This window comes from Gordonia liuliyuniae (genome assembly GCF_021738805.1).
GTDB lineage: Bacteria > Actinomycetota > Actinomycetes > Mycobacteriales > Mycobacteriaceae > Gordonia > Gordonia liuliyuniae.
On record NZ_JAKKOR010000003.1, the window covers coordinates 56,187 to 171,529 of the forward strand.

General features: G+C 66.6%; 99 protein-coding genes and 1 riboswitch (1 of these 100 only partly in view). Of the genes, 54 read left to right on the forward strand and 45 right to left on the reverse strand.

The genetic code is table 11. The features are described 5' to 3' along the window. The first annotated feature begins 30 nt into the window (after window positions 1-30). Entirely contained in the window at window positions 31-1,617 is a 1,587-nt protein-coding gene (locus L5G33_RS04285) for an alkaline phosphatase D family protein (RefSeq protein WP_236996922.1), read from the forward strand. A gap of 51 nt (window positions 1,618-1,668) precedes the next feature. On the opposite strand, the gene L5G33_RS04290 is transcribed toward L5G33_RS04285, so the two are convergent. Further along, the gene (locus L5G33_RS04290; RefSeq protein ID WP_236996923.1) at window positions 1,669-2,400 is read right to left on the reverse strand and encodes an LppX_LprAFG lipoprotein; all 732 of its coding nucleotides are present in this window, start codon (window positions 2,398-2,400) and stop codon (window positions 1,669-1,671) included. Window positions 2,401-2,619: 219 nt separating this feature from the next. Here L5G33_RS04290 and L5G33_RS04295 point away from each other — a divergent pair, with 219 nt between their 5' ends. The 8 genes from L5G33_RS04295 to L5G33_RS04330 all read left to right on the forward strand — a co-directional run bounded on the left by L5G33_RS04295 (window position 2,620) and on the right by L5G33_RS04330 (window position 14,447). Continuing rightward, window positions 2,620-4,113, forward strand: coding sequence for a fatty acid desaturase (locus L5G33_RS04295; RefSeq protein ID WP_236996924.1), 1,494 nt, complete (start codon window positions 2,620-2,622; stop codon window positions 4,111-4,113). A 175-nt stretch (window positions 4,114-4,288) separates the two neighbouring features. Beyond that, window positions 4,289-5,413 carry a type III polyketide synthase gene (locus tag L5G33_RS04300; protein ID WP_236997167.1) on the forward strand — a complete coding sequence of 375 codons (1,125 nt, stop codon included), beginning with the start codon at window positions 4,289-4,291 and terminating at the stop codon, window positions 5,411-5,413. A 16-nt stretch (window positions 5,414-5,429) separates the two neighbouring features. Then, window positions 5,430-7,349, forward strand: a complete 1,920-nt coding sequence (locus tag L5G33_RS04305) for an ATP-binding cassette domain-containing protein (protein WP_236996925.1) — start codon at window positions 5,430-5,432, stop codon at window positions 7,347-7,349. An 11-nt stretch (window positions 7,350-7,360) separates the two neighbouring features. Further along, window positions 7,361-9,994: an FHA domain-containing protein gene (locus L5G33_RS04310; protein ID WP_236996926.1), complete on the forward strand. Its 2,634-nt coding sequence runs from the start codon at window positions 7,361-7,363 to the stop codon at window positions 9,992-9,994. A gap of 95 nt (window positions 9,995-10,089) precedes the next feature. Next, entirely contained in the window at window positions 10,090-12,237 is a 2,148-nt protein-coding gene (gene helR / locus L5G33_RS04315; RefSeq protein WP_236996927.1) for an RNA polymerase recycling motor ATPase HelR, read from the forward strand. Between the two features lie 9 nt (window positions 12,238-12,246). After that, entirely contained in the window at window positions 12,247-12,753 is a 507-nt protein-coding gene (locus L5G33_RS04320) for a M15 family metallopeptidase (RefSeq protein ID WP_236996928.1), read from the forward strand. Between the two features lie 91 nt (window positions 12,754-12,844). Beyond that, the gene (locus L5G33_RS04325) at window positions 12,845-13,414 is read left to right on the forward strand and encodes a hypothetical protein (RefSeq protein WP_236997168.1); all 570 of its coding nucleotides are present in this window, start codon (window positions 12,845-12,847) and stop codon (window positions 13,412-13,414) included. 40 nt (window positions 13,415-13,454) lie between these two features. Next, window positions 13,455-14,447 (forward strand): glutathione S-transferase family protein, encoded by a 993-nt coding sequence (locus L5G33_RS04330; protein ID WP_236996929.1) that lies wholly within the window; start codon window positions 13,455-13,457, stop codon window positions 14,445-14,447. 28 nt (window positions 14,448-14,475) lie between these two features. Here the strand turns inward: L5G33_RS04330 and L5G33_RS04335 are convergent, their stop codons facing one another. Further along, on the reverse strand, window positions 14,476-15,930 hold the full coding sequence (locus tag L5G33_RS04335; protein WP_236996930.1) for an MFS transporter: 1,455 nt from the start codon (window positions 15,928-15,930) through the stop codon (window positions 14,476-14,478). Between the two features lie 182 nt (window positions 15,931-16,112). Here L5G33_RS04335 and L5G33_RS04340 point away from each other — a divergent pair, with 182 nt between their 5' ends. From L5G33_RS04340 to L5G33_RS04355, 4 genes are all read left to right on the forward strand, one after another. Beyond that, window positions 16,113-16,571 (forward strand): MarR family winged helix-turn-helix transcriptional regulator, encoded by a 459-nt coding sequence (locus L5G33_RS04340; RefSeq protein ID WP_236996931.1) that lies wholly within the window; start codon window positions 16,113-16,115, stop codon window positions 16,569-16,571. A 229-nt stretch (window positions 16,572-16,800) separates the two neighbouring features. Beyond that, complete coding sequence (locus L5G33_RS04345) at window positions 16,801-17,472, forward strand: FadR/GntR family transcriptional regulator (RefSeq protein WP_236996932.1); 672 nt, start codon at window positions 16,801-16,803, stop codon at window positions 17,470-17,472. Next, complete coding sequence (locus L5G33_RS04350) at window positions 17,469-18,275, forward strand: ABC transporter ATP-binding protein (RefSeq protein ID WP_236996933.1); 807 nt, start codon at window positions 17,469-17,471, stop codon at window positions 18,273-18,275. The genes L5G33_RS04345 and L5G33_RS04350 overlap by 4 nt, the downstream gene beginning before the upstream one ends. 195 nt (window positions 18,276-18,470) lie before the next feature. Continuing rightward, the gene (locus L5G33_RS04355) at window positions 18,471-19,772 is read left to right on the forward strand and encodes an MFS transporter (RefSeq protein ID WP_372476854.1); all 1,302 of its coding nucleotides are present in this window, start codon (window positions 18,471-18,473) and stop codon (window positions 19,770-19,772) included. Here L5G33_RS04355 and L5G33_RS04360 read toward each other — a convergent pair. Next, a complete protein-coding gene (locus L5G33_RS04360) occupies window positions 19,718-20,905 on the reverse strand; it encodes a CaiB/BaiF CoA transferase family protein (protein ID WP_236996935.1) in 1,188 nt (395 codons plus the stop codon). The two genes, L5G33_RS04355 and L5G33_RS04360, sit on opposite strands and share 55 nt — an antisense overlap. A 114-nt stretch (window positions 20,906-21,019) precedes the next feature. On the opposite strand from L5G33_RS04360, the gene L5G33_RS04365 reads away from it, so the two are divergent. The 4 genes from L5G33_RS04365 to L5G33_RS04380 all read left to right on the forward strand — a co-directional run bounded on the left by L5G33_RS04365 (window position 21,020) and on the right by L5G33_RS04380 (window position 26,036). After that, the gene (locus L5G33_RS04365) at window positions 21,020-23,422 is read left to right on the forward strand and encodes a Tex family protein (protein WP_236996936.1); all 2,403 of its coding nucleotides are present in this window, start codon (window positions 21,020-21,022) and stop codon (window positions 23,420-23,422) included. An 89-nt stretch (window positions 23,423-23,511) separates the two neighbouring features. Continuing rightward, window positions 23,512-23,865, forward strand: a complete 354-nt coding sequence (locus L5G33_RS04370) for a VOC family protein (RefSeq protein ID WP_265742505.1) — start codon at window positions 23,512-23,514, stop codon at window positions 23,863-23,865. Between the two features lie 13 nt (window positions 23,866-23,878). Next, entirely contained in the window at window positions 23,879-24,496 is a 618-nt protein-coding gene (locus L5G33_RS04375; protein ID WP_236996938.1) for a hypothetical protein, read from the forward strand. Between the two features lie 112 nt (window positions 24,497-24,608). Beyond that, window positions 24,609-26,036 carry an MFS transporter gene (locus L5G33_RS04380; RefSeq protein ID WP_236996939.1) on the forward strand — a complete coding sequence of 476 codons (1,428 nt, stop codon included), beginning with the start codon at window positions 24,609-24,611 and terminating at the stop codon, window positions 26,034-26,036. Here L5G33_RS04380 and L5G33_RS04385 read toward each other — a convergent pair. Genes L5G33_RS04385 through L5G33_RS04400 form a run of 4 tightly spaced genes read right to left on the reverse strand, consistent with a single transcriptional unit; the run spans window position 25,987 to window position 29,275 of the window. After that, window positions 25,987-26,283: a DUF503 domain-containing protein gene (locus L5G33_RS04385; RefSeq protein ID WP_236996940.1), complete on the reverse strand. Its 297-nt coding sequence runs from the start codon at window positions 26,281-26,283 to the stop codon at window positions 25,987-25,989. The two genes, L5G33_RS04380 and L5G33_RS04385, sit on opposite strands and share 50 nt — an antisense overlap. 12 nt (window positions 26,284-26,295) lie before the next feature. After that, on the reverse strand, window positions 26,296-27,537 hold the full coding sequence (locus tag L5G33_RS04390) for a polysaccharide pyruvyl transferase family protein (protein WP_236996941.1): 1,242 nt from the start codon (window positions 27,535-27,537) through the stop codon (window positions 26,296-26,298). A gap of 27 nt (window positions 27,538-27,564) precedes the next feature. After that, window positions 27,565-28,395: a polyphosphate kinase 2 gene (gene ppk2 / locus L5G33_RS04395; protein WP_236996942.1), complete on the reverse strand. Its 831-nt coding sequence runs from the start codon at window positions 28,393-28,395 to the stop codon at window positions 27,565-27,567. Window positions 28,396-28,423: 28 nt separating this feature from the next. Beyond that, complete coding sequence (locus tag L5G33_RS04400) at window positions 28,424-29,275, reverse strand: META domain-containing protein (protein ID WP_236996943.1); 852 nt, start codon at window positions 29,273-29,275, stop codon at window positions 28,424-28,426. Between the two features lie 100 nt (window positions 29,276-29,375). Here L5G33_RS04400 and secA2 point away from each other — a divergent pair, with 100 nt between their 5' ends. The 8 genes from secA2 (at window position 29,376) to gcvP (ending at window position 39,042) form a co-directional block, all read left to right on the forward strand. Further along, the gene (gene secA2 / locus L5G33_RS04405) at window positions 29,376-31,670 is read left to right on the forward strand and encodes an accessory Sec system translocase SecA2 (protein WP_236996944.1); all 2,295 of its coding nucleotides are present in this window, start codon (window positions 29,376-29,378) and stop codon (window positions 31,668-31,670) included. Then, window positions 31,667-32,332 carry a CDP-alcohol phosphatidyltransferase family protein gene (locus tag L5G33_RS04410; RefSeq protein WP_372476855.1) on the forward strand — a complete coding sequence of 222 codons (666 nt, stop codon included), beginning with the start codon at window positions 31,667-31,669 and terminating at the stop codon, window positions 32,330-32,332. The genes secA2 and L5G33_RS04410 overlap by 4 nt, the downstream gene beginning before the upstream one ends. A gap of 104 nt (window positions 32,333-32,436) precedes the next feature. Beyond that, window positions 32,437-32,841 carry a glycine cleavage system protein GcvH gene (gcvH, locus tag L5G33_RS04415; RefSeq protein WP_236996945.1) on the forward strand — a complete coding sequence of 135 codons (405 nt, stop codon included), beginning with the start codon at window positions 32,437-32,439 and terminating at the stop codon, window positions 32,839-32,841. Between the two features lie 262 nt (window positions 32,842-33,103). Continuing rightward, window positions 33,104-33,562 (forward strand): glycogen accumulation regulator GarA, encoded by a 459-nt coding sequence (gene garA / locus L5G33_RS04420; RefSeq protein WP_236996946.1) that lies wholly within the window; start codon window positions 33,104-33,106, stop codon window positions 33,560-33,562. Continuing rightward, window positions 33,559-34,287 (forward strand): transcriptional regulator FtsR, encoded by a 729-nt coding sequence (ftsR, locus tag L5G33_RS04425; protein WP_443669073.1) that lies wholly within the window; start codon window positions 33,559-33,561, stop codon window positions 34,285-34,287. Before garA ends, ftsR begins: the two co-directional genes overlap by 4 nt. Window positions 34,288-34,321: 34 nt before the next feature. Next, a complete protein-coding gene (locus L5G33_RS04430; protein WP_236996947.1) occupies window positions 34,322-34,843 on the forward strand; it encodes a bifunctional nuclease family protein in 522 nt (173 codons plus the stop codon). Window positions 34,844-35,167: 324 nt separating this feature from the next. Further along, window positions 35,168-35,773, forward strand: a complete 606-nt coding sequence (locus tag L5G33_RS04435; protein WP_308191535.1) for a MerR family transcriptional regulator — start codon at window positions 35,168-35,170, stop codon at window positions 35,771-35,773. A gap of 119 nt (window positions 35,774-35,892) precedes the next feature. Beyond that, window positions 35,893-35,992, forward strand: a riboswitch (glycine riboswitch). A 152-nt stretch (window positions 35,993-36,144) separates the two neighbouring features. Then, window positions 36,145-39,042, forward strand: coding sequence for an aminomethyl-transferring glycine dehydrogenase (gene gcvP / locus L5G33_RS04440; RefSeq protein ID WP_236997172.1), 2,898 nt, complete (start codon window positions 36,145-36,147; stop codon window positions 39,040-39,042). Between the two features lie 40 nt (window positions 39,043-39,082). On the opposite strand, the gene L5G33_RS04445 is transcribed toward gcvP, so the two are convergent. The 5 genes from L5G33_RS04445 to L5G33_RS04465 form a co-directional block, all read right to left on the reverse strand. Continuing rightward, the gene (locus L5G33_RS04445) at window positions 39,083-39,955 is read right to left on the reverse strand and encodes an alpha/beta fold hydrolase (protein WP_236996948.1); all 873 of its coding nucleotides are present in this window, start codon (window positions 39,953-39,955) and stop codon (window positions 39,083-39,085) included. Further along, a complete protein-coding gene (locus L5G33_RS04450) occupies window positions 39,952-40,551 on the reverse strand; it encodes a flavin reductase family protein (protein WP_372476856.1) in 600 nt (199 codons plus the stop codon). Before L5G33_RS04450 ends, L5G33_RS04445 begins: the two co-directional genes overlap by 4 nt. Before the next feature lie 96 nt (window positions 40,552-40,647). Beyond that, window positions 40,648-42,150 (reverse strand): MFS transporter, encoded by a 1,503-nt coding sequence (locus tag L5G33_RS04455; protein ID WP_236996949.1) that lies wholly within the window; start codon window positions 42,148-42,150, stop codon window positions 40,648-40,650. Window positions 42,151-42,260: 110 nt separating this feature from the next. Beyond that, window positions 42,261-43,967 carry a 3-ketosteroid-delta-1-dehydrogenase gene (locus tag L5G33_RS04460; protein ID WP_236996950.1) on the reverse strand — a complete coding sequence of 569 codons (1,707 nt, stop codon included), beginning with the start codon at window positions 43,965-43,967 and terminating at the stop codon, window positions 42,261-42,263. Window positions 43,968-44,225: 258 nt separating this feature from the next. Next, window positions 44,226-45,368 (reverse strand): 3-ketosteroid-9-alpha-monooxygenase, oxygenase component, encoded by a 1,143-nt coding sequence (locus tag L5G33_RS04465; RefSeq protein ID WP_236996951.1) that lies wholly within the window; start codon window positions 45,366-45,368, stop codon window positions 44,226-44,228. 177 nt (window positions 45,369-45,545) lie between these two features. Between L5G33_RS04465 and L5G33_RS04470 the strand changes: the two genes are divergently transcribed. Continuing rightward, a complete protein-coding gene (locus L5G33_RS04470; RefSeq protein WP_236996952.1) occupies window positions 45,546-46,412 on the forward strand; it encodes a TIGR03619 family F420-dependent LLM class oxidoreductase in 867 nt (288 codons plus the stop codon). Window positions 46,413-46,438: 26 nt separating this feature from the next. Here the strand turns inward: L5G33_RS04470 and L5G33_RS04475 are convergent, their stop codons facing one another. The 6 genes from L5G33_RS04475 to L5G33_RS04500 all read right to left on the reverse strand — a co-directional run bounded on the left by L5G33_RS04475 (window position 46,439) and on the right by L5G33_RS04500 (window position 52,560). After that, complete coding sequence (locus L5G33_RS04475; protein WP_236996953.1) at window positions 46,439-47,212, reverse strand: SDR family NAD(P)-dependent oxidoreductase; 774 nt, start codon at window positions 47,210-47,212, stop codon at window positions 46,439-46,441. Continuing rightward, the gene (locus L5G33_RS04480) at window positions 47,202-48,482 is read right to left on the reverse strand and encodes an NADH:flavin oxidoreductase (RefSeq protein ID WP_236996954.1); all 1,281 of its coding nucleotides are present in this window, start codon (window positions 48,480-48,482) and stop codon (window positions 47,202-47,204) included. The genes L5G33_RS04475 and L5G33_RS04480 overlap by 11 nt, the downstream gene beginning before the upstream one ends. A 192-nt stretch (window positions 48,483-48,674) precedes the next feature. Next, on the reverse strand, window positions 48,675-49,469 hold the full coding sequence (locus L5G33_RS04485; RefSeq protein WP_236996955.1) for an IclR family transcriptional regulator: 795 nt from the start codon (window positions 49,467-49,469) through the stop codon (window positions 48,675-48,677). An 87-nt stretch (window positions 49,470-49,556) separates the two neighbouring features. Beyond that, on the reverse strand, window positions 49,557-50,351 hold the full coding sequence (locus tag L5G33_RS04490; RefSeq protein WP_236996956.1) for an SDR family NAD(P)-dependent oxidoreductase: 795 nt from the start codon (window positions 50,349-50,351) through the stop codon (window positions 49,557-49,559). 55 nt (window positions 50,352-50,406) lie between these two features. Continuing rightward, window positions 50,407-51,330, reverse strand: a complete 924-nt coding sequence (gene bphC / locus L5G33_RS04495; protein WP_236996957.1) for a biphenyl-2,3-diol 1,2-dioxygenase — start codon at window positions 51,328-51,330, stop codon at window positions 50,407-50,409. 45 nt (window positions 51,331-51,375) lie between these two features. Continuing rightward, window positions 51,376-52,560, reverse strand: a complete 1,185-nt coding sequence (locus tag L5G33_RS04500) for an acyl-CoA dehydrogenase family protein (protein WP_236996958.1) — start codon at window positions 52,558-52,560, stop codon at window positions 51,376-51,378. A gap of 171 nt (window positions 52,561-52,731) precedes the next feature. On the opposite strand from L5G33_RS04500, the gene L5G33_RS04505 reads away from it, so the two are divergent. Then, window positions 52,732-53,238, forward strand: coding sequence for a nuclear transport factor 2 family protein (locus L5G33_RS04505; protein ID WP_372476862.1), 507 nt, complete (start codon window positions 52,732-52,734; stop codon window positions 53,236-53,238). A gap of 57 nt (window positions 53,239-53,295) precedes the next feature. On the opposite strand, the gene L5G33_RS04510 is transcribed toward L5G33_RS04505, so the two are convergent. The 6 genes from L5G33_RS04510 to sfnG all read right to left on the reverse strand — a co-directional run bounded on the left by L5G33_RS04510 (window position 53,296) and on the right by sfnG (window position 59,158). Next, window positions 53,296-53,736 carry a hypothetical protein gene (locus L5G33_RS04510; RefSeq protein WP_236996960.1) on the reverse strand — a complete coding sequence of 147 codons (441 nt, stop codon included), beginning with the start codon at window positions 53,734-53,736 and terminating at the stop codon, window positions 53,296-53,298. Then, window positions 53,733-54,245 carry a flavin reductase family protein gene (locus tag L5G33_RS04515; RefSeq protein ID WP_236996961.1) on the reverse strand — a complete coding sequence of 171 codons (513 nt, stop codon included), beginning with the start codon at window positions 54,243-54,245 and terminating at the stop codon, window positions 53,733-53,735. Before L5G33_RS04515 ends, L5G33_RS04510 begins: the two co-directional genes overlap by 4 nt. A 40-nt stretch (window positions 54,246-54,285) precedes the next feature. Continuing rightward, window positions 54,286-55,458, reverse strand: coding sequence for an LLM class flavin-dependent oxidoreductase (locus L5G33_RS04520; protein ID WP_236996962.1), 1,173 nt, complete (start codon window positions 55,456-55,458; stop codon window positions 54,286-54,288). 57 nt (window positions 55,459-55,515) lie between these two features. After that, window positions 55,516-56,691, reverse strand: a complete 1,176-nt coding sequence (locus L5G33_RS04525; RefSeq protein ID WP_236996963.1) for an SfnB family sulfur acquisition oxidoreductase — start codon at window positions 56,689-56,691, stop codon at window positions 55,516-55,518. Between the two features lie 3 nt (window positions 56,692-56,694). Continuing rightward, a complete protein-coding gene (locus tag L5G33_RS04530; protein ID WP_236996964.1) occupies window positions 56,695-57,894 on the reverse strand; it encodes an acyl-CoA dehydrogenase family protein in 1,200 nt (399 codons plus the stop codon). 97 nt (window positions 57,895-57,991) lie between these two features. Continuing rightward, window positions 57,992-59,158, reverse strand: a complete 1,167-nt coding sequence (sfnG, locus tag L5G33_RS04535; RefSeq protein WP_236996965.1) for a dimethylsulfone monooxygenase SfnG — start codon at window positions 59,156-59,158, stop codon at window positions 57,992-57,994. Window positions 59,159-59,803: 645 nt separating this feature from the next. On the opposite strand from sfnG, the gene L5G33_RS19515 reads away from it, so the two are divergent. After that, a complete protein-coding gene (locus L5G33_RS19515; protein ID WP_443669082.1) occupies window positions 59,804-59,905 on the forward strand; it encodes a DUF7373 family lipoprotein in 102 nt (33 codons plus the stop codon). 19 nt (window positions 59,906-59,924) lie between these two features. On the opposite strand, the gene L5G33_RS04540 is transcribed toward L5G33_RS19515, so the two are convergent. The 8 genes from L5G33_RS04540 to L5G33_RS04575 form a co-directional block, all read right to left on the reverse strand. After that, window positions 59,925-61,100, reverse strand: coding sequence for a hypothetical protein (locus L5G33_RS04540; protein WP_236996966.1), 1,176 nt, complete (start codon window positions 61,098-61,100; stop codon window positions 59,925-59,927). 112 nt (window positions 61,101-61,212) lie between these two features. Next, complete coding sequence (locus tag L5G33_RS04545; protein ID WP_236996967.1) at window positions 61,213-63,375, reverse strand: malate synthase G; 2,163 nt, start codon at window positions 63,373-63,375, stop codon at window positions 61,213-61,215. A gap of 107 nt (window positions 63,376-63,482) precedes the next feature. Beyond that, window positions 63,483-64,382: a 3-methyladenine DNA glycosylase gene (locus tag L5G33_RS04550; RefSeq protein ID WP_236996968.1), complete on the reverse strand. Its 900-nt coding sequence runs from the start codon at window positions 64,380-64,382 to the stop codon at window positions 63,483-63,485. Continuing rightward, window positions 64,382-65,458: a hemolysin family protein gene (locus tag L5G33_RS04555; protein ID WP_236996969.1), complete on the reverse strand. Its 1,077-nt coding sequence runs from the start codon at window positions 65,456-65,458 to the stop codon at window positions 64,382-64,384. Before L5G33_RS04555 ends, L5G33_RS04550 begins: the two co-directional genes overlap by 1 nt. Then, window positions 65,451-66,833, reverse strand: a complete 1,383-nt coding sequence (locus tag L5G33_RS04560) for a hemolysin family protein (protein WP_236996970.1) — start codon at window positions 66,831-66,833, stop codon at window positions 65,451-65,453. The genes L5G33_RS04555 and L5G33_RS04560 overlap by 8 nt, the downstream gene beginning before the upstream one ends. Window positions 66,834-66,843: 10 nt before the next feature. Continuing rightward, the gene (gene guaB1 / locus L5G33_RS04565; protein WP_236996971.1) at window positions 66,844-68,283 is read right to left on the reverse strand and encodes a GMP reductase; all 1,440 of its coding nucleotides are present in this window, start codon (window positions 68,281-68,283) and stop codon (window positions 66,844-66,846) included. Window positions 68,284-68,331: 48 nt separating this feature from the next. Continuing rightward, window positions 68,332-69,273 carry a M56 family metallopeptidase gene (locus L5G33_RS04570; RefSeq protein ID WP_236996972.1) on the reverse strand — a complete coding sequence of 314 codons (942 nt, stop codon included), beginning with the start codon at window positions 69,271-69,273 and terminating at the stop codon, window positions 68,332-68,334. 54 nt (window positions 69,274-69,327) lie between these two features. Beyond that, a complete protein-coding gene (locus tag L5G33_RS04575) occupies window positions 69,328-69,720 on the reverse strand; it encodes a BlaI/MecI/CopY family transcriptional regulator (protein ID WP_236996973.1) in 393 nt (130 codons plus the stop codon). Window positions 69,721-70,062: 342 nt separating this feature from the next. On the opposite strand from L5G33_RS04575, the gene L5G33_RS04580 reads away from it, so the two are divergent. Both L5G33_RS04580 and L5G33_RS04585 read left to right on the forward strand, forming a co-directional pair. Continuing rightward, entirely contained in the window at window positions 70,063-70,482 is a 420-nt protein-coding gene (locus L5G33_RS04580) for a PaaI family thioesterase (protein WP_236996974.1), read from the forward strand. A gap of 194 nt (window positions 70,483-70,676) precedes the next feature. Continuing rightward, on the forward strand, window positions 70,677-72,452 hold the full coding sequence (locus L5G33_RS04585; RefSeq protein WP_372476857.1) for a BCCT family transporter: 1,776 nt from the start codon (window positions 70,677-70,679) through the stop codon (window positions 72,450-72,452). A gap of 69 nt (window positions 72,453-72,521) precedes the next feature. Here the strand turns inward: L5G33_RS04585 and L5G33_RS04590 are convergent, their stop codons facing one another. The 3 genes from L5G33_RS04590 to L5G33_RS04600 all read right to left on the reverse strand — a co-directional run bounded on the left by L5G33_RS04590 (window position 72,522) and on the right by L5G33_RS04600 (window position 75,720). Further along, on the reverse strand, window positions 72,522-73,442 hold the full coding sequence (locus L5G33_RS04590; RefSeq protein WP_236996976.1) for a hypothetical protein: 921 nt from the start codon (window positions 73,440-73,442) through the stop codon (window positions 72,522-72,524). A gap of 161 nt (window positions 73,443-73,603) precedes the next feature. Then, a complete protein-coding gene (locus L5G33_RS04595; protein WP_236996977.1) occupies window positions 73,604-75,034 on the reverse strand; it encodes an NAD(P)/FAD-dependent oxidoreductase in 1,431 nt (476 codons plus the stop codon). A 68-nt stretch (window positions 75,035-75,102) separates the two neighbouring features. Further along, window positions 75,103-75,720, reverse strand: a complete 618-nt coding sequence (locus L5G33_RS04600; RefSeq protein ID WP_236996978.1) for a GNAT family N-acetyltransferase — start codon at window positions 75,718-75,720, stop codon at window positions 75,103-75,105. Between the two features lie 60 nt (window positions 75,721-75,780). On the opposite strand from L5G33_RS04600, the gene L5G33_RS04605 reads away from it, so the two are divergent. From L5G33_RS04605 to recD, 4 genes are all read left to right on the forward strand, one after another. After that, window positions 75,781-76,236: an acyl-CoA thioesterase gene (locus L5G33_RS04605; RefSeq protein WP_236996979.1), complete on the forward strand. Its 456-nt coding sequence runs from the start codon at window positions 75,781-75,783 to the stop codon at window positions 76,234-76,236. Window positions 76,237-76,312: 76 nt separating this feature from the next. Next, window positions 76,313-79,693 (forward strand): exodeoxyribonuclease V subunit gamma, encoded by a 3,381-nt coding sequence (recC, locus tag L5G33_RS04610; protein WP_236996980.1) that lies wholly within the window; start codon window positions 76,313-76,315, stop codon window positions 79,691-79,693. Further along, window positions 79,690-83,073, forward strand: a complete 3,384-nt coding sequence (locus L5G33_RS04615; protein ID WP_236996981.1) for a UvrD-helicase domain-containing protein — start codon at window positions 79,690-79,692, stop codon at window positions 83,071-83,073. Before recC ends, L5G33_RS04615 begins: the two co-directional genes overlap by 4 nt. Further along, window positions 83,070-84,935 (forward strand): exodeoxyribonuclease V subunit alpha, encoded by a 1,866-nt coding sequence (gene recD, locus L5G33_RS04620; protein ID WP_236996982.1) that lies wholly within the window; start codon window positions 83,070-83,072, stop codon window positions 84,933-84,935. The genes L5G33_RS04615 and recD overlap by 4 nt, the downstream gene beginning before the upstream one ends. Before the next feature lie 16 nt (window positions 84,936-84,951). On the opposite strand, the gene L5G33_RS04625 is transcribed toward recD, so the two are convergent. Continuing rightward, a complete protein-coding gene (locus L5G33_RS04625) occupies window positions 84,952-85,725 on the reverse strand; it encodes a PIG-L family deacetylase (RefSeq protein WP_236996983.1) in 774 nt (257 codons plus the stop codon). Between the two features lie 81 nt (window positions 85,726-85,806). Here L5G33_RS04625 and htpG point away from each other — a divergent pair, with 81 nt between their 5' ends. Then, entirely contained in the window at window positions 85,807-87,729 is a 1,923-nt protein-coding gene (htpG, locus tag L5G33_RS04630) for a molecular chaperone HtpG (protein WP_265742511.1), read from the forward strand. Window positions 87,730-87,733: 4 nt separating this feature from the next. Next, window positions 87,734-88,189, forward strand: a complete 456-nt coding sequence (locus L5G33_RS04635) for a nitroreductase family deazaflavin-dependent oxidoreductase (RefSeq protein WP_236996984.1) — start codon at window positions 87,734-87,736, stop codon at window positions 88,187-88,189. Window positions 88,190-88,326: 137 nt separating this feature from the next. Here the strand turns inward: L5G33_RS04635 and L5G33_RS04640 are convergent, their stop codons facing one another. After that, a complete protein-coding gene (locus L5G33_RS04640) occupies window positions 88,327-89,184 on the reverse strand; it encodes a crotonase/enoyl-CoA hydratase family protein (RefSeq protein ID WP_236996985.1) in 858 nt (285 codons plus the stop codon). A gap of 55 nt (window positions 89,185-89,239) precedes the next feature. Then, window positions 89,240-91,024 (reverse strand): alpha/beta hydrolase, encoded by a 1,785-nt coding sequence (locus L5G33_RS04645; RefSeq protein ID WP_236996986.1) that lies wholly within the window; start codon window positions 91,022-91,024, stop codon window positions 89,240-89,242. 81 nt (window positions 91,025-91,105) lie between these two features. Here L5G33_RS04645 and L5G33_RS04650 point away from each other — a divergent pair, with 81 nt between their 5' ends. From L5G33_RS04650 to L5G33_RS04665, 4 genes are read left to right on the forward strand one after another with little or no spacing between them, the layout of a single operon-like run. Then, window positions 91,106-91,783 (forward strand): VOC family protein, encoded by a 678-nt coding sequence (locus L5G33_RS04650; protein ID WP_236996987.1) that lies wholly within the window; start codon window positions 91,106-91,108, stop codon window positions 91,781-91,783. After that, window positions 91,780-92,409: an LON peptidase substrate-binding domain-containing protein gene (locus L5G33_RS04655; RefSeq protein WP_236996988.1), complete on the forward strand. Its 630-nt coding sequence runs from the start codon at window positions 91,780-91,782 to the stop codon at window positions 92,407-92,409. Before L5G33_RS04650 ends, L5G33_RS04655 begins: the two co-directional genes overlap by 4 nt. 28 nt (window positions 92,410-92,437) lie before the next feature. Next, on the forward strand, window positions 92,438-93,427 hold the full coding sequence (locus L5G33_RS04660; protein WP_236996989.1) for a pirin family protein: 990 nt from the start codon (window positions 92,438-92,440) through the stop codon (window positions 93,425-93,427). Continuing rightward, entirely contained in the window at window positions 93,420-93,755 is a 336-nt protein-coding gene (locus tag L5G33_RS04665; protein ID WP_236996990.1) for a GNAT family N-acetyltransferase, read from the forward strand. The genes L5G33_RS04660 and L5G33_RS04665 overlap by 8 nt, the downstream gene beginning before the upstream one ends. 15 nt (window positions 93,756-93,770) lie before the next feature. Here the strand turns inward: L5G33_RS04665 and L5G33_RS04670 are convergent, their stop codons facing one another. The 3 genes from L5G33_RS04670 to L5G33_RS04680 are packed head-to-tail and all read right to left on the reverse strand — an operon-like array spanning window position 93,771 to window position 96,180. After that, window positions 93,771-94,232: a carboxymuconolactone decarboxylase family protein gene (locus tag L5G33_RS04670; protein ID WP_236996991.1), complete on the reverse strand. Its 462-nt coding sequence runs from the start codon at window positions 94,230-94,232 to the stop codon at window positions 93,771-93,773. Next, a complete protein-coding gene (locus L5G33_RS04675) occupies window positions 94,214-95,647 on the reverse strand; it encodes a flotillin family protein (protein ID WP_236996992.1) in 1,434 nt (477 codons plus the stop codon). The genes L5G33_RS04670 and L5G33_RS04675 overlap by 19 nt, the downstream gene beginning before the upstream one ends. Further along, window positions 95,644-96,180 (reverse strand): hypothetical protein, encoded by a 537-nt coding sequence (locus L5G33_RS04680; RefSeq protein WP_236996993.1) that lies wholly within the window; start codon window positions 96,178-96,180, stop codon window positions 95,644-95,646. Before L5G33_RS04680 ends, L5G33_RS04675 begins: the two co-directional genes overlap by 4 nt. 146 nt (window positions 96,181-96,326) lie before the next feature. Between L5G33_RS04680 and L5G33_RS04685 the strand changes: the two genes are divergently transcribed. From L5G33_RS04685 to L5G33_RS04710, 6 genes are all read left to right on the forward strand, one after another. Next, entirely contained in the window at window positions 96,327-97,331 is a 1,005-nt protein-coding gene (locus L5G33_RS04685) for an alpha/beta hydrolase (RefSeq protein ID WP_236996994.1), read from the forward strand. Next, window positions 97,328-98,233 (forward strand): SDR family NAD(P)-dependent oxidoreductase, encoded by a 906-nt coding sequence (locus L5G33_RS04690; protein ID WP_236996995.1) that lies wholly within the window; start codon window positions 97,328-97,330, stop codon window positions 98,231-98,233. Before L5G33_RS04685 ends, L5G33_RS04690 begins: the two co-directional genes overlap by 4 nt. A gap of 30 nt (window positions 98,234-98,263) precedes the next feature. Further along, entirely contained in the window at window positions 98,264-99,187 is a 924-nt protein-coding gene (locus L5G33_RS04695) for a ferritin-like domain-containing protein (protein ID WP_236996996.1), read from the forward strand. 12 nt (window positions 99,188-99,199) lie between these two features. Next, on the forward strand, window positions 99,200-100,699 hold the full coding sequence (locus L5G33_RS04700) for a flavin-containing monooxygenase (RefSeq protein WP_236996997.1): 1,500 nt from the start codon (window positions 99,200-99,202) through the stop codon (window positions 100,697-100,699). A 9-nt stretch (window positions 100,700-100,708) separates the two neighbouring features. Beyond that, window positions 100,709-101,449, forward strand: a complete 741-nt coding sequence (locus tag L5G33_RS04705; RefSeq protein ID WP_236996998.1) for a MerR family transcriptional regulator — start codon at window positions 100,709-100,711, stop codon at window positions 101,447-101,449. Window positions 101,450-101,805: 356 nt separating this feature from the next. Beyond that, complete coding sequence (locus L5G33_RS04710; RefSeq protein ID WP_236996999.1) at window positions 101,806-104,040, forward strand: NADP-dependent isocitrate dehydrogenase; 2,235 nt, start codon at window positions 101,806-101,808, stop codon at window positions 104,038-104,040. A 75-nt stretch (window positions 104,041-104,115) separates the two neighbouring features. Here L5G33_RS04710 and L5G33_RS04715 read toward each other — a convergent pair whose 3' ends face one another. Continuing rightward, on the reverse strand, window positions 104,116-105,558 hold the full coding sequence (locus L5G33_RS04715) for an MFS transporter (RefSeq protein ID WP_372476858.1): 1,443 nt from the start codon (window positions 105,556-105,558) through the stop codon (window positions 104,116-104,118). Window positions 105,559-105,696: 138 nt separating this feature from the next. Then, the gene (locus tag L5G33_RS04720) at window positions 105,697-106,557 is read right to left on the reverse strand and encodes an alpha/beta fold hydrolase (RefSeq protein WP_236997001.1); all 861 of its coding nucleotides are present in this window, start codon (window positions 106,555-106,557) and stop codon (window positions 105,697-105,699) included. Window positions 106,558-106,782: 225 nt separating this feature from the next. Here L5G33_RS04720 and L5G33_RS04725 point away from each other — a divergent pair, with 225 nt between their 5' ends. Continuing rightward, a complete protein-coding gene (locus tag L5G33_RS04725; protein ID WP_236997002.1) occupies window positions 106,783-107,406 on the forward strand; it encodes an LGFP repeat-containing protein in 624 nt (207 codons plus the stop codon). Window positions 107,407-107,556: 150 nt separating this feature from the next. Then, window positions 107,557-108,168, forward strand: a complete 612-nt coding sequence (locus tag L5G33_RS04730; RefSeq protein WP_236997003.1) for a class I SAM-dependent methyltransferase — start codon at window positions 107,557-107,559, stop codon at window positions 108,166-108,168. Between the two features lie 18 nt (window positions 108,169-108,186). Here the strand turns inward: L5G33_RS04730 and L5G33_RS04735 are convergent, their stop codons facing one another. Continuing rightward, window positions 108,187-109,365, reverse strand: a complete 1,179-nt coding sequence (locus L5G33_RS04735; RefSeq protein WP_236997004.1) for an oxygenase MpaB family protein — start codon at window positions 109,363-109,365, stop codon at window positions 108,187-108,189. 44 nt (window positions 109,366-109,409) lie between these two features. On the opposite strand from L5G33_RS04735, the gene L5G33_RS04740 reads away from it, so the two are divergent. The 3 genes from L5G33_RS04740 to L5G33_RS04750 all read left to right on the forward strand — a co-directional run bounded on the left by L5G33_RS04740 (window position 109,410) and on the right by L5G33_RS04750 (window position 111,912). After that, a complete protein-coding gene (locus L5G33_RS04740; RefSeq protein ID WP_236997005.1) occupies window positions 109,410-110,018 on the forward strand; it encodes a TetR/AcrR family transcriptional regulator in 609 nt (202 codons plus the stop codon). Window positions 110,019-110,149: 131 nt separating this feature from the next. Continuing rightward, window positions 110,150-111,091 carry an ABC transporter ATP-binding protein gene (locus L5G33_RS04745; protein ID WP_236997006.1) on the forward strand — a complete coding sequence of 314 codons (942 nt, stop codon included), beginning with the start codon at window positions 110,150-110,152 and terminating at the stop codon, window positions 111,089-111,091. Further along, window positions 111,091-111,912 (forward strand): ABC transporter permease, encoded by an 822-nt coding sequence (locus L5G33_RS04750; protein WP_236997007.1) that lies wholly within the window; start codon window positions 111,091-111,093, stop codon window positions 111,910-111,912. The genes L5G33_RS04745 and L5G33_RS04750 overlap by 1 nt, the downstream gene beginning before the upstream one ends. A 55-nt stretch (window positions 111,913-111,967) precedes the next feature. Here L5G33_RS04750 and L5G33_RS19375 read toward each other — a convergent pair whose 3' ends face one another. Then, window positions 111,968-112,513 carry a sugar O-acetyltransferase gene (locus tag L5G33_RS19375; RefSeq protein WP_308191536.1) on the reverse strand — a complete coding sequence of 182 codons (546 nt, stop codon included), beginning with the start codon at window positions 112,511-112,513 and terminating at the stop codon, window positions 111,968-111,970. Window positions 112,514-112,640: 127 nt separating this feature from the next. Here L5G33_RS19375 and L5G33_RS04760 point away from each other — a divergent pair, with 127 nt between their 5' ends. The 3 genes from L5G33_RS04760 to L5G33_RS04770 form a co-directional block, all read left to right on the forward strand. Further along, window positions 112,641-114,170, forward strand: a complete 1,530-nt coding sequence (locus L5G33_RS04760; protein WP_236997008.1) for an acyl-CoA carboxylase subunit beta — start codon at window positions 112,641-112,643, stop codon at window positions 114,168-114,170. Between the two features lie 81 nt (window positions 114,171-114,251). Next, a complete protein-coding gene (locus L5G33_RS04765; protein ID WP_236997009.1) occupies window positions 114,252-114,785 on the forward strand; it encodes a GNAT family N-acetyltransferase in 534 nt (177 codons plus the stop codon). A gap of 209 nt (window positions 114,786-114,994) precedes the next feature. Further along, on the forward strand, window positions 114,995-115,343 hold the start of the coding sequence (locus tag L5G33_RS04770; RefSeq protein WP_236997175.1) for an MFS transporter. Its footprint extends 1,079 nt past the window's final position; the window shows 349 of its 1,428 coding nt (coding positions 1-349); its start codon is at window positions 114,995-114,997; its stop codon lies off the right edge, out of view.

The following is a 115,343-nucleotide window of genomic DNA, read 5'->3' on the forward strand; positions in this document are numbered from 1 at the left end:
CGGCAGGGTGTGCCGGGGAACCTTGCTCCCATGCCCGATCACAGCCGCACCACCGTGTCCCGCCGCACCGTTCTCCGTGCGGGAGCCGCAGGCGCCCTGATGATTCCGGCCGGGGCGACGCTCGTCGCGTGCAGCTCCGGCCAGTCGTCTCCGGGCATCCGACGTGATCGTCCCGCCCTTACGCACGGCGTAGCCGCAGGGGACATCGCGACGACCGGAGCGCTGATCTGGGCGCGCTCGGACAAGCCTGCCCAGATGCTCGTTGAGACGTCGGCAACCGAGTCGTTCGCCAAGGCGAAGACGTTCCGCGGGCCCCATCTGACCCCGGCGTCCGACGGCACCGGACGTCTGCGGGTGGCCGGTCTCGAATCCGGGCAGCAGGTTCACTATCGGGTCACGCTCGTCGGCGATGACGGTGCCCGATCGGAGCCGATGACCGGTGTTCTCGTCACCGCGCCGATATCGGCGTCTGACATCACCTTCGCATGGTCGGGCGATGTCGTCGGTCAGGGATGGGGGATCAACCCGGATCTGGACGGCATGACGATCTTCGGGGCGATCGCCGATGCTCGACCCGACTTCTTCCTGCACTCGGGCGACGCGATCTACGCCGACGGACCCGTCGAGCAGACCAAGAAGCAGAACGATGGTGCGACCTACCGGAACATCACGACCGACGCCAAGAGCAGGCCTGCCCAAACTCTCGACGAATTCCGCGGCAACTACGCGTACAACCTCAGCGACAAGCATTACCGACGGTTCGCGTCGGCGGTAGCGCAGATCATCGCGTGGGACGACCACGAGGTGATCAACAACTGGTATCCCGGCGAGAACCTCACCGGTCAGAAGCGTGAGGGCTACACCGAGATGAGCGTCGACGTCCTCGCCGACCGGGCCCGACGGGCGTGGACCGAATGGCAGCCCGCCACGCTCGGTGACGGCGGCACGCTGTATCGGAAAGTCCCGTACGGCCCGCTCCTGGACGTATTCGTCCTGGACATGCGGACCTACAAGGACGCCAATCCGGATGCCTGGAAGACCCGCGACGACGGCGGGGTCCTCGGCGCCGCGCAGACCCAGTGGCTCATCGACGGGCTGAAGCGCTCGACGGCCACCTGGAAGGTCGTCGCCAACGATCTGCCCCTCAGCATCGTCGTGCCCGACACGAACAGCGACCGGCCGGGCGCGCGCCCCTCGATGGAGGCCGTCGCGCAGGGCGATCCGGCGGCTCCCCGCGGTCGTGAGATCGCGTTCTCCCACATCCTGTCCGAGACCAAAGACGTGCCGGGCATCGTCTACCTGACCGCGGACGTCCACTACACGGCGGCCATCTCGTACGACCCGAACCGAGCCGGGTTCTCCGACTTCTCGCCGTTCTGGGAGTTCGTGTCCGGCCCGCTGCACGCCGGCGCGTTCCCGGAGAGCCCACTCGATGGCACGTTCGGCGCGAAGTACGAATTCGTCCACGCACCGGACGAGTCGGACGTCTCACCGGCCGAAGGGTTCCAGCACTTCGGCAAGGTCACGATCTCGTCCGCCACCGGAACGTTGACCGTCGATCTGTGTGACGCGGACGGAAAGTCGTTGTACCGCAAGGAGTTATCGCCTGACACGTGAACGCCGGCCCCGCTCTGCGGGAACCGGCGCACACGGTGATCGTGACGGCGCTCAGGCGCCGTCGGGTTTGGTGATCGCTACCGTCTCGTCCCACTTCGACGTGGTCAGCGTGATATCGCCGTCTTTGGTGTTGATCGACAGTTCGACGAGGTTGTAGGGCGCGGCGGCCGCGATGTAGGCGGTCGCCGGATGCTCGCCTTGGAGCGCTCCCGGGCCCTGCGTCGGGAAGATCGCTTCGAAGTCGGCGGAGTTGAGCGTTCCGGTGATCTTGACCGACTCCACGCCGTTGCGTTCTTCGGTTCCCGACACCTTCGGGTTCTTGAACTTCGCGAGCACGTTCGCCAAGCCCTTGTCTTCGGACAGTACGACCGACGGGTCGTACGAGCGCTCGCCTGCCGGGGACGTCTCCCACTCGGATTCGCCTGCCTCTTTGATGTAGAGGGTGCCGCCGACGATGACGAATTCGGCTTCCTTGTACTCGTCGGTCAAGCGGAACTTGCCGTCGCCCTTGGCCGCGGGTTCGGGTGTGACGACGACATCGGCGTTCAAGTCTTCCACCGGGAGGCCCTTGAACTCCGGGTCGACCGTCAGCGCCATGTGGACCGCCGAGGTCAGCCGGGTGGTCTTGGACGCCTGGTCGAGGAGTGCCGCGGCATCGGTCAGTTCGACCTTCGGCGCGTCGCCCGAACGCGGGCCCTCGGATGTCGGAGGGGCGGAGTTCGTCGGTTCGTCGCTCTTGGTCTCGGACGAACAGCCTGTCAGTACCACGGCGCAGATGGCCATGGTCGCGACTGCCGGAGCAGCCCAACGCTTCACTCTGGACGAGGCCGGGGATGTGTCTGATTTCACAAATCGGTACAATACCCCACACTCGACGAGGTCGGAATGAGTTCGACGCGTATCTCTATCGTTTGAATGAATACCGGTGACGGGGTCGCTTCCGCGTGCGAGAGTCGATCGCATCAGGCAGCTCACCGAGCGTGCCACAAAGAGGAGAGAGCAATGTCATCGGAAGGTGTTCAAACAGGTGAGGCGAGCGATCTCCCCGATGATTCCCCCGGCCCGGATCTCGGGCGGAAATCTGCGCCCGACGGCGGTCCGCAACTCTCTGACGTGTGGGTATACAACGGCAAGGCCTATGACCTGTCCGAGTGGATCTCCAAGCATCCGGGAGGCGAGTTCTTCATCGGCCGCACCAAGAACCGCGATATCACGTCGATCATCGGCTCTTATCACAAGGACCCCGAGAAGATCGGTCGTCTAATCGAACGATTCTCCCTCGACCGTGAGGCGGTAATCGAAGACGTTCACCCTAAAGCGAATGCACCGGCCTTTCTCTTCACCGAGGGATTCGACAGTTGGCGCGACACGCCGCACTACGATTTCAGCAAGCGCACCGATCTGCTGCACGCGGTGAAGAAGCGTCTCGCCGAACCCGAGCTCGCCGCCCGCATCAAACGCATGGACCGGATCTTCGACGCCGTCGCGGTCACCCTGTTCATCGCGTACTTCGCAGTGATGGGGCTGCGACTCTACGACACGTCCTGGATGCCGCTCGCCGCATTCGTCGTCGCGATGGTCGTGTTGCGCAGTGCGATGGCCGGCATCGGCCACTACGCGATTCATCGCGCGCAGAAGGGTGCGAACAAACTCGCGGTGAACGCGTTCGACATGAACTATGTCGCGCTGTCGTTCGTTACGGCCGACGGTCACGCGCTGCTGCACCATCCGCACACCCAGAGTCAGGTCGACATCAAGAAGAACGTCTTCACGTTCATGATGGATCTTCCGCGGCTGTACCGGATTCCGATCCACACCCTGCACAAGTTCGGGCACACGGTCACCGGTATGACGGTCCGCCTGCTGGAGATCTGCAAACTGACTCGGCAGGTCGGCATCGCCGACATGTACGGCTCGTGGCGCGGCGGCCTGCCGCATTTCGTCGGAGCGTTCGGCATGCGGATCCTGCTGCTCGGCGAACTCGTGGTCTTCATCATCGCCGGCGACGTGTTGGCGTGGGTACTGCAATTCGTGGCGACCCTGTGGATCTCGACGTTCCTCGTCGTCGCCAGCCACGATTTCGACGAGGACATTGACGAGATCGACGTTGACGCCGGCGATTGGGCGGTCAACCAGGTGGAACAGGCCTACGACTTGAAGGTGATCGGCAACAGGTACGTCGACTGCTTCCTGTCGGCGGGTTTGAGTTCGCACCGCGTGCACCATGTCCTCCCGTTCCAACGCAGCGGCTTCTCGAACATCGTCACCGAGGACGTCCTGCGGGAAGAGGCCGCGCGGTTCGGAGTCGAGTGGCTTCCGGCGAAGAGCTTCTTCACCGATCGGTTCCCGAAACAGGTCAAGACCTATCTCGGCGCCCGTTCGCGGACCGCGGAGGAGAACGACTGGGGGTTCGTCCGAGAGCACTTCTCGTTGACCGCACTCAAGACCTGCGCTGACTACTCGGTGAAGGGATTCACGGGGATCGGGACGGTGTGAGGCGATCATTCGCCTGATCGATGAAGTGTTCTCTCCGAGACCGCAAAACGGACATGATTATGAAGCAGACGTTCGTCAGCCAGAAAGGACCGTCATGACACTCTCCGTCGACTCGCAGAACCGGTCGAGTGCCGTACCCGCCGGGGGCTTCGGTGCGGCACCTGTCGGGGGCTTCATGGCCGACGAACGGCCGTCGCCCCCGACCACGGTCGCCGTGATCACCTCGCTTGCGACCGGAGCGCCGCACACCGTCTTCGATCAGCGAGACGCTGCCCGCCGCGCGGTGGAGATCGTCGACGATCCCGAACAGCGCGAACGGATCCACCGGGTGTACGAGAAGACTCGGATCACGAGCCGCCACTTGGCCGTCGATCCGACGACTCCCGAGTTCGGTGACTTCAGTAAGCGGTCGGGCACCGTACGTGAGCGTATGAACATGTACTTCGAGCACGCAGTCCCGCTGGCCGTCGACGTCGCCTCTCGCGCGGTCGCTGACCTTGATGACCCGGCGGCCGACGTCGGGCTCGTCGTTTTCGTCAGCAGCACGGGGTTCATCGCTCCGGGCGTCGACGTCGCCGTCATCAAACGGTTGGGCCTCGCGCCGACGGTGAGCCGCGTCGTCATCAACTTCATGGGGTGCGCCGCAGCCGTCAACGGTGTGCGCACCGCGACGGACTACGTCCGGGCGCACCCCGACCGCGACGCGCTCGTGATCTGTCTGGAACTCAGCTCGGTCAACGCGGCCTTCGGCGACGACGTCGTCGACGTCATCACGCACAGTCTCTTCGGCGACGGTTGCGGCGCGATGGTCGTCGGCGCGAGCGAGGTCGGGCACGAACTTCCGGCCGGACACGTCGTGGTTCGGGATACGTTCAGCCACCTGTTCGCCGACACCGAGGACGGGATCGTGCTCGGCATCAACGACGACGGCATCACCTGCGAACTGGCGCAGACCCTGCCGGATTACATCTACCGCGGGGTCGGCCCGGCCATCGACGAGGCGATCGGACGTGCGGGCCTTGTGCGCGACGACATCGCGCTGTGGGCGATCCACCCCGGCGGGCCGGCGATCCTCGAGCAGTCGGCGCGGTCGCTCGGCATCGCCGAAAGCCGATCCCGCGCGAGCTGGGACGTGCTCGCCGAGTACGGCAACATGCTCAGCGTCGCGCTGGTCTTCGTACTCGAGAAGCTCATCGCCGAGGCGTCCGGCGACGACCGATCGACGCCGTCGACCGGTGTGGCGTTCTCCTTTGCGCCCGGGGTGACGCTCGAAGGCATACTGTTCGACCTGGTCCGATAGCGAAGGTCCGTACGCCATGAAGCTTCTGCGATTCCTGATCTCGGTCTCCTGGACCGGTATCGCCGCCGCCGTGGTCATGGGCTTGATCGGGGGCGGCGCGAACGCCTATCTTGTCACCCAGATAAACGCTGCGGTCGCGCCGCCCGGCGCCGACACCGACCCGTCGTGGCAGCGGTTCGCGTTCACCGTCGCCGTCGTGATCGTGACCGGGCTCGCGTCCCAGATCCTGTTGATCCGGCTCGCGCAGGACGCGATCTACCGGCTACGCGCCAAACTGAGCGCGGGCGTCGTCTCCGCCCCGCTGGAACATCTCGAACGTCTCGGCACACACCGACTGCTCGCCACCCTCACCGAGGACGTCCGATCACTGTCGATGGCCGTCTCGGCGATCCCCAGCATGTGCGTGGACGTGGCGACCATCGTCGGCTGTCTGACCTACCTCGCAGTGTTGTCGACACCGCTGTTCGCGATCCAGGTCGGTGCGACACTCATCGCGATCGGCGTTGTCGAATCGTTCCTCAAGCACGTGCGCGGCATCTTCCGGTCGGCGCGCGAGAACGAGGACGACCTGCTCAACTCGTTCCACGCGGTGAGCGTCGGCATCAAGGAACTCAAAGGGCACCGTGCCCGACGACGCGACTTCATGGACCGTCGGCTCCTCGGGACCGCGAGTGAACTCCGCAGCAAGAACATCGAAGCAGGCGTCAAGTTCTCGTTCGGCCAGAACATTGGCCAGGTGCTGCAACTGGCCACCATGGCCGTGATTCTCTTCGGCGTCGCATTCTGGCTCGACCTCCCGCAAGAGACGATGGTCGGCTACGTGATCGTCACGACGTTCCTGGCGATGCCGATGCAGAACTTCATGAGCCGAATCCCGGATCTGCTGCGCGGCGACGTCGCACTCTCCAAGATCACCTCGCTCGAGTTCTCGATGGAGGCCCTGCACGACGAGGAGTCGCTCCCATATGTCGAGCGCCCGCTCGCCTCTCCCGCCGAACTCACGCTGTCCGGCGTCGCCTATACCTACCTCACCGAACAGGGCCAGACCGGCCCCCCGCCGCCCGGACATCGCGAGCCCGGACATCGCGAGCCCGGACATCCGGAGCCGCCCGGACATCCGGAGCGGGGCGGCGACAGCGCGCGCCCGGACGTCAACTGGGCGGCGGGAGGGCGGTCCGAAGGGGTGCCCGACGGACGCCTGCCGCAACGCCCCGGACGTCGTGGACCCGCGGGACCGCCGCCGGGAAGGAAGGGACCGCCGCCGCCCGACGGACGCGGCCCGGGTGCGCCCGGGCCCGCTGGGCCGCCGCCGACCGGCTTCCATCTGGGGCCGATCGACGCGGTCTTCCGGCCGGGGGAGATCACGTTCATCGTCGGCGGCAACGGCAGCGGGAAGTCGACTCTCGCCAAGCTGATCGCCGGACTCTATATTCCCCAGCAGGGCACGATCACGTTGGACGGCGAACGCATCGACCACGAGAACGTCGAATGGTTCCGGCAGAACACATCGGCGATCTTCACCGACTTCCACTTGTTCGACGAGTATTTGGGATTCGACCGGCCGGGACTCGATGACGAGGTCCAGCGGTATCTGGAGATGCTCGGAATCGCCGACAAGGTAACGGTCCGCGACGGACGACTGTCGACGGTCGCGTTGTCCCAGGGGCAGCGCAAACGGCTGGCCTTGGTCACCGCGATGCTCGAAGACCGTCCCATCTACCTGTTCGACGAGTGGGCCGCCGACCAGGAACCCCAGTTCCGGGACCGGTTCTATCGGGTGATCCTCGCCGATCTGGCCGCGCGCGGGAAAACGGTCATCGTCATCACGCACGATGACCGATACTTCGACGCCGCCGACACCCTGATCAAACTCGAGGTCGGTGTGCAGGAGCGCACAGCCGCCGCCGGATCCGCACGACGAGAAGGTTCCGAATGAGTCCACCGCCGATGAGTTCACCGCCGCCGAGTCCACCGCTGATCACGCCGCTGACGGTGCAGGTGGCGCAGACGCGCCCACAGATTCTGCGCAGCGCGCCGGCGTCGCTCGGCCGCACCCCGGAGAACGACGTGGTGGTCAACCACCCACTGGTCTCGCGCACCCATCTGGCGTTCGAGTTCGTCGACGGCGCGTGGTGGATCGTCGACCGGGGCAGCACCAACGGCTTCTACGTCGACGGCGTCCGGTCACAATCGGTACGCGTCGACCGACCGTTGCGAATCCGGTTGGGCGACGGTGGGACGGGGCCACTCGTCGATGTGGTCAATCAGGCGAATGACGGTGGCCAGTTAAGTGGGGGCAATCGTCCGAATCGGGTAGACCAGCAACCTGCACGGCCGCCGCACACGCCTGCGCCGCCTGCCTCGGGGACGCCGCCGGTTCAGGTGCAGCAGTCGGTTCAGGGACAGCTGCCGGTGCAGAACCACCGACCTGGGCAGGCGCCGAGAACGGCTCCGACTCCCGCGCAGGCGCCACCCGGCGGCTACCGGCAGGCCCCGCCTCGGTTCGGTGCTCTGCCCGACGCGCCGCACCTGGCGGCGTTGCACCAGAACGCGTCGGCCGTGTACGAGGTGCCCGGCGATCTCCGCGGCCGCGAACAGATCCCGGTCAGCGGTGTGAAGACGATCGGTCGCACCCCGGACAACGACATCGTCGTCAGCGATGTTCTCGCGTCCCGCCACCACGCACGTCTGACGTCGACGGCGCAGGGCTTGCTGCTCGACGACCTGCGCAGCGTCAACGGCACGTTCGTCAACGGCCATCGCGTCGCGTCGCAGCGACTGTCGGAGAATGACGTCGTCACGATCGGCAACTCGGACTTTGTGGTGGCGCACGGGACCCTGACCCGTGGTCGCCCGCAGGCTCAGGTCTCGGGCGGTCTCGACGTCAGCGGCATCGGCTTCACGGTCGACGACAAGACGCTGTTGAACGACATCTCATTCAACGCAGCGCCCGGCACCCTCACCGCCATCATCGGTCCGTCCGGAGCGGGCAAGTCGACCGTCTCGAAGATCGCCGCGGGCCTGACCAGTCCGACGGTCGGCGTCGTCGACTTCGAGGGGCGCAACGTCCATAGCGAGTACGAGGCGCTGCGCTCCCGAATCGGCATGGTTCCCCAGGACGATGTGCTGCACCACAAACTGACGCTGCGTCAGGCTCTGCGGTACGCGGCGGAACTGCGGCTGCCGAAGGACCTGTCGACGGCCGACCGCGACGAGGTGATCGACGGCGTCCTCTCCGAACTTCAACTGGCCGAGCACGTCGACACGCGCGTGGACAAACTGTCCGGTGGTCAGCGCAAACGTGCATCCGTGGCGATGGAGCTGCTGACCGGCCCGTCGCTGCTGATCCTCGACGAGCCGACGTCGGGCCTGGATCCGGCACTCGACCAGCAGGTGATGCGGACGTTGCGCAGGCTGGCCGACGCCGGTCGTGTGGTCCTGGTGGTCACTCACTCGCTGACCTACCTCAGTCTCTGCGACCAGGTGCTGCTGTTGGCGCCGGGCGGGAAGACCGCGTTCTGCGGAGCGCCGGGAGACGTCGCCGCCGAAATGGGCACCACCGACTGGGCCGAGATCTTCGCTCAGGTCGCCGAACAACCGGACCGGGCGTGGGCCAGGTATCGGACGCGACATCCGCACAGCGCTCCGCCGCCGGCTCGAGCCCCGTCGGGGCAGCCGCCGAAAGCCGTGCACGCCAGCATTGTTCGTCAACTGAGCACCATCGGACGACGACAGGTGCGGCTGATCCTCGCCGACCGCGGGTACCTGGCGGTGCTCGTCCTGATGCCGGTGGTGCTCGGACTGCTCGTCCTGGTGGTCCCAGGTGACAAAGGGTTCACCCGCCCCGACATGAAAGGGCCCGCGCCGAGCGATGTGGGCGAAGCACTCCAGATCCTCACCGTGCTGGTGATCGGTGCCGCGTTCATGGGCACCGCGCTCGCCGTGCGCGACCTGGTCGCTGAACGCAGCATCTTCGAACGCGAGCGTGCCGTCGGCTTGCGGCCCGCGGCATATCTCGCGGCCAAGGTCGCCGTGTTCTGCGTGGTGGCGACCCTGCAGACGGCAGTCATGGTCGGCCTCACCTACGGGTTGCGCGCGATGCCCACCGCCGATGCGTCGACCGAGCCGGGCACCGTCTATCCGATGCTCCCGCCCGCGGTGACGTTGTTCCTCGCCGTCGCCACCGTCGCGTGGGTCGGCGTGCTCGTCGGTCTCGCGATCTCGGCAGCGGTCCGCTCCAGCGAACAGACGATGCCACCGCTGGTCATCGTGATCATGGTGCAGTTGGTCCTGTCCGGCGGCGTCATCGCGATCAGCTCGGCCGTCGTCCAGCCGTTCACGTGGCTGCTGCCGACCTACTGGGCTTTCGCGAACGCCGCGCAGGCGGTCAACGTCCCGTACATCGCACCCGACGTGTCCCAGGTGAACCCGGTGGATCGCACGGTACGTGACGATCCGATTATGTATCCGTTGTGGGAGCCGTCGACGATCCACGCGGCGATCTCGTATGGTGCGCTCGCGGCGATCGGAGTGGTGCTGGCGGCATTCGTCTACTGGCGACTACGTCTCCGCAAGCACTGATCGTCTTCCCCTTTCACTATAACGGCGGGACGGGGCCTTGCGGCAAGGGCCCGCGGCGGGTGCACAATGGTGCCTCCGCACCGCGAAAGGGACCTGTGACCAGCACTGTCTTCAACCTCTCCGCCGCTTCCCCGTCGAAGTCCGACCCCGCAGTGATCGGCTGCGACGAGTCGGCGTTCGCCGCCGTACGACGCCGAGTCGACGAGCAGACCGCCGAGACGAGGGCCGAACTCGACGCCGTCCGCAGGACGACGGACCTGCGTGGGGCGGGCGGCGTGGAACGCGATCTGGAAGTGCGTCGCCTCGAGAGACGCCTGCGCCGGCTGTCCCGCCTCGGCACCGACCTGATCCTCGGGCGGATCACCACGACCGACGGGGAGTCGACGTACATCGGTCGGATCGGCGTGACCGACGCCGACGGCACGACGCTCCTCGTCGACTGGCGGACCCCAGACGCCGCCCCCTTCTTCGCCGCGACCCTCGCCGACCCGCAGGGGCTGGTGAGCCGTCGTCACTACCGGTGGTTGCCCAACCACGAGGGACAGTACAGCGTGGTCGTCGACTACTGGGACGAGTGGTTCGGCGTCGGCGACGACGCACCGGTGGGCGCCCTCGACGCGCAGTCGTCGTTCCTCGCCGGGCTGGCGGCGAGCCGCTCGTCGACGATGACATCTGTGCTCGGAACCATCGCGGGCGATCAGGACGCAGCGATCCGTGCGCCGTCACGCGGCCCCCTGGTGGTCGACGGGGGACCGGGCACCGGTAAGACCGTCGTCGCACTGCACCGCGCCGCGTACCTCGTGTACGCCGACCCGCGTTTGCAGGGCGGTCGGGGACGCATCCTGTTCGTCGGACCGCACCGGCCCTACCTCGCGTACATCGCCGACGTGCTCCCGAGCCTCGGCGAGGAAGGAGTCGCCACCTGTACGCTCGCCGACCTGGTGGCCGAAGGACAGCATGCGGCCTGCGAACCCGATCCGCAGCTGGCCGCGCTCAAGGCGACCGTGGACATGGTCGCGGCGATCGAGCCCGCCGTGCGCTTCTACGAGGAACCGCCGAGCGAGGGCACGCACATCGAGACCGAGTACGGCGACGTGTGGGTGAGCGTCACCGACTGGGCCGACGCCCTCGGTGCGGCCGAGCCGGGGGTGCCGCACAACGAAGCGCGCACGGACGTGTGGGAAGCCCTCCTCGACATCGTCGCGGACGGGGAGGGCGACGACTCCGGACAGATGCGCGCCGCGCTGGCGGCCGACCGGGAACTCGCCGCCGCATTCGGCAAAGTGTGGCCGATGATCGAAGCCGACGACCTCGTGTCGGACCTGTGGACCGTCCCCGCGTATCTCCGACACTGTGCCCCGCATCTGACAGACGCCCAGGTCACGGCGTTGCAGCGCTCGGACGCGACAGCGTGGACCGACGCCGACCTGCCGCTCCTGGACGCGGCGCGCAGACGCCTCGGCGATTCCGGTTTCGCCCGCCGCGAGGCCCGCAACCGAGCCGCCGCAGCTGAGCGCAAGCGCACGATGGACACCGTCGTCGACGACCTCATCGCGTCATCGGATGATGGTGAGGCCCTCGTGTCGATGTTGCGGGCCGAAGACATCCGCGGTGTCATCGTCGACGATGCGGGAGCCGAGCACCCGGAGCCGGACGCGTTCGCCGGACCCTTCGCCCACATCGTCGTGGACGAGGCACAGGAGTTGACGGACGCGCAATGGCGGATGCTCGTCGATCGTTGCCCGTCGCGCAGCTTCACGGTGGTCGGCGATCGCGCGCAGGCTCGGGTCGGTTTCACCGAGAGTTGGACGCAGCGACTGCAGCGCGTCGGCGCGGGGGAACCCCGGCTGAGCACGCTCACCGTCAACTACCGCACCCCGGAAGAGATCATGAGAGTGGCGTCGCCGGTCATCCGGCAGGCGCTGCCCGACGCGAACGTCCCGACATCGGTCCGGTCGAGCGGGATCCCAGTGACCTACGGCGACCTCGTCGATCTCCGATCGACGGTCGACGACTGGCTGCGCGAGCACGCCGACGGCACGGTCTGCGTCGTCGGCGCGCCCGGATTCGAAGCGGGGCCGCGCGTGGCGTCCCTGACTCCGGCTCTCGCGAAGGGCCTGGAGTTCGACCTCGTCGTGCTCGCGGACCCACATCAGTTCGGCTCTGACGTCGCCGGAGCTGTCGACCGATACGTGGCGATGACCCGATCGACACGAGCGCTCGTCGTCCTGACGAGCGAGTAGTCTCAGTCCATGCGGATTCGGGTAGTCGTCGTGGCGGTCATGGCAGTCGTGGTCTCGCTGGCCGCGGGAAGTGTCGCGGCAGGGCAGGCGGTCGCCGCGCCGCCCGCGCGCATCCTCGGCGCGCCGATGGCAGCGGGCACTGGCGGACTGGCTCCGGAACTCGCCGTCGCCTACACGCTCGCACGTCGTGACGCGCAGCGGGCGGGCGTCCCCATGCACATCACATCGGGCAAACGGTCCCGCGCCGAGCAGAACCAGTTGTGGCAGCAGGGAATCCGGGACTACGGCAGCGCCGCGCAGGCCCGCCGGTGGGTGTTGCCGCCGCACGAGTCCACCCACGTCACGGGTCACGCGATCGACGTCGGGCCGCGCGCAGGCGCCGCATGGCTGCAGCGCAACGGCAACCGGTACGGCCTGTGCCGCTCGTTCGACAACGAATGGTGGCACTTCGAGTTCCTAACCTTCCCGGGCACCCCGTGCCCGCCGAGAATCCCCGACGCGAGCCATCGGCGCTAGTGCCGAGCTCGGTGTGTCACTAGCCGATTCGACTCCAGTGGGTCACGATGGATGCGTGGCAGACAACGAGGTGGCCGCGACCGTCGGGTCGATGACCGACGACGGGCGCCGATATCTGACGTATGAGGAGTTCGGCCGACGGTTCTTCGAAGTCGCCGTCACCGAGGCGCGGATCGGGACGGCGTTCGCGGCGGTTGCGGGCGAACAGTTCCAGGTCGGCCCGATGGTCGTGGGCCCGGCCGGAGTGGCGAAAGTCCGCGCGGACGTCGAGATCGCCGAACCCGAGATTCTGCGGACGGTCGGCGACATGATCACGTTCACCGTCAAACTGCCGTTACGAATCGCGCTCCTCGTCGACTTGAAGGTCGACCGGATCCGGTACGACGTCGAAGGCCTCGTGACGTTGCCACTCACGGTTCGCTGCGCCGAACCGCTGCAACTGCGGATCGAAGTGCAACCGCCCAAGCCTCGCGACGTGATCGTCGACGTCTCCTCCTACAACATGCGCGGATCGATCATTCGCAACCTGGCGCAGGTCGACGACGAGATCCGACGGGTCATCGCCCGCTTCGTCGCAGACGAAGTCGACAAACCGGAGATCAAACAGGCGCGACTCATCGAGGTCGACGTCGAACTCGGCAAAGCATTCGAAGCCATCTGACGCGAGCAGCAACACACACCACGACACGCAGGAGGTAGCAGTGAGCGCACACGGCAGCAGCGAGAACGACAGTTATGTGAAACCGAACCAACCGTACGAACGCGATACCCGCTACATCGAGACACGGATCACCCGTGACGGCGCCGACGGCTACCCGGTCGAGGCAGGCCGGTATAGGCTCGTCGTCTCCTACGCGTGTCCGTGGGCCAACCGGACCATCATCGTCCGCCGGCTGCTGGGGCTGGAGGACGCGATCAGCATGGGAGTGTGCGGACCGACCCACGACAAGCGGTCGTGGACGTTCGACCTCGACCCCGGCGCGGTGGACCCGGTGCTGGGCATCTCGCATTTGCAGGAGGCGTATTTCGCTCGGATTCCCGGATACGAGAAGGGCATCACCGTTCCGGCGATCGTCGACGTCCCGTCCGGCGCGGTCGTGACGAACAACTTCCCGCAGATCACCCTCGACTTCGAACAGGAGTGGGTCGACTTTCATCGGGCCGGAGCCCCCGACCTGTATCCCGCCGACTTGCGCGCCGAGATCGACGAAGTGAACGCCCACGTCTATCGCGACGTGAACAACGGGGTCTACCGCTGCGGCTTCGCCGGATCCCAGGAGTCGTACGACGCCGCCTACGACCAGTTGTTCGCCCGCTTGGACTGGCTCAGCGAACGACTCAAAGACCAGCGCTACCTCGTCGGCGACACCATCACCGAAGCCGACGTCCGCCTGTACACGACACTCGCGCGCTTCGATCCGGTCTACCACGGGCACTTCAAGTGTAATCGGGAGAAGCTGTCGGAGATGCCGGTGCTGTGGGCGTACGCCCGCGACCTGTATCAGACGCCAGGGTTCGGCGATTCGACGAATTTCGCGCACATCAAGAGCCACTACTACGAGGTCCACCGGGACATCAACCCGTCCGGCATCGTCCCGAAGGGGCCCGATCTCGCGAACTGGACCACCCCGCACGGCCGAGAGCAACTGGGCGGTTCCCCATTCGGTACGGGAACCGCCCCGGCTGCACTGTAAAGATTCTCGGGTTGTAGGGAGCGTGCCCTCAGCGCGTCGACGCCGATTGTGCGGGGACGGCCGGCTCGACGGCGCCGCGCTCCGACTTCTTCTTGACCGCCGGGATCAGCAGAGTGATGGCGACACCGACGAACGCGGCGATCGCGCCGACGAGGAAGCATGTCTCAAACGCCGAATGCGACGGGACCGCGATGCCGCCGTGGCTGACGGTCGCGCTCGTCATGATCACGGCCATGATGGCCGACGAGGTCGTCGTGCCGACCGAACGCATGAGGCCGTTGAGACCGACCGCCGCACCCGCCTCAGTGATCGGGACGGAGCCCATGATGAGGGTCGGCATCGCGGCGTAGCCGATTCCGACACCGGCGGAGGCGACGAGCGAGGCGAGTGCGAGCTGCCACGGTGCGTTCATCAGGACGAACCCGCACAGGTAGCCGAGGCCGAGGACCGTGGCGCCGATCGCGAGCGTGAACTTGGCCCCGATCGAGTTCATCAGGTAGCCCGACACCGGCGCGAACACCATCATCATCAAGCCGCCGGGCGCCATCCACAGGCCCGCGTGCAGGATCGACTGACCCATGCCCCCGACCTCCTCAGGGAGTTCCATGAGCATCGGGATGACGACGGCCTGCGCCATCATGCCGAAGCCGATCGCGACCGCGGCGATGTTCGTCAGCAGGACCGACGGGCGAGCCGAGGTCCGCAGGTCAACGAGCGGGCTCGCGGTGCGGAGTTCGAAGAGGCCCCAGAGGATCAGGACAGCGAAACCGCCGAGGAGGAAGCCGAGCGTCGTGCCCGAAGTCCAGCCCCAGTCGTTGCCCTTCGTGACGGCGACCAGCGCGCTCGACAGACCGATGGCCAGACCGATCGCTCCGGTGAAGTCGAATCGTCCGCCGACGGCGTCCTGCACGGCGGGGACGGCGAAGAACACCAGCGCGACGACGACCAGAGCCAACACCACCGAGACCCAGAACAGCATGTGCCAGTCGAACGACTCCGCGATGAACGCCGACAGTGGCATGCCGATGGCTCCGCCGACACCCAGCGTCGCGCTCATCGCCGACACTGCGAAGGCCGTCATCTTGGGCGGGGTCACCTCGCGCATCAAGCTGATGCCGACCGGAATGAAGCCCATCGCCAGGCCCTGCAGGGCGCGGCCGGCGATCACCGGAATCAGCGACGACGACACGGCCGGAATCAGTGAGCCGATCGCGAGGAGCAACGCGCTGTACAGGAGGATGCGGCGCTTGCCGAACATGTCGCCGAGGCGGCCCGCGACCGGCATGGCGACCGCGCCACCGAGCAGGGTGGCCGTGATGATCCATGATGCGTTGCTCACGGAAGTGCCCAGCAACTCCGGCAGCTGTGGCTGGATCGGGACGATCAGCGTCTGCATGAGTGACGCGACCAGGCCGCCGAGACAGAGCACGATGACGGTGACCATCGGCGAGCCGGTGGTTCGGTCCGGCGTCGGAAGCGTCATAGGCTCGTCAGCGTGGTTTTCCGATGACATTCGGTGTGATTCCTTCAGTAGTCAGACGGTGCACGATGTGTGCGTATGGACGCTACATATGTATGATGCATAATCAAAATCGGGCGCTGTGGCATACTCGCTCGGCGAGTCGCATCACAGGGCGTCGAACCCGCTCGAAAGGAGCCGATCGCGTGCACTCGGAATCGGACGATCCCGTTCTGTCGTCGCCGTTGTATCGGGGCCTCGTCGACGAGCTGCTTCGGCTTCGTCGACGCCGTAACACCGTCGACGAGGGCGCGGTCCTCGATGTGTCCGCGTTCTCTATCCTCTGGCTGTTCGACGACGGTCGGGCGCGGACTCTACGTGACCTGGCCGCCGAACTGTGCTTGGAGCAGTCGACGGTGAACCGGCAGGTCAACACTGCCGTGAAGCACGGCTATATCGAGCGATTCGAGGTTCCGGGGCAGGTCAGCCGCCTGTATCGCCCGACGGATGCGGGCCGCGCGGCCTACCTGCATGACGGACTCAGGCGTGCTCGTCGGCTCGAAGTGATCTTCGCCGACCTCGCACCCGGGACCCCGGAAGGGCTGTTGAAGGAACTGAAGGCCTACAACGATGCCTCCGACAGGCATGCCGACGACGAACTCTGACGATCGGGTGTGTCGTCGAAGTGGCGCGCCCAACCCTGTTCACCGGGTGAGGACTTGTGCCGTTGAGATCAGTCGTCCCATCGCTCCGTGGGGGCACATTGCCGGAACAGGTCGGTGAGCGTACTGATCTCAGCACCGCCCCCGGGCGAGCGGCGGTCTCCGTCGACGCCTGAGCGTCGGATGCCCTAGGCTGTAGCAGAAGTGCTCAGACAAGTAGAGAGGTTGGGCGATGGTTGAGCGTGTGCAGAGGATGCCGCTGGCCGATCAGGCCGCCGCGCTGCTGCTCGATCGGATTCGCGACGGCGAGTGGAAGCTCGGCGCCAAGCTGCCCGGGGAGACGACACTTGCGCCGCAGTTGGGCGTCGGCAGATCCACTGTGCGTGAGGCCATTCGGCAGCTCGCCGGTCGGGGAGTGCTGACCACCCGGCAGGGCGCCGGCGTGTTCGTCGCGGCTCTCGACGCGCCACAGGATCGGGCTGACATGATGCGTCGTGCATCGATCATCACGGTCATCGAAGCGCGTATCGCGGTCGAGACCGAAGCCGCGTCTCTCGCAGCGCGGCGGCGGACACCCGCCCAACTCCGTGCGATCCGCAAAGCGCTCGTCGCGCGCGCGGGCGCCGTCGAATCGGTGCCCGCATACGTCGATGCCGATCTCGACTTCCACCGCGCGATCGTTGTTGCCGCCGCGAATGAGATTCTCACTGACCTGTTCGACCTGTCCACACCGCGTATGCGAGAGGCGATGATCGACATGCTCGCGATCCGTGGCGAGTACGGCGGCGAAGCCGACCGGGATGCGCACGCAGAACTGGTCGAGGCCGTGGCAGACCGCAGACCGGACGCCGCCTCCCAGGCCAGCCGTACGCACCTCACCGATCTGAAGGAGACACTCGCATGACCGACGACGTCTTGCGGCTCGACGCCGTCACCTTCCGCCGCAACGGGCGGGAGATTCTGCACGGGATCGATCTGACCGTTCGCTCGGGCGAGCATTGGACATTGCTTGGACCAAACGGTGCAGGTAAGACGACGATCGTGGGATTCTGTGCGGCACAGACGCATCCGACCACCGGCACGGTCGACGTGCTCGGTAAACGACTCGGCCGCGTCGACATGCAGGCACTGCGTCGGCACATCGGACACGTCAATCCTCGGCATCCGTTGCGGTCGCCGCTGTCGGTGCTCGACGTCGTCCTCACCGGGTTCACCGGCACCATCGACACCGCGATGCGGTGGGAGCCGAGCGCGGCCGAGCTCGAACGCGCCCGGGCGGTGATCGCAGAAGTCGGCCTGACCGACGGCATCGACTACCGGTGGCCCGACATGTCGCAGGGTGAGCGCGGCCGCGCACTCGTCGCGCGCGCGCTGGCCCCCGAACCGGAGCTGTTGCTGCTCGACGAGCCGACGACGGGGCTCGACGTCGCCGCCCGCGAACAGCTACTCGAAACCATCGACTCTCTCGCGCACACATCGCCCGAGGTCGCGTCGATCCTGGTGACCCACCACCTCGAAGAACTACCGGAGACGACCAGTCACGCGATGGTGATCGCCCACGGCGCCGTCGTTGCTTCCGGACTCGTCCACGACGTCGTGACCACCGACGTCATCAGTGACGCATTCGAGCACCCGATCGCCGTCGGACACCAGGACGGGCGCTGGAGTGCCCGGGCGATCAAGCGAACGGCTCCAGCAACACCTTGATCGACTCCCGCGCGTCCGTCGCCCGGTCGCGGAGTGTGCGGCGAGACTGCTCGCCATCTCTTGAATCGCCGCGGCCGCACGCGGCGGGAATATGTCGCGAGTCGGCGAGGTTGCACAGTCTGGACTGATGATCGACCGGGTTCGGCGGCGAGGGAGAGCACACGGGTGACGAGGCGGCGAAGTAGCGGACCGACGATGTTCGCGTCTCTCGCTGAACCGAACTTCCGGACCTATGTGACCGGTGCGTTCGTCTCCAACATCGGCACCTGGGTGCAGCGCGTCGCCCAGGACTGGCTGGTACTGCAACTGTCCGGAAACTCGCCGGTCGCCGTCGGTATCACCACAGCCCTCCAGTTCTTGCCCGCGCTGCTGCTCTCGCCCGTCGGTGGCCTGCTCGCCGACCGCTTCGACAAGCGCAGACTCTTGATGTTCACCCAGTCGTGGATGGCGGTCTCGTCGCTGATCCTCGGTCTCCTCGCCGTGACCGGGTCGGCCGCCACCGTACACGTGTACGTGCTCGCGTTCGTGTTCGGCATGGGTTCGGCGCTTGACGTCCCGGCCCGTCAGGCATTCGTCTCGGAGATGGTCGGCGCCGAACGCCTCACCAATGCGATCGGCCTCAACAGTTCGGCGTTCAACGCCGCCCGTCTCATCGGTCCCGGCGTGGCAGGCCTGATCATCGCGGCATTCGGCAGCGGCTGGGCGATCCTCACCAACGGCGTCAGCTATCTCGCGTTCCTCCTCGCGCTGGCACTCCTCGACGAGGCGAGACTCGTTCGCAGCGAGCCGCTGCCGCGCGCGAAAGGCCAGCTGCGCGAAGGTTTCCGATATGTCACGCAACGATCCGACCTGGTCGTCGCGCTCGGTGTCGGATTCGCGGTCGGCACGTGGGGCATGAACTTCCAGATGACCAACGTTCTGATGGCGCGCAACGAGTTCGGTCTCGGGGCCACCGCGTACGGCGTGCTCGGTTCGGTGATGGGCATCGGATCGCTGGTGGGTGCTCTGCTCGCTGCCCGCCGCAAGGCGGCGCCCAGCCTGCGGTTCGTGGTGGCGTCCGCGTCGGTGTTCGCAGTCTTCCTCGGCATCTCCGGGCTCGCGCCGACCGCGCACGTCTACGCCGTCTGCCTGCCGCTGCTCGGGCTCTCCGCGCTCATCACGCTCACCGCCACCAACATGTACGTGCAGACCAACGTCGACGCGCAGGTCCGCGGCCGGGTCATGGCGCTCTACATGACGCTGCTCATGGGTGGCACACCGATCGGATCGCCGCTGCTCGGGCTGCTCGCTGATCACTTCGGGCCGCGCGCCCCGATGGTCGGCGGAGCGCTATTGCAGGCGGCGACCATCATCCTCGTCGTGCTGGTCGTCCGGACGGTCATCGCTCGACGAGGCGATGACGGACCTCAGGCCCCGATAACCCCTCAGACCCCGATAACCCCTCAGACCCCGATAACGCCGTCGGCGACCAGTCGCTCGGACGCCGCCGCGTCGTAACCGAGTTCGGCGAGTAGCGACCGACTGTGTGCGCCGAGTGCAGGCACGTCTCCCATCGGAAGTTCGACGTCGGCGAACCCCATCGGCGGCAGAAGTCCCTGTACCGGGCCGATCGGTGTCTGCACGGTGCGCCAACGGTCCCGTGCGGACAACTGAGGATGGTTCACCAGCCCGGCGATGTCGTTGACGACCGCGGACGGCACTCCTGCCGCATCGAGACGGGCGGCGAGGTCGGTCCCGGCGAACCGGGCGGTCTCCGCCGCGACCGCGTCGTCGCATTCCGTGCGGTGCGCGACCCGGTCGGTGTTCGACGCGAACCGCGGATCGTCAGCGACGTCGGGTCGGCCGAGGACCTCGGCCATCAGCGACCGCCAGCCGCGATCGTTCTGCACGCCGATCAGCAGGCGGCCGTCGGCCGTCGGGTACGCGTCGTACGGCACGATGCTGGCGTGCCCGAGACCGTGCCGCGCAACCTGGCGGCCGGTGTGCATCTGGATGTACATGGGATGCCCGATCCACTCGGCGGTCGCGTCGAACATCGATACGTTGAGCACCGCGCCGCGCCCGCTCCGCGCCTGCCGGAACAAGGCGGCGAGGATCGATTGCGCGAGATAGAGGCCCGCGGCGATGTCCGACGACGGCACCCCGGTCTTACTTGCGGTGTCCGGCGTCCCGGTCAGTGAGACCAGTCCCGTCTCGGCCTGGATCAGGAGGTCGTACGCCTTCCGGTCCCGGTAGGGGCCGTCGTCGCCGTACCCGGTGATGCTCGCCGCGATCAATGTCGGGTCGGCAGCCGCCAGCGCGTCGGGATCCAGGCCCAGTCGGGCGGCTGCTCCGGGCGCCGAGTTCTGTACGAAGACGTCTGCGGACTCGACGAGCCTGCGCGCGACCGCGACGCCGTCGGGGGACTTGAGGTCGAGCGCGATCGACTCCTTGCCGCGATTGAGCCACACGAAATGGCTGGCCATGCCGTCAACGGCGCGATCGTAGTTGCGCGCGAAGTCGCCTTCGCCGATCCGCTCCAGCTTGATGACGCGAGCGCCCAAGTCGGCCAGGTGCCGGGTCGCCAGGGGCGCGGCGACGGCCTGCTCCAGTGCGACGACCGTCACGCCGTCGAGAGGAAGGTCGGTCACTGCGCTGCTCCCATCCGCTGATCCTGGGACCCGCTGCCCCGATGACCTGTTGACGATAGCTGGCCGGGTTCCCCGTCGCTCCGGTCGACGGGTGACTTCGGTAGCCTGCATCCGGTGACCACAACTGTGCCCGTCGAGTCCGTCAACGCCCGCATCGCCCACGAGCTCGGAGTGAGCGAGAGCCGCGTCGCCGCCGCGGTGGCCCTGCTCGACGACGGTTCGACCGTTCCGTTCATCGCGCGATACCGCAAGGAGGTCACCGGCAGCCTCGACGACGCTCAACTGCGCCTGCTCGACGAACGCCTCCGGTATCTGCGGGAACTCGACGAGCGGCGTGCCGCGGTCGTTGCATCCATCGACGAACAGGGAAAGCTCACTGACACGCTGCGTGCGTCCCTGCTGGCCGCGGACACCAAGGCCCGCGTCGAAGACATTTACCTGCCGTACAAGCAGAAACGTCGCACCAAGGCGCAGATCGCTCGCGAGGCCGGTCTCGAGCCCCTCGCCGACGCGCTGCTCGCCGACCCGTCCCTCACCCCGGAAGACGCGGCCGTCGCCTACGTGAACGGCGACGTCGTCGATGCGGCGAGCGCACTCGACGGTGCGCGGCACATCCTGATCGAGCGCGCATCCGTTGACGCCGAACTCGTCGGCGCCGTCCGCACCCGATTCTGGGCGGAAGGTCGTGTCTGCACCGCGGTACGCACCGGGGCCGAGCAGAACCAGGCCGCGCAGAAATTCCGGGACTACTTCGAGTTCTCCGAATCCCTCGATGCCATGCCGTCGCACCGTGTGCTCGCGGTGTTGCGCGGCGAGAAAGAGGAGGCCCTCACCCTGACGTTCGACGGCGGTGACGACGAGCCGTACCAGACGCTGGTCGCGCAGACCCTCGGCGTCGACCGTTCGGGACCGGGCGCAGCGACCGCGTGGCTCGGCGCGACCGTACGCTGGGCGTGGCGCACCAAACTGATGATCACCGCGACGATCGAGGCACGGATGCGGCTGCGGCAGCGTGCCGAGGAGCAGGCGGTCGCCGTCTTCGCGACCAACCTGAAGGACCTGCTGTTAGCGGCGCCCGCCGGGACACGGTCCACGCTCGGTCTCGACCCTGGCTTCCGCACCGGGGTGAAGGTCGCCGTGGTCGACGCGACCGGCAAGGTCGTCGACACCGGCACCATCTACCCGCATCAGCCCGCGAAGAAGTGGGATCGGGCGAAAGCCGAGTTGGCCGCGATGGTCGCTCGCCACGATGTGGAGCTGATCGCCATCGGTAACGGCACCGCGTCCCGCGAGACCGATGCGCTCGCTGCTGAACTCGTCGCCGATATCGCGAAGGCAGGGGCGAAGCCTCCGGCGAAGGCAGTGGTCAGCGAGGCGGGGGCGTCGGTGTACTCGGCGTCCGAGTACGCCTCGCAGGAGTTGCCCGACCTGGACGTGTCGATCCGCGGGGCGGTGTCCATCGCGCGCCGTCTGCAGGATCCGCTCGCCGAACTGGTCAAGATCGATCCCAAGTCGATCGGTGTCGGGCAGTACCAGCACGATGTGGCCCCCGCGACACTCGCGCGAAGCCTGGACGCGGTCGTCGAAGACGCGGTCAATGCGGTCGGTGTCGACCTCAACACGGCGTCGGCTCCGCTGCTGGCGCGGGTGTCCGGTGTGACGCCTGGCCTCGCGACCGCGATCGTCGCGCACCGCGACCAGGTCGGCGCGTTCGACAGTCGGCGCGGGCTGCTCGACGTTCCCCGGCTCGGGCCGAAAGCGTTCGAACAGTGTGCGGGCTTCCTGCGCATCCGCGGCGGCGCCGATCCGCTCGACGCGTCCGGTGTCCACCCGGAGGCGTACCCGGTGGTCCGCCGGATCCTCGACGGCGCGGGACGCGGACTCGACGACCTGATCGGCGATACGGCGACCCTGCGCGGTCTGACGCCGGAAGCGTTCGCCGACGACCGGTTCGGCGTGCCGACGGTCACCGACATCATCGGCGAACTGGAGAAGCCGGGCCGCGACCCACGCCCCGCATTCGAGACGGCGACCTTCGCGTCCGGTGTCGAGAAGGTATCCGACCTGAAGCCCGGGATGGTGCTCGAAGGCGTCGTCACGAACGTCGCGGCGTTCGGTGCGTTCGTCGACGTCGGCGTGCACCAGGACGGGCTCGTCCACGTCTCGGCGATGTCCGACTCGTTCGTATCCGACCCGCACGACGTCGTCCGGTCAGGGCAGGTGGTCCGGGTGAAGGTGATGGAGGTCGACGGGGACCGACAGCGCATCGGGCTATCCCTGCGGCTGAACGACGAACCGGGTGACAGGCATCAGCCCAGGGGGCAGAAGCGCAGCGGTCAGAAGCACAGCGGTGAGCGGCCCAATGGTGAGAAGCCGGGCGGCGACAAGCGTTCGGCGAATAGGCGATCGGGCAGTCGGGGCTCGGCAGATCGGAACGATCGGGGGCGCCGACGCGAGGAAACGCCGGCCGGCGGGTCGATGGCGCAAGCATTGCGGGACGCAGGCTTCGGGCGCTGACATTTCCGGCAGGCGCCAGCTTTGACCTACCGGTGAAGTGCCCGATTCAGGTCAAACCGTGGCAGTTCTTCTAGCCTCGCACTAGGGTCATGGCGGTGAAGAAGTCGCTGCTCAATGTCACTGTCAATTCACCTGATGCGTTGAGACTGGCCCGCTGGTGGGCAGATGCGCTCGACGGCGAGATCCTGGCCGAGAACGAGGGCTGGTTCGTAATCGTCTCCCTCGGCGAGGGAAGGCCCGGACTCGCGTTTCAGAAGGTAGAGTCGGTCTCCTCGGGCAGCCGCCTCCACCTGGACTTCGGCGTCGATGACATGAATGCGGCGGTCGAGGGACTCGTGGCGGCGGGCGCGACGCTCATCGCCGAGCGTTCGATGCCGGGCGTCACCTGGACCACCCTCGCGGACCCCGACGGAAACGAGTTCTGCGTGGCCGAACACGGCTGACAGTAGGAGAGAGATGAGATTCACCCGGTTCGCGTCGCTCGTCGCAGCGGCGACGACAGGGATGGTCTTGGTCGCGGGGTGCGGCGGCGGCGACAGTTCCACGGCGTCGTCGTCGACGACGTCCTCGTCGTCGTGCGCTGGAGATGTGGGCGAGTACTTCTCGGCGACCACCAGTGCAGGGGAGCCAGAGATCCGTATCCCCAAGCTATCCGGGTGGACTCGGATCTCTGACTTCGAGAGCGAGGTCGCCCGGCTCACCGTGGCCGATCCGTCGCTGACGACCGAGGGATACACGGCGAACGTGGTGGTGTCGATCGAGAAGTCGTCGATGTCTGGCGACGCCGAGTTCGATCGCCAGATGCAGGGACTCGACAAGTCGGCGGTCGCGGGAAGTGTGACGCGGCACGACGCCGCGAGCAGGTGTGGCTATCCGAGCATGCTGGTCGACTACCAACTCCAGACGCCGACTCCGGAACAGATCGTCAGCACCGCGACATCGCTCGTCGTGAGTGTGCCGGGCGAACCCACGTCGACCACCGTGCTCGTGACGGTCCAGACCGCGAATCCGGACGATGCGACGTATCTCGACGCGAAGCAGAAGATTCTCAACGGAGTCCGGGTAGCCGCGTAGTCCGGTCGGCCCGGCGGCGGAGGGCCAGCGGGATATTCATTCGACCCGGGAAATTCATTCGACCCGGGAAATTCATTCGACGAGGCCGGCGAAGCGACCTAACGTTCTGGATATGAGTACTCCGACCGTGCGATCTGCGCGTGTGCGCGGCCGCACGTTCGCACACATCCTAGTCAACACGGCGCTCGCCAATCTCACCACCAGCTACCTGTGGTTCGCGCTCACGTTCTGGTTGTATCTGGAGACCCGCAACGTGATAGCGACGGGCGTGATCGGCGGCGGATACATGCTGTTCATCGCGGCGTCGAGCATCGGTTTCGGCACGCTTGTCGACCGATTCCGGAAGCTTTCGGTGATGCGCGGGTCGGCGGCGTTCACCCTCGGCATGTTCTCGCTCGCGGCCGTCGTCTTCGCTGTGATGCCGAACGACGCGTCGGCGACGCTGTCGTCGCCGTGGATGTGGCTCTTCGCGGTGATCGTCTTGGCGGGCGCGGTCGTCGAGAACATGCGGTCAGTCGCGTTGTCGACGACGGTCACGATCCTGGTCGACGCGGACCGCAGAGCGAACGCCAACGGATGGGTGGGTGCCGTCCAGGGGCTGTCGTTCATGGTGACCAGCGTGTTCTCCGGCTTGTCGATCGGCTTCTTCGGCATGGGCTGGACCATTGTCATCGCGCTCGTGCTCGTGATGGTCGGTCTCGTCGACCTGCTGGCGATCTCCCTGCCCGAGGAGCGGGAGCCTGCCGCTTCCGACGCGCAGGGGACCTTCGACCTTCGCGGTGCGCTGCGGGCGGTACATCTGGTGCCCGGGCTCTTCGCGTTGATCGTGTTCTCGACGTTCAACAATTTCGTCGGCGGCGTTCACATGGCCCTCCTCGACCCGTACGGGCTGGAGTTGTTCTCCGTCCAGATGTGGGGCGTCGTATTCGCGTTCGGGGCGACGGGATTCATGGTCGGCGGCGCACTGATCGGCCGATTCGGGCTTGGGGCGAACCCGATGCGCACCATGTTGATCGCGGTCATGGTGACCGGGGTTCTCGGAGCCGTGATCGGGCTTCGGGCGTGGCCTTGGTTGCTGGTCGCAGGAGTATGGCTGTTCATGGTGGTCATGCCCGCCGTCGAAGCAGCCGAGCAGACCGTCATCCAACGCGTCGTCCCGCTGCCACAGCAGGGCCGCGTGTTCGGATTCGCCGGAGCCTTCGAAGCCGCAGCGGCACCGGTCACCGCGTTCCTCGTCGCGCCGGTCGCTGAGCATATCGTGATCCCATGGGCCGACGGCGAAGGGGCGGGAGCGGTCGAGCCGGTGTTCGGGTCCGGCCCCGGGCGCGGACTCGCGCTGATCTTCGCGATCGCGGGCGTCGTCACGATCGTCGCGGCACTGGCAGCGTTCACGACCCCGGTCTATCGCGCGGTGTCCGCGGAGTACTCGGCCGTGGCGGCCGAGGAGTATGCGCCCGAGGACGGCTCGGTAGAACAGCCCCGGGACGCTTCTACATGTCCTCCGACGACACCAGACGACGCCGTGCCGACAGGAGGGTGACCTCCGGGCGCGACCCCGCGTGGCGCTCAAGCCCGTCCAGGACCTCGGTGACGTGGGACGCGTCGGCGCTGACCACGGCAACCCCGACCCCTGCCCGACGGTGAAGCTCGCGGTGACCGGTCTCGGCGACGGAGACATCGTACTTGCGACGGATCTCGGCGACGATCGGTCGGATCACCGACCGTTTCTCCTTGAGGGAGTGAACGTCGCCGAGGAGGAAATCGAATTCTAGGATGCCGATCCACATGGATCGTTCACGTTACATCAGTCGAAGCCCGGCGGGGTAGAGGCGCTGTGCGAGAGCACGTTTGCGGTCGACGTTCGCGCGGACCTCGTCGACGCTGAAGCCGCCTGCCGTTGGGCGGTCGGGCACCGCGGTGATCGCGCCGGCGAGCGTCGTCCATCGGGATCCGACATCCACGAGCGCCTGGTGCTTGGTCGCGTAGTAGTCGGGACTCGCCGAGATCGCGACGCCCGATGCGCCGCCCGCGGCGGCGAGCATATGCGGGTGGTAGCGCGTGGAGAGCCACGTGCCGCCTGGAGGGAGCCCGTCGTGCCATGCGGAGCGGAACGGAATGATCCGGGCTCCGTCGAGGCGGTCGGAGAGCATCGTCGGGATCGTGTAGTCGTGTCCGGGAATGCATTCGACGACGCTCACCTGGGAGCCGGGCACGTCCCATTCGTCGAGAACGGTCCGGACGAACGACGCCAGCGCGTCGACCCCGGTCCGGCCGTCCCACCCGAAGCGGTCGGTCAGATCGCTCTGGGCGCACAGCACGACGCCGCCGTCGGTCGCCGACTGCGATGTCGGAATCCGAGGTGAGAGCCACGCGTCGTCGCCTGTGCGCGCGAGGCCCGGCGCGTCGGCGAGCAGCGCCGCGGTCGGTTCGTCGCGCACGTCGAAGACGTCGAACCGGGCGGCCGCGTCGAGCATCGCGACGTGTGCGGGACCGTCCACCGTCGGCGTGAGGCCTGCGCCGGTCGCGACGGCCCGCGCCCCCGTCTTCTCCGCCACGGCGGCGATGGCCGGGATCAGCCACATATGGTGCGGCCACATCGCATTGATGTATCCGCCGCCGACGAGGTGGATCGTGCCTGCCTGCAGCAGCATGTCGACGCCCGCGTCGTCACGCGGAGACACGCCGAGATGACTGGCCGCCTTCGCCACCCACTCCCACGGCGCATCCGGGTCGACCTCGGCCGGGTCGTCGCTGTTCGCGTAGTGCACGAACTGCCACAGGGTGTCGACGAACACGGCGCGTTTGTTCGCGTGTCGCAACAGGAGAGCTGCGTGGCCGGGCCTCGGCGAGTCGACGACCACGCGGGCCATCGGGCGGCGGATCGCGAGATACCGCAACCAGGCCTCGGTGATGAGTTCGTCACCGTAGTTCGGGAACCCCGATGTGGTGACGAGATACACGACGTCGGACGAGTCGACGCGACGTCGGACTCGTTCGCTCATCCGGCGCACGTCGGCGAGCATGGACGGTACAACAGACATGGCGTGTTCGCTTCCCTGACGGTCCGGTCAGTGCTCGGTGTCGCCGAGGAGCGACGCCACATGGTCGGGAACGAACTTCGACAGCGACCGCGGCGGCCGATGGTAGTTGCCCGACTCGACGGGGCGCTTGGGCAGCTTCACACGTTCGCGTTCGACGTGCTCGTACTCGATCGTCGACAGCAGGTGCGCGATCATGTTGAGGCGCGCGTTGCGCTTGTGGTCGGACTCGACGACATACCAGGGGCTCGACGAGGTGTCCGTGTGGACCATCATCTCGTCCTTCGCGCGGGAATAGTCTTCCCAGCGGTAGACCGATTCGAGGTCCATCGGGCTCAGCTTCCACTGGCGGACGGGGTCGTCGCGGCGCGCCCGGAACCGTCGCAGCTGCTCTTCATCGGACACCGAGAACCAGTACTTGCGCAGGAGGATGCCGTCGTCGATGAGCATCTGCTCGAAGATCGGTGTCTGCCGAAGGAACCGCGTGTGCTCCTCCGGTGTGCAGAATCCCATGACCTTCTCGACACCCGCCCGGTTGTACCAGGACCGGTCGAACAGGACGATCTCGCCGCGCGTCGGCAGATGCTCCACGTACCGCTGGTAATACCACTGGCCGCGTTGCCGATCGGTCGGTGCGGGCAGCGCCGACACATGGCACACGCGCGGGCTCAGGAACTCGGTGATCCGCTTGATCGCTCCGCCCTTGCCTGCTGCGTCGCGGCCCTCGAAGATGACGACGACGCGTGCACCCGTCTCGCGCACCCACTCCTGTAAGGCGACCAGTTCGGTCTGCAGACGGAACAGTTCGGCCTCGTAGACGTCCTTGGCGAGCTTCGGTTCGCCGCCCGACTTCTTACCCATGGCGCACAAGCCTAATGTGTCTGATCAGTCACTTGCTTCCGGTGTCGCGTCGGACGGTCAGTTCCAGTCCGATCGACGGGTCGGCGACGTTCATCAGCCGCATGCGGTCGCCGTCGACAGACGCGGTCGCCTCTCCGGTCAGCACTGCGAGGACCGCCCGCTCGATGTCGCCGGATTCGCCCGCGCAGGCCTTCCGGGTGGTCGCGACCTCACTGAACTCGACGGTCTGCCTCGCACCCGATCCGCTGCCGCCCGATCTGCTGACAGTCGCCTCCCCGCTGATCTGGTTGCATCCGGTAAAGCCGCGCAGCGTGCCGTCGGCTCCGATCGTGATGGTCGGTGCGAGGGACTCCAGCGCGCGGGAGGTCGTGATGCCCTTATCGGAGATCAACGATTTGACGCGCCAGTTCGTGCCCGCGACCGCGCGGTCGACCCGTTGGTCGAGTGTGACTTCGAGCTTGCCCCGTGACAACGTCAGCGTCCGGCCTTTCAGCGACCAGGTGAGCGGCCCGCCGAACAGATCGGCCACCCACTTGTCGACGGTGTCGCGCGGTGGCGGGCAGGCCATCATGGTGCCCATCAGTGGGCCCGCGGTGAGTTTGTCGCCATCGAATTCGACAGCGCCGCCGTGACCGTTGCAACCGGCGTTCGCGCTGATCCGGTTCTGTGCTCCGAAGCTGAGGACCAATGGGCCGCCGCCGGGGATCGTGGCATCCGTCGTATCGGTCGACACGTAGGTCTTGCCGGTGAGCAGCGTGGGGTCGGGGTTCGATTCGTCGCCCGAATCGCAGGCGGCGAGTGCGGCGGCGAGGACCATTCCGGTCGCGACGACGCGCACGCGTGCGGTTCGGCGGGGGCTGGCGCGGCGTCTGCGGGGCATACCGGCCACGGTAGTGCAGTCGGTCCGGCAGGCCGGATGGCTCGCCGCGTACGGTAGATCACGATCGGCCAACGAAATTCACGTGAGGAACAGGTAGCTAGTGGGAAAGCTCACGAACGCCATGTGGCGCATGCTCGGCGCACAGGCGTCGCGCAATCAGTCGCAGTCCATCTCCCTGATCGAGCAGTCGCACGAACACGCAGAGTGGGCTGAAGGCCTCACTGACGCCGAATTCGCCGACGCCGCAGCCGATCTGGAGGTTGAGACGACTGAGGGTAGAGCGCGTTTCCTCGCGCTGATCCGGGAGGTCGGCGGACGCACGGTGTCGATGACTCCGTTCGATGTCCAATTGCAGGGTGCGCTCCGGATGCTCGACGGCGACGTCGTTGAGATGGCGACCGGCGAAGGCAAGACCCTCGCGGGTGCGATCGCGGCCATCGGTTACGCGCTCGAAGGCAAGCACGTGCACGTCGTCTCGGTGAACGATTATCTTGCAGGTCGCGACGCGGACTGGATGAAGCCGCTCTACGAGCTGTTCGGCGTCACCGTCGGCGCGCTCTCCGAGCACTCGACTCGCGAGGAACGGCAGGCGGCGTACGCGTGCGACGTCACCTACGCGTCGGTCAACGAGATCGGCTTCGACGTGCTCCGCGATCAGCTCGCGCTCCAGGAGAATGAGCTGGTCTCGCCCGAGCCTGAGGTGGTCATCGTCGACGAGGCCGACTCGGTGCTTGTCGACGAAGCGCTCGTCCCGCTCATCCTGGCGGGTTCGACCGAGGCCGACACGCCCAACAGCGCGATCCACGAAGTCGTCTCGCACCTCAAGAGCAAGCACTACGACGTCGACACCGACGAACGAAACGTGTCGCTCACCGAGGAGGGCGCCCGGTTCGTCGAGGAGACGCTCGGCGGCATCGACCTCTACGACGCCGAGCACGTCGGGACGACCCTCGTCCATGTCAACGTCGCGCTGTACGCGTACTACCTGCTCGAACGCGACGTCCACTACATCGTGCGCGACGGCGGCGTTCACTTGATCAACGCCGCCCGAGGCCGGGTCGCACGCCTTCAGCGCTGGCCCGACGGCGTCCAAGCGGCCGTGGAGTACAAGGAAGGCCTCAAGCCGACCGCGTCCGGGGAGGTGATCGACACGATCACGGTGCAGGCGCTGATGGGCCGTTATCCGCGAGTGGCGGGCATGACCGGCACCGCGATCGCGGCGGGCGAACAGTTGCGCCAGTTCTATGGCCTCGGCGTCTCGCAGATCCCGTCGAACATGCCGAACGTGCGCGAGGACGAACCGGACCGGGTCTTCGACAACAAGGCCAACAAGATGGAAGCCGTCGTCGACTACGTCCGCGAGGCGCACGAGACCGGACAGCCGGTCCTCATCGGAACGCACGACGTCGCGCAGTCCGAGGAGCTCGCCTACTTCCTCGACCGCGCAGGGGTCCCGTCGGTGGTCCTTAACGCGAAGAACGATCCGGAGGAGGCGGCGATCATCGCCGAGGCCGGACGCAAGGGCGCGGTCACCGTGTCCACGCAGATGGCCGGCCGCGGCACCGACATCCGTCTCGGTGGCTCGAAGGGCGACGACGACGAACGCGACGAGGTCGTCGAGCTCGGCGGTCTGTGCGTCGTGGGCACCGGACGCTACGAGACCGAACGGCTGGACAATCAGCTCCGTGGCCGGGCAGGCCGGCAGGGCGACCCCGGCCGTTCGGTGTTCTTCTCCAGCCTGGAGGACCCGCTCGTCACCAAGAACCAGACGCACCTGCGTGACATCCGCCCGATCGACAGCGACGGTTCGACGGGGCCACGCGGCGTGGAGATCGTGCAGCAGTCGCAGCGCATCGCCGAAGGCGCCATGCTGCAACTGCACGCCAACACGTGGGACTACAACAAGCAGGTCAACGAACAGCGCAACTCGATCGTCCGACGCCGCATGACGATCCTGACCACCGAGCAGGCGCTCAGTGATCTGAAGGACCTCGAAGCCGAGCGGTACGAGGAACTGGCCGAGACAGTCGACGACACGGTCCTGCAAGACGTCGCTCGACAGATCGTCCTCTACCACCTCGACCGCGCGTGGGCCGATCATCTCGCGTACGTGGCCGACGTGCAGGCCAGCATCCATCTGCGCGCTCTCGGTCAGCAGAGCCCCCTCGAAGAGTTCCACAAGCTCATCTTCGCGGAATTCACCAAGCTCGTCGACGAGGCGATGACCGCGTCGCGCGAGACGTTCACGACAGCCACGATCACCGCGGACGGGATCGACTTCGCGGACGCCGACATGCACAGGTCGACGATGACCTGGACCTACCTGGTGCACGAGAACCACTTCGCGTCGGCGGGTGCACAGGCGATCCAGGGCATCGTGGGCATCTTCCGGTGACGTCCGCCTCGGGCTCGGCCGACGGGCCCGACCCCGACGAGACAGGTTCAGGGCATCCCGGCGTACCGGAGCCGGGGCGCAGCGATGCGATCTGGACGGTGCCGAATGCACTGTCTGTCGCACGCCTGCTGTTGGTCCCGGTCTTCATCTGGCTGCTGCTCGTGGAGGAGTCGGCCGGATGGGCGTTCGTCGTCCTGTTCGTCTCCGGTGTGACCGACTGGCTCGACGGGAAGCTGGCTCGCTGGCTCGGCCAGTCGTCGAAGCTCGGGGCTCTCCTCGACCCCGCGGCCGATCGGCTGTACGTGATCGTCGTCCCGATCTGCTTCGGCATCCGAGACTTCGTGCCGTGGTGGCTGATAGGGGTGATCATCGCGCGCGACGTCCTGTTGTTCCTGACTGCGCCTTTGCTGTCGGCCCGCGGTGTCACCGCACTCCCGACTCTCTACGTAGGCAAGGCTGCGACCTTCGCCCTGATGAGCTCGTTCCCGTGGCTCCTCGCCGGGCACATCGACGGGCTGATCGGCACGATCACCTACCCGATCGGGTGGGCGTTCCTGATCTGGGGCGTGGCCATGTACGTGTGGTCGCTCGTCCTCTACTGGGTCCAGACGATCGACGTGGTCCGCACGATGCCCCGTGTGGACAGGCGTTCGGCAGCCTGATGCGGCCGAACCTCCGACCGGGCGATATGATCGAAGCTCGATCCGGTTGGGGGGGCTCCTTCGGCTGGCGTTGACGTTCCTCTCGAACCAGAAAGGCAGATTCCGTGAGCGACACCAAGATCCCGGAGAACCTGCGGTACACCGCCGAGCATGAGTGGGTGACCAAGGTCGGCGATAAGACGGTCCGCATCGGCATCACCGACTTCGCGCAGGACGCACTCGGTGACGTCGTGTTCGTACAGCTTCCGGACACCGACTCGGTCGTCGAGACCGGGGAGTCGTTCGCAGAGGTCGAATCGACCAAATCGGTCTCAGACATCTTCGGTCCGCTCGACGGCACGATCGCGGCGGCGAACGACGCGCTCGAGGGGGCGCCCGAACTCGTCAACTCGTCGCCGTACGACGACGGATGGCTCGTCGAGATCACCGTCGCCGACGGTGTCGACCTGGACGCGCTGCTCGCCGACCTGCTCGATGCCGCAGGCTATGCGGCCGTGGTCGGAAGCTGAACGATTCGCTAACGATCCGTCACGTCAGCGTCGACGAGCCCGCCGTATGTCGGCGGGGGCGGATATGATTTTGTAGTTCGTTCAATCGTGCTCAACCCGGGCGGCGATCGAGCAGAAGACGGTAGGTTCGAGAGCGAACGTTCGTCCTGCCGTACGACGTGCGTTTCAGCGGCGAAGCGCATCTGGAACGCATATGAGAAATGGCGAAGTGGTCGCCGACCCCGGAATCCCGGGCGCCGACCGCAGTGGTTAAGGAGATGTGGTGACCGGTAACGACAACGGCTATGAGGCGCCTGTGGAGACGACTTCGGTCTTCCGGGAAGAGTTCATCAAGGAGATCGACGCGCCGGCGACGTCGGCTGAGCCAGGCGATACCGGTGTCGAGCGCTTGTCGCCCGGGACCGCGCTGCTCATCGTCAAGCGAGGACCGAACGCCGGTTCGCGCTTCCTGCTCGACCAGGCGGCGACCTCGTCCGGCCGCCACCCCGACAGCGACATCTTCCTCGACGATGTGACGGTCAGCCGTCGCCACGCCGAGTTCCGCCGTGAAGGGGACGATTTCCAGGTCGTCGACGTCGGCAGCCTGAACGGTACGTACGTCAACCGCGAGCCGGTCGACACCGCGACGCTCGCCAACGGCGATGAGGTCCAGATCGGCAAGTTTCGACTGGTGTTCCTGGCCGGCCCGCGTGCCGGGGAAGCCGGCACCGCCGCATCGTGACCTCCTCGGCTGCACGGTCGGACGCGCGCGGCGACAGGACTATGTCCATCGGAGCCGTTCTCGCGGTCTTGTCGGAAGACTTTCCGGACGTGACGATCTCCAAGATTCGCTTTCTCGAAGCGGAGGGGCTCGTCACGCCGGACCGCGCGCCGTCGGGTTACCGGCGGTTTAGCGACGCGGACTGCGAGCGGCTGCGTTTCGTCCTCACCGCGCAGCGGGACCGCTACCTTCCGCTCAAGGTGATTCGCGAGCAACTGGATGCGATCGACGCGCAGGCGATGGACACGACGGGCGGAGCTCGGCTGCTCTCGTCGGCACGGACGGCGGTCGCTCCGGCGACGGACTTCTCCTCGCGTGGCGGCCGTGTCTCCCGGGAGTCACTCATCGAGCGGACGGGCGTCGACTCGGCGTTCATCGCCGAGCTCATGCGGAACGGCCTGCTGTCCGCGGGGCCGGGCGGGTTCTTCGACGAGGATGCGGTGCGTCTGGTCGAGGCTGCTGCGGCGCTCGCGAATTTCGGTGTCGAGACGCGACATCTGCGGGCGTTCAAAGTGAGCGCCGACCGTGAAGCCGGGCTCGTCGCGCAGATCGCGGGACCGATCGCCAAGGGCAAGGGGACCGGTGCGCGCGATCGAGCCGAAGAACTCGTCCGTGAAATGGCCGCACTGTCGGTGACGCTGCACACGCAGCTCGTGAAGGCTGCCGTGCGTTCCGCGCTCGACTGACCGTTCACGGAACGACTTTCAAGGAGACACGATCATGGGCGAGATGCGAATCGTCGGCATCCGGGTGGAGCCGCCGCAGAACCAGCCTGTCCTGCTGCTGCGCGAAGTGACGGGCTCCCGGTATCTGCCGATCTGGATCGGTCAGAGCGAAGCGGCGTCGATCGCCCTTGAGCAGCGGGGCGTCGAGCCGCCTCGCCCGCTCACCCACGACCTGATCGAGCGGATCGTCGAAGCGTTCGACCAGACTCTCGTCGAGGTGCGGATCGTCGATATGCGCGAAGGCACGTTCTATGCGGAGATGGTCTTCGACGGGGACGTCGTCGTCGAAGCTCGGCCGTCCGACGCGATCGCTGTCGCCATGCGGATGGGTGCGCCCATCGTCGCCGCCGACGACGTGCTCGACGACGCGGGCCTGTTGATCCCCGACGAGGACGACGCGTCCGTCGAGGGCGGGTCGGAAGAGTCGAGCGAAGAAGAAGTCGAAGCGTTCCGCGAGTTCCTCGACCAGATCTCTCCGGAAGACTTCCTCGGCCCGGACGGTCCCGCTGCGGGCTGACGGGCGGGGCTCGGTGTGCCCGACCCGGCCGCGGAGCGCGACCAGCGAGAAGGCGGCTAATGCCGCCATCTGCCGCCACTCCAGTCACACGAGTAACATCAGCCCCTTTGGTAACGGAATAGTCACCGCAGGATCACCGTTGGCGTACGGCTGAACCTAAAGTTGAGGTTTACGGTGTGTTGCGTTGATCGGGCGTCGTATTCCTCATAGTTTCTTACTCGACCCCGGAGCGGTTTCGCTCCGGTACAACACACATCGACCGTGTGCGGGAGTACCCTTGCAGAAGGACTCACGGCCAGGGTCCAGTTGCGCGAGGGAGTAACCGTGGGCGACAAGCCGACCGATCTTCGGACCGAAGGTGTCACCGAGCCCGTTCAGGGCGGTCTGGATGACATCGCCCCGGGTCTGTTCCCCAACGACACCGTCCCCGACGAACTCGTCGGCTACCGTGTCCCCACCGCATGCCAGATCGCAGGCATCACGTACCGCCAGCTCGACTACTGGGCTCGCACGCAACTCGTCGTGCCGTCGATCCGTGGTGCGGGTGGATCTGGCACGCAGCGGCTGTACTCGTTCAAGGACATCCTCGTCCTCAAGATCGTGAAGCGCCTGCTCGACACCGGCATCTCGCTGCAGAACATCAGGGTCGCCGTCGATCACCTCCGCCGTCGCGGAGTCGAGGACCTCGCGCGCATCACCCTCTTCTCCGACGGCACCACCGTCTACGAGTGCACGTCGGCCGAAGAGGTCGTCGACCTCCTGCAGGGAGGCCAGGGCGTGTTCGGCATCGCCGTCTCCGGAGCCATGCGTGAACTCACCGGCACGATCGCCGACTTCCCGGCCGAGCGCGCCGACGGTGGCGTCAACGAGTCCTCGCCCGAAGACGAACTGGCTGCTCGCCGCAAGAATCGCACCCGCAAGACCGGTTAACCGTCTCCGCGCCGGCCGGTGCGGAGATGGCCGCTCGCCGAGCGGGCCATGCCCGACGTTCGGGTGGGCTCGCGGTGGGCGGAGGCCCGCCGCCGAGTGTTGGTACCCTGGCCGTGCGTCGCTAGGCCACGGGAGAGCGTCGTCCGATCACCTCGGGCGGCCGCCGAAGGAGCAACACCTCTCCGTCAAACTCTCAGGCACCCGGACCGTGGCATGGACGGCGTCTCTGGAAAGCGACGGGTCCGCCCGTCCGCCCACGGTGAAAGGCCGCGGCCACCCGCAGCCGAATCTCTCAGGCGTCGCCCGGCGACATGGACAGAGGGGGAGGGCCCAGTCCGGGCGCAGCGCTCGGACCTGAAAACAGTTAGGTCCTGCCCGTGACGGATACGTCCCTGCCGAATCTTGCCCCCGACTCGCCGTTCTCGCAACGGCACCTCGGCCCCGACGCGGCCGAACTGGCCCGCATTCTCGATGTCCTGGGCGTCTCGTCGTTGGACGAGCTCGCTGCCGACGTGGTCCCCGCGACGATCGCCGACGGGCTGGACGCCAACGGACTCGCCGTCGGACTGGACGCGCTGCCCGCTCCGCTGAGCGAAGCCGCGGCGACCGCCGCGATGCGTGCCCTCGCCGACCGGAACGTGGTGGCGCGGTCGATGATCGGCCTCGGCTACTACGACACGAACACACCTGCTGTCATCAAGCGCACGATCCACGAGAATCCGGCCTGGTATACGGCGTACACGCCGTACCAGCCGGAGATTAGCCAGGGGCGCCTCGAAGTGCTCCTCAATTTCCAGACGATGGTCGCCGACCTGACCGGCATGGAGGTGGCCAACGCGTCGATGCTCGACGAGGGCACGGCCGCCGCTGAAGCGATGACGTTGCTCCGTCGTGCAGGCAAATCGAAGTCGCCGCGTGTCGTGGTCGACGTCGATCTTTTCCCGCAGACCCGCGCCGTCATCGACACCAGGGCCGAGCCGCTCGGCATCGAGGTCGTCGAAGCGCGCTTGGACCCGAGCGCCGACGACGCGGGCCTTCCCGACGGTGATTTCTTCGGTGTCATCTTCCAGACGCCGGGCGCGTCGGGCGCACTCGTCGACGCGGGTCCGATCATCGCCGCCGCCCACGAGCGCGGCGCGCTCGTCGCCGCGGGCGTGGACCTGTTGGCGGCGACTCTCGTCACTGCCCCCGGCGAACTCGGGGCCGACGCGTGCTTCGGCACCACCCAGCGGTTCGGTGTCCCGATGGGCTTCGGCGGCCCGCACGCAGGCTACCTCGCCGTGCACACCAAGGTGACGCGTCAACTTCCGGGCCGACTCGTCGGCGTCTCGAAGGACGCCGACGGCAACCTCGCCTACCGGCTGGCATTGCAGACCAGGGAACAGCACATCCGCCGGGAGAAGGCGACCAGCAACATCTGCACCGCACAGGTGCTGCTGGCGATCATCGCGGCGACTTACGCCTCGTACCACGGTCCAGACGGACTCAAGGCGATCGCGCAGCGGGTCCACGGCACCGCGGCCGATCTCGCGGACCGACTCACCGGCGCCGGAGTGACGGTCGAGAACGCGTCGTTCTTCGACACGATCACTGTGCGTGTGGACGGACGCGCCGCCGACGTCGTCGCGGCAGCCAAGGCCGACGGCGTCAACCTCCGACTGGTCGACGCCGACCGGGTGAGCGTCGCGTGCGACGAGACGACCACCGCCGACGACGTCGCGGTCGTCGTGCGGGCATTCGGGGCACAGGACGCGGCTCCGACGTCGTTCGCAGAATCGATCGAGAACCGGACCAGCGAGTACCTGACGCACCCGGCGTTCACCTCGTACCGGACGGAGACCGCGATGCTGCGGTACCTGCGCGCGTTGTCGGACAAGGACATCGCGCTCGATCGCAGCATGATCCCGCTCGGCTCCTGCACGATGAAGCTGAACGCGGCCACCGAGATGGAGCCGATCACCTGGCCGGAGATCGGCGGGCTGCACCCGTTCGCGCCGCTCGGCGACTCCGAAGGCATCCGTGAGCTCATCACCACCTTGGAGGACTGGCTCGTCGCGGTCACCGGCTACGACCGGGTGAGTCTGCAGCCGAACGCGGGTTCGCAGGGCGAGTACGCGGGCCTGCTCGCGATCCGGAACTACCATCGGTCGCGCGGCGACGATGCCCGCGACGTCTGCTTGATCCCGTCGAGCGCGCACGGCACCAACGCGGCATCGGCCGTTATGGCTGGCCTGCGTGTGGTCGTCGTCGCCAGCCGGGACTCGGGTGACGTCGACACCGACGACCTGCGCGCCAAGATCGACAAGCACCGTGACGAACTCGCCGCGATCATGATCACCTATCCGTCGACGCACGGCGTGTTCGAGCACGAGGTCACCGACATCTGCGACGCCGTCCACGAGGCGGGCGGTCAGGTGTACGTCGACGGCGCGAATCTGAACGCGCTCGTCGGTCTGGCGCGTCCCGGGCGGTTCGGCGGTGACGTGTCGCATCTGAATCTGCACAAGACGTTCTGCATCCCGCACGGTGGCGGCGGACCCGGTGTAGGGCCTGTCGCGGTCCGCGAGCATCTCACACCGTTCCTGCCGAGCCATCCGCTCGCGTCGGAACTCGACCAGACCGGCATCACGATCTCGGCGGCGCCGTACGGGTCGGCGTCCATCCTGCCGATCACCTACGCGTACATCGCGATGATGGGCGCCCAGGGTCTACGCGCCGCGTCGTTGACGGCGATCGCGTCTGCCAACTACATCGCACGGCGCCTCGGTGCGCACTACCCCGTGCTGTACTCGGGCGAGAACGGTTGGGTCGGACACGAGTGCATCCTCGACCTGCGTGATCTGTCGAAGCAGACGGGCGTGTCAGTCGACGACGTCGCCAAGCGTCTGGCCGACTACGGGTTCCATGCGCCGACGATGAGCTTCCCGGTGGCGGGCACCCTGATGGTTGAGCCGACCGAGAGCGAGAACCTAGCCGAGATCGACGCGTTCATCGATGCGATGATCGCGATCCGAGGTGAGATCGACAAGGTCGCCAATGGCACCTGGAGCGTCGACGACAACCCGCTCGCCGGTGCGCCGCACACAGCGGAATGCCTGGTCGGGGAGTGGACTCACGGCTACGACCGGCTCACCGCGGTGTACCCGACGGGGCTGCCGTCCGCGGGCGGGCGCGTGAAGGTGTGGCCTGCGGTACGGCGGATCGACGGTGCGTTCGGGGACCGCAATCTGGTGTGCAGCTGCCCGCCGCTGGACGCGTTCGCCGAGTAGGGATCGACTGAACTGCCGGCGAGGGCTACGGGTGGTCCGGTCAATTCTTCTGGAGGAGAAATGACCGGACCGTGCGTTCGAAGTCTGCCTTGGCTTCGATCATCGCCCAGTGCCCGCAGTTCGGGAACACGTGGAGCTCGACGTTCGGGATGAGGCGCATGGGAATGAGCGCCATGTCGAGCGGGCTGACTCGGTCGTCTCGTCCCCAAGTGATGAGCGTCTTGGCCCGCACCTTGTGAAGCATGGACCACTGTGGGGGAGCGTCCGACTCGTGCATCGCTCGCATCATCTCGGTGAACGCGACCCGGCCGTACATTCGACGCGCGCTCTCCAGAGCGATCGGATCGACGGCGAGTCGCCAGCGCTCCTCGATCAGCTGCTCGGTCACGACCGCCGGGTCGTAGACCATCGAGTTCAGCCACTGGGTCAGCGCCTCTCGTGTCGGGTTCTCGGTGAACTCCTGCAGCAGCTTGATTCCTTCGCCCGGGCCGGGGCTGAAGATGTTGCGACCGACGCCGCCGATCGTGACCAGTTTCCCGATCCGGCCGGGATGCGCGAGGTCATAGCCGATGCCGACGCCCCCACCCATTGAGTTGCCGACCACGTCGAACGTCTCCAACTCGAGTTCGTCGACGAATAGCTCCAGCGCACTCAATGCAGTGGACATCGGGTGTCCGCCCCAATCGTCACTGACTCCGAAGCCGGGGAACTCCAGAACGAGGCATCGAAAATGCTCACCGAACACACTGATGTTGCCGCGAAAGTTGCGCCAGCCCGACACACCCGGGCCCGAGCCGTGGAGCAGCACCAGAGGTGGGCCGTCCCCGTACTCGTGATAGCGGAGAACGCCATTGTGAGTGGGTAGTTCACGCAGAGTCGCGTCGTAATCGGGAAAGACCGGAGCCGCGGTCACGAGTCCTCCTCCGGGACGTCTTGTGCTCGGTATGCGGTGGTGTCGCGAGCCGATCGCCGACTCGGGTCGTGCAGATTCTCGAAGGCGCCGCGGTAGAAGAGGAGTGGGCCGCCTGTTGCATTCGCAGACAGGCCGGTCACCCGGCACACGACGATGGTGTGGTCGCCTGCGTCGTGCTCGGATTGGACCGTAGCCTCCACATGTGCGAGCGCGGAGTCGATGAGCGGTGCGCCATTGCGTGCCGGCCGGTGGTCGACACCGGCGAATTTGTCGACCCCCGATCGTGCGAACTGGCGGCAAAGGTCTCCCTGCTTGTCGGCGAGCACGTTGATGCAGACATTTCCGCCGCGTCGAAGCCGTGGCCAACTCGTCGATGTCTTGGCCGGACAGAATGCCACGAGCGGCGGCTCGAGCGAGACCGATACGACTGTTTGGCAAGTGAGCCCGACGGGATCCCGTCCTTCGTAGGCGGTGATGACTGCGATACCCGTCGCGAAATGGCCCATGACCTCTCGCAGCAGATCCGATGAGATCTGGGTTGCAGTAGCGACAGTCGTCGATTCAGGCGTCGGAATTGTGGTGAGGGTGCTGTGCATGTGTTCTCCCGTGGTCGGTCTCCAGGCATCGCTGGTGATGGTCAAAGGTCATTCGATGATCGCCTCGCTACTCGGCCGGGTGCGAGAGATTCCCGCTCAGTGGGTTCCGGCCACGGCACTCCCGACCGGGCTCTGCTCTGCCTGGAACTGGTGTGTGATCTTCGGCAGAGCCACCGCGGCGACAAGACCCACCACCGCAGTCGCGGCGACGAGGAAGAACGCCGCCACATATCCGCCATCGGTGTAGACCACGGCACCGCCCGTCTGCTCTGCGGGCAGATCAGCCATGAACGAGTTGTTCATTATCGCGAACGCGACGACCGGCAGTACTGCCGACGACAGGCTTTGCACCACACCGGCGACACTTGCCGTGGAGGCTTGCAGTTCCGGCGGCGCCGCCTTGATGAGCATGTTCGGGATCGCCGCGTAGCCCATACCCATACCGGCACCGACTACGCCGGCGAGGACGAACAGCAACGCCTTGTTGTCGTGGAACAGCGCGGTCGCAATGCCGCCCACGCCGGACAGAGTCATTGCGATCATCAACAGTATGCGGGGATGCATTCCGCGGCCGCACGTCGTGCCGACCACGATGCCGCCGAGCATCGTCATACCGCCCAGCGGCACTTGGAAGATCGCGTAACCTTCCGCGGTCAGACCCCAGCCGTAGCCGAGCCCGAGCGTCTGCGGCGTCATCGCCATGATTGGCAGAATGACTGAGAACACTGCACCGAGGCCGTAGATGCTGCCTGCCGCGGTGACCGTCCACGCGATGCTCGGCCGCCGCAGCACGTCGAGTCGGATCAACGGGTCGGTGACTCGAGACGCGCTCTGGTACCACGCGGCCGTCAGGATCACACCGACGACGAGGAACGACAGGGTCGACGGTGCCGCCCAACCCCACTCCGGGCCGAAGCTCACCGCTACCAGGACGCCGGCGAGTCCAGCACCGATCAGAACGGAGCCGAGCACGTCGAGTGACGCGTGGAGCCGAATCGGAGTCTCCGGCGTGGTGCACATGATCATCGCAAGGCACACCGCGAGCACCGCAGTGAAGAACCAGAAGAGGCTGCGCCACCCGAAACTATCGATCAGCCAACCTGTGAGAAACGGCGCGGCGACGGTGATCAGCCCGCATCCTGCCGTGCAGATACTGACGGCGAGGGGAACGGTCTTCGCTGGGAAGACGTCACGGATCAGCGAGTAGCTCAGGAATAGCGTGGGGACGAGGACTCCGGACAATGCGCGTCCGAAGATCATCACCGCGTAACTGATCGCAACGGCGGAGATGACCGACCCGATCGCTGACACGACGATGCAGACGAGGATCACTTTCCGTTTGCCGATGATGTCGGCGAGCTTTCCCAGGAGCGGGGACAGCACTGCGCCCACCAGTAAGAACGCGGTGATCATCCACGCGCCCTGGGCCGTCTGATACTCGGCGGAAATAGGGAGCACAGCCATTGAGACCATCATGTAGCTGACACTCAGGAGTTCGAGTACGAGCACCAGCGACAGCAGGGACAGCGCCAGGCGCGGGGTCCAACCGGGTTCGGCGTCTATTCGAGGCGGCACGACGGTGCCGGAGGAGTCGGTCATGTGTGGACTTCCTTTCTAACCCAGGCGGCTAGCGAGTGGCGCGTGCCTGGCGAACGCGCATCCCCACCGGCGGAGAGACCGAGTCCGTCGCGTGCTCGGCTGAGTCGAACTCAGGGGTGGACGTCGGCAGTGGGTTCGGACATGTTCAGACGGTCGGCGGCGTGGTGAGCGGCGATGTAGCCGTAGACCAAGCCTTGGCCGATGGTCGCTCCCGCTCCCGGGTAGCGGTTCCCGAAGGCATTCGCGGCGGTGTTACCGATCGCGTAGAGCCCGTCGATGACGTCGCCGCGATCAGAGACCACTCGCGCCGTTCCGTCCGCGCGCAACCCACCGCAGGTCCCCAAATCGGAAAGGACGACCTTGACGGCGAAGAAGGGGCCGTGTGTCAACGCCCGCAAGCACGGGTTGGGTTGGTTACTGGGGTCGCCGTAGTAGCGATCGTAGGCACTGTCCCCGCGACGGAAGTCGTCGTCGATCCCTGCTTCCGCGAACTCGTTGAATCGATCGACTGTGCTGGTCAGGTGTGACAGCCCGGTTGCATCGGCGAGTTCGGCGATAGTCGTGGCCTCGTATGCAATTCCGGCGTCGAACCATGCTTGGGGAATTCTGGCGTGGGGGAGGAGTTCGCCGGCGAAGACGTAGCTGTTGCGATACTTCTGATCGAAGATGATCCACATCTGCCCGGTTGGCCGGTTCTCGTGTTGCCGGGCGAGGACCTCTTGGCCGAAACTCATATAGTCGGTCGCCTCGTCGATGAACCGGTCGCCTACGTGATCGACCATCAGCGACCCGGGAAGAGAACGTTCGGCGAGCATCACTTTGGGTGCGCCACCGGGCACCGGGGCGACTGCCGGGAACCACCAGGCCTGCTCGAGTAGGGCCAGGCCTGCGCCCACGTCGGTGGCCGCGGCGAGAGCGTCACCGGTGTTGCCAGGTGAGCCGAGCGACAGTTCGGGCAGATCGCCGAGCTGATACCGCCGGCGAAGGTCAGCCGCGTGATCGAAGCCACCCGCAGCCAGGATGACGCCGTTCCTCGTAGTCACGGTCACCTCCGTACCGTTGCGATCGACGACGGCGCCGGTCACTCGGCCGCCCTCGGTGACCAGCCGCACCAGACCGGTATTGCGCCACACGGGAATTCCGGCGCGAAGCACGGCGTCGTACAGTCCGGCCGCCAATGCCTGACCGCCGGCCACGTACTCGCGGCCGAAGGCCTTCCCGCCGAGCCCCTGTGTCAATCGACGCATGGCCCGGCCGAGTCCCCGTCGGGGAAGCGTGGCCATGAGGTTGATGAGCCGGTAGTCGACGCCGGTGATCGGCATGGGGATCGGAGCGGCCATGCTGCCCGATCGCAGTTCGTCGCGGTGGGGCCCGAGCAGTGCGACATCGAATGGCTTCGATTCGCAGGTGCGTCCGACCGCCGATCCGCCAGGGCGCTCGGCGTGGTAGTCCGAGTAGCCTTTGGACCACATGAAGTTCAGACGTGTCAGCCGCTGCAGCAAACGGACTGTGGCGGGACCGAAACGAAGGTAGTTCTCCCATCGATCGGCTGTCCCCATGTCGCCGACGAGGTCGGCGAGATATTCGCGTGCACGGTCCACGGAGTCACGGCCGCCCTCGGTAGCGATCACTGGGTTTCCCGGGATCCAGAACGCACCACCGGACAGCGCGGTGGATCCTCCGACCTTGTCGGTCTTCTCTACGATCAGAACTTCCAGACCCAGATCGTGGCCGGCGAGCGCCGCTGCCATACCAGTTCCGGAGCCGACGACGAGCAGGTCGACCTCGGCTGTTGCGCCGACCGTCCCGCCGGTCATGCGAGCACCCCCGGAGTCGGTTCGCTGCGGGTGGTCATCGGCAGGACACCGTCTCGAGCGGCGGCGTCGATCGTGGCGTGTAAGGCGGGACATAACTGCTTGCGTCTCGCAGAGCACCTGGCCGCGGTCTCGGCCGCCGCGCGCGGGCACTGTTCACCCGCATCGCCGAGCCACTGCACGCTCGTGTGTCGAGCACTGTATTTTTCGGCCAGTACGACTGTGTGGCACTGAGCACAGGCGATTCGGTACATGTCGACCTCAGTCCCTCGCGCTAGCCGCGAGCTCGAGATTCTTTGCGACTTCGATGTCCCAGTACTCGTTCGCCTTCGTGACGTCGACGTCGAACTCGAATCGACGAACCATGTCGTCGCGGACATCGGCGCGGTCGACGTAGAACTGCTCGTACCAGCGCCGCAGCTGGTAGACGGGGCCGTCGTCCTCGCACAGCAGGGGGTTGTCGATGCGCGCCTTACTCTTCCAGATCACGACGTCTTGCTCGAAAGTATCCATCGTTCCCTGCCCGAACTGGGCGGCGAGCGCATCGGCTTGCTCGGTCGTCATCCCGGGTGTGCGCTTGACCATGACGCCGTACAGCAGCACGAACGCGTCCGAACGGACCGGGTAGTGGCAGTTGATGAGGACGACCTCCAGGCCGTCCTGCGCCACGAGTCGGTTGATCATGTATGACGGTCCGTAGTACGAGGCGTACGACTGGGTGACACTTTCTTCGCCGAAGTTGACGTAGTCCTGTCCGGCCATGTCGGCGCGTGGTTTGAACGACATCTCTTGTGTCGCGACATGGCCTTCGAAGATGTTTCGGAAGTGCAGCGGCTGATTCAAGTGCACATAAAAGAAGTGCGCCATGTCGACGACGTTGTCGACGACCTCGCGGCAATGCGATCCGGTGATGGTGACCGAGTTCCAGTTCCACTTCGTCCACTCGTGACTGCCGTAGCCCTCGATGGCGGGAATGTAGTCCTCGGGTGGATTTCCCTCGGGATCATTCCAGACGAAGAGCTGGCCGTTGCGCTCCAACGTCTTCCATGCCCTGGTCTTGGCAAGCGGCGGCACGCGCTTGGCGTAGGGGACCGACTTGCATCGACCGTTCCCGCCCCAGCGCCAGTCGTGGAACGGGCAGGCGACTTCATCTCCCTGAATCGATCCCTGTGACAAGTCTCCGCCCATGTGGCGGCAGTACGAGTCCAGCGCGTGTAGTTCGCCGGTGGAATCGGACCAGACCACCAATTTTCCGCCGAATGCGTCGATGCCGTGCGGCTGGCCGTCCCGGAACGAGTCGGCCAAGCCGAGGCAATGCCAGCCGCGGGCGAATCTGTTCGGGTTCTCACCGTTCTCGATCTCCCGAACATCTTCAGGGGCGTTCACTGGTTCTACGTTCGTCATCTTCACGTCTCCTCACTCGGTGGTACTTGTGCCCTTGATCACATTGGAGAGCATCTGTAACGGATCCCGAAACGTTCCCGTTGAACGGGAACGGAGATCTGTCTGCGGGCCGCGCGGCGGAAGGTGGACGCGTTATGGAACTCGGGAGACCGCCCGGGACACAGTAGTGAGGACGCAATGAGAATCGGATTGTTCACCCCCGTCGTCGCCCAGCCTCCAGGCGCTAGCACCTGGGAGCGTGACGCAGGGGTGGCGGACCTGGCGGTGATTGCGGCGGCCGCCGACCGGCTTGGCTATCACCATCTCACCTGTTCAGAGCATGTTGCGGTACCGACTTCTGTCGCTCTGTCAAGGGGCGGCACCTACTGGGACCCGCTCGCGACGTTCGGGTTCCTAGCGGCGCGGACGGACCGGATCGCTTTCGTCACGCAGGTGCTGGTGCTCGGCTATCACCACCCGCTGGCGATCGCCAAACGTTACGGGACGCTCGACGTGGTCACCGGCGGGCGCCTGGTGCTCGGCGTCGGGGTCGGTAGTCTCGTCGAGGAGTTCGATCTGTTGGGGGCCGACTTCGCCAGTCGGGGCGAGATCGCCGACGATGCCATGTGCGCGTTGCGCGCGTCGCTCGGGCAGTCGAACCCGGTCTACTCCGGACCGCACTTCCAATTCGGGGACGTCCTCGTGGAACCGCACGCGCGTCGAACCGACGTGCCGATGTGGGTCGGCGGTCGATCGAAGAGATCACTGCGCCGAGCCCTTTCGCTCGGCGACGGGTGGGTTCCGTTCGGACTTTCGCACGAACGACTGGCCGCGATGTTGGCAGAGCACTCTGTACCGTCGGACTTCGAACTCGTCCTGCAGGCCGGCACGCCGATGGATCCGCTCGGGGACCCGTCTGCCTGCATGGCAGCGTTGGAGTCGACGCGCGATGCAGGCGCCACGATCGCAACCGTCACCGTCCGGGCCAATGGTGCCGCCCACTATTGCGAGCAGCTGGCGCGGCTCACCGAAATCGGCCGCGATGTCGGCGTCGTATTCGACTAGTCTCGCCGCCTGCCAAGTCGAGACGGTCAGCGCATCAGCACCTGGCCGCCGTCGACTGGCATCGAGTGGCCGGTGATGTATCTGGACTGATCACTGCACAGGAATGCCACGGCCGCCCCGATGTCGTCCTCTGGATCGCCGAACCGATGCAGTGGAACGGTTCGCAAGTACTCGTCAGCTTCTTCCGGCTGCGATCGGGACCACTGGGACAACGCAGGCGACATCGCCAGCGGGAGGATCGCGTTCACCCGGATTCCATCGTCTGCCCACTCGCACGCGGCCGCGCGTGTCAGTGAACGGACGGCTTCTTTGGCTGCGGCGTACAGGCCGTATCCCGAGGGGTCCCAGCGTACGCCGGCTGCTGAACCGAGGTTGACGATCGCTCCGTTTCCCTTGAGATGTGGGTGACACAACCGCATCATGCGCCAGGTGGCGAGCGGTCCGGAGTCCATGATCTGTCGGTACTCGTCTTCGGTGTGCTCGAGTAGAAGTCGGTTGTAGGTCGTCTGCGCGTTGTTGATCAGGATCGACAGGCCGCCGAACGCTTCAGACACCTCTTCGACCATGCTGGCTGCATCGTCGTAGTCGGTGACGTCGCATTCGAACGCCTCGGCCCGGCCACCGCGGGACCGGAGTTCCACAGCCGTCTCCTCGACCTTGGACAGTGTGCGCCCGACCACTGCGACTCTCGCTCCACGAGATGCGAGAGCACCCGCTATTCCTCGGCCCACCCCCTGCCCGGCCCCGGTTACCAGGGCGGTCGCGCCGGTCAACACACCGTCCCGCGGCTCAGACACCATGTTTCGTCCTCGCGGAGTCGGGGAGTTGCCGCGCGGCTCGTCGAGCAGCCTTCGGCATGCCGAGGAACTCGGCGGGGCCCGGTGCGCCGTACGCAGAATCAGGGTCCAGAACACAGTGGGTCTTGCCGTAGACCGTGTACATGCAGCGGTTGCAGTGTGTGCAGAGAGAGTCCTTCGCCCGATCTGCGCGGATCGTGTTCACCAGGTCGGGCTCGCGCAACAGTGCGCGGCCCAGGGCGACGAAGTCGAAACCCTCGTTCAGTCCAGTGACCATGTGGTCGAAGTTGGTGATGCCGCCCAGCAGGATCACCTGCGTGTTCGTCATCACCGGCACGAACTGTCGCGCCGATTCCAGCATGTATAGATCGTAGTAGGGGTATTCGCCGAGCATCTTCCGACCGAACGCGTACACGCCGGTCTTGAAGGGCTGCGGCATCACCGACGCGAAGTCGCGGACCGGTACCTCGCCCCGGAATAGGTACATCTGCCGCATCACTGACGACCCCTGAGTCAACTCGAGGGCGTCGATATTCCCGTCGGCGTCGAGCAACTGCGCGGTTCGTATCGATTCCGCGAGGTCGATGCCTCCGGGGATACCGTCGTCCATGCTGATCTTCGCGGTGACCGCAACCGAGTCACCGACGGCGGTGCGGACTTCGGCTGCGATCTCCCGCACCAATCGACTCCTCGCGTCGATCCCGCCGCCGTAGGAGTCGGTGCGTCGGTTGAACAGCGGGCTCAGAAACGAGCTTGGCAGGTAATTGTGCCCGAAATGCAGTTCGACGGCGTCGAACCCGCAATCGGCGGCCAGCGCGGCAGCGTCGCGGAAGTGTTCGATGACGTCCGCGATCTCGGTGCTGGTGATCTGTCTGCAGTATTCGAGGGAGGTCGGGTTCACCATCCGGCTGGGCGCCACGGCCGTTACACCGGTGATCTTCTTCGATGCGACCGGGCCAGCGTGGCCTAGTTGTGCCGATACCGTACCGCTTTCCGCGTGCACAGCCGCGGTGAGCTTCGCCAGACCTGGTGCGGCGCGCTTCGTCATCAGGATCTGACCTGGCGCCGAGGCGCCCTCTTTGCTCACGCAACAGTAGGCGACAGTGGTCATTCCGACACCGCCGCGCACGTGGTCGAGGTGGAAATCGATGAGTGAATCAGTAACCAGGCCGTCCGGGGAACGTCCTTCCGACGTTGCCGCCTTGATGATCCGGTTCGGCAACTCCACGGGGCCGAGGCGCCCGGGCTTGAAGGGGTCGCGGGTCTGGCTCATGATGGCATCACCGGGACGATCGTCCTCGGCACCGTGATCTTCAATTCAGGGCTCATTGACAAGATCTCCTTACTGCGGAGATCTCGTCACGACCAAGATCTCCTATCGTGTGTCGCCCCTCACAGTTCCAGTGTGCGGGACGTCCGGGGACTGGGCTCCCGCTCTGCGGGAAAGAGCGGTGACCGAGTCGGGTCAGTCGTCGTCTGCAGTTTCGATCATTGGGTTGACCCGCATGTTCTGCGAGATCCGCTTCTTCGCTGCGAGCAGGATCGGGATGAGTCGGGTGTCCAGCTCGGCGAGCGGCACGCATATGGAGATCGCCGCGGACGTTCGGCGCGCGGTCGCCGAGTCGTCGCTGGCTGCGCTGACCGTCGTGCCGAAGCAGCCCACATTCGGGATGCTCTCTCCCCGATCGACGGCGTACCCGCGTTTGCGGACCTCGTCGATCTCCTGGCGAATAGCGGTGGTCGACGTGACTGTGTTCGGTGTCAGTTCGGCAAACGGCTCAATGCTGCGCAGGTAGTCGTCGGACTGGACTGCGAGGAGCGACTTTCCGACCGATGTGGTGTGCGCGGGGCGGTGCGCGCCGATCCGAGTGGGCACTTCCCACTGGAACCGACCCGACCCGAGTTTTTCCCAGTACACACAGTCGGCACCGTCGAGATACGCCATGTGCACGATGTAGCCGGTCTGGAGCTGTAGCCAACTCAGTGTCGGCATGGCTCGTCGGTAGAACCAGTGTGTACGGAGTCCACTGGTACCCAGGCCAAACAGTCGTACGCCGAGCTCGTAGTTGGTACCGACACGGAAGAGCCACTTGCGGCGCTCCATCTGTAGCAGCAGCCGGTGCGTCGTCGAGCGGGCGAGGCCGGTGCGTTCCATCACCCCGGACAGGGTGAGAAAGCCTGCTTCCTCGACGGCGTCGAGTATTAGATCTATCCGATCGAGCATCGACGGTGGAGTTCCGGACTCTCTGTCATCGTTCATGCCGCCTCCAGCGAGATCACAGTCGAAGTCAGCCGACGGAACGTCGGACTTCGATACGGTAGCCGTCGTCGGTGGGTCTGCCGCTACTTATCGGCCCATCATCGCTGCCACAGCTTGAGCCTCTGCCAGTACACGCTGATCACGCGGGAACTGCGATCGAGACAGCGCCCCCTCCTTCTCCGCGTCGATCACCCACACCGGTCCGTCACCGATGTGCGCCAATCCCTCGCGCGCCACATCGGCGGGTTCGGACACGAGAAGCCCCGGAGCGTCGAAGTTCAGACCGGCACGCGCCATCGCCGGGGTACGTGTGACCCCGAGAATGAGCTCGACGACGTCAACGCCGTAATCGCGCAGCTCCCACCACAGGCCTTCGGCGAATACCCGGCTGAACGCCTTAGCCGCCGAGTAGATGCTCTGGTGTCCGGAGCCGACGAAGCCGGTGACCGAGCCGAGCAGAATGATGCCGCCATGACCGCGTTCGGCCATCGGTCTCCCGAACATCTGCACCAGATCGAGTTGACGGTCGATGTTCAAAGTCATCACACTGCGGAACCGCTCCATGTCGCCGAAGACGAACTCGTTGCCGTAGGTGTTGGCGCCTGCATTGAAGATCAGCAGTCCGACCTCGAGGTCGGCGGTCGCGGTCGCGATGTTCGCCACTGCGTCGGACGCGAGTAGATCCTGGACCAGGGTGCGGACCTCGGTGCCGTATCGACGCGCCTGCTCAGCGGTCGCCTCGAGCGCGTCTTCCTTCCGTGCGATCAGCACCAGATTCAGTCCGGCCATGGCCAGTTCGTCGGCGAAGACTGCGCCGACCCCCTCGGACCCGCCGGCGATTACGGCCCACGGCCCATACTTGTCGCTGTCGATCGATGTCATGTCATCAGCCTTCGGGATCATGTGAAATCGGAGTATGCGCTGTTGCGATGGCGCGTCATGAGACGACTGCCAAGGGCTCGCCGCCGGACCAATCGTGCCCCCAGTAGCTATCTGCGGTGATCTCTTCGGTGGTGTACTGATCCTCATCGACCAATATCCCGTCGGTGCCGAACTCGATGTCCCACCCTCCTGGCGCACGCACATAGAACGAGAGCATCTTGTCGTTGGTGTGCCTGCCCAAGGTCGACGAGAGCGATGCTCCTTCGGCGACGACGCGGTCCTGCGCCCTCCCGACGGTGTCGAGGTCGTCCACCTCGACCATCACATGGATCAGGCCCGGCCCCTGTTTGGGTGCTGGCATCATCGCCAGACTGTGGTGGCGCTGATTGACTCCGAAGAAGCGGATCCGCATCGGCCCGACTTCCGGCGGCGTGTCGAGCCGGAACGCGCCGCGCGGCAGGAAGCCCAGCGTCTGGACGTAGAAGTCGTACGCTTTGCCCTGGTCGGGCACCGGAATCACTACGTGCCCAAGCCCTTGGGCGCCGGTGACGAAGCGTGCGCCGAACGGAGTGACCACTGGGCTGTGGTCCAGCACAGCCCCGAAGAACACCTCGAGCGGAATGCCCGCGGGATCGGAGAAAGTGATGGCGGCCTCGACTCGACGGGCGTCGGACTCCTCCGCGGTCAGGTCCCGTACGTCGACCCCGGCGGCCTCGACTGCGGTGCGAACGCGCTCCATTGCTTCGCGATCGCGAACCTCCCAGCCGACCACGCTCACTTTGTCGGTCTCACCGGGGCGGACGACTATGCGTGCGGCTCGTTCGTCGAGCCGAAGGTACAGCGAGTCGGGGTCGGGACCCGATCCCTCCGCGAAGCCCAGGATGTCCAGGGCGAGCGTCCGCCAACGCGACATGTCGTTGGTCTGGACCTCCACGTAGCCGAGCGCTTTGATATCGGAGTCATATAGTTGTGGAGTCATCGATGGTCCTTTGCTTGTGGTTGGCTGGTCGGTTCTGCGCGACAGTCAGATCATCTTGCGCAGTGGGCCGGGAGCTTCGGCGCCGAGTGAGCTGAGCGTCGCCGCGTGGTAGACGGTGTTGGGCGTATGGATCGCGTGATGGATGCAGGCCTGGCTGTCGCGCCAGAATCGCTGCATCGGCTGGTCCATCCGGAGGGCGTTGCCGCCGCAGCGGGCATAGATCTCGTTCGCGGCTCGGGTGGCACGCCACGCCGCTCGCACCTGTGTGGCACGGCCGGCGGCACGATCGGCGAACGACGCGACCTCGCCTCGCTCGGTGATGTCCCAGAAGTACTGGGCGTTGTCGATCAACTCGCCGCGGGCCGCACGCAGATCAGCCATGTACTCGCCGAGTTCGAACATGGTGTAGGGATCGTCTTTGACGTTGACACCGTTGGCGTCGATTCGGTTCGCCTGGTAATCCGAAGCCAGTCGCAGCAGGCCCTCGCAGATTCCGACCGTGGCTGAGGTGATGCCGAGTGGAAACATGTTCGACCACGGCATCTGGTACAGCGTCTGCGTACGGTCCGACTGACGCTGGCCGTCACCGCTGGACACGTCCTCCCAGGTCATCGCTCGGTACTCGGGTACGTAACAGTCCTCGATGATCAGGTCTTTGCTGCCGGTGCCCCGGAGTCCGACCACGTTCCAGGAGTCGTCGACGATGGTGTAGTCCGCGCGCGGGATGATCACGTGGACCATCTGGGGCGGGTGCACCATGTTCCCGTCGGGGTCGCCCATCATCGCGCCGAGGAAAGCCCAGCCGCAGTGGTCTGTGCCGGACGAGAACTGCCAGGATCCGCTGAAGCGGTAACCGCCACCGTCCTGCGGAACGAGAATGCCGCCGGGCATGTACGGGGAGGCCATCCAGATGCTGCTGTCGTCGCCCCAAACCTCGTCCTGTACTCGGCGATCGTTGTAGGCCAGCTGCCACGGGTGAACGCCGCAGACACCGAGAACCCAACCCGCGGCCGGGTCGAGCGACGCCAACCTCATCACGGCCTCCGCGAACTCTCGCGGGTGGTATTCGTAGCCGCCGTAGTCGGCAGGCTGGAGCATCCTCATCGCTCCCGATTCCTTCAGGAGACGAACCGTCTTGTCAGTGAGTCGTCCGATGCGCTCGGCTTCGGCGCCTTGCGCGAAGAATTCGTCTGCGTGCTCGTTGATGTAATCGAGAACCGTGTTCGGCATTCGTCTCTCCGATCGTGGCGGGCTGTGCGCCGCTGCCGTTCAAGTGCTTGGTGAGACGATGCTCACATCGCACCGAGATCATGTAGCCGATGATTCCCATGCAGCGGGAAAACCGCCGGTCGGACTCGCAGGATCTGGCCGACTATAGGCATGAATGACATCGAGTTGACGCTGTCCGACACCACACGCTTGATCGCCGAACTGGCCACCCGCGTCGCCCATCTGGAGGATAGGCAGACCATCACGGACCTCGTGGCCGCATACGGTCCAGCCATCGACGCGGGGTGTGCAGACGCCGTCGCGGAGATCTGGACTTCTGACGGTGTCTACGACGTGGACACCGGAGTCATGCGCGGGCACGCTGAGATCTCCGCGATGGTGCGCGGCGGTATGCATCAGGGCTTCGTACAGAAGGGGTGTGCGCACATCGTCGAGCCCGGACACGTGCGCATCGACGGCGATACCGCGGTCGCGACTGGGAAGTCGATGCTGGTGGTACACGGCGACGACGGCTTCTCGGTGCTGCGCGCAACGGCGAATCGTTGGGAACTGATCCGCACCGAGCAAGGATGGAAGTGCGCTCGACGGGTGGGGCGTGTTCTTGACGGTCGCCCGGAGGCGCGGGAACTGCTGGCGTCGGTAGATGAAGGGCTGACAGAAATCAGAGTCGAGGAGTAGTCAGGCGGATCGGCATCACCGGATCAGGCGTCGAGCGATGCCCCGGCAATCCGGCGCTCAGCCAGCGACGACCTGCCAACCGTGCACGGGGACTCCCAGGATCGGAGCGACGTCTTCGATGACCTGCCTGATCAGCATGGAAGTATCCGGTCCGCGCAAGGTGACGCCGTCGGCGACGCCCGTGACGGCGATGTCGCGCAGCAGCCCGACAAGGGTCGCGACGGTTCCGGGGTGGACGAGTGTCCCAGTCCGCGCGCCGGGTGTCCAACCGGGGTGTGCGGCCGCGTACTCGGCGTACGCGGCCCTCACGGTGTCGGCGAGGTGGACGTCGAGATCGACGAACACCGGACCGGGTGCTCGCGCCGTCGCCTGAGCGGCTTCGCCGAGGCTCGATGCGCGGACCCGGGTGACAGGCACGTCGACGTCGCCGTCGGTGAGTTCGATCCAACCGGCCGCGACACCCTCCGTTCTGTGAACGGCGATGCGTGGTGTGCTCATGCGTTGTTCTCCTGTTCCAGATGACGGAAACGACTGTGGTGGAAGACAATCGGGTCGACGCTCGGCGCAGTGAAGTGGCCGTGGACTTCAAGCAGCGCGATCACGTGGTCGCCTGCCGGGACCACCTGGCCGACGCGCGTGTGGAAGCCCGCAGCAGCGCCGTCGAGGTGGACGGCCCCGTCGTCGGTAGCCGCCCAGTCGATGCCGTCGAACCGCTCGGACGCGGGGCGTCGGAGAAGTTCGGCGACGTTGCGTTGATCGTGCGCGAGCACAGTGACGCCCCAATGGTCGGCGCGTCGGAGGACCGGAAGCGTCGTCGACGTGCGGGCGACGTTCACCGATACCAGGGCGGGGTCCAAGGACACCGACGTGAACGAGGAGGCGAGCAGACCGGCCGGTCCGTCCGGGCCGAGTGCGGCGATCACCACCAGCCCGGACGGGAAGTGTCCGAACACTCGACGCAACTCGGCTTGGTCGCCGACGGTCGTGAAATCGGTTGTGACAGTCATGGTCTCCAGACCTCTCGTGATGTGGCGAATCTGGCGGCGATCAGCGGCCTGCGGGGACGAACGGGTTGCCGGTTGTCGTCGACAGAGATGAACGAGGATTGTCGAAGAGGCCGCGTCGCGTGAGCTCGGGGACGACGCCTTCACCGAACCAGTACAGCTCCTCCAGATGCGGATAGCCGGACAGCACGAACTCGTCGATGCCCAATGCCGTGTACTCGGCTATGAGGTCGGCGACCTCGGCGTGGGAGCCGACGAGCGCGGTGCCCGCGCCGCCGCGAACCAGTCCGACGCCCGACCACAGTCCCGGATACACCTCGAGCGATCGCGGATCCGTCCACGACCCGTCCGCGCGATGGGACTCGTGCAGTGCGCGCATCGCGGCCTGGCCGGTCGACTCGCTGCGGCCCAACCCGGACTGCACGCTCGCCACCGTGTCCTCGTCGAGCGCCGACAGCAGACGTCCCGCCTCGGCCCAGGCCTGCTCGGACGTGTCCCGGGCGATCACGTGCAGCCGGATGCCGAATCGCACCGTCCGCCCCTGCTGCTCGGCGAGGGACCGGATCCAGTCGATCTTCGTGGCGACCGCAGCGGGCGGCTCACCCCAAGTGAGGTAGACGTCGCTGTGCCGTGCCGCGACCGGGCCGGCCTCCGGAGACGACCCGCCGAAATAGATCGGCGGCACGGGGGACGGGCGCGACGGGATCGTCGCGTCTTCGACGGTGATGTGCTCGCCGCGGTAGGTGACCGTCTCCCCATCCCACAGGCGTCGCACGATGGACAAGAAGTCATCGGTGCGGGCGTAGCGTGCGGCCTTGTCGAGGTAGTCGCCGTAGGAGCGCTGCTCGACGGGCTCGCCGCCGGTCACGACATTCAGCAGGATGCGTCCCGGCGCGTGCTTGGCGAACGTCGACGTCATCTGCGCGGCCAGCGTAGGGCTGATGAGGCCCGGGCGAAACGCCACCAGGAAGCCGAGCCGCTCGGTCTCGCGTGCCACCATGGCCGTGGTCAGCCACGCGTCCTGGCACCATGCGCCCGCGGGCGTGAGTGCGGCGGTGAAGCCGAAGTCCTCGGCGGCCCGTGCGATCGACGACAGATAGCCGATCGACGCGTCGCGGTCGCCGCTCGCGATTCCGGCGGGCAGGCCGTGGCCGCCGCCGACGATGAAACGCGAGTCGCCGTACGTCGGCAGGAACCAGTGGAGCTTTACAGACATTCGTCGATGATCCTTTTTCGGGGAGAGGTCGAGAACCGAGGAGGTCGGCTCGAACGGTCAGAGTGTTCCGTGGCTCGGCGGGCGTCGTCGATCGATCGCCCAGTGCCCGAGATGCTGGAGTTTCCAGCGCTCGGGGTCGTGCAGGGTGTGCGTGCGGGCATCGCGCCAGAACCGGGTCAGGTTCGCCTTGTCCGATGCGGTCCGCGTGCCGCCGAAGTCGAACAGTTCGCTGCCCGTACGGCGGGCGGCGCGGCCCGCCGAGACTTTCGCTGCCGCCGTGGCGAGCGCCGCTTCAGCGATCGCGTCCGCGCCCGACGAACCGTCGGCGGCCTCGATCCGTTCCGCCGCGGCGCGCAGGAGCGCTTCGGCGGAACGGACCGCGAGTTCGAGGTCGCCCGCCTGCGCGACGAGCAGGGGATCGTCGGCCGCGCGCTCGACGTCGGCTTCGAACCACGGTCGCGCACGCTGTGCGAGGCCCGGAACGGCGTCGAGCGCTCCGCGCGCTATCCCGACGTCGATCGCCGCGTGCACGAGCTGTGCGCGAGTCCCGTATGTACTGGGCGTCGCGAGCAGCCGCGTGTAGTCGAGAACGAGGTCGCCGTCCACGTCGACGTCGTCGAACACGACGGTCCCGCTGCTCGTCGTGCGCTGTCCGAAGCCGTCCCAGTCGCCGTCGATGGTCACACCGGGCGCGTCGGCGGGCACGTACGCGACCACCGAACCACCATCGGGGCCGAGCGCGCGGACAGCGAGGATGTCGGCGAACACGGCCCCGGTCGCGTAGAACTTGGTTCCCGACAGACTCAGACGTCCGTCCCGGCGTCGCAGCGTGGTCGCATCGTCGACGACCGTCTTCCCGCCGCGTTCAGTCTGAGCGTTCGCGATCCGCGCGCCGTCGAGCACCCGAGTGAACAGATGCCGTTGCAACACGTCCGACCCGACACGTCGTGCCGAGTCGAGGAAGACGAAATGGCTTTGCGGGATCTGCGCGAGGCTCGGATCGGCGGCCGCCACGATCGCGACCACCTCGGCGAGTGTGCGTGCGCCCAGTCCAGGGCCGCCGAAGTCCGTCGGCACGGTGACGGCGAGGAGCCCGGTCGCCGACAATGCCGCGACTTCGTCGAATGGGAGACGACGTCCGGCGTCCCGCGCACTCGCACCCGCGGCAACAGCGGGCGCGAATGCGCGGGCAGCGACCACCGCGGACTCGTGATCGGTGATGGTGTCGGACACGAGTCAGCTGTACAGCGTGAACTGGGGCGCACGGGTGTTGAGCACCCAGTCGCCGATCTCGCGCGCCTTGTAGGCCACCGGGTCGTGGACGGTGTGCGTACGCAGATTGCGCCAGTGCCGGTCGAAGCCGTACGCGGAGGTCGTGGCTCGCGCACCCTGGATCTCGAACAGCCGCGACGCGGCCTCCAGTGACACCTTGGTGGTGACGTACTTGGCTTCGGCGATGGCGATTGCCGTGTCGGCGCGCTGCTCGGCCGAGAGCGTGTCACCGAAGTCGAGCGCGGCCTGCAGTGCGTCGCCTGCCCGGTCGGCGAGGAGGGCCGCACCGGTGATCTCGGCGCGGAGCGCGCCGACCAATTCAAGGATGTACGGGTCGTCGCCCGCACGGTCGAGCCCGGACGTCTCCCAGGCGCTGGCGTTCAGCCGGGTCCAGTCGAGGGCTTCGTCGAGTGCTCCTTCGGCGGTGCCGATGTAGAAGTTGACGAACGCGAGTTGCCAGTGCGGTGTCACCAGAGTCTCGTACGGGGTGAAGGTCGGCGGCGAGTCAGGATCGCCGAGGATCTCGCTCGCGTGGACCACGGCGTCCTCGAAGACGACGCCGCCCGAGTCGGTCAGGCGTTGCCCGATGTTGTCCCAGTCGCCTTGCGGTGCGAATCCCGCACGGTCGGTCGGGAGCGTGAGGAACACGAGAGCGTCGCCGTACGCCGCGGTCACGGACAGCCGGTCGGCGACGCTCGCCCCGGAGGCGAACGTCCGACGACCGTTGAGGCGGTATTCACCGTCGACCCTGGTGAGGACGAGGCCGTCGGCGCCGCGCGGGTTCTGCACACCGCCCCAGAACAGCTTCTCCTCCGCGTTACGCCGGGAGAGCGCCCCAGCCTGGTCGGGCGTGCCGAACAGGTGGGGGATCCGCTGCTGCGCGTAGTGGTAGCCGATCAGGTGTGCGATCGACGTGTCGCCGCGGGCGATGTGGCGGGTGATCTGCTGGCTCTGGGCGTAATCGAGCCCCGACCCGCCGTACTCGACGGGCTCGCCGACCTGGAGCAGGTCGTGCTCGCGCAGGAGCGCGATCTCCGCGGTTGGATCGGCATTCGCGCGATCGCGCTCGGCCGCGGTCGCGCGCAACTCGGATGCGACGATGTCTGCGCGTGTGAGGGCGTCGGCGAACAGGTCGGTGCTGCGTGTGTCGTTTGTGATGGTCATCGTTCTCTTTCCCGGAAAGGTGTGGGGAGGGCTTCGTGGGTTGTCTGGACTCGTCCTGCTGCTCGCACGGAGCAGGCGAGCGCGGTTCCAGCGCGAATCAGGTGGTCAGGACCCCGTTGCGGGCCAGTTCGGATTCGAGCCGTCCGCTGGAAGTGAGGTCGGCTTCGAGCTCGCGGACGAGCGGCAGGATGCGGGTGCCGAAGTATTCGACGTCTTCCAGGTAGTGCAGGAACCCGAGGAGGAAGAGGTTCACGCCGCGGGTCTTGTACGCGACGATCCGTTCGGCTATCTGCTCTGGAGTGCCGATCAGTCCCGTCTTGAATCCGTCGTTGTATTGGACGAGGTCGGCGAACTCGGAACTCGCCCACATTCCCTTGCCGTCCGACGTCGAGGTGCCGGCCTGTTTGACGGCAGATCCGAATCCGGCGACGGCCTCACGGTCGGCCTTGTCGACGATCTCGCGGAGCACGTCGCGCGCCTCGGCTTCGGAGTCGCGTCCGATGAGGAAGCCGTTCAACCCGAATCTGACGGTCCGGCCTGCGATCGCGGCTTCAGTGTTGACGTCGAGTACCTGCTCGGAGAGACCCTCGAAGTCTTTGCCGTTGCTGAAGTACCAGTCGGAGACGCGACCGGCCATCGTGCGCGCAGCCGTCGAGTTGCCGCCCTGGAAGACCTCGGGGTGCGCTCGTCCCGGCACGTCGACCGGCTTGGGTTTGAGGTCGAAGTCATGGAGCCGGTAGAAGTCGCCGGACAGTTCGGCGTGGTCGTCGGTCCAGATGTTGCGGAGGTACGTGATGAACTCTTCGGCGCGACGGTAGCGTTCGTCGTGTTCGAGCCACGGCTCGCCGAGCTTGGTGAACTCGTCCTTGAACCAACCCGACACGACGTTGACGGCGGCGCGGCCACCGGACAGATGGTCGGCGGTCGCCAGGAACTTGGCGAGGACACCGGGATGCCAGAGTCCGGGATGGACGGCCGCGATCACCTTGAGCCGCTCGGTCGCCAGCAGCAGCGCCAGCGAGAAGCTCGTCGACTCGTGCTGGTAAGCCGCCCCGTACGACGAGATGTAGCGGACTTGAGACAGGGCATAGTCGAATCCGTTGTTCTCGGCGAGGACGGCGAGTCTGCGGTTGTAGTCGTATCCCCAGTCGGTGCGCTGCTCGATCGTGGAGACGACGAGGCCGCCGCTGACATTGGGCACCCAGTACGCGAACTGCAATGGTGCAGTGGCGGCTTCGAGCCGCTGTGAACTGATTTCGGGCATGACGGAATAGACCTCCTGAAGGCCTGGTGGTGGATCTGGTGGCGGCCGTGCCGGCCGAGGAGTCAAACAGTCACAGACATCGTCTGCACGGTGATGCGGTCATGGAAAGAGTCTGCGCGCCGAGGTGCCACAGGTCGATGAATGAAATCGCGGTGGTTCCAATCGACGTGGTTGCAAAGCCGCGAACTCGCCGGCGGACGCCGCCGTCCCCGCGATGGCCCGGCGCGTCGCCGCAGAATGGCGCACGACTCTGACAGGAGCAGGTAAGAAGACTCGGTCGCGGGTAGCCCCGCTGCCCGGGCTCGGCGAAGGCAACACGGTGGTGTCCGCAGCGTGGATCAACCCCGGAGCCACCCGCTCGCTGGCACTGGCGCCGCACGGCTCCGACGTGCTCGTCGCGGTGTTCGACGGTCTGTCCGCGAGCCGGAACGGAGGCCTTGCGGAGGTCGACCTTCACCACACTGGCCGACGCCGGCGACGCCGTGCGACGGTGCTGTACCGCGGAGAATCATCGAAGCAGGCGGTCACGTTGCGTGACCACTTCGCTGCAGCGGCGTCAGACGCCGGGTCCTCGCGTCTCGCGTCTCCACAAGATCTGCCGGACGTCCCGTGTTACCGGGTGGCCGAGTCGAGCACCGTGAGTGCGTGCTCGCCGTCGACCGATACGTCGCGCGTGCCACCGGCGAGGATCTCACCGAGGCACAGCAGCGGATCTCCGCACAGGTCGTCCTGTTGCAGAACTCCTAATTGTCCGACTCGTCGCAGACTACGGCGCCGCGGCGGGAAGCACGATCTTGCTGATCTCGACCGCGGCCTTCGGCTCCGGCGCCGGGAGCGGGTCGGTGACGTCCCCGAACCTCACGGTCGCGGTGGCCGCGGGCAGCGGACCGGAGCCGCGGAATCCCATTCCGGTCAGGAGCTTCATCTGCGGAGGCTTACGAACGAACGTGAAGAACTCGGCGATCGCGTCGCCGACATGCGCCGGAACGTGGTCGCCGGCGAGCCGCACGATCGGGTAGTCGGCGACCGGTGTCGAACCGGTGGGCGCGACAGCAGCGACGCGCGCGCTCTCATCGTCCTTCGTGAGCGCGTACAGCCGTTGCTCGGTCACCGGGACCGCGCGGACCTCGGCGTTTTCCGGACCGTTCGCGGAGGCGACCGCCTCGACGGCCGCTTCGGTCGAGCCGTCGCCGATGCGCGGCGGCGCCGACATCAACTGCTCGACCGCACCCCGCACCCGCTGGGTGTTCATCTGGTCGAGTGTGAGTTGCCCCTTCTGGTCGGCTGTCCCGGCCGCGACGGCCTGCGCGGCGAGCGCCGTGGCATCCGACTGCGGTCCGTTCGGCATCGCCATTCGCAACGATCCCCAACTCCGGTGCCCGAACGCGCTCAGCGAATTGGCCAACGTCAGATCGGGGAGACCCGTCCACGCGATCCGCCCGTTCGCCGCCTCGGCGACCTCGGGTTCGACGGCGAGGCGGACAGGGGAGGAGACCAACGACTCCGGTGGCCCCTGCAGTGCGTTCGCCTTTGCGGTCTGCAACGCGGCCGCCCACACCGACGATTCAGGCACCCACGCTCCGGGGAAGGCGCCGAACGCCTTCGTGTCCCAGTCGCGGGCGGTCAGTCCTTCGAGCGTCGCGCGCGCGTCCGCGGGGCGGACCTGGACCGTCACACAGTGGTCCCGGACGATGGGGGAGGTGGCGTTGTAGTTCTGGGCGATCCGCTGGAGCCCCGGAGCGACCGCCGGATCGGCGACGATCGGGACGGTCGCCTTCCCCTCGACGCACGTCGCGGCGTCGGTCGTCGCCGAGTCGTCGATCCGATCGCCGAGCTTGGTCCATGCGGTGATCACGCCGGCGACCAAGATCACGGCCAGCACGATCGCTACCAACGGCCGCGCGATGAACTGCCTCTGTCCGCCGGTCGAATGCTTCGACACGCCACCCCTCCAGTCGTCCCGACCCTGCTGCATCACTCGTGATGCGTCCTCCGCGAAACGCCGAGCCCGGACCGAATCCGGCCCGGGCTCGGCGTTCACACCTTCGGGTATATCAGGCGTTGGCCGCCTTGTACTCGCGGCGCGCCCGGTGCAGGATCGGTTCGGTGTAGCCACTCGGCTGCGTCGTGCCTTCCAGAATCAGCGCCTTCGCCGCGTTGAACGCGATGTTCGAGTCGAAGTCGGCGGCCAACGGACGGTACTCCGGGTCGCCTGCGTTCTGACGGTCGACCACCGGAGCCATTCGCTTGAGCGCGGCCACCACGTCGTCCTCGGTGACGATGCCGTGACGCAGCCAGTTGGCGAGCAGCTGGCTCGAGATGCGCAGAGTCGCGCGGTCTTCCATGAGCGCCACATCGTGGATGTCGGGGACCTTTGAGCAGCCGACACCGTGATCGATCCACCGCACCACGTAGCCGAGGATCGACTGCGCGTTGTTGTCGAGCTCCTCGCGCTTCTCCTCGTCGCTCCAGTCGGTCGTCTTCGCCAACGGGATGGTCAGGATGTCGTCGACCGACGCCGGTTGACGCTTGGCGATCTCGTCCTGGCGCTCGAAGACGTCGACCTCGTGGTAGTGCAGCGCGTGCAGCGTCGCAGCAGTGGGCGACGGCACCCACGCCGTGTTCGCGCCCGCGGTCGGGTGGCCGATCTTCTGCTCGAGCATGTCGGCCATCAGGTCCGGCATGGCCCACATGCCCTTGCCGATCTGTGCCTTGTGCTCGAGACCGGCGGCGAGGCCGACGTCGACGTTCGAGTCCTCGTAGGCGTTGAACCAGGTCTGGCCCTTGATCTCGGCCTTGCGCACGAATGCACCGGCCTCCATCGAGGTGTGGATCTCGTCGCCGGTGCGATCGAGGAATCCGGTGTTGATGAACACGACGCGCTCGGACGCAGCCTTGATCGACGCCTTCAGGTTGATCGACGTGCGGCGCTCCTCGTCCATGATGCCGACCTTGAGGGTGTTGCGGTCCAGGCCGAGGACGTCTTCGACGCGGCCGAACAGTTCGGAGGTGAACGCGACCTCGTCGGGGCCGTGCATCTTCGGCTTCACGATGTAGATCGAGCCGGTCCGCGAGTTCTGCAGACCCTCGGACGACATGCCGTGGACGCCGATCGCTGAGGTGATGAGCGCATCCAGGATGCCCTCGGGAACCTCGTTGCCGTCGGCGTCGAGAATCGCCGGGTTGGTCATCAGGTGACCGACGTTGCGGACGAACAGCAGGCTGCGGCCGTGGACCTCGTAGGTCGAGCCGTCCGGTGCGGTGTAGACGCGGTTCGGGTTGAGCACGCGAGTGAAGGTCTTGCCGCCCTTGCTGACCTCTTCGGCGAGATCGCCCTTGTTGAGGCCGAGCCAGTTGGTGTATCCGAGCACCTTGTCCTCGGCGTCGACAGCGGCGACCGAGTCCTCGAAGTCCATGATTGTGGTGACGGCGGACTCGACGAGGACGTCCTTGACTCCGGCGCGATCGGTCGAGCCGATCGGGGACTCGGCGTCGATCTGGATCTCCAGGTGGAGTCCGTTGTGGCGGAGCAGCACCGACGTCGGCGTCGCGGCGTCCCCGGTGTACCCGACGAACCCGGTCGGGTCGGCGAAGGTCGTGGTGTTCCCGGCGAGGGAGACGGTCACCTTGTCGCCGTCGACGACGTACGAGGTGGCATCGACGTGGCTGCCCTGCTCGAGCGGGACGGCCTTGTCCAGGAACGCCTTGGCGAACGCGATGACCTTGTCGCCGCGGACCTTGTTGTACGACGAGCCCTTCTCGGCGCCGTCGGCCTCGCTGATGGCGTCGGTGCCGTACAGCGCATCGTACAGCGAGCCCCAGCGGGCGTTCGACGCGTTGAGCGCGAAGCGGGCGTTGAGGATCGGGACCACCAGTTGGGGGCCGGGGACCGACGTGATCTCGTCGTCGACGTTCGTCGTGGTGATCTCGAAGTCGGCAGGTTCGGGAACCAGGTAGCCGATCTCGGTCAGGTACGCCTTGTACTCGGCGAAGTCGGCGTCCTTGTGGTCGCGGTGCCAAGCGTCGAGCTTGGACTGGAAGTCGTCGCGGACGGCGAGCAGTTCGCGGTTGCGGGGCGCAAGGTCGTTGATCACGTCTGCGGCGCCCGCCCAGAACTTGTCGGGGTCTACGCCGGTACCGGGAAGAGCTTTGTTGTTGACGAAGTCGTAGAGGACCTCAGCGACCTGCAAGCCGTTGACGGTGACACGGTTGGACATGACGACCTTTCCTGTGCGAATGACGCGAACAAATCCCGGCGCGAGGCGCTTCTGGTTCATTCGGGGTACGGGTGCACCCTGCGTCGGCTACTATACGCGCCGGTAACCTACGGGTCTCCGGCGGTCTGTGACGCTTCGTCCAATGTGCGAGCGACATCGATGACCCTATCGCGCAGTGCGGAGCCACGTCGCGCAACGTCAGTCTGCTCGCTCACATACTGCGCGCGCCCGTCCGCGGTCTCGACCGGTACCGCGACGTACGGTCGGCCCGCGGCGTCGCGCACGCCGGACAGGTCGTAGGGGCTGGCGCGCATGTCCAGTTCGCGCGCGGTCAGCGCGAGATCGAAACAGTCGGCGAGCAGATCCGAGCCGACCAGCGGCGACAACCGGAGGCAGTACCGGTAGAGGTCCATCGTCGCGTGCAGACAGCCGGGCTGTTCGTTGGCGACCGTGTCGGCTCGAGTCAACGCCATCGAATTCCTCGGGCGCGACGCGTCGGTGAAGAAGCGGAACGCGTCGAAATGCGTGCACAGTAGGCGACTCTCCTCGACGACGGCGTCGGTTCCCGCCGCGCCCAGACGCAGGGGATGCGGATGTCTCTTCTCGCCGGTGCGATAGACCATCGCCCACTCATGCAGCCCGAAACAGCCCAGCCGCGGCGGGCGGGACGCCGTCGCCTCCAGGATGCGCAGCGTCCCCGCCACGAGATGGCTGTGGTCGGTGAGGTGTTCGTCGGAGACCGTGGCGGCGGCGCCGTCGACCCGGTAGCCGCGCATCCCGTCGTACTCGGCGGCGTCGAGCAGGACCGTTCCGTAGCCGGGATGCCAGCGAGTCAACTGTGCCGGACGCGCCGAATAGTAGGTGAACAGGAAGTCGATCACCGGGTGCTTCCCCCCGGCCCGGCGTGCTCGCAGATATGGTCCGATCAGCGCCTCGATCCGCGCACTGTGCGCTCGAGCTCGCGCCGTCCAGTCGGTGCGGTCGAGGACTCGGCCACCCTCGCCCATCAGATCCGATGTGTCGAATCGCGGACATCGCCGACGAAGGCCTCCGCGAGGTCGGCCAGGGCGAGCATGCCGATGATTGTGCCGGTGTCGTCGACCACGGCGGCCAGGTGGGCGCTGGCCTTCTGTAACTGCGTCGCCGCCTCGTCCAGGGGCACCGTGGCGCTGATCTTCGGCAACGGACGGATCCGGTCGACCGCGACCAACGAGTCCGCGTCGACGGTCTCGTCGAAGACGTCGTCGAGCACATCCTTGAGGTGCAGGTAACCGATGTACGAGCCGTCGAGGCCGCGGACCGGGAAGCGCGAGAACCCGGTCTCGCGGACCGCGTCTTCGACGGACCCGAGACGTGGACCGAGTCCGCCGGTCGCCGGATCCGGACGCAACCGGACACTGTGCACACCCGACAGCGGGATCATGACCTCGTCGACGGTGCGTTTCACTGTGTCGAGGGCGCGGGTGAGCCGATCGTGCTCGCCCGCGTCGAGCAGCCCGAACTCACGGGACTCGCCGATCATCTGCGCGAGCTCGGTCTCGGTGACGGTCGCCGCCAACTCGTCCTTCGGCTCGACTCGCATCAAACGCAGTGCACCGTTGGCGAGTGCGTTGTACAACCAGATGACCGGCTTGGCGATCCGCAGGAACCACAGGTGGATCGGCACCAGAAGCATGGCGGCGCTCTCCGGGCCCGCCAGCGCGATGTTCTTCGGGACCATCTCGCCGACCAGGATGTGCAGGACGACGACGATGATCAAGGCGATCGCGAACGCGATCGGATGCAGCAGTCCCTCCGGGATATTCGCGAGCCCGAGCGGCTTCTCGATGATGTGCGCGATGGCGGGTTCGGCGATGCGGCCGAGGAGGATCGAACAGATCGTGATGCCCAACTGGCATCCGGCCAGCATCAAGGACAAGTGCTCGGAAGCGTGGATCACGGTCCGTGCCCGCTTCTTGCCCGCGTCCTCCAGCGCGGTGAGACGGTCGCGCCGCGCGGCGATCAACGAGAATTCGGCGCCGACGAAGAAGGCGTTCGCCGCCAACAGCAGGACGGCGAGCAGGACGCCGGACAGGTCACCCACGCTGCTCACCCCGTTCCGCCGTCGCCCCGTCGACCTGCGTCATCCACACCTGGTCCACTCGTCGCTGGTCCATGCGGACCACCGTGCCGCGCCAGCGTTGGACCGCTGCGCTGTGCTCGTCGTCGCTGGTGCTCTCGCGGACCGGCAGGTCGACGACGTCGCCGACCTGGGGGATCCGTCGGAGCTGGAACATGAGCAGGCCGCCGAGTGTCTCGTAGGCGCCGTCGGGGGCGCGATAGCCGATCGCGTCGTGCACCTCGTCGAGACGGAGCAGGCCCGAACACCGGTATCCGTTGCCGACGCGCGCTACCTCGGACTCCTCGTTGTCGTGCTCGTCGGTGACGTTGCCGAGGATCTCTTCGATGAGGTCTTCGCTCGTCACCAGGCCGGCGGTGCCGCCGTACTCGTCGACGACGACGCATACTTCGAGGCCGTCGGCGGAGATTCGGTCTCGGAGCGAGTCGCCGTCCAGAGACGCGGGGACTCGCGTCACCGGACGCGCGATCGAACGCAATGGCGTGGTCGACTGCGTCGTCGCGGGGATCGTGAATGCTTGCTTGATGTGGACGACGCCGACCAGGTTGTCCAGGTCTCCGTCGTCGGCAATGAGGAAACGCGAGTGCCCGGTCCGCGATGACGCGGCGATCAGGTCGCGCACGGTGTCACCGGGTTCGAGGCTCTCCACGCGGACGCGTGGGGTCATCAGGTCTTCGGCGGTCAGATCACCGAACCGGAGCGACCGGTCGACGAGTCGTGCGGTGTCGGCGTCGAGTTCGCCACGCTGCGCGGAGTTGCGGACCAGCGCGACCAGCTCTGCGGCCGACCGTGCGGATTGCAGTTCTTCGGTCGGCTCCACGCCGAGCCTGCGAACGAGTGCGTTGGCGCTGCCGTTGAGTCCGTTGATGGCGGGCTTGAAGACGTTCGAGAAGATCATCATGGGGCCCGCGGTGGCCCGCGCGACGCCCAACGGTTTGGCGATGGCGAGGTTCTTCGGCACGAGCTCGCCGAGCACCATCGACAGCGATGTCGCGATGACTAGCGCGAGCGCCAGCGAGACACCGCTCTTCAGTGAACCGTGCAGGCCGATGGCGTCCAGCACCGGATCGAAAATCTTCGCGAGCACCGGTTCGGCGATGTAGCCGGTGACCAGTGTGGTGATGGTGATGCCGAGCTGGGCGCCCGACAGCTGGAACGACAGGGAGCGATGCGCACGGTCGACTGCCCGTGCTCGACGGTCGCCGCGACGTGCGAGGTCGTTGGAGATGGTCGACCGCTCCAGCGCGGTCAGCGAGAACTCGCCTGCCACGAACAACGCGGTGCCCAACGTCAGGGCCACGAAGCCGAGGAGGCTCGCGACGATGATGAGGATGTCCATCGGTGGTCGGTCACCATCCCCCGGGCAGCGGTCTGCCCTCGGCGAATCCGGCGGCCGACTGCACACCGAGAACCACCTTCTCGTGCAGTTGGGGGAGTGTCGTCGCACCCGTGTACGTGGCGGTGGACCGGACCCCGGACGAGATGTGGTCGATCAGGTCTTCGACGCTGGGACGTTCGGGGTCGACGCGGATGCGCGAGGACGAGATGCCTTCCTCGAACAACGACCGGCGGGCCTGGTCGTAGGCGTTGTCGCCTGCCGATCGGGCAGCGACGGCCCGCTTGGACGCCATGCCGAAGCTGACCTTGTACTCCCCGTTCGCGTCGGTGTGAAGATCGCCGGGCGACTCGTATGTGCCCGCGAACCACGAACCGACCATCGCGTTCGACGCACCTGCGGCGACGGCCAGCGCGACGTCGCGCGGGTGGCGGATGCCACCGTCGGCCCACACGTGTCCGCCGCCTTCGCGTGCCGCGGCAGCGCATTCGACGACCGCGGAGAATTGCGGCCGGCCGACTCCGGTCATCATCCGCGTGGTGCACATGGCTCCGGGGCCGACGCCGACCTTGACGATGGTTGCGCCCGCATTGATCAGATCGAGGGCTCCGCGCCGCGAGACGACGTTGCCTGCGGCGAGCGGAACGCCGAGGTCTGCGGCCGCGACGGCCGACAACGCGGAGATCATCTTCTCCTGGTGGCCGTGTGCGGTGTCGACGACGAGCAGGTCGGCGCCCGACTCGACGAGGGCACGCGCGTTCGCGACGACGTCGCCGTTGATGCCGACGGCGGCGGCCACGCGCAGGCGACCCCGGGAGTCGACGTTCGGCTGGTAGATGCCTGCGCGCAGTGCGCCGGTTCGAGTTAGCACGCCGACGAGCCGTCCGTCGGCGTCGGTCAGCACGGCGAGGTCGGCGTTAGCGTCGACGAGAGTGTCGAACACGCTCCGCGGGTCGGTGTCGGCGGAGAGCGTCACCGGGATCGGAGTCATCGCCGACCGCAGATCGGTGAACATGTCGATGTCGTGACCCGCGGCGGCTCGAGCGATCAACCCGATCGGCCGCGCATCGTGGTCGACGACCACGGCGTAACCATGAGCACGTTTGGGGATGAGCGCCTGCGCGTTCGCCATCAGATCGTCGGCGCCGAGCACCACCGGGGTGTCGGCGACGAGGTGGCGGGACTTGACGTGCTCGATGGTGCGGGCAGCGGCGTCGAGGGGCACGTCCTGGGGGAGGACGACGAGTCCGCCGCGCCGTGCGACCGTCTCCGCCATCCGTTTGCCCGCGATGGCGGTCATGTTGGCGACCACGAGCGGGATCGTCGTCCCGCTCCCGTCGTCGGTCGACAGGTCGACGTCGAACCGGGATGTCGCGGCCGACCGGTTGGGGACGATGAACAGGTCGTCGTAGGTCAGGTCGTGGTCGGGCCGATGCCCGTCCAGGAAGCGCACGTCGGTTCGCCTTTCAACAGTGATGTTCGTAGTGGGGATGGTTCGGATTCACATGTGCGCTACGAGTCGCCGGAGTTCGGTCAGCCAGGGGATGGCGACGGCGAGCGTCGGGACGACGAGGATCGCCACGGCGAGCAGGTACGCGGTCGTGGAGACGAGCGGCAGGGGTCGGACATCGCAGAGCCGACGCACGCGCACCAACGTCGTCGGGCCGCCGACGGCCATCGTGCCGCGCGGCGCGGTCGCATCCGCGCAGGCGACGAGTGCTCGTCCCACGGTGGCGGGGGCGGTCGCGTGCGCGGCCTGGTCGTCGGCGAGGGCTTCGGCGAGCAGTTCGACCGCGCCGAGCGCGGAGCGGGAACGGACGAAGCGGGGGAAGGCCTCGTGCAATGCGATGAACGCTTCGAGAACGAGATCGTGACGGGCGCGTAGGTGCGCGCGCTCGTGTTCGATGACCGCCGACAACTCGTCGTCGGTGAGCCGGTTCAGCACGCCTTCGCTGAGGACGACGCGACTGCCTCGGAGGCCGGGCAGGCAGTAGGCGAGCGGCGCGGGAACGTCGAGCACCCGGATGTCGCGACCGCGCTCGCGATGTCGATCGACGCGGTCGACGAGGTCGATCAGCATTCGGTGCTGATTACGTCGTGCACGAGTGCGGACGCCGACTCGGACGATGCTGTAGATGAGTTTCGCGCCGACCAGCAACGTGAGCGCGAAGACGATGACGTACACGGTCCACAGGAACCAGCCGAGACGCTCGACCTCGTCGAAGGGGTTCGTCGTCGGTGCGCCGTTGACGCCGGGGGAGAGCAAGTTGGCGGCGATGGCCAGACCGGTGCTGAACGCGGACAGGACGGCGGCCAGCGCGACGGCTTGCCACAGTGTCATCGCGGCGCGGGGCGCGTACAGCGGCCAGGACGCGTGTGCGAGAGCCTGCGGGATGGGGCCGACGAGTGCAATGGTGAGGATGCCGAACAGCAGCGCGGTCATCGGCTTCCCTCTGGTAGTGCGGTGCGAGCGGTTGCCCGCGGTTCGGTGTCGACTCTAGTGCTTCGGGCTGCGAGACGATTCGAGTTCGTCCAACGCTTCGCGAAGGGCGGCGATCTCGTCGGCGTCGACCTGACCGACGAAGGACACGAGAGCTGCGTGGCGCGATCCGGGAGCCTCCGCGCCTTTGAGTGCATCGACCATCAGGCTGGCGACGAGGTCTTCGCGCGGACGCGCTGCTGTGTAACGGTGGGCGCGGTCGTCGCGGATCTGGGTGACCAGTTCCTTCTTCGTCAGACGCTGGAGCACGGTCATCACGGTGGTGTACGCGAGCGCCCGTGAACTCGACAGCTCGGCATGGACCTGACGGACCGTCTGTGGCGTCGCCGACGCCCACAGAGTGTCCATCACTGCACGTTCGAGCTCTCCCAGGCCGTTCATCTTCTTCATCTTACGTCGACTCCCGTCGAAGGTCGTGTACTGCCCTGTCCGTTATGGACAACGCGGTCGGTCGCGGATCAGTTCCCGCTGCGGTCCGGGTCTCACAAAGAAGACGCTTGACTCGGAGGTAAGGATAGCCTACATTCAATCGCAAGGATCGTCTGAGTGTCCTGAGGGCTGCAGAGACCTCCGATCCGCCGCAGTGGCCCCCGCGCTCGTCTCGAGTGCGGGGGTCACTGATGTGTCCGCTGCCTGTCCGGCGCGCCGCCCCTTTCGGAGTCGCGCCTTTCGGAGTCGCGCCTTTTGGGGGCACCTGCCGGTCGCCGACCGGCTCGGTGGCATTCTGGCCGTATGACTGAACATCTCGATGAGGCGTTGGCGCAGGCCAAGAAGACGACCGGCTTGGACGAGCTACTCGGGTTCGTCGTCGACACGGCGTCCGGCGACGGAATCACGGGCTCGTTGACGATCACCCCCGACCACCACCAGCCGTTCGGGATTGTGCACGGCGGGACGTACTGCGCGTTGGCCGAGAGTGCGGCGAGCATCAGCGCGTTCTGCTGGGTACGGGAGACGGGCATCGGCGGCACCGCAGTCGGCGTCAACAACTCGACGGACTTTCTGCGGTCCGTCTCCGATGGCGTGATCACGGTGTCGACGACGGCGATTCACCGTGGACGGCGTCAGCAGCTGTGGCAAGTCGATATGGTCGATGAGCAGGGACGACTGGTCGCGCAGTCGCGAGTGCGGATGCAGAATATCGCGATGTGACGACCCCGGCGGCGAATATCGACGGCACCCGCGGCCGTAGGGCGCCTTTCCGCTGCGGTCCATGTCGTGTGGTCCTGACCTGTTACGGTCGAACAGCTGTGACGACGCGTACCCGAAGCTCACGGCACCGGGGGTCGTTGTCTGAAGAACTAGAGACGACGTGGCTTTCTTGAGACGACTGATTTCGGAAAGACATGTGGAGTTTGTGGCGAAGGAGACCTGTGTCAACGCCGAGTAAAGCCAGAGATACACCGAAGCGCGATTGGGTCGTCTTCTCGATCACCGCGTTGTTGTCGATCGCCTTCGTGGTGTGGGGGTTCCTCGACAAGGAGGGCCTGAAGACGATCTCCGCAGACGCTCAGGGCGGAGTCATCAAGTACCTCGGGTGGTTGTTCGTCCTCGCGACGACCGGTTTCGTGGTGTTCGTGATCTGGTTGGCGATCAGCAAGTACGGCCGCATCCGGCTGGGTCGGGACGACGAGGGGCCGGAGTTCCGGACCAGCTCGTGGATCGCGATGATGTTCAGCGCGGGCATGGGCATCGGTCTGATGTTCTTCGGCGTCGCCGAGCCGCTGACCTATTACGTGTCGCCGCCGCCGGGCACGGTGCCGCCGGAGACCGTCGAGGCCTTCAAGACCGCCATGGGAACCACGATGTTCCACTGGGGACTGCAGCCGTGGGCGATCTACGCGGTGGTCGGCCTGGCCATCGGATACGGCATGTACCGCAAGGGCCGCTCGCAGCTGTTGTCGGCGGCGTTCACCTCACTGTTCGGTGACCGAGCGAACGGCCCGGCCGGAAAGATCATCGACATTCTCGCGATCTTCGCGACCCTGTTCGGCTCGGCGGCATCGCTGGGCCTGGGCGCGCTGCAGATCGGCGACGGCATGAAGTTCGCCGGCTGGGTCGGCGACGTCGGCACCCCGATCCTCGTGGTGATCATCGCAGTGTTGACGTGCTGCTTCATCCTGTCCGCCGTCTCGGGCATCGCCCGCGGTATCCAGTGGCTGTCGAACATCAACATGGTGTTGGCGTTGCTGCTCGCTGTATTCGTGTTCGTCGTCGGACCGACCCTGCTCATCCTGAACCTGATCCCGAGTGCGCTCGGCGACTACATTCAGGATTACGTCGCGATGAGCTCCCGTACCGGGGCCGACGGCGACGCGGCGCTCGCGGACTGGCTCTCGACGTGGACGATCTTCTACTGGGCCTGGTGGATCTCGTGGACGCCCTTCGTCGGCATGTTCATCGCGCGCATCAGCCGCGGACGCACCATCCGACAGTTCGTGACCGGTGTGCTGCTGGTTCCGACCATGGTCAGCCTCGTGTGGTTCTGTGTCTTTGGTGGCGCGGCGATTCGTCGACAGGACCAGGTCGGCGACATGGTGACCAGGACGATCGAGGACGGGAAGGAAGTGGTGTCGGTCAACTCGACCGGTGCCCTGTTCGACCTGTTGGACACGATGCCGTGGTCCGGGGTCACCGCAGTCCTGGTGATGGCGCTGGTCGCGATCTTCTTCGTGTCGGGCGCCGACTCCGCGTCGATCGTCATGGGGTCGCTGTCGGAGAAGGGCGCGCACGAGCCACGGAAACAGACCGTCATCTTCTGGGGTGTGTTGACCGGCGCGGTCGCGGCGATCATGCTGGCCGTCGGCGGGAGTACCGCGTTGGACGGCCTGCAGTCGATCACCATCATCGCCTCGGTGCCGTTCGTGGTCGTCATGCTCTTGTTGTGCGTCGCCCTGTACAAGGATTTGCGTTCGGACAAGGTGATGCTGATCGAGAGTCGCAGCTCGCTGCTGGTCGAACGCGCCGTCGCCATCGGTGAGGGAAGTTACGGCGACGACTTCGACCTCGTCACCCGCTACAGCGAGACCGGCGCACATCCGATCGTCCACGCCGGTGTCGAGGAGGAAGTCGACACCGGCACCGTCGACACGAGCAAGGAGTCTCCCGAGCCGACGACGTAGCCGTCTACGCAGGACGCGTCAGTTCCCGCTTATAGTCCGGACGATAAGCGGGAACCGACGCGTCCTGCGTTAGCGGGGCACGCTAAGCCCGACTCGCACCATGCGCCTGCGGAGCATCGGAACCATGGCGTCATCGCGCAGCTCGGCGACGGTCCAGCGTGCCACGTCGGCGACCTGGTCGCGCAACGCGTCTTCACGGAGCTTCTCGGCGACGACGGCGCCCTCGACGCTCTGCCCGGGTCGGAGGTCGCGGCCGTACTTGCGCAGACCGTCGAACTCGCCGACGAGGCGCCTGTCCCATTCATAGTCGGTGAAGGCGACGCTGCCGTCGCGCAGGTCGAATCTGGTCTGGAGTTCGGGGACGGGCAGACCTGCCGTGATCATCTGTGCCCGGCCCCACGATTCGCCCGCGTTGGCTGATCGCGGATCGCAGTAGCGCAGCGCGGCCGTGACCACGGCACAGCCGCGGATCCGGTGTCGGCCCAGTTCGTCACCGATCTCGTCCGTGCTGACGCCGACGCGGCGCGCGCTGTCGAGCACGGCGAGGGCCTGCTCGAAGGTTCCACCGGCGGCGACGTCGACTGCGGTCCGTGCGATAGTGGAGACCGCGACGCCGTCGACCTCGACGACCGCGTCGTGCGGCAACCCGCTGTGGATGTGTCGAGTCGCCATCCGGCGGCCGCCACCAGACTTCGACGTCGCGAAGTGTACTGTCCGCTGATCCGGATGCAGGAGGTCCAGCCCGTGTATTGCGGCAGCGGACTCATTGCTCAACGGAGTGTCGCTGTCCTGAGCCGCGGCGACGACCTTCAGCCGGTACACGGCGTCGGCCGTGCCATGCTCGGGCAGGAGCGCGGTGCGCACGCACACGCCGCGGTCAACCAGGGTGAGCTCTCCACGTCGCAGGGCGAGCTTCAGATCGGTGTCGGTGAATCCAACGCCGAGTGCGCTTCGCCGCCGGATGATGCCGTTCTCGTCTTCGGGCCACATGCGCGACAGTGAACCCCACCGTGCCCGATATGTCTCCCCAGAATTCCACAGCCTCGTCTCCCGCGTCAGGCACGCGTTCCCGCTTATAGTCCGGACAATAAGCGGGAACGCACGCCTGACGCGGGAACTCCAACCAGCCGCTAGGCCAGAGCTCGGCCGAGCTAGGCCGAGCTGTTGCGCTCCTCGAGCTCCTTCTTCGCGCGGGCGCGCTCGTCGTCGGCCAGACGCAGACGCTCGAGATAGGAGAGCTCGGTCAGGGCGTGGCGCGCGTACACCTGCTGCTCGGTGACCGCCAACTGGGTGCGGCCCCGCGTGCTGAACGCGAAGAACCAGTTGACGAACGTGTTCAGACGGTTGCGGAAGCCGACCATGTACACCAGGTGCAATGCCAGCCAGCCGAGCCACGCGAAGTAGCCCTCGGTCTCGAACTTGCGCTTGGTGCCGGGGATCGGCACCTGCATCACCGCGCTGAAACGAGAGATGGTCGCCATCGAGCCCTTGTCGAAATAGCTGAACGGCTTGCGCTGGTCGGGGGTGTGACCCTTGAGTGAGGCGCGGATCGCGTCGGCCGCGTAGCGTCCGCCCTGGATCGCGCCCTGCGCGACGCCCGGCACACCGTCGACGGCCATCATGTCGCCGACGACGAATACGTTGTCGTGGCCGGGGATCGTCAGATCTGCTCCGACCTTCACCCGGCCTGCGCGGTCGAGCTCGGTGTCCGACTGCTCGGCGAGGATCTTGCCGAGCGACGACGCCTGGACGCCTGCCGACCACACCTTGCACTGACTCTCGATACGGCCGATCTCGCCGTCCGGGTACTTCACGGTGAGGCTGTCGTCGTCGATGTCGGTGACCATCGCGCCGAGACGGACGTCCACGCCCAGCTTCTCCAGTCGCGCCTTTGCCTTGTTGCCGAGCTTCTCACCGAACGGCGGCAGGACGGCGGGCGCGGCATCGAGCAGGATCACCTTCGCGGTGGTCGGATCGATGTTTCGGAACGCACCCTTGAGCGTCTTGTCGCTCATCTCGGCGATCTGGCCTGCCATTTCCACGCCGGTCGGACCCGCACCGACGACGACGAAGGTCAACAGCATCTCTTGCTCGGCGCGATCGTCCGATAGTTCGGCCTGCTCGAATGCGCCGAGGATGCGGCCACGCAGTTCGAGGGCGTTGTCGATCGTCTTCATGCCTGGCGCGTACTCGGCGAAACTGTCGTTGCCGAAATACGACTGGTCGGCGCCCGCCGCGATGATCAGGTCGTCGTACGGGGTGACGGTGGTGCGTTCGAGGAGTTGCGACTTGACTGTCTGCGACTCGAGATCGATGTCGAAGACCTCGCCCAGAATGACGTTGGCATTGCGTTGATCGCGCAGGATGAGGCGGGTCGCGGGAGCGATCTCGCCCTCCGCGACGATGCCGGTCGCGACCTGGTACAGCATCGGCTGGAACAGGTGATGGGTGGTCTTGGCGATCAGAGTGACGTCGACGTCGGCCTTTTTGAGGCGCTGCGCCGCGAACAGCCCGCCGAAGCCCGAACCGATGATGACGACCCGTCGGCGCCGCATCGGATCGGTGGCAATGGTGTTGCTCATCGGTTGTCTCCAGAGTTGTCGAGAATCATTGCGTCCTGCGCTTACCGTTCAACGTTAGTACCTGCCTGTCACCCGGTCATACCGATGGTCCCGTTTGCTCGACGGTGCCGGCCTGCGGTCCGGTCGACGGTGTGTCGGCCACGCGTGGCGGCCCACTGATCGCGCAGCAGTTCGTACTCGATGTCGTCATCGATCTGCTCGCCGGACAGCCGTGCTGCGGACAACGCCAACGGCGACAGACGCATGCCCAGCTTGCGCATCACCCGGTGCGACGCGGAGTGGCCGGGGTGCGCGCTGGCGAACACACGCCGAGTGTCGGTCGACAGGAACGTGACGGCGATCAACGCGGCTGCAGCTTCGGTCGCGATGCCCGCACCCCAGTGTTCGCGGGCGATGCGGTAACTGAGTTCGAGTTCGTGTTCGGCGCTGTGTCGGGGCAACCGTAGATGGACCCAGCCGGCGAACATGTCGTGACGCCGCAGCGATACCGTCCACATCCCGGTCCCGTGCGACGCGAACTGTGCCTGCGAACGGGGAACCACCCAGTCGGCGATGGTGTCCCGTCGAGTGGGTTCGCCGCCGCTGACGAAGCGCATCACGTCGGGGTCGGCGTCGAGCACGTACAGGCGGTCGACGTCGTCGGGCGACACCGGCCGCAATCGCAGACGTTCGGAGTCGATGGCCACGCCCGGCAGTCTAGCGACGCGCGTGGAGGACGTGTCGGACGTCGACGATATGGTCGACCCGTGTCGGATGAAGAGAACATGAATGCACCGCAGACTCCGTTCGCGGTGGAGGTCGCGTTGCGCTGGGGCGATCAGGATTCGCTCGGGCATATCAACAACGTGCAGATCGCGCGAGTGGTCGAAGAGGCCCGCATTCGCGCGATGAATACCTGGTTCGGTGGCGGGAAAGGCACGTTCTGGGCAGTCTTGGCACGCCAGGAGATCGAGTTCGTGAGCATCCTGCACTATGACCCGAAACCCGTGCAGGTCCAGGTTTGGATCACGCGTATCGGGACGTCGTCCTTCGACTTCGGCTGCCGTGTGCTCGCACCGACCGGCGAGGTCGCAGCCCTGACGGAGACCACGCTCGCTGCGCTCGACCCGAAGGCTGGCGCGACGGTCCCGCTGCCCGACGCCGCCGTCCGAGGACTGCGCGAACACGTCGGGGACCCGGTGCCGTTCCGTCGCCGTCGATGACCTGAGGCGTCAGCGTCGACAGGCAGCCAGGACCGACAGATAGCCGGTAACGACAGACAGGCGGGGAGGAGCTGACATGTTGACGGTGCACCGTGCCGAGCGGGCCGACACTCTGGTGGCGGTGCTGGCCGACGTCCTCACCACCCCGCTGGCCGACCCGATGGCGACCGAGGTGATCGCCGTTCCCGAGCGCGGCGTGGAGAGATGGCTGGGGCAACAGTTGTCGCTGCAGTTGGGGATCGCAGCCAACATCGCGTTCGATTCGCCGTCGTCACTGCTACGGCAGGCGACCGCCGTCCTCGCCGACGACCCCGACGAGGCACAGGCCTGGTACGCCGATCGGCTGAGGTGGCCCGTCCTGCGGGTCCTCGACGAGCACATCGGCGACGAGCGCCTGGCGGTGCTCGCCGCGCACATCGGAGTCACCGGCGACGCCGAGCGAGCGGACCTACGACGCGGCAGACGCTTCTCGACCGCCGCGACCATCGCCGGCCTGTTCGGCGCATACGGCTGGCAGCGGCCATCGATGATCGCCGACTGGGCCGCAGGCCGCGACACGGATGGTGCGGGCGCCGAGCTCGCTCCCCACCTGCGGTGGCAACCGTGGTTCTGGCGCCTGGTCCGAGAACAGGTGGGGCGCCCGCATCCGGCCGAAGACCTGGCCGGACTCACCGAGCGTCTGCGCGAAGACCCGGGCGTCGTCGACTTCCCCGAACGGCTGTCCCTGTTCGGGCCGACTCGCATCCCGCAGACCCTGCACGCGGTGCTGGACGCGCTCGCCGTCCACCGGGACGTGTCGCTGTACCTCCCGCACCCGTCGGACGCGCTGTGGCGCACGATCGCCAAGAGCAGTTCGGGGCAGCAGTCGGCTGGCCCGAATCGGCCGGGCCTGCGGCTCGCACGCGAGTCGCGAGACGGTGCCGCAGCCGGCCACCCTCTGCTCGCCGCGCTCTCCCGAGACGTTCAGGAGATGCAGGAGACACTGGCGCCGTCGATCGGCGACGACGTGCACCACGACGGGAGTCCGCGCCCGGACACCGTGTTGGGCGCGCTGCAGGACGGACTCCGTGACGACCGCCTCGCTCCGATGACGACACCGCCGGACGAGTCGGTCCAAGTGCACGCCTGCCACGGAGCCGAGCGGCAAGTCGAAGTGTTGCGGGACAGTCTGCTGCACCTGTTCGCCGACGATCCGACTCTCGAACCCCGCGACGTGCTCGTTATGTGCCCGGACGTCGAATCGTATGCACCTCTCATCCGCGGCGCGTTCGGTCAGACCGGGATGCACCATCCCGCATACAAGTTGCGCGTCCGACTCGCCGACCGCGGGCTCCGCGAGTCCAATGCGGTCCTCGACGTCGTGGCACGAACCCTCGACCTCGCCGCCGGTCGCGTCCGGTCCGGCGAACTCCTCGACCTCGCGTCCTCGCCGCCGGTGCGGGCACGTTTCGGATTCACCGACGCCGACATCGACTCCCTCGCGAGCTGGATTCGCAGATCCGGTGTCCGGTGGGGGCTCGATTCGACACAGCGCGAACGGTTCGGCCTCGGCGGCTTCCCGCAGGGCACCGTCGCGACCGGCCTGGATCGGATGCTGTTGGGCGTCGTCGCCGAAGAGTCCGAGAACGAGTGGCTGGCCACCGCGCTGCCGCTCGCGGGCATCGACTCCACCGACACCGACCTCGTGGGACGTTTCGCCGAACTGTGCGACCGCCTCGCGACGATCGCCAGCGCTGTCGCCGACCGGCACACCATCGGCGACTGGGCCGACCTGCTGAACGGCGCGGTCGACGCATTGACCGATGTCACCGACGATGGCGAATGGCAGCGCGCCCAAGCGGTCGGGATGATCGGCGACGCGCTCACCGTCGACGACGACGGAGCCGGAACCGAACTCGAACTCGGCGACGTACGCGACCTCATCGCGGGACTGGTGGCGGCCCGGCCGACGAGGTCGAACTTCTGCACCGGCGAGCTCACCGTGTGCTCGATGGTGCCGATGAGATCGGTGCCGCACCGGGTGATCGCCCTGCTCGGCATGGACACCGGCGTCTACCCCCGTCCGGGCGCCCTCGACGGTGACGACGCGCTCGCCGTGCGCCCGCTTGTCGGGGAACGGGACCGGCGGGACGAGGACCGCCAGACCTTCTTGGACGCAATATGCGCAGCCGGTGAGCACCTGCTCGTCTTCTACACGGGCGCCGACCCGTTGACCGGAACCCGACTGCCGCCCGCCGTCGTCGTCAGCGAACTCCTCGACGCCGTCGACGTCGTCGTCGGCCGCGACTCCCGTGGTTCAGACGCGGAGTCGCCGGTGGTGCACCGGCATACACTGCACGCGTTCGACGAGCGGAACTTCGTGGACGTTGACGGCCGCGGACCGCTGAGCTTCGACCCGACGCTCCTGTCGGGTGCCTGCGCGTTACGGGACGCGACCAGATCGGAGCTGCCGGCCCCGGCGCTGCCGCGGGTCTCCGACGCGCGGCCGGGCCCGCCCGCACTCAGCGACGTCGACCTTGACGAACTGATCGCCTTCCTGTCCGCGCCGGTGGAGGGCTTCGCCCGCCAACGCCTCGGGCTCGGCATCCCGGAGGAGGCCGAAGAGTACCCAGACCAACTCGCGGTCTCGCTGGACGGGCTTGAGAAGTGGGGGGTCGGCAACCGGTATCTGCAGGCGCTGCTCGACGGGCGAGACCCCGTCGCGGCACAAGGCGCCGAACTCCGTCGCGGCACTCTGCCGCCGTTCGCGTTCGGCACCGCGGTGTTCGGACCAATCCGCGACAAGGCCCAAGCCGTCGCGACCGCAGCGCACGGCTACCGGTCTGATTCGGCCGACGCCGTCGACGTCCGCGTCGACCTGCCGGGCGGACGACGGCTCTACGGGACGGTCGGCGACGTGTTCGACGGGCGCCTGGTCCCGGTCAGCTATTCGCGGCTCGGCGCCAAACATCGTCTCGCCGCGTGGATCCGGGTGCTGGCGATGGCCGCGTCCGGGGCGGTCGTCGACCCCGAAGCCGTGGTCGTCGGCGGCACGGGCGGCTTCCGCCCGTCCGCCCGCATGAGCAGACTGGCCGCGCCCCGCGACGCGAGCGAGATCCTCGCGGTCCTGGTCGCGATTCGCGACGCCGGTCTGACCGCGCCGATAGGGCTGACGTTGGAGGCCGCCGAGGCCGCGGCGGCCGAGTTCGACAGATCCGGCAACGAGCGACGCGCCATGAACCGCGCGTCGTGGGCGTACCGCTCGTCGTACAGCGATCCGAACCGGTACGCCGGTCTGGTGTTCCACGGCGACCCCGGTGCACATGTGAGCTTCGACGAATTGTGCGTTTCCCTACCGGATCCGTCGGCGTTGAGCAGCGTCGAGCAATGGCTGCCTGGAACGCCTACGACGCCGATGTACGTGCGTTTGGCCGCCGCCGTGTTCGGGCCGCTCCGACGTAACGAGGAGGACCGATGACCGCGCCGACCGCCTTCGACCTACGGGCGCCGCTACCGCGCGGCACCACCGTCCTGGAAGCCAGCGCCGGCACCGGTAAGACGTACGCGATCGTGTCGGTCGCCGTCCGTCACATCGCCGAAGGCGTGCCGGCCTCGAAACTCCTGATGGCGACGTTCTCGAACGCGGCCTCCGCCGAACTCCGCGACCGGATGCGAACCCGGCTCACCGAATGCCTGGCCGCCTTCCCCGCCAGCGGCGAGCGCGCGGACAGCCTGACACTCGAGGACGATCTAGTCGCCTGGCTGTTCGACGCCCCCGACGACGAGGTGGCGGTTCGACGGCGGCGTCTCGTCGCGGCGCTGTCGGACTTCGACGCGGCGACGGTGGCGACGACGCACACCTTCTGCAACCGCATGCTGGCGGCGCTCGGCTTCCTCGGCGGCCGCGAACAGCAGTATCCGATCGTGGAGGACGTCGACGACATCGTCGACGACGTGGCCCGCGACGCCTACCTGGCCCGGTTCGCCGGCGACCCCGACGACGCTCCGGGCTTCGACGAGTCGGTGGAGATCGCGCGCGCCGCGGTCCGGAACGCGAACGCGATCCTCGCGCCCACCCGTGACGACGAGCGGACCGACGAGTCGGACCTGCGTGTGCGGATGGCCGAACACGTACGTCGGCAGACCCAGCGGCGCAAACGCCTCGCGCGGCTCCGCACCTACGACGACCTGCAGAACACGCTGTTCGAGATCGTCACCGACCCGGACATCGGCGAACTCGCGTGCGCGCGCATCCGCGACCACTTCGAGGTCGTCCTGATCGACGAATTCCAGGACACCGACCCACAGCAGTGGGAGATCGTTCGCCGCTGCTTTCACGGGCATCTGCCGTTGGTCCTGGTCGGCGACCCCAAACAGTCGATCTACGCGTTTCGCGGCGCCGAAGTGCTCAGCTATCTGAACGCCGTCGAAACGGCCGAGGACCGTCGTCTCCTGACTGTGAACCGCCGGTCCGACGAGTCGGTCGTCGACGGTCTCGGCGTGTTGTTCGGCGGCGCGACGTTCGGGCACCGCGACATCGCGTTCCACCCGGTGCAGGCGCATCACGCGGGCAGCCGCATCCACGGTGCGCCCGCCGTCCGCATCCGCGGGTTCACGAAGAACCAGTTCACCGACTTCACGAAGGATGGGACCACCCCGCGCGTCGCGCAGGTGCGGGAGAACGTGATCGACGACGTCGCGGCCGACATCGCCGCACTCCTCGCGTCCGACACCACGATCGACGTCGACGGTCGGACACGGCGAGTGGAGCCAGGCGACATCGCGGTGCTGTTGCGCGCCAACCGGACGATCGAGCCGCTGCAACGGAAGCTGTCCGAGCGGGACGTCGCGTCCGTCGTCACCTCGGGCACCTCGGTGTTCGCGACCGACGCGGCGCGCCACTGGTGGCACGTATTGACTGCGATCGACCATCCGGCGCGGCAACCGCGGGTGCGGCTCGCCGCGTTGACCCCCCTCATCGGTCACACCGCCGAGAGCTTGGAATCACAGGGGGACACCGGCATCGGGACCTTGGCAGGCCAGTTCGGCGAACTCGGCCGCGTATTCGTCGACGGCGGGTTCGCGGCGATGGCCGCCCGACTGTTCGACGAGTTCGACACTGCGCAGCGAATCCTCGGGTCCGCAGGCGGCGAACGGCTGCTCACCGACGTCCGGCAGGTCGCCGACGTGTGCAACAGGCGCGTCGCCGACACCGGCAGCGGGCTGTCGTCGATCGTCGACTGGCTCGGCGAGCAGGTCGCGGGCCGCTCTCAATGGTCCGGGCGCGGCGACGCCACCCGACGTCTGGACCGGGACACCGCGGCGGTCCAGATCATGACGGTTCACGCGAGCAAGGGGCTCGAGTTCCCGATCGTCTACGTGCCGTTCGGCTGGGACGGCGCGACCCGCGTCAATCCCGCGACCTTCGTTTACCACGAGGACGACGACGAACGGTATCTCGACGTGGCGGGCAAACAGGCACGCGGGTACGCCCGGCGCGACGGCCGAGCACGGTCCGAGAGCGCGGGCGAGGACCTGCGCCTGCTCTACGTCGCGGCGACCCGTGCGCGTTCCCAGCTCGTGTTGTGGTGGGCGCCGAGCACGACGACGCCGCGCGGCGCGTTGCATCGTCTGTTGTTCACCGTCGGAGAACGACAGATCGCCGCGCGCGACGGCGGGAACTCGCCGATCCCGGACACTGTGTCCGTCCCGGCCGAGGACATCGACTGTGTCGGGGTTCTCCGGCAGGTCGCCGCGGTGGACCGGTCGATCGTCGTCGAGCCAGCGGGCAGGCACGGCGGCGTGCGTGCGCCGCGCGCCGCCGACACGGGGCCGGCGCCCACACTCGCGGTCGCCCGGTTCACCCGACGGATCGACGACGGATGGCGTCGTACCTCGTATTCGGCGATCGTGGCGGCGGCGCACGCGGCGGCCCACCCGGACGCCGGGACCGGCGTGATCGGCACCGGCAGCGAACCGGACGTCGACGAGCGGTCCGACGAGCCCGCAGACGGACCGGATCCCACAGTCGGCGACGCAGACCCGACGGGCAGTGGGACGGATTCGGCGGTCGGCACGCCGTCTCCGATGAACGGGCTCCCGTTCGGCGCTGGTTTCGGCACTCTGGTGCACGAGGTCCTCGAACACGTCGACACCTCGGTAGCCGACATCGATGTACACGTCCACGAACTCACCGTTGCCGGCGCGGCCCGGCGCGGCGTCGACATCGACGTCGATGTGCTGGCCGCGGCACTCGTCGCCGTGTTGACCACCCCGCTCGGTTTCGGGGACCTGTGGAGCATCGGGCCCCGGGACCGTCTCGCCGAGATGGATTTCGAGCTGCCGCTGTCGTCGGTCGACGGCGGTTTCGGCCTCGATGAGGTCGGCGACCTGTTGGCGCGGCACCTGCCCGCCGACGATCTGCTCGCGCCGTACGCGGACCTGGTCCGCACGGTCTCCGGCGACCGCTTCCGCGGCTTCCTCACCGGCAGCATCGATTCGGTCCTGCGGACGCCGGAGGGGCGGTTCGTAGTGGTTGACTACAAGACGAACCGCTTGCGGCCGGGCGATCTCGCCGTCGAAGACTTCGGCCGCGACGCGATGGCGCAGGAGATGATGAGCGCGCACTACCCACTGCAGGCGCTCCTGTACTCGGTCGCATTGCATCGGTATCTGACGAGTCGGCTACCTGGCTACCGTCCGGCCGAACATCTGGGCCCGGTCCAATACCACTTCGTGCGTGGCATGGCCGGGCCATCGACGCCGCCCGGCTGTGGCGTGTTCGAGTGGACGATGTCGCCGGGCCTCGTCGTCGCCATGAGCAAGCTCCTGGCCGGAGAGAAGGAGGATCGGGCATGATCGTCGCCTCCGAGGACGGGATCCTCGCATCGTTCAACGCGGCAGGCGTGCTGACCGCGTCCGACGTTCATGTGGCACGGCGGGTGGCCGCGCTGTCCGGGACGACGGTGGCCGACGACGTGCTGCTCGCGACGGCGTTGGCCGTTCGCGCGGTGCGCACCGGGTCGACGTGCGTTCAGCTCGACCGAATCACCGAGACCATCGCAGACCGCGGCGACGACGAGGCGCGCGCGCTGCCGTGGCCGCCGGTCGACCGGATGGTCCGCGCGCTCGCCGCGTCGGAATTGGTGACGGGTGCCCCGACCGGGCCGTTGCAGCCGCTCGCGCTCGCCGAGTCGGCGGACGGCCCGCTCCTGTACCTGCGCAAGTACTTCCGACAGGAGCAGAGCGTCCGACGGATTCTGGACGCGCGGGCGTCCGGTCGACCCGAGATGGACGCGGCCGCGGTTGGCGGCGCGATCGAAGCGTCCTTCGGTGCCACCGAGGACTCCGGCTACGACCGGCAGCGGGCGGCGGCTGCGCTCGCCGCGACGAGCTGGACGACGGTGCTCGCGGGCGGACCAGGGACCGGAAAGACGTACACCGTCGCGCGGATACTCGCGATGATGGAGACGTTGCTCGGTGACGATGTGCGGATCGGACTCTGCGCGCCGACCGGGCGTGCCGCCGCCCAGCTGCAGACGGTGATCGGCGAGTACAGTCAGACGCACCGCAGGCTGCACAGTGACCCGAAGGCGGTCACGGTCCACCGCCTTCTCGGTTCCCGTCCGGACGGCACGTTCGTGCGCGGGGCGGGCAATCGGCTCCCGTTCGACGTCGTCGTCGTCGACGAGACGTCGATGCTGCCGGTGACCATGATGTGCCGTCTGCTGGAGTCGTTGCGCAGTGACACCCGCCTGATCCTGGTGGGCGACCCGCACCAACTCGTGTCGGTCGAGGCAGGCGCCGTCCTGGCCGATCTCGTCGACCGAGGCGTCGAGGTGACCGAGGCCGCCGAACTGTCCGCAGCGTTCCGGGAGGCGGCGTCGATCGACGACGGAGACTTCACTGACTCCGAGCGGACGGCTCTCGCGCACGGCGTGATCACATTGCGGCGCGGCCACCGGTTCGGCAACCGGATCGGTGACGTCGCCGAAGCCGTCAACGCGGGCGACGCGGACCGCGTGCTCGAACTGGTCGCAGGCGAACGCCGGGCGGGAGACGGCGAGCCGGGAGATGACCCGACGGTGACACTCGTCGACCCGGCCGACATCGACGGAGTGCGGTCGAGTCTCGTCGGTTGGGCGCGTGATCTGCGTGCGGCCGCCAGGACGGGGGACGCGGCGGCCGCGGTCGCCGCGCTGAGGTCGCACCGGGTGCTGTGCGCGCACCGCGACGGTCGGTTCGGGGTGGCCGGCTGGTCGCGGCGGATCCTGGGATGGACGACCGAGGAACTCGGCGGGGTGTCGTCGAATGGGGATTGGTACGCCGGGGAACCGCTGCTGGTGACCGCGAACGACCGTGCACAAGGCGTGTACAACGGCGACTCCGGCGTGGTGATCGCCGATGGCGATTCGCTCGCCGCGGTGTTCGAGCGGGGCGACGATGTGAAGAAGCTTCACCCGAGCCAATTGGGCGACGTCGTTCCGGTGTATGCGATGACGATTCACCGCAGCCAGGGGAGTCAGTTCTCGGAGGTCACCGTCGTCCTGCCGCCCGCGGACGCCGAGCTGCTGACGCGCGAACTGCTCTACACCGCGATCACCCGTGCTCGCGACCGGGTGCGGATCGTCGGCACACCTGACGCACTGCGCGCCGCTGTCGGTCGCCGCGTCGCCCGCGCCAGCGGCCTCCGCACCCAGCTGCGCGAGGTCGGCGCTTAGGCGTTCCCGCCGGACACTAGGCTTCCGGCGCCAGCTCTGCGCCGCCGGGCACGAGGTCGCGACGTGTGTACGCCTCCCGCCCGAGGAACTGGCGTTGCGGTTCGGCGGGCACGGAGGCGAAGTTGCGCATGGAGGCGCTGCGTTTCATCTCCGTCTTGTGGGAGTAGATTGCGCGGATCTTGGCGCCCAGCTGGGATTGGACGTCGAGGACCAGGTCGATGTCGGCGTCGGGGGTTCCGATGATCGGCAGGTGTCGTTCGTCGGGCAGGTAGGGGCGTAGAAGGTTGACGACGGTCACCGGGATCGTTGCGAAGTACAACGACTTCACCTGCCACGGCTGGCCGCTCTCGGGCCGGTAGTGCACGAGCGGCGCGGCATCGGCCGCCGCGCACACGAGTCGGTTGACGTGGATGTGGTCCGGGTGGCCGTAGATGCCGAAGGCGTCGTAGGTGACGAGTATCTGGGGGCGGAGCAGGCGGATCTGTGCGACGAGAAGCGCGACCTGCTCATCGAATGGAACCTCGAGCACCGACGGCGCATCGGGTGCGGACTCGGGAACCATGCTGTCGGCGTACCCGAGGGTGATCGGCGGGCGCGGTAGACCGAGTTCGCGTGCCGCGTCGAGCAGCTCGCGGTGACGGTGGGTTCCCGGAGCCCATGTGGCGGTGACCAGGTCGGCGTCGCCTCCGCGCGCAATGTGCGCGGCTATCGCACCACCGGTCCACAGTGACTCGTCGTCGGGGTGGGCGTGGACGAACACTGCGCGGACTATGTCGGACACGGCGTCCATCGTACGCGCAGGTCGAAGGTAAACTCGGATCTGCCGATCGGCGGTACTGGCCCCATTTCGGGCCGAGAGAGGAGAACAGCGTTGTCGTCACAGGTACACGAGTTTCAGGCGGAGGCACGCCAACTGCTCGACCTGATGGTCCATTCGATCTATTCGAACAAAGACAGCTTCCTGCGGGAGCTGATCTCGAACGCGTCGGACGCGCTCGACAAACTGCGAATCGAGGGGTTGACCGACAAGGACCTCGGTGCTGATATCTCCGACCTTCACATCCGATTGACGCCGGACGCGCAGGCGCGCACGCTGACGATTTCCGACAACGGTATCGGCATGTCGCGCGACGAGGTGATCGACCTCATCGGCACGGTCGCCAAGTCGGGGACGGCGGAACTGCGCCGTACCCTCGCCGAAGCTGACAAGGCGGCGTCGGAGGAACTCATCGGACAGTTCGGCGTCGGTTTCTACTCGACGTTCATGGTCGCCGACGAAGTCACCCTGGTGACGCGTAAGGCCGGCGAGAGCGTCGGCACCCGCTGGTCGTCGACCGGCGACGGCACCTACACGATCGACGACGTCGACGACGCTCCGCAGGGGACGAGCATCACCCTCGCGTTGAGCCCGGTCGACGAGGAGAACGCGGTCAACGACTACACCGATCGCTTCGTGCTGCGGCAGCTGGTGAAGAAGTACTCGGACTTCATCGCGTGGCCGATCCGGATGCTGAGCGAGCCGACCGAGCCGACCGAGCCGACTGACGGCGACGACACGCCGGAACCGGCCGAGCCCGTCGACGAGACGTTGAACTCGCAGAAGGCGCTGTGGTCCAAGAGTAAGAGTGAGGTCAGCGACGAGGAGTACGCCGACTTCTACCGGCACGTCTCGCACGCGTGGGACGAACCGCTCGAGACGATCTCCCTGCACGCCGAAGGCACCTTCGAATATCAAGCGCTGCTGTTCATTCCGACGCAGGCACCGTTCGACCTGTTCATGCGCGAACGGTCCAGCGGCATCCACCTGTACGTCAAGCGCGTGTTCATCATGGACGACGCAGACGAACTGATGCCCGAGTACCTGCGGTGGGTGCAGGGCGTGGTGGACGCCGCTGACCTGTCGTTGAACGTGTCTCGTGAGATTCTGCAGCAGGACAGGCAGATCCGCGCCATCCGTCGTCGCCTCGTCAAGAAGGTCATCTCCACCGTCCAGGAGATCGCCGACACCCGGCCCGACGATTACAAGACGTTCTGGGAGAACTTCGGCCGCGCCTTCAAGGAAGGCCTGGTCAACGACGCCGACAACGCGCAGGCGATCCTCAAGGCGTCGATGTTCGCGTCGACGCAGTCAGAAACCGAGCAGACGCGCCTCGCCGACTACGTGACCCGGATGGCCGACGGCCAGGACGTCATCTACTACATGACCGGCGAGTCGCGCACTCAGATCGAGTCGAGCCCCCACCTGGAAGCGTTCCGCGCCAAGGGGATCGAGGTGCTGCTCCTGTCCGACCCGGTGGACGAGGTGTGGGTCGGGGCCGTCGGCGAGTTCGACGGCACGAAGCTGGTGTCGGTCGCGAAGGGCGTCGTCGATCTGGAAGGCGATGACGCCGACAAGATCGACGACGCGCAGAACGAGGAGTTCAAACCGCTGCTCGACTGGTTGGGCGAGTCTCTCGCCGACGAGGTCTCGTCGGTGCGGCTCACGTCTCGCCTGACCGACTCGGCCGCCTGCCTCGTCGGGGACGAGTTCTCGATGACGCCGCAGTTGGAGAAGCTCTACCGTGCGTCCGGCCAGCCGGTCCCGCACAGTAAGCGAATTCTGGAGTTGAATCCGAATCATGCGCTGGTCACGCGTCTGCTCGAGAAGGCGGCCGCGTCGGAGGAACGGGCGGGCCTCGATTCGGCCGCGTCGCTCGTCTATGCCTCGGCGGTGTTGGCCGAGGGCGGCGAGCTGCAGGATCCGGCGTCAGTCGCTCGGCTGATCGCCGATCAACTCACCGAGTCGTTGGGCTGACATCGTGGGATTGCTGACACCGCTCGCCATCAAGATCGGGTCCATCTCGTGGATGCCGAAGCTTCTGCCGACCATCGTGAAGACGGACGGACTGATCCAGAAGGCGAGCGGTGGACGCCGCGATCTGTTGTGGATCGCGGGGCTCCCGAGCGTGACGATGACGGTCGTCGGGCGCAAGAGTGGTGCACCGCGGACCACCACGTTGCTGGCGGTTCCGGAGGGCGACGACTGGCTGATTGCCGGCTCGTACTTCGGTGGCCCGAAGGCCCCCGCCTGGGTGTACAACGTGCGGGGCGCGGGCTCGGTCACGATCGACGGCCGGGAGTTCGCCGCCGTCGAGCTCAGCGGCGACGCCCGCGCCGACGCGTGGGAGACTCTGCGGTCGGTGTGGCCGAACTTCGACCTGTACGAGCAGCGCACCGCCCGCGTCATCCCTGTCTTCCGGCTGTCGCCGGGCTGAGCCCCGGAGCGTCACCGGGGCCGTGGTGGGGTTGCGCCCAGGGCACGAGTTTGTGCTCAGGTCCGGGGCCTCGGCACAATCCGATGCCCTGGGCACAAACTCGCGCCCAGGGCACAGGCGGGTTCGGCAGCTCGCGCTTATTCGCCCTTGAACTGCGGCGGACGCTTCTCGAACACCGAGGTGATGGCTTCGGTGAGGTCGTTGCTCGGTAAAAATGCGGCGTTCCACGCGGCGACGTAGCGGAGACTGTCGTCGACTGCGGCGCTACGCGAATGGTCGAGCACGTCCATGACGCCCTGGACGACGAGCGGCGGGTTGGCGGCGATCTCGGCGGCGATCTGTCGGGCCGCGGCGAGCACCGCGTCCTGGTCGTCGTAGACGTCGTTGACCAAGCCGATCTTCTCGGCGCGTGCGGCGTCGATGTCCTTACCGGTCAGGGCGAGCTCGCGCATGTGGCCGTCGCCGATGATCCGCGGCAGACGAGCCAGCGAGCCCATGTCGGCGACGATTGCAACGCGGACCTCACGCACGCTGAACTTGGCGTCGGCACTCGCCACTCGAATGTCGGCGGCCGTGATCAAGTCGACGCCGCCGCCGATGCACCATCCGGAGATCGCGGCGACGACAGGCTTGCGACAGTCGGCGACCGCGTTGATGCCGGTCTGCATGCGCTTGATCATGTTGTGGAAGTCAGTGCGGGGACCGGCCTTTGCGTCGGGTCCCAGAACGGGGCCGAAGTCGCCGCTCATCGCGGGCAGGTCCAGCCCGAACGAGAAGTGCTTGCCCGATCCGGTGACGACGACGGACCGCACGTCCGGGTCGGAGTCGATGCCGTTGAACAGCGGGACGAGTTCAGACCAGAAGTCCGGGCCCATGGCGTTGCCCTTGTTGGGTCCGATCAACGTCACCTCGGCGACGTGGTCGGCGACGGCCACGTCGAAGGCCTGATACTGGTCGCTGTCGCGGTAATCGGTTGCGCTCACTTCGTTGCTCATTCCTCGTATGTTACTCGCTAGTAGATGTCATGCCTCGTCAGCTCGCTCCGATAGCTCAGTCGCGAGACAGGCGGGGAAGCAGACGGTCGGTGTCTGCGTCGGTCCAACCGTCCGGTTGCAGGATCTTCGTCCACGCCTTCGGGATCGCGGCGAGGTAATTGTGACCGTGGCCGTCTGGGACGTCGACGGACACGGCCATGTCCGCGGCCACCTGTAGGAACGTGACGAACGGAATCCACCGGGTGGCGGCCAGGACGTCGGGGCCGCGCTGTTCGTCGAGCCAGTCCGGTTCGGACAGGATCAGATCCGGGGACCACCACGAGATCGGGTCGGACGCGTGCTGCAGATACACGATGCGGGGGCTCGCCCACGGCAGGCCCGCAGGCTCGTCGAGATCGGATGCGTCGGAGATGAAACGAACTCGTTCGCCGTCGTCGACCACCGGGAGGTACTCCGGCGAGCCGTCGTCACGATCGTCCGTCGTGTCCCGCCACAAGGTGTTGCTGAACGTTGGCCCGGTCAGAAGGACGCCGTCGGTGCGAGCAGCCATCGTCGGTATGGAACCGAACGGCGACTCGCCTGCGAACGATCCGAGGCTCTCGCCGAACACGACGACCTTGGGGCGCTCTGCTTCGGGAAGTCGGCGCACCACCTCGTCGACCGCTTCGAAGAGGGCGCGGCCTGCTTCTCGCGCGCGCTCCTGATCTACCAGGAACGACAACCAACTCGGCAACGTCGAATACTGCATCGAGACCATGGCGGTGTCGCCGTTGTACATGTATTCGAGTGAGTCCGGATTCGCTCGGTTGATCCACCCGGTCCCGGTCGTGGACGCGACACCGATCACCTTCCGGTCGAGCCCGCCGGCCCGCACCAGTTCCCGCGCGGCCAGGTCGGCGGCCGCGGTGATGTCGCGCGCCGACTCGATTCCGGAGTAGACGCGTATCGGCTCTTCGGCCGGGGAGCCGTTGAACTCGCTGATCTCCTCCCTGGACGGCCCCGTGGAGACGAACGCCCGCCCCATCCTGCCGAGACTCTCCCAACTCGCCAGCGACTCGGGACTGCCCGACCGCAGCGGTGACGTCGGCGGCTCCGAATCGGGGGTCGACTCCTCGTTGACGGCGGCGAACGTCGAATTGAGCAATTGCATGGTGTTCTTGGCGACGACGTCGTTGACGAACACCATGCTGAGCACCACGACCACGGCGACGGACACTGCCGCCGAGATCCGCGGCGGCACATGCCTGCTCAAGCGTCGCGTCAACATGCGGACCAGCGCGCCCCACGCCTGACCGACCGCGATCAGAAGCGCGAACGCCACCAGTGCGATCACCAGGATCTGCGGATATGCTCCCCACGACAGGCGCGCCACACCCATCAGATCGCGGAGTTCGTCCTGCCACCGGGCGTACCAGTAGAGCATCACCGCGGTCCCGATCGCAGCGATCGCGCCGAGTGCGACCCACGCGATGCGGCGCGGCCGCGGCCACGGTTCCGTGCGCGAGACGAGGTAGCGCGCCAGCCAGGCGAAGAACACACCGATCATGTATCCGACGGCGGCAGCGCCCGCACTCACGACACCTTGGAACAACGGTCCGCGCGGCAGAAGAGACGGCGTGGCCGACAGCCACAGGAAGACGGTCGCAATCACCGCCCCGGTGAACGACAGGCGCGACCCGTACGTCACTGCCCACCGTGCGACTCGGGACCGCCCGGCTCCGGCCTCGACTGTGTCTGTCTCGCCTGGACCCGCCTCGATAGGATCGGGGCCGTCCGGTACAGCCTGGGTGTCAACGGGCACGTCGCCTCCTGTGAGTGTGCGGGTGAGCACGCTGGTCATACGGTACGAGGGTCATAACGCTACGGGGAGCGGAGACAGAACGGGCACTTCAGGTCACAAGCAGTGTGCAACCATGGGGCCGTGAGCAATTCGAACGATCCGATCGGCGTGTCCGACGTCCGCCTGGGGATCCCCGTCGCCGACCAGCGGGCCTCGACGCGCGCCTACCAGATCCTGCTCGGTGCTCCGGTATCCGATGGTGAATGGGCGGCGGCGAACGGAACTGTCCTCCTGCGCGACGCCGACGCGGATCTGTCGATCGACTTCGTCGTCGCCGACGAGGCCCGGGCACGGGCGGAACTCGCACGCCGGGGTCTGTCGCCCACTGGAGAGGTGTCGATCGGGGTCACCGAATTGACTCGACCGCGACCGGATGGCCCGGTGCTCGATCACATCGTTCTCACCCACCGCGACGAGGACGCCGCGATCGCGTTGTACGCGGGCCGGTTCGGGATGAGCCTGCGGCGTGTCCGTCCGCTCGGAGACGAATTGGTGCAACTCTTCTTCCGGACGTCGACGCTCGTCGTCGAAGTGGTCGCCGGGCCGGCGATGGCTGAGCGCGAGCTTTTCGGCGGCATCGCATGGCTGACCGACGACATCGACGCCGAGCAGGAGCGACTCGTCGAAGCAGGGCTGGACACCAGCGAGGTGCGGGTCGGCCGCAAACCCGGGACTCGCGTCTGCACCGTCCGCGAACGAGTCCTGGGAACGCCGACACTGCTCATCGAGCAGTCACCGAGGTCCGACGATCCGTCATGACCGCGATGTTCCCCCTCGGGTCGGTGCTGCTGCCGGGTGAGCAGCTGCCGCTGCGCGTGTTCGAACCGCGATACGCGACGATGTTCGACGAGGTGCTCGCCGGTGACTCGACGTTCGGCGTCGTGCTCATCGAACGCGGCTCCGAAGTGGGCGGGGGCGACACCCGGTCCGCCGTGGGGACGCTCGCCCGCGTGGACGACTGGACACCGACCGGCCCCCGCCGACACTCGTTGCTCTGTGTCGGCGTCCACCGGATCGTCGTCGACGAATGGCTGCCGGACAAGCCGTATCCGAACGCACGGACACGGCGGCTCCCCGACACGCCCGGCGAGGACCCAGACTGGACGGCGCTCATGGAGAGGCGAGCGCAGCTGCAACTGCTGTGCGGCCAGGGCGGCCGTCGCGATCGCGACCTCCGGCGGACCGCGTCGTGGCTCGCCGAGCCCGTCGACTACTCCGGGCTCGACTCGACGGAGGCGAGCTTCCGGGCGACCTCGGACCTGCCGCTCGGGGCCGCCGATCGGCAACGCGCACTGACCGCGCCCGACGCCGCGTCACGAGTCGACGACCTCGTCTCGGCTGTCGACGATCTGATCGCCGCACTCCGATTCCGACTCCAGGCCTGAACCCTCATCGGCCGCTATCCTCGGCGGCATGAGCAATATCGAGAGTCGGCCCCAAGAGATCAGCTGCTCGGGAACAGCGTCGGCAGGGGTCGAGGTGGTGACCCCGCGTGAGGTGCCGCTCGGCGGCATCCGCGCGATGCTCGTCCGACGCACTTTGCCCACTCGCGATCGTTCGATGGTCGGCGCGTGGTGCTTCGCCGACCACTACGGCCCCGAGCCGGTGTCGACCAGCGGTGGGATGCGTGTGCTGCCGCATCCGCACACCGGTCTGCAGACCGTGAGCTGGCTGTTCGAGGGCGAGATCGAGCACCGCGACAGCGCAGGCGTCAACGCGATGGTCCGCCCGGGCGAGATCAACCTGATGTCCGCGGGCCACGGCATCAGCCACTCCGAGGTGTCGACCCACTCCACCGACATCCTCCACGGTCTGCAGTTGTGGCTCGCGCTGCCCGACGACGTACGCGACGAACCGAACGGATTCCAGCATCACGTACCCGACACGACGACGTTGACGGCCGCCGACGGTACGACCGTCGGAAGCATGCGGGTGTTCATCGGGGAGCTCGCGGGCTCGCGGTCTCCGGTTGTCACCGCGACGCCGCTCCTCGGCGCCGAGATCCTCCTGGAGCCTCGCGCGAAGGCAGACCTGGCGGTGGATCCGACATTCGAACACGGCGCGATCCTGGACACCGAACGGCTCGTCGTCGCCGGCGTCGAGATCTCACACGGAAGCCTTGCCTACGTCGGACCCGGATCGTCGACGTTGACGCTGGAGAATCCAACGGACGTCCCGGCTCGCCTCGTTCTGCTCGGTGGAACCCCGTTCGGCGAGGACATCGTCATGTGGTGGAACTTCGTCGGCCGCGACCACGACGAGATCGTCGCCTACCGCACGGAATGGGAGAGCGGCGCACAGCGTTTCGGATCAGTGGGTGGCTGGGAACCCGATGACCGGATTCCCGCACCGCCGCTCCCCACCAGTCGGCTGAAGCCGAGAAGGAGACCACGCCATGAGTGAGACCACTGAGCAGGTCGCAGTCGCCCGGAACGATGAGGCCGGGCGATACGAGATCACCGTCGACGGGAAGCTCGCTGGCTTCACCGAGTTTGTCGACCGTGACCGGCAGCGCATCTTTCCACACACTGAGTTGGACGACGAGTTCTCCGGCCGCGGTCTGAGCTCGACTCTGGTACGCGACGCACTGGCCGATACTCGTGCCGCGGGGCAGCGCGTAGTCGCCGTGTGCCCGCTCGTCGCGCACTATGTGGACAAGCACGCCGACGAGGTGGGCGATATCGTCGACAAACCGACTCCCGAGATCTTCGCGTTCCTGAAGTCTCGGTAGGTCACGGACGCGCCGTCACCGTGGGCGCACGTTGTATTCGCTCATGATCGACACCCGGTTGAATGCGTTCATGGTGATCGACGCCCAGGTGACGGCCGCGATCTGCGCCGCATCCAGGATGTCCGCGGCGCGCTCGTAGGCGCAGTTCGCATCGCCGGGACCAGGGAGTTCGGTCACCGTCTCCGCCAGTTCGAGAGCTGCCCTCGTCTGATCGTCGTACAGGTACGGTGCTTCGCGCCAGGCGGGAAGCACAGCGATCTGCTGTTCGGTGACTCCGGCCGTGATCGCGTCCTCGTGGTGGAGGCTGAGGCAGAAGGCGCACCCGTTGAGCTGAGAGCATCGCAGGTTGACGAGTTCGACAACGCGTCGATCGAGTCCGGCGGCGGCCGCGGCCGCGGCGACCGCGACGGACGTGGCGACGAACTGTTTGTAGATGTCGGGATTCTGCTTGTCGAGCTTCACACGGGGAGTCGGCATGCGTTCAGGGTAGTGCGTTCAACCCGTCGTACGTCTCGTGCGCATCGGGCCTGTCCCTCATCCTGGTGATCGCGTTGCACAACGGTCGCACCACGACCGTTGTGCAACGCGATTCTCGTCCGGGACCCGCCAGGGGGGCAGGAACGACCGGAAAAAACATCGTCGAGCGACTTGTTGACGTCCGACGACTCGCCGAGGTTGGCCAGCATCGAGGCGACGTCGATGCCGGTGGTCGAACGGATCACCTCGAGCGTGCTCGCGACGCCGGTGCCGGCACTCTGGGTCAGCGGGCTGACGGAATCGCCGACCAGCGTGATGTTGGAGTCGGCCAGCGGCTGCGACGCAGCGCTGACGATCTCGGGCAGCTTGTTCAGGACGAGTTCGAGCTGACCGACCTTGTCGAGTTTGCCGAGCGCGTCGGCGCGCTTCTCCAGGGCCTCCGCTTCGGCTTCACCGGTGATGCGGATGCCTGCCGCGTTCGCTTCGGCCTCCGCGGTGATTTCGGCCTTGCGGGCCTCGGCGCGCTGTTGCGCGGCGTACAGGTCGGCTTCGGCGGGGCGACGGACCTCGGCGTCGAGCTGGGTGTCGCGCAGGCGTGCGCTCTGCTCAGCGACCTCGTTATCCTTCTCCACCTGGATGCGGCGACGCTCGGCTTCGACGAGCGGACGTACGGCGTCGGCTTCGGCCGCAGCGCGGTCGGTGGCCTGACGTGCGGCTTCACGTTGGATGTCGAGTTCGCGCTGCTGCTCGATGATCGCCTGCTCGTTGGCGATGCGGCTCTGCTCGGCCACCCGGTGCGCCTCAGCGCGCGACTGCGCGGCGATGGCGGCCTGATCGGACCTCTCCTTGGCGGCAAGGTCGCTGAAGTACTGGCCGTCCGAGTCCTGAACGTCGTTGATGGAGAAACTGTCCAAGAGCAGGCCCTGGTTCCCAAGGATCTCCTTGATCGACTGCGCGACCTGGTCGACGAGCTGCTGACGGTCGACGAGGATGCTCTTGGCGGTCATCGTGCCGACGATGGAACGGAGTTCACCGGACAGCTGTTCGGTGACGAGAGTCTTCACGCGGTTCAGGTCGTCGCCGAAACGCGGACCGGCCTTGAGGATGTCCTCCGGGGTGTCGCCGACCTTGACCACGGCGACGCCGCGGACCTTCAACTCGATGCCGTCGTTGGCGGGCGTCGACGTGTCGAGATCGGCTTTGATCGACGACAGCTGGACACGCGTCGCGCGCTGTACGACGGGCAGGACGAACGTACCGGTCCCGCGGTACACCTTGCCCTGGTGGCCCTTGCCGGTGCCGGTGACGATGAAGGCTTCCTCGGCTCCGGGCACGCGGTAGCGCGACAAGAGCAGGAGCACGACGAGGACGAGTAGGACGGCGACGACGGCTACAGCCGTGATAATCGCGGTCATAGGTGTTCATTCCCTTCGGGGTGGGTGGTCTCGCCGAACGTTATCGACGAGACGTGGAAACTCTCGCGCCCATCGATCTTGTCGACGATGACCGCGTGTTCGTTGTGGGCGAGTGATTCATCGGACGTGACGGTGATCTGTCGCGCGCCCAACGGGGTCCTGACCTCGGCGGTGCCGAACCGGCCCTGCACGACGGGTTCGACGATGCGGACCGTCGACCCGACAAGGTCGTAGGACGGCAGTTCCTCCTCGGAACCGACGAGATAGCCGAGGAGCGCGAATGCCACCAGGCCCAGCAGGATGCCGACGACCGCACCGGACAGCAACGCGAGAGGCGTGCTGGTGATGTCGAAGACGATGAGTCCACCGGACAGCAGACCGAAGCCGGTCAGGAACGGGGTCGCGACGGATACCAGTCCGGCGCCCGAGTCGCCGAGATGGATATCGAATGAACCGAACTCGAAGCCGATCAGCGAAAGGAGAGTCAGGAACAGGCCGACGAGGCCTATGGCGAGAAGAACGATTCCGAGCACTGGCACCCCGTTTCTGCAGTGTTTGGCGTGATTCCATTCTGTCACACGGGGTGAACGACGCCATTCGGGCGTTCGCCGTCCACTCCGGCTCTGACACCAACAATAGTGCCATTGACAACTGGCACGATTGGTGGTGACATTCAGGCATGGTTGAAACGCGGACCGCACAGCGAGTCCCCACGACAGCGTCCACGCGGTCGCGGCTGGCCGCAGTCGCCACCAGATACGGCGTCGGAACGTTCACCGGACATCTCCGCACCGACGCCGCCGGGGTCCGCCTGTCGCGCCGGACGATCGCCGCGCTCATGCGAGCGTTCGGATCCACGCCGTCGGGCACGACCGTCGAGAAGATCGACGAGCGCACTCGGCCAGACGACGGACCCGTGCGCGGGGAGTGGGTGTACGGCCCCGGCGCCGATCGCGCGTCCAGACGCGTCATCTATTTCCTGCACGGCAGCGCCTACATGATGTGCTCACCGTCGACGCACCGGAGCTTCGCGGCGCGGCTGTCGGCGATCACCGGGCTGCCCGTATTCGTGCTCGACTATCGGCTCGCCCCCGAGTTCCGCTTCCCGGCTGCGGCCGACGACGTCGACGCGGGGTGGGACTGGTTGGTCGGCCACGGGTACGAACCGTCGGACATCGTCGTCGCAGGCGACTCGGCCGGCGGCCACCTCGCCTCGACGTTCATCTTGAATCGTGCTGCCGCGCAGCAGACGCTGCCTGCAGGCGTCGTTCTGTTCTCCCCGGTCATCGACCTGACCTTCGGGCTCGCCGCGCAGCGCGAACGTGTCCGCCGCGATCCGATGATCACCGCGGCCAATGCGCGCGGCCTCGTCGAGTTGTACACGGTCGGTGCAGACATGAGCGACCCTCGGCTGACTCTCGACTACGCCGGTGCGGCCGACTGTCCACCGGTGCTCGTGCAGGCAGGCGGCGCGGAGATGTTGCAGGCCGACGCACGGCACTTCGCCTCCTGTTTCGCCGCACAGGGCGGCGAGGTCACCACCGAGATATGGCCCGGACAGATGCACGTGTTCCAGGCGCTGCCGCGGCTGGGGCCCGAACCCGACGCGGCACTCCTCCGAGTGCGCGACTTCATCACCGACGCACTGGATTCGCGTCGTACCGTTCAAGGAGCGACATCATGACCGCCATCGACTCACTGCTGGCCGGCCTCGTCCGAAACCGACGCAGCCACGGCGCGAACGCCGTGGTGACCGGCGCGGGCAGCGGTATCGGACGAGCCTTCGCCCTCGAACTCGCAGCCCGGGGCGGTCACGTCGTCTGCGCGGACATCGACCCGGACCGTGCCAGCGAGACCGTCCGCCTGATCACCGCTGCCGGCGGTCGTGCCCTCGCACAGGTCTGCGACGTGTCGGTGCACGACGACGTCGTCAAGCTCGCCGATGTCGCACGACGCGAGTTCGACGGCCCGCCGACCCTCGTCATCAACAACGCGGGCGTCGGCATCGGCGGCCTGCCGGTTGGCGAGATCGGCATGGACGACTGGAACTGGGCGCTCGGCATCAACCTGTGGGGGGTGGTCCACGGGTGCGAGACGTTCGCCCCTCTCGTCCGCAGCGCGGGTCGCGGCGGGATCATCAATGTGGCGTCGGCCGCCGGTTTCGCGGCCGCCCCCACGATGGGGCCGTACAACGTCGGCAAGGCAGGCGTCATGTCGGTGTCGGAGACACTGTCGGCGGAGATGAGCGGTACCGGAGTCGCCATCACCGTGCTGTGTCCGACGTTCGTCAAGACCCACGTCGCCCGCGACGGCCGGATCACCGACAACGGCCGAGGGCTGGCCGGCTGGCTCATGGAGAAGACCGGGCATTCCCCGGAGAGCGTCGCAGCGGCCACGCTCGACGCCAACGACCTCGGCAGGCTCTACGTGGTGCCGCAGGTCGACGCCACCGTGATCTGGCACCTCAAACGCCACTTCCCGACGCCCTACACCTGGGGCGCCGGGCTGCTGAACCGGCTGCTGCCCGAAGAGCAGCACACCGACACGTCGTCGCAACCGGACACCGCACACGCAGACCAGCACTGACCTGTTCAGACGCATCGAAGGAGACTCGTCATGGCCATGGATATGGACCGCATGCTCACAATGATCAAGGATCGCCAGTGGGCGCTCGCCGACATCGACTGGGACGCCCCCGGCGCGGAACTGATCGAACCCGAACTCTGGGCCAAGCTCAAGCCGTTCCTCTCGGACCTGATGTGGATCGAGAATGTCGGCGCACGGGGTTTCGCGGCGATGGCCAAGAAGGCTCCGAACCCGACGCTCAAGAGCATCTACGAGCATTTCCACGCCGAGGAGCAGAAGCATGCGAACGCCGAACTGGCCCTGATGCGTCGGTGGGGGATGCTCGACGGCGACGAGATCCCATCGCCGAACGTCAACGTGCAGTTGATCATCAACTTCTTGGACAAGCATTCCGACGGCATGTCCCTGTCGTTCCTCGGGACGGTGATCCCGATGCTCGAGGTGGCCTTGGACGGCGCGCTCATCAAGTTCATCACTGACGAGGTCAAGGACCCGGTCGCGCAGGACGTGTTTCGCCACATCAACGCCGACGAGTCGCGGCACCTCGCCGTCGACTACGAGGTGATGGACTTGCTGGGCCACGCGGACGTGCGCAAGCTGATCGCCGACTTCGTCGGCGGCTGGATCAACCCGTCGCTGATGATCGGATTTCTCAGCTACATGCCGTTGCTGAACAAGATGCGCGACAACATCGTCGCGATGGGGGTCGACGAGCAGAAGCTCTACGGGGCGATGAAGAAGTACCGTGCGGTCGGCGAACGTAGCAAGTATGTGAACCGGCTCCCGATGTTCCGTCTGGTTTCCCTGCACGGCTCGTGGGTGACCAACCGCGACAACCTCCCGTACCACTTCGTCGCGGACAGTCTCGTGAAGATCACCGGCAAGATTCCGTTCGAACTCGTCCACCGGACCCCCACCTGGTCGCAGGAACTCACCTACGAACCGGCAGCCTGAGAGAGGCGACACATGGCGATCGCAGTAGCTGTCATCGGAGCCGGATTCGCGGGGATCGGCGCCGCAATCAAGTTAAAGCAGAAGGGGATCGACGACTTCGTCGTCTTCGAGCGCGGGCAACGCGTCGGCGGGACGTGGCGGGACAACACCTATCCGGGTGCGGCGTGCGACATCCCGTCCCAGCTGTACTCGTACAGTTTCGCGCCGAATCCGGAATGGACACACACCTACTCCGGCAGTGCCGAGATCCTGGACTACATCGACACGATGGTCGCCGAGTTCGGGGTCGCCGACCACATCCGCTTTGACCGCGAGGTGAGCGGGCTCTCCTATGACGAGACGGCGGGGGAGTGGACGGTCAATTTCACCGGCCGCCGGCGCGCGGTGAAAGCGCGGTCGGTAATCATGGCGGCCGGACCGCTCGCGAACCCGTCGTACCCGGACATCCGCGGACTCGACGACTTCGAGGGACACCGAATCCACAGCGCGCGATGGGATCACGACTACGACTTCACCGGTAAGAAGGTCGCTGTGATTGGCACCGGAGCCAGCGCGGTGCAGATCGTCCCGCATCTGGTGCGGCAGGCCGCGTCGGTGAAAGTCTTCCAGCGAACGCCCGGGTGGGTCCTCCCGCGCGTGGACATGGAGACCGGCGAGTTCGCGAAGAGCATCTATCGACGGATCCCAGGTGCGCAGCGGCTCGCGCGGGCCGCGTGGTTCTGGGGTCACGAGTCGGTCGCTCTCGGCGTCGTGTGGGACACACCGCTCACGCGTGTCGTCGAAGCGGTGAGCAAGCTCAACCTCCGTCTCCAGGTCAAGGACCCGTGGCTACGGCGACAGCTGACGCCCGATTTCTCGGCCGGATGCAAACGACTCTTGATGACCAGCGACTACTATCCGGCGTTGCAAGCGGACAACTGCCGACTCGTCACGTGGCCGATCGCGCGCATCGCGCCGAAGGGCATCCGCACGGTCGAAGGCGTCGAACATCAGGCGGACGTCATCGTGTTCGCTACCGGCTTCGAGGTCGGCAAGCAGTCGACGCCGTTCCCCGTCTCCGGGATAGGCGGCCGGATACTCGCCGACGAGTGGCGGGGCGGCGCGTACGCGTACCGCAGTGTGAACGTCGCCGGGTACCCGAACCTCCACATCACGTTCGGTCCCAACTCCGGGCCCGGGCACAACTCGGCGCTCGTCTACATGGAGGCGCAGATCGAGTATCTGACGGAGGCGATAGCCACGCTCGAACAGAATGGGTGGAAGGCGCTCGACGTCCGTGACGAAGTTCAGACCGAGTACAACCGCAACATTCAGAAGCGGCTCGGTGCCACGACCTGGAACTCCGGGTGCCAGAGCTGGTACCTCACCGAGGACGGATTCAACGCGACCATGTTCCCGGGTTTCGCGACACAGTTCACCAACCAGTTGGCACGCGTGGATCTTCGCGACTATCGGATTCTCGTGCATGAATCGTCTCCCCACGGGGCCGCTGCGCCCGCCATGTCGGGATAAGCTCGACCGATGACCGAGTACCGGATCGACGACCTCGCACGGGAGTCTGGCACTACGACTCGGAACATCCGCGGATACCAGGAGCGCGGGCTGCTGCCGATGCCGTTGCGTCGCGGCCGAGTGGCGATCTACACCGAACGGCATCTGGCGAACCTTCGGGCGATCAACGACCTCCTCGGCAAGGGCTTCAACCTCAAACACATCGCGACGTTCCTGACGAACCCCCGTGCGCGGGTTGGTGAGGCCTTGGAACTCCCGGACGTGCTCGGCGAACACTGGTCGCGCGAGCCGCGTCGTCGGATGACGACGCGCGAGGTGGCGGCGAAACTGGGGTCGGCCGACGACGCAACGATCGACCAACTCGTGCGTGCGGGCATCGTGCGCAGGATCGACGGTACGACCGACGTCGAAGCCGTCGACGCCCGAATCGTCGACAACCTCGCGACCCTGATCGACCGCGGGATGCCGTTCGAGGCGGTCGTTCGCACACACGCCGAGTTCACCGAGAAGCTGTCGGACGCGGTGCGCGTCCTGATGCGTGCGGGCCACGACGAATTCATCCGCCGCGAAGGCGTCGGCTGGGTTCCGCGGACGCCCGACGAGCTCGCGTGGGTGACCGACCTCCTGGCAGCGATGCGTCAGGCCGCCACGGACAACGCGTACACGGCGCTGGACCGTGCTCTCGATGCTGCGCTCGACGAGCAACTCCGCGAATACGAGGAGACGGCCCACCGGCCGATCCGCCCGTAGGCCCGGCTGGTCAGTGACGCCCGGCTGGTCAGGATCCGACTCGCGCGGACACGGCTCACCCGCCGAGGGATCGTTCGGTCTCGCGGGTATGATTCTCGTGGAAGTGTCCGGCTCGACAACGCCGTCCCGGGCACTGCGAATCGACGGTTGACGCCAGTCGATTTCACCGATCTGACATTCGCTGACAGATCTGTACCGCTGCCTACCGCAAGCGACGCAGGTCAGTGGCCGAACGGTGTGTGTGCTGCCTCGCAATATCGAGGAGCGGGCGCACCAGGTCACAACAAGCGGGACAATGTCAGCGACGAATACAACGAGTTCCACAAGAACACGATCGAGAAGAGGCAGCGACACCAATGACCTCCACGAAGCAGACGATCATCTACACGCTGACGGACGAGGCTCCTCGCCTGGCGACCGAAGCGTTCCTGCCGATCATCCGCACCTTCGCCGAACCCGCCGGGATCGACGTCGAGACGAGCGACATCTCGGTCGCCTCTCGGATCCTGGCCACCTTCCCGGACTATCTGACCGACGAGCAGAAGGTTCCCGACAACCTCGCCGAACTGGGTCGTCTCACGCAGTCCCCGGAAACCAACATCATCAAGCTGCCGAACATCAGTGCGTCGGTGCCGCAGCTGAACGCCGCGATCCGTGAACTGCGGGAGAAGGGTTTCGCGGTACCGGACTTCCCGCAGGATCCGAAGACTCCCGAAGAGGAGCAGATCCGCGACCGCTACTCGGCGTGCCTCGGCAGCGCCGTGAACCCGGTTCTGCGCGAAGGCAACTCGGATCGTCGCGCGCCGAAGGCGGTCAAGGAGTACGCGCGTGAGAACCCGCACAGCATGGGCAAGTGGTCGATGGCGTCGCAGTCGCATGTCGCGCACATGACGCACGGCGACTTCTACGCCGGTGAGAAGTCGATGATCATGGACCATGCGTGTGAGGCTCGCATGGAGGTGGTCACGCCCGACGGTCAGACGCACCTCATGAAGACCGTGCCGCTCGACGACGGTGACGTCATCGACAGCATGTTCATGAGCAAGAAGGCGCTCCTGGATTTCTACGAAGAGCAGCTCAACGACGCCAAGGAGACCGGCGTCATGTTCTCGCTGCACGTCAAGGCCACGATGATGAAGGTCTCGCATCCGATCGTGTTCGGTCACTGCGTCAAGGTGTTCTACAAGGACGCGTTCGCCAAGCACGGCGACCTGTTCGACGAGCTCGGCGTCAACGTCAACAACGGCATGGCCGACCTGTACGAGAAGATTGAGACCCTGCCGGCGTCGAAGAAGGAAGAGGTCATCGAAGACCTCCACCGCTGCCACGAGCACCGTCCGGAACTGGCCATGGTCGACTCGGCACGGGGCATCTCGAACTTCCATTCGCCGAGCGACGTGATCGTGGACGCCTCGATGCCCGCCATGATCCGCATCGGCGGAAAGATGTACGGCGCCGACGGTCGCAAAAAGGACACCAAAGCGGTGATGCCGGAGTCGACGTTCGCCCGCATCTACCAGGAGATCATCAACTTCTGCAAGACCAACGGCTCGTTCGACCCGACCACCATGGGCACCGTCCCCAACGTCGGTCTCATGGCGCAGAAGGCGGAAGAGTACGGATCGCACGACAAGACCTTCGAGATCCCCGAAGACGGCATCGCCAACATCGTCGACGCGTCGACCGGCGAGGTCCTGTTGTCGCAGAACGTCGAAGCCGGTGACATTTGGCGCATGTGCATCGTCAAGGATGCGCCGATTCGCGATTGGGTGAAGCTCGCCGTGACCCGCTCGCGCGAGTCGGGCATGCCGGCCGTGTTCTGGTTGGATCCGTACCGCCCGCACGAGAACAACCTGATCACCCTGGTCAAGAAGTACCTGCAGGACCACGACACCGAGGGTCTGGACATTCAGATCATGTCGCAGGTTCGCGCGATGCGGTACACGCTCGAGCGCGCATGGCGCGGCCTCGACACGATTTCGGTGACCGGAAACATCCTGCGTGACTACCTCACCGACCTCTTCCCGATCCTGGAACTGGGCACCAGCGCCAAGATGCTGTCCATTGTCCCGTTGATGGCGGGCGGCGGCCTCTACGAGACCGGTGCGGGCGGCAGTGCGCCCAAGCATGTCAAGCAGCTCGTCGAAGAGAACCACCTCCGGTGGGATTCGCTCGGTGAGTTCCTCGCGCTCGCGGCGAGCCTGGAGGACCTCGGCCGCAAGAACGACAATCCGAAGGCGAAGGTTCTCGCCGAGACCCTGGACGCGGCGACCGGCAAGTTGCTGACGAACCGGAAGTCGCCGTCGCGCACCACCGGTGAGCTCGACAACCGCGGCAGCCAGTTCTACCTCGCGCTCTACTGGGCGCAGGAGTTGGCCGCGCAGACCGCCGACGCTGAGCTGGCGGCGCACTTCGCCCCGCTCGCCGAGAAGCTCGCCGCAGATCAGCAGACGATCATCGACGAACTGTCCGCGGTGCAGGGCAACCCGGTCGATCTCGGTGGATACTACGAGGCGGACGTCGAGAAGATGGTTGCCGCGATGCGTCCGAGTGCAACGCTGAACGCGGACTTCGAATCGGTTCGCGGCTGACCTGTCACCACGAAAGCGACCCCCGAGAATCCTCGGGGGTCGCTTTCGTAGTGTCGCACTGGGCCAGGAGCTGATTCAGAGAACGTCGTCGACGACGAGACCCTTCGCTTTGGGGATGGCCATCGAGCTGACGAACGCGACCACACAGACCGCCAGGCAGACGAGCACCGTGATCGAGTACGCGGTGATCGTCGGTGTCACGACGACACCCGCACGCATGTGCGTCGTGACGGTCGACGCGGTCAGCACCATGCCGACGACCGCGGTGGACGTCGACGTGCCGATGGCGCGCATCAGCGCGTTGACACCGTTGGCTTCGCCGGTCTGCGACGTCGGGACCACCTGCATGATCAGGGCGGGCATCGCAGAGTAGGCCAGACCGAGTCCCGCGCCGACCAACGCACCGGACACCAGAACGGACAGCCAGTTGACGGTCCACGGGCCTTGCAACGCGAGCAGGAACACCACGTAGCCTGCGCCGATCACGAGGCCCCCGAGGGCGAGGGAGATGCGGGCGCCGCTGCGGTCGGTGAGCCATGCACTGACATAGGAGAACCCGAACATGACCACGCCCATCGGCATCAGGACGAGACTCGCGAGAACCATGCTCATGCCGACCCCGCCCGGCGTCTCGGTGGGTGCCATCAGGAGTTGGATCGGCGCCATCTGCGACGCATAGAACGCGAAGCCGGTCGCGATCGAAGCAATGTTCGTCAACATGATCGGTCTGCTCGTCAGTACGTCCAGGTCGATGAGGGCGTTGCTCGCGCGTCGCTCCCACCGCCACCAGACGACGGAGGCGACCACGAACGCGGCGAACAGCCCGACAGTGATCGGTGCGCTCCAACCCCATTCGGCGCCCTTCGACACGGGCAGGAGCACGAACGTGAGGACGGCGGTGAGTCCGACGGCGCCGAACATGTCGAACTGTCCGCCGGACCGTTCGGGGCTCTCCGGGACGTACAGGCGAAGCCCGGCGGCGCCGGCGAGGGCGGTCGCCGCGCTGACCCAGAAGAGCGCGTGCCAGCTGACGTGTTCGGCGATGATCGCGGCGAACGGCAGCCCGAGCGCACCGCCCACACCGAGGGACGCGCTCATGGCACCGACCGACGCCCCGAGTCGGTTGGCCGGGACGATGTCGCGCAGGATGCTGATGCCGACGGCGATCGTGCCGATACCGATGCCCTGGAGGGCTCGGCCCACGAGAAACGGAATCAGTGCGGTCGACAACGCGCAGATGATCGAGCCGACCGCGACGAACCCCATGTTGGCGATCATCACGCGCCGTTTGCCCACCATGTCGCCGAGCCTGCCCGCGATCGGTGTCGCGACAGCGCCGACGAGCAGGGTGATGGTCAGCGCCCAGGAGGCGTTGTTCGACGTGGTGTCGACGAGCGAGGGAAGTTGGGGGATGAGCGGGACGATGATCGTCTGCATGAGCGAGACGACAATGCCTGTCGCGCACAGGACTATGACGGCGATCCGAGGGTACGGCTGTGACGTAGTCAGGGTTTTCAACTTTCTAGACAACTATTCATCGTCAACCCTATGGCCTGCCCGCGTCATTCCATGCCGCTCGATCCGCCGATTCGGCAGTGTCCCTCGTCACCGGCTCGAGGAGTCTCGATTCCGCTGGGGTGTGCGGGGACGGGCAGGTCAGAACTCGTACTTGTCGAGAAAGTCGTCGATGGCGGCGGCGAACACCTGGTTGTCGTCGCCTGCCACCATGTGGCCTGCCGCGCTGACGTCGGCTACGTCGGCGTGGGGGACGAGGTCACGCATCTTGGCGACGCCCGCTTCGCTGACCACGTCCGATTGTCCGCCCCGGACGATCAGCGTCGGGATGTCGATCTGTCGTGCGGCGGCACCGAGTCGTTCGGGATCGGTGTGGCGGCGGGGTTCGTTCCCGGACGCCATGATGAACTGTGGATCCCAATGCCAGTACCAACGTCCGTCGTCGTGGAGTCGGACGTTCTTCTTGAGGCCGTCGAGGTTCCTGGGGCGTTCACGCCCGGGGTTGTAGTCGGTGACCGCATCGGCGACTTCGTCGAGTGTCGCGAAACCGTCGATGTGGTCGGTCATAAACGCCTTGATCCGGTCGATACCCTCGGGTTCGACGTGGACGACGACGTCGACCATCACGAGGGCGGCAGCGGTGCCCGAATGCTCGCCCGCCGTGCACAGACTGGTGATTCCGCCGAGGGACGCGCCGATGAGGACCGGTGCCCGCCCGATCGTCTCGATGATGTGGCGGAGGTCGCCGACGAACGCGTCGATGCCGTAGTCGCCGTCGGCCGCCCAACTGCTGTCGCCGTGCCCTCGGAGGTCGATCGTGTAGACGTCGCGGCCTCGCGCCGCGAGTGCGGATGCGCTTCGATCCCACGAATGGCGTGTCTGTCCGCCGCCGTGGAGCAGCATGATCGGAGCCTTCGACGATGCCTGAGCGACCCATCGGTCGCCGGCTATCCGCATCGACCCGCGGTCGATGACAAACGGCTCAGGCAAGATGTCAGACATTCGTGTTCCTTCAGTTGTCATTCGATATTTCAAACCTACACATAGGCGGAATAGCCACCTGTTTGGGGTGGTGAGACCGGTTTGCGAGGTCCTCGATTGAATATGTTTCGAAATCGAAACCTAGTAGTTCGGTGACGAGGTCGGTAATACCCGCTACCCTCATTGCGGGGTCAATGCTGACGCATTCACCTGAACCGGATGTGACAGAGAATTGAAGGGGATCAAATGACGAAGATCGTGCGCCGTCGCTCGGCCGGCATCATCGCGGCTCTGGCTGTGACGACTCTGGTCGCCGCAGGATGCAGTGACGACAAGGACGACGACGCTTCGAAGGCGTCGGGCACCGCCACCGAGCAGTCCGCCGACATGGGCGGTTCGGAGTCGGCGTCGGCATCGGGAACCGAGAACAGCGAGGATGTCTCACTCGACGCCGCGGACGGATCGAAGGTCACGCTGACCGGCCCGATCGCCGCGAAGTACTCGTCGGCGACCGAGAAGCAGAAGACGGACCTCGGCAAGCCCATGACCGGCGAAGATGCGTCCGGCAAGGGGGAGAACGGCGTCTCGTTCCAGCAGTTCGACGGCGGCGTCATCACCGCGAAGGGCGACAACGCCTACGTCACGTGGGGCAAGATCCGCGACGCGTGGAACGTCGACCGCGACAAGTCGGGCAAGCCGTCCGACGACGGTGAAGGCGGTTCGGCGGGCCCGTTGGGCGCACCGACCAGCGACGAGACCGAAGAGGGCGACATGAAGAAGTCGACCTTCGAGCACGGTGAGATCACCTATAACACCAAGACTCAGAAGGTCGAGGTCACCGTCGACGGTAAGGTCGTCGACACCGAGTAATCGGATTTCGACTCCGGAATGCCCCGTCTGCGACCACAGGCGGGGCATTTCTGCGTTTATCCCGGTCAGGTGGGGTTTATCGCGGTTGTGCGCGAATTGGGAAGATACGCGAAACGACTCTGATGAAATTGCTGGTGTACCGTCGGCCACGTGACCGGTGCGCGCGGACGATGGAACCACAACATCCACTATCACCGCGTGGTGCTCGACGCAGTACCCGACGATGCTCGGTCGGCGCTGGATGTAGGGACCGGTAACGGACTGCTCGCCGCCGATCTTCGTACACGGATCGGGGACGTCACCGCGATCGACGTCGACGAGCATGTTCTCGGGTCGGCACGCGACGAGATCGACGGGGTGCGCTGGATCTGTGGCGACGTCATGGATTACGAGCTCGACACGTTCGATGTGGTCGCCTCGGTGGCGACGTTCCATCATCTGCCGGATCCGCGGGCGGCGCTCCGGCGCCTCGCGGACCTGACCGCGCCGGGCGGTGTGTTGGCTATCCTGGGACTCGCGAGGCCGTCGAATCCGGTCGACTACGCATACGCGGTCGCCGGAGTCTTCCAACACCGTTGGCTGTCCTGGCGCAACGGATACTGGGAGCATTCAGCTCCGACCGTCTGGCCGCCACCGCAGACCTATACGCAGGTCAGAGGCGACGTTCTCGACGAGTTGCCCGGCGCGACGTGGCAGCGTCTGCCCATGTTCCGGTACTCGGTGCTCTGGCGTAGACCCTACGGTCCGCCCGGTCGTGCCTAGAGTCCCGGACTTCGGGTCTCAGGCCCCGGGCGCGTCGTCGACCAGCTGGTGTCGAACGTCGTATGCAGAGCGCATGCGTTCCATCTCGATGTCACGCTGCCGGTACCCGCGGGCGACGAGTTCGTCACGCCCGCCCGCCGCAATGACGCGGAGCTTCTCGCCCGCGGAGAGCAGCGGACGCATCACCACGAGCAATCCGGTGAGAAGGCTCGGTGCGACGTGCAGTTCGTCGGCGGCGTCGTCGCCGAGGAACAGCCGTTGCAGGCTTCGCATCAGCGACGCGGCCGTCGAGCGTCGCCATCGGTCCGGAACAGGCAGGACCGCGGACAGTTCGGGGACCAGATAGTCGTCGGTGAGCGCGGTGACGAACTCAATGTCGTCTGGGCCAGGCCCGGGGGAGGTCAGCCGGTAGAGGTCTTCCACGCGGACGTGGTCGGCGGCCGACCGCGGATTCAGATGGTCGTCGACGCCGATGAGGTGTCCGACGTACCGCCACAGATGGTAGATGTCGTCGAGTTCCCGATCGGTGAACCGGACGCCGAGCTTCTCCATAGCGTCTATCGCGACGTGCCCGAACTCGGCGATCGTGAACGCCATGTACGGCTGAGGAATCGGGACGCCCCACGCCTCGTCGTTCCAGAGCCCGGCCGCGCGGAGGCCGCGACGGACGTGAGCGTGGATGACGCGTACGCGGACGGTGTAGGCGAACCCGTCGCCGTCGCGGCGCATGCCGCCGGGACTGATGACCTTGCGCAGCCATTCACCGACTTCGACTGACCGGACCGCGGGCTGCGAGACGTAGCGACCGGTCTGCGCCAGCGGCTTGCCCGCGATCGTGTTGCCCGCCCCGCGTAGGAGCGACGCGGCGCCCAAGACGATCCCGAGCGTCGCCGTGTGCTGGACGAGAGCGTCCGCTGCGCGATCCATCGCTGCGTGATCGACCCATGCGGGCTCGTCGTCGAGCATCGCGAACAAGGCGCGCAGGGACGGTGGTGCGTCGTCGAACGCATCGATGCCGTCGGCGAGTGCGGCGGTGACCGCCTGTGTCGCGGAGCCGGAGAGGAAATCGTCGTTCACGACGGCGTCGGCGAGTGGGTCGGCGTCCCACATCGCATCCAGCCACCGTGCGCCTGCCGGGCCGAACCGATAGACGGCGGTATCGGTCTCGACGAGTTCGGTTGGGGGCTGCGTTGGCATGGATTCAGTCAAACACGAGGAATCCTCACTTACTATTCACTTTCATGACACCACCGAGGAGCCCCGCCGGGAGAGCGACGCCACGCCAACAGCGAAGCATCGCGATGCGCGAACGTCTACTGTCCGAAGCGGTGCGGCTGCTTGAGGAGCATCCCGGTACACGCCCGACGACGCAGCAGATCGCGGACAACGCCGACGTCAGCATAGGTACCGTCTACCGATACTTCGCATCGATGGATCCGCTCATTGAGGAACTCCGGTCGAATGCGGTCCGTGACATCAGCGCGGATCTGGCAGCCGGGGTCGGTGCCGCGCTCGGACAGGAACCGGTCGACTCGATGGTCACCGTCGTCGAGGCCCTCACGTCTTCATTCGAACGCCACACGCCGATTCTGTCCGTGACGATGACGGCGAGCGATGAGGCGCGGCTCTGGCCCGACGCGGAGGGTCCACTGCTTGCGCTGGCCCGCGTGATTCCGGCGCGACTCCGCCCGGACCTGACTGGCCGCGAACTCGACGACCTCGTCTTTCTCACGATGGGCGCCACCGCGAGTCTGTGTCTGCGAATCGCGCTGTTCCGCCCACCAGACGCGGACCGCGACGCTCTGGTCGGGGTCGCCGCGCGCATGCTGTTGGCAGCCTTCACGAAATGAGCCGGCCCACCGGCCCCGGGAAACCCCTGATATGTGAACCAGGGTCGGGGTCAGGGCGCTCCCGGATGTGCGTACCTGCTGGTCAGCGTTAGTTTCATCGTGATGATGAACCTCGACGACGGAGCCCGGCAATGATCTCAGCACACGAACTGACTAAACGATATGGCGACAAGGCCGCGGTCGACGGGATCGACTTCACGGTGAGACCGGGGAAGGTGACCGGGTTCCTCGGCCCGAACGGCGCCGGGAAGTCGACGACGATGCGGATGATTCTCGGATTGGATCGCCCCACCTCCGGCTCGGTCACCGTCAACGGTCACCCGTACGCGGAGTCGGCCGCGCCGCTGCGCGAAGTCGGCGCACTGCTCGAAGCTCACGCGGTGCATCCCGGCCGATCCGCGCTCGGGCACCTGCGGTGGCTTGCCGCGAGCAACGGCATTTCGCATGCACGGGTACGACAGATCCTCGACCATGTCGGACTCGAAGGCGTGGCTGCGACGCGGGCAGGCAAATTCTCTCTCGGCATGCGTCAGCGGCTCGGTATCGCGGCGGCGCTCCTCGGCGATCCGCCCGTGGTGATCCTCGACGAGCCGGTCAACGGTCTCGACTCCGAAGGAATCCGGTGGGTGCGGCGACTCTGTCGGCAACTCGCCGACGAGGGACGTACCGTCTTCGTCTCCTCCCATCTCATGGCGGAGATGTCCCTGATGGCTGACCACCTCATCGTCATCGGACAGGGAACGATTCTCGCGGACGCGTCCATGACGGACTTCATGACCGATCACGCCCCCAGCTATGTACGGCTGCGGACTCCCGAACCCGCCGACGCCCGGCGAGCGCTGGCACGGGCCGGACTCAACGCTGCCCCGGTCGGTGACGAACTGCGCATCGACAACGTGAACGCATCGTCGGTCGGCGACGTGCTGTACGACGCGGGCGTCCGCGTCCACGAACTGTCGGGGGTGCAGTCCTCACTCGAGGAGGCTTTCATGACCCTGACCGCCGACGCCGTCGAATATCACGCGCACCTGGACCGATCCGCAGCCGAACCGACGCTCGAAGGAGCCTTCTGATGACTACCGCAACCATGCCGGCCCGGCCCGTCGACGCGACGTTCGCCGAGTCCGCCGCTCCCGGATTCGGAGCCGTGCTCCGTGCGGAATGGATCAAACTGTTCTCGGTCCGCTCAACCTGGTGGACGCTCGGCGCCACTGTGGTGCTCGGAGCCGGTCTCACCGTCGTCCTGTGCGCCGCGAATGCCGAATGGCTCGCCTCGGACACCGCCGACGAGGCGCCCGGGTCGTTCATCACGTGGGGAATGATGGTCGCCCAGATCTGCGCGGTGGTCATCGGCGCGCTCTGTGTGACCAACGAGTACGGCACCCGCATGGTGCAGGCGACATTCGCCGCCGTCCCGTCGCGAGGCCGGGTGATGCTCGCGAAATCGCTGCTCGTCAGCTCGTTGATGTTCGTGGTCGGCACCTACACCGCACTGCTCGGATACTTCGGGGGCAACTACTTCCTCGATGCTCAAGGCATCGGGTTGTCGTTCGACGGCGCAGTCGCGCGGTCCATGTACGGCAGCGGCCTGTTCCTGGCGGGCATCGCCCTGCTCGGTGTCGCAGTCGGATTCCTCGTGCGACACACCGCGGGAACCATCACCGTCGTGCTCGCCGTCATCCTGATCCTCGGCAACATGGTGATGATGGTGCCGGGCGCTTTCGGAGAATGGCTCGGCAAGCTGATGCCAGGCAACGCGGGGCAGGCCATCTCCACTCCCGTCCCGTTCACACCGGATCTCCTGTCGGCGTGGCCCGGGTTCGGTGTGTTCGCCGTCGAAGTGGCTGCCGTCCTAGCGGTCGCGTGGGTGATGCTCCGCCGGCGCGACGTATAAGCCGCAACGTTGGCACTCGAACCGCTCCTGGGGAACGGTGCGAGTGCCACCGTTGCTAGTACCGAGACGACGGAGCGTTCAGCTTCCGTCGTTCCACCGTGTTCGTGCCCGTCACGACGCTCAACGGGGGGACGTCCTTCGCGACGACGGTGCCCGCACCGACCACGGAGTCGTGTCCGATCGTGACACCGGGTGCGATGGTGGCGCCCGCTCCGATCCACACGTTGTCTTCGATGACGATCGGCGCGTGGGTGATGTAGTCGAATCGTTCGTCGGGCTCCACGGGGTGCCCGGAGGTGCTCAGCGTGACGCGCGGGCCGATCAGTACCCGATCGCCGATGGTGACGCCGCCGTAGTCGAGTAGGAAGCAGCCCTGGTTGATGAACACGCGGTCGCCGAACGAGGTGTGGAGGCCGTAGTCAGAGTAGAAGGGCGGCAGAATCGACAGCGAGTCCGGGGCCGGTCGCCCGAAGATCTGCGTGAACTTCGCGGCGCGGCCGGCCGTGTCGGTAAAGGCCAACGCGTTGAGTTCGGCGCACAACGTCATCACGGTCTGAACGCGCGCTGCGAACGCCTTGGATTCGGGAGTTCGGGTCGGCATCCGTCGTTCCTCGCGCATGCCGACGAGGATGCCAGCCGCGCGCGACCTACGCGCGACGACACTCCGCCGGGCCGCGTCGCGGCACCAACGACGGGCTGGCTCGGTCGGCCTGTCCTACAGTGCGTGGATGAGCGTGCGACGAGACTTCGAAACGGGAAACCAGCCGGACGGTGAGCCGGCGAGCGGTGTGTCCGAGGTACTAGCGCGTCGATATCTGACGACGGATGCGGCAAGGCAGGCGAAGGTCGAGGCGTGGCACGGGAAGGGGCGTCGTACGGCGCGTGAGAACATTGCCGATCTCGTCGATGAGGGGTCATTCGTCGAGTACGGGAGGTTCGTCACGCCCGCTCAGGAAGGTACGCGGGGGCTCATGGACCTGGTCCTCGACGGCCCAGCGGACGGGATCATCGGCGGCACTGCGACCATCGGCGCCCGGGCCTGCGCAGTTCTCTCGTACGACTATCTGGTGATGGCCGGGACGCAGGGTATGCGTGGTCACCGCAAGTCGGATCGGCTTATCGAGGTCGCGACCCGCATGAGTCTGCCGACGGTGTTCTTCACCGAAGGCGGCGGTGGCCGGCCCGGCGACGTCGACTGGCCGATGGTGTCTGCGCTCGACGTCGGATCGTTTGCGTTGTGGGGCGCCCTGACCATGCCGCGCATCGCCGTGGTCTCGGGTCGATGCTTCGCGGGCAATGCGGTGCTCGCGGGTTCGGCGGACCTGCGGATCGCCACCCCGGACGCCAATCTGGGGATGGCGGGCCCGGCGATGATCTCCGGCGGCGGACTCGGTGACTTCGCGCCGGAGGAGATCGGGCCCGTCTCCGATCAGGAGCCCAACGGTGTGCTCGACGTCGTCGTCGACGACGAGGCCGACGCGGTCGCCGTCGTCAAACGGATCATCGGATACCTCGATCAGACGGCGCCGACGACAGTCCTCGACGATCGCCGACAAGAATCGCTGCGGGATGCGTTGCCCGCCAACGACCGCGAAGCCTTCGACGTCTGCCCAGTGGTCGAGACGATCGCGGACGAGGACACTGTCACATGGCTGCGTCCGGCGTACGCACCCGAACTGGTCACGGCGCTCGCGCGAATCGGCGGCCACCCGGTCGGGGTCGTCGCGAACCAGTCGACTCATGAGGCAGGCGCGATCACCGCGAATGCGTCCCGCAAGGCAGCCGACTTCCTCGAACTGTGCGAGCGGTGGCGTCTGCCCGTGGTGTCGTTGGTCGACACGCCAGGGTTCATGGTCGGGCCCGACGCCGAGCGCGGGGGACTGGTGCGGGAGGCGTCGCGCATGGTGAACGCGGGAGCTCGGTTGACGACGCCGTTGATCGGCATCGTGCTGCGACGCGGGTACGGTCTCGGCGCGCAGGCGATGCTCGGCGGCAGCACCCACCGGCCCCTGATGACCGCGGCGTGGCCGACCGCTCACCTGGGGCCGATGGGGTTGGAGGGCGCGGTCCGTCTCGGCATGGCCAAACAACTCGCGGCGATGACACCGGACGAGCGTGAAGACGTCGTCCACCGTGCCACGGCAGAGATGCGCGACCACGCGAAGGCGCTCAACGCCGCACGGCATTTCGAGATCGATGACGTGATCGACCCGGTCGCGACGCGGGCCCTGATCGTTGCGACGATCAGTCGCGCGTGACGGCCGTCACGCTACCGGCGCCGCCCGTTCGTGGGACGTAAATGCGTTGACCGGCGGACGCCGTCGTACGACGATCCTCGGATGATCATTCGTCGAGAGCGTTCCGCCGATGTTCCCGCCATCCGTTCGGTGACGTCCGCAGCGTTCACGAACGCCAAGCGCAGCGCACCGCCCAGCGGTCCAGGGGCGGACCCGGGCGAAGTGGCCCTGATCGACAGCCTGCGCGCTGGGTCCGAGTGGATTCCAGAACTGTCGTTGGTAGCCGTCGACGGCGAACAAGTCATCGGTCACGTCGTGTGCTCCCGTGCGTGGGTGGACGGTAGGCCGGCCGTTGGCCTGGGCCCGTTGAGCGTGGCTCCCGACCGGCAGAGTTCCGGGGTCGGCATCGCCCTCATGCACGCTGTCCTCGGCACGGCCGACGCTCTGGGCAACCCGATCGTCGGGCTGCTCGGCGAACCGGCATACTACGGCCGATTCGGCTTCGTCCCGGCTGCGACGAAGGGAGTCGTCGCTCCGGATGCGTCCTGGGGCGACTACTTCCAGGTGCGCACGCTGTCCGCGTACCACGGCGAGGCGGGAAGTTTCCGCTACGCGGCGGCGTTCGACGACGTGTGACCCATCGATACCGCGCTGATTATCGGACAATTTCCATAGTTGTTGAAAAAATGTTGTCGCCTGGCCCGAGGTAGCGCTACCGTCGTCAGGCGAGTTCAATAACGACGACAGAATCGAGTTGACCAGTGACGTCTGCGAGCGAACCAGTCGGAGCAGGTCCGGACCCTCGGCGGTGGAAGGCGCTGGTGTTCATCTGCCTTGCGCAGCTGATGGTGGTGCTCGACGGCACCGTAGTGAACATCGCTCTGCCGTATGCGAAGCACGATCTGAACATCAGCGATGCGAATCAGCAGTGGCTGATCACCGCGTACGCGCTCGCCTTCGGCGCGCTGCTGCTCTTCGGCGGCAGGATCGCCGATCTCTGGGGCCGACGACGTGCGCTCATGATCGGACTCGTGGGTTTTGCGTTCGCCTCCGCTCTGGGCGGCGCCGCAGTCAACGAAGCGATGCTGTTCGGGGCGCGGGCGCTCCAGGGCGCATTCGGGGCGTTGCTGGCTCCCGCCGCGCTGTCGTTGCTGACCGTCATGTTCACCACTCCGAAAGAGCGTGCACGTGCGT

Bases quoted from the DNA above. Each gene is read 5' to 3' on its own strand.
- L5G33_RS04305 (WP_236996925.1), top strand. From the start codon at position 5,430: ATGAAGCTTCTGCGATTCCTGATCTCGGTCTCCTGGACCGGTATCGCC.
- recD (WP_236996982.1), top strand. From the start codon at position 83,070: ATGATCGTCGCCTCCGAGGACGGGATCCTCGCATCGTTCAACGCGGCA.
- L5G33_RS04615 (WP_236996981.1), top strand. From the start codon at position 79,690: ATGACCGCGCCGACCGCCTTCGACCTACGGGCGCCGCTACCGCGCGGC.
- L5G33_RS04750 (WP_236997007.1), top strand. From the start codon at position 111,091: ATGACTACCGCAACCATGCCGGCCCGGCCCGTCGACGCGACGTTCGCC.
- L5G33_RS04550 (WP_236996968.1), bottom strand. From the start codon at position 64,382: ATGGGCGAGGGTGGCCGAGTCCTCGACCGCACCGACTGGACGGCGCGA.
- L5G33_RS04765 (WP_236997009.1), top strand. From the start codon at position 114,252: ATGATCATTCGTCGAGAGCGTTCCGCCGATGTTCCCGCCATCCGTTCG.
- L5G33_RS04695 (WP_236996996.1), top strand. From the start codon at position 98,264: ATGGCCATGGATATGGACCGCATGCTCACAATGATCAAGGATCGCCAG.
- L5G33_RS04665 (WP_236996990.1), top strand. From the start codon at position 93,420: ATGAGTGAGACCACTGAGCAGGTCGCAGTCGCCCGGAACGATGAGGCC.
- L5G33_RS04370 (WP_265742505.1), top strand. From the start codon at position 23,512: ATGGCGGTGAAGAAGTCGCTGCTCAATGTCACTGTCAATTCACCTGAT.
- recC (WP_236996980.1), top strand. From the start codon at position 76,313: ATGTTGACGGTGCACCGTGCCGAGCGGGCCGACACTCTGGTGGCGGTG.
- L5G33_RS04760 (WP_236997008.1), top strand. From the start codon at position 112,641: ATGAGCGTGCGACGAGACTTCGAAACGGGAAACCAGCCGGACGGTGAG.
- L5G33_RS04740 (WP_236997005.1), top strand. From the start codon at position 109,410: ATGACACCACCGAGGAGCCCCGCCGGGAGAGCGACGCCACGCCAACAG.
- L5G33_RS04720 (WP_236997001.1), bottom strand. From the start codon at position 106,557: ATGTCTGACATCTTGCCTGAGCCGTTTGTCATCGACCGCGGGTCGATG.
- L5G33_RS04310 (WP_236996926.1), top strand. From the start codon at position 7,361: ATGAGTTCACCGCCGCCGAGTCCACCGCTGATCACGCCGCTGACGGTG.
- bphC (WP_236996957.1), bottom strand. From the start codon at position 51,330: ATGACTCCACAACTATATGACTCCGATATCAAAGCGCTCGGCTACGTG.
- L5G33_RS04520 (WP_236996962.1), bottom strand. From the start codon at position 55,458: ATGTCTGTAAAGCTCCACTGGTTCCTGCCGACGTACGGCGACTCGCGT.
- L5G33_RS04570 (WP_236996972.1), bottom strand. From the start codon at position 69,273: ATGACCGCGCTGCTGTTCGGCATCCTCACCATTGCACTCGTCGGCCCC.
- L5G33_RS04390 (WP_236996941.1), bottom strand. From the start codon at position 27,537: ATGTCTGTTGTACCGTCCATGCTCGCCGACGTGCGCCGGATGAGCGAA.
- L5G33_RS04295 (WP_236996924.1), top strand. From the start codon at position 2,620: ATGTCATCGGAAGGTGTTCAAACAGGTGAGGCGAGCGATCTCCCCGAT.
- L5G33_RS04725 (WP_236997002.1), top strand. From the start codon at position 106,783: ATGACGAAGATCGTGCGCCGTCGCTCGGCCGGCATCATCGCGGCTCTG.
- L5G33_RS04660 (WP_236996989.1), top strand. From the start codon at position 92,438: ATGAGCAATATCGAGAGTCGGCCCCAAGAGATCAGCTGCTCGGGAACA.
- L5G33_RS04325 (WP_236997168.1), top strand. From the start codon at position 12,845: ATGACCGACGACGGGCGCCGATATCTGACGTATGAGGAGTTCGGCCGA.
- L5G33_RS04545 (WP_236996967.1), bottom strand. From the start codon at position 63,375: ATGTCCAACCGTGTCACCGTCAACGGCTTGCAGGTCGCTGAGGTCCTC.
- L5G33_RS04590 (WP_236996976.1), bottom strand. From the start codon at position 73,442: ATGTGGCCCGAAGACGAGAACGGCATCATCCGGCGGCGAAGCGCACTC.
- L5G33_RS04575 (WP_236996973.1), bottom strand. From the start codon at position 69,720: ATGAAGAAGATGAACGGCCTGGGAGAGCTCGAACGTGCAGTGATGGAC.
- L5G33_RS04645 (WP_236996986.1), bottom strand. From the start codon at position 91,024: ATGACCAGCGTGCTCACCCGCACACTCACAGGAGGCGACGTGCCCGTT.
- L5G33_RS04530 (WP_236996964.1), bottom strand. From the start codon at position 57,894: ATGACCATCACAAACGACACACGCAGCACCGACCTGTTCGCCGACGCC.
- L5G33_RS19375 (WP_308191536.1), bottom strand. From the start codon at position 112,513: ATGCCGACCCGAACTCCCGAATCCAAGGCGTTCGCAGCGCGCGTTCAG.
- L5G33_RS04430 (WP_236996947.1), top strand. From the start codon at position 34,322: ATGGGCGAGATGCGAATCGTCGGCATCCGGGTGGAGCCGCCGCAGAAC.
- L5G33_RS04455 (WP_236996949.1), bottom strand. From the start codon at position 42,150: ATGACCGACTCCTCCGGCACCGTCGTGCCGCCTCGAATAGACGCCGAA.
- L5G33_RS04465 (WP_236996951.1), bottom strand. From the start codon at position 45,368: ATGACGAACGTAGAACCAGTGAACGCCCCTGAAGATGTTCGGGAGATC.
- L5G33_RS04705 (WP_236996998.1), top strand. From the start codon at position 100,709: ATGACCGAGTACCGGATCGACGACCTCGCACGGGAGTCTGGCACTACG.
- L5G33_RS04485 (WP_236996955.1), bottom strand. From the start codon at position 49,469: ATGAACGATGACAGAGAGTCCGGAACTCCACCGTCGATGCTCGATCGG.
- L5G33_RS04580 (WP_236996974.1), top strand. From the start codon at position 70,063: ATGACTGAACATCTCGATGAGGCGTTGGCGCAGGCCAAGAAGACGACC.
- L5G33_RS04655 (WP_236996988.1), top strand. From the start codon at position 91,780: ATGACCGCGATGTTCCCCCTCGGGTCGGTGCTGCTGCCGGGTGAGCAG.
- L5G33_RS04685 (WP_236996994.1), top strand. From the start codon at position 96,327: ATGGTTGAAACGCGGACCGCACAGCGAGTCCCCACGACAGCGTCCACG.
- L5G33_RS04385 (WP_236996940.1), bottom strand. From the start codon at position 26,283: ATGTGGATCGGCATCCTAGAATTCGATTTCCTCCTCGGCGACGTTCAC.
- L5G33_RS04290 (WP_236996923.1), bottom strand. From the start codon at position 2,400: ATGGCCATCTGCGCCGTGGTACTGACAGGCTGTTCGTCCGAGACCAAG.
- L5G33_RS04745 (WP_236997006.1), top strand. From the start codon at position 110,150: ATGATCTCAGCACACGAACTGACTAAACGATATGGCGACAAGGCCGCG.
- L5G33_RS04375 (WP_236996938.1), top strand. From the start codon at position 23,879: ATGAGATTCACCCGGTTCGCGTCGCTCGTCGCAGCGGCGACGACAGGG.
- L5G33_RS04510 (WP_236996960.1), bottom strand. From the start codon at position 53,736: ATGAGCACACCACGCATCGCCGTTCACAGAACGGAGGGTGTCGCGGCC.
- sfnG (WP_236996965.1), bottom strand. From the start codon at position 59,158: ATGCCCGAAATCAGTTCACAGCGGCTCGAAGCCGCCACTGCACCATTG.
- L5G33_RS04300 (WP_236997167.1), top strand. From the start codon at position 4,289: ATGGCCGACGAACGGCCGTCGCCCCCGACCACGGTCGCCGTGATCACC.
- L5G33_RS04625 (WP_236996983.1), bottom strand. From the start codon at position 85,725: ATGGACGCCGTGTCCGACATAGTCCGCGCAGTGTTCGTCCACGCCCAC.
- L5G33_RS04285 (WP_236996922.1), top strand. From the start codon at position 31: ATGCCCGATCACAGCCGCACCACCGTGTCCCGCCGCACCGTTCTCCGT.
- L5G33_RS04675 (WP_236996992.1), bottom strand. From the start codon at position 95,647: ATGACCGCGATTATCACGGCTGTAGCCGTCGTCGCCGTCCTACTCGTC.
- L5G33_RS04460 (WP_236996950.1), bottom strand. From the start codon at position 43,967: ATGACCGGCGGGACGGTCGGCGCAACAGCCGAGGTCGACCTGCTCGTC.
- L5G33_RS04355 (WP_372476854.1), top strand. From the start codon at position 18,471: ATGTTCGCGTCTCTCGCTGAACCGAACTTCCGGACCTATGTGACCGGT.
- L5G33_RS04500 (WP_236996958.1), bottom strand. From the start codon at position 52,560: ATGCCGAACACGGTTCTCGATTACATCAACGAGCACGCAGACGAATTC.
- L5G33_RS04690 (WP_236996995.1), top strand. From the start codon at position 97,328: ATGACCGCCATCGACTCACTGCTGGCCGGCCTCGTCCGAAACCGACGC.
- L5G33_RS04595 (WP_236996977.1), bottom strand. From the start codon at position 75,034: ATGAGCAACACCATTGCCACCGATCCGATGCGGCGCCGACGGGTCGTC.
- L5G33_RS04345 (WP_236996932.1), top strand. From the start codon at position 16,801: ATGGTTGAGCGTGTGCAGAGGATGCCGCTGGCCGATCAGGCCGCCGCG.
- L5G33_RS04470 (WP_236996952.1), top strand. From the start codon at position 45,546: ATGAGAATCGGATTGTTCACCCCCGTCGTCGCCCAGCCTCCAGGCGCT.
- L5G33_RS04350 (WP_236996933.1), top strand. From the start codon at position 17,469: ATGACCGACGACGTCTTGCGGCTCGACGCCGTCACCTTCCGCCGCAAC.
- L5G33_RS04480 (WP_236996954.1), bottom strand. From the start codon at position 48,482: ATGAGCCAGACCCGCGACCCCTTCAAGCCCGGGCGCCTCGGCCCCGTG.
- L5G33_RS04400 (WP_236996943.1), bottom strand. From the start codon at position 29,275: ATGCCCCGCAGACGCCGCGCCAGCCCCCGCCGAACCGCACGCGTGCGC.
- L5G33_RS04335 (WP_236996930.1), bottom strand. From the start codon at position 15,930: ATGACGCTTCCGACGCCGGACCGAACCACCGGCTCGCCGATGGTCACC.
- L5G33_RS04735 (WP_236997004.1), bottom strand. From the start codon at position 109,365: ATGCCAACGCAGCCCCCAACCGAACTCGTCGAGACCGATACCGCCGTC.
- L5G33_RS04515 (WP_236996961.1), bottom strand. From the start codon at position 54,245: ATGACTGTCACAACCGATTTCACGACCGTCGGCGACCAAGCCGAGTTG.
- ppk2 (WP_236996942.1), bottom strand. From the start codon at position 28,395: ATGGGTAAGAAGTCGGGCGGCGAACCGAAGCTCGCCAAGGACGTCTAC.
- L5G33_RS04700 (WP_236996997.1), top strand. From the start codon at position 99,200: ATGGCGATCGCAGTAGCTGTCATCGGAGCCGGATTCGCGGGGATCGGC.
- L5G33_RS04490 (WP_236996956.1), bottom strand. From the start codon at position 50,351: ATGACATCGATCGACAGCGACAAGTATGGGCCGTGGGCCGTAATCGCC.
- L5G33_RS04320 (WP_236996928.1), top strand. From the start codon at position 12,247: ATGCGGATTCGGGTAGTCGTCGTGGCGGTCATGGCAGTCGTGGTCTCG.
- L5G33_RS04475 (WP_236996953.1), bottom strand. From the start codon at position 47,212: ATGGTGTCTGAGCCGCGGGACGGTGTGTTGACCGGCGCGACCGCCCTG.
- L5G33_RS04640 (WP_236996985.1), bottom strand. From the start codon at position 89,184: ATGAGCAACGAAGTGAGCGCAACCGATTACCGCGACAGCGACCAGTAT.
- L5G33_RS04380 (WP_236996939.1), top strand. From the start codon at position 24,609: ATGAGTACTCCGACCGTGCGATCTGCGCGTGTGCGCGGCCGCACGTTC.
- L5G33_RS04560 (WP_236996970.1), bottom strand. From the start codon at position 66,833: ATGGACATCCTCATCATCGTCGCGAGCCTCCTCGGCTTCGTGGCCCTG.
- L5G33_RS04670 (WP_236996991.1), bottom strand. From the start codon at position 94,232: ATGCCGACTCCCCGTGTGAAGCTCGACAAGCAGAATCCCGACATCTAC.
- L5G33_RS04450 (WP_372476856.1), bottom strand. From the start codon at position 40,551: ATGCACAGCACCCTCACCACAATTCCGACGCCTGAATCGACGACTGTC.
- L5G33_RS04585 (WP_372476857.1), top strand. From the start codon at position 70,677: ATGTGGAGTTTGTGGCGAAGGAGACCTGTGTCAACGCCGAGTAAAGCC.
- L5G33_RS04710 (WP_236996999.1), top strand. From the start codon at position 101,806: ATGACCTCCACGAAGCAGACGATCATCTACACGCTGACGGACGAGGCT.